This is a genomic window from Gordonibacter urolithinfaciens (assembly GCF_900199375.1).
In the GTDB taxonomy this organism is placed as follows: Bacteria; Actinomycetota; Coriobacteriia; order Coriobacteriales; family Eggerthellaceae; genus Gordonibacter; species Gordonibacter urolithinfaciens.
This window is the reverse complement of sequence record NZ_LT900217.1, coordinates 2,296,966-2,412,308: the sequence shown is the minus strand read 5'-3', so window position 1 is coordinate 2,412,308 and position 115,343 is coordinate 2,296,966. Positions and strand designations below refer to the sequence as shown.

The following is a 115,343-nucleotide window of genomic DNA, read 5'->3' as shown; positions in this document are numbered from 1 at the left end:
AGGCCGCGACCTGTCGAAGTGCGGCCGCAGCATCGACGAGGTGCGCACGCGCGCCGGACTCTAGGCGACCACCGAGCCGGCCAGCGTCCCGGCTCGGGCCCCACGGAGCCACTTCATACTCCAGAACCATACCAGAAGTGGTAGGGTCTCCCCCGGCCCCCTTCGTATAATGGCGGCGTTAGCCGACTCCGAAGGGGGCCATCATGTCTATCATGCCGATTCTCGTGCCGTTCGTCGTACTCGCCACCGGGTTCGCCACCATCATGTTCCTGCTCTACCGCAACCTGCAAAGGCTCGACCAGGAGGCCAGCGACGCCTGGCGCCGCGTACAGGAGCAGAGAGCCGTGCGCCTGGATGCCTCCCTGCGCCTGCTCGATGCCCTGGACGCAGCCGACGAGCTTGCCGACGCGCCCACCGCCGGCATCCGCCAAGCCCTGGCCGCCTGCCGGGAGGCGGACGGGCCCGAGGCCGCTACCGAGGCCGACAGCGCGCTCGCCCGGGCATGGCGCTCCTTCTCCGCCGCAGCTGACATGCGGCGCGTCGTCGCGCTCGACTGCGCCCACGAGGCGATCGAGCAGCTGCAGGGGGCCGATCGCCTCCTGCCCACGTGCGAGCGCCTGTACAACAACGCCGCCACCATGTACAACAACGCCGGCGTGACGTTCCCCGCCCTGCTCGTGGCGAAGCGCGCGCACTACGCCCCGCGGCCGCCCTACCGACCGCAGCACCTGCGCAGCGCAAGCGAGGCGGCCAGCGCCGCCGACTCGGAGACCCTGGCCGACAAGTCGCCGCGCATCATGAACGCGTACATGCTATGGGCCGTGGGCATGTCGGACACCATCACCGAAGAGGCCGGCCGATAAACGCGCGCTCGGCGCTCACCCCAGCGGGAGCACCATGATCACGGCATCGTCGGGAGGATCCTCGTAGTAGGCCGACCGCACCGCCGCCTCCTGGAAGCCCAAGCGCGTGTAGAAACCGCGCGCTTGGGCATTGCCCGCGCGCACTTCCAGCGTGAGGACGCCGTGGCCGCCGGCACGGGCGTCCCGCACCGCCTGCTCCACGAGGGCACGCCCGACGCCCGCCTTGCGCCGCGCGGGATCCACGGCCACGCGCACGATGGCGGCGCCGTCGGGGGCGCCCCACCATCCCAGGTATCCCGCCAGCCCGCCCTCGGTGAAAGCCGCCGTGTAGTGCGCGCACGGGTTGTGGCGCAGGTCGAGCGCGAACGCGAGCGGCGTCCACGGATCGCGGAACGAGACTACCTCGATGGCCATGACGGCGCCGAGGTCCCGCTCGGCGAGCGGGCGGATGGCAACGGCGGGGGCGTCCGCGGGGGCAAGCGGTGCGCCGCCGCGCGGACGCGCTTCCGTTTGGGCCTCTTGCGGCTTGCGGAACGCCTCGGGCGCCGACTCGAAAACGGGGCCGGCGTACTTCCATGGCGAGGCGCCTTCCTGCGGCTTCTGCCCTATGGCCACGAACGACTGGGTGACGAAGTAGTAGTCGTCCTGGTCGAACAGCGTGCCCCACGCCTCCACGAGGGCGTGGATCTCGGCAGCGGTTCCCTCGTCGACGCACGCGGGAACGTTGCGGCGGAAGTACACGCAGCGCTCGAACAGGGCATGGCGCTCCTCGAGCGTCTTGCCGCACGTGTCGGCCGCGAACTGGCGCACCGCCACGTTGCCCAGGCCCGCGCGCCTCATAAGCGTGTAGCACTTCTCCCCGTTGCAACGGTCCGTGCAGGCGGTGTGCGGGGTGTTCGGCAGCACGTGACGCTCGTAAAGGTCGAACAGCCGGCGCATAACCTGCTCCGGGTCGGGGTAGGACAGCTTCGCGGCGTCGTCCGTGGTCTTCACCACCACGAAGCCGCCGGGCACGAGCAGCCGGCACGCTTTGGAGAGCGCGGCCTGCGGGTCGGGCAGGTGCTGCAGCACGTGGGAAAAGTACACCAGGTCGAAGCGCTCGCCCGCCTCGGGCTCATAGTCCTCGAATGTCGAGCATGCGAACGAGAACCGCGCGTCGCCGGCCGTGCGCGCTGCCGCCTCGGCCACGGCCTCGGGCAGCGGGTCCACGCCCACGACACGCGCCACGCCTGCGTAGGGCGCGAACTTGAGGTAGGTGTTGAAGCCATCGAAGCACCCCACATCCAGCACGCGCACGCCGTCTCGCCCAGCCAGGTTCACGGCCTCGAACGCGGCGTAGTCCTCAGGCGCGGTGCGCAACGCCTGCTTCACGATCTGCCCTTTGCCCCACGCCATCGGCGCTCCTCCCCGTCGTCTGCCCTGCGGCATCCTGCAGCTCCCCTGCAATCCCCGTACCCGCCGTCTCCCCCGCACCCCCGTACCTCGCCTGCAGCCGCGCGTTCGCCGGCTTGCACAGCGCGCCGCACGCCAGCGACAGCAGCGCGAAGGCGGGCACGATGACGAAGAACGCCTCGTAGCCGCCGGTCCACTCGAACAGCGCCGCGGCAACCAGCGGGAACACCAGGTTGAACGGCGCCAGCACCACGGCGCTGATGCCGGTGTTCATGGCCAGGTCGCGCTGCCCGAACGTCGTGCGCATGTACGACGTGTTGATGGCCGCGTACATGCCGTACAGCAGCCCCTCGACGAGCAGGAACGGCGCGAACAGCCACGGCGCCTCGAACCAGTAGGCCGCCGCCATGCCCACCGACACGGCCAGCGCCAGCGCCGGCAGCACCACCAGCGTGCGGTTCTGCCCGATACGGTCGTACAGGATGTCGCCCAGCGGCCGCCCGAACCCGTTGCCCAGCCCGAGCGCCCCCACGGCCGCCGTGGCGAACGCGATGGACGACCCGATGCCCGTCATCATGACGGACGCCTCGGCGATCACGGCGCCGCCCGCCCCCATGACCACGCTGCGCCAGATGCAGAAAAGCCAGAACGACGGCTCGCGCACCGTCTTGGAGCCGGGCAGGCTCACGCCCACCGCGTCGCGCTTCGGCTTGAGCGCCGCGATGCGCGGCGGCGGCTCCTGGATGAAGTTGATGGCCACGAGCGCCTCCACCAGCGCCAGGGCAGCAATGACCACGAACGCCAGGCGCCAGCCCAGCGACGAGTAGATGAGCGCCGAGGCCAGCGAGCCCAGCACAAGCGCGCCCATGCCGAAGCCCATGACCAGCACGCCCGAGGCGAACCCCACCTTGTCGCCGAACCACGCGAGCGTGTTCGTGGTCCACACCGTGTAGCTCATGCCCGAGCCCAGCCCGCAGCACACGCCGTAGAACACGTAGAGCTGCCAGAGCTCGGTGATGAACTGGCACGAGAACAAGCCCAGCACGATCAGCGACGTGGAGGCGACGAAGCACGCGCGCAGCGAGAGCACCTTCGAGAGCGGCCCGATGGACAGCATGCCGAACGACAGCCCGATCATGGCGACGGAGAATACGAGCGACGTCTGGCTTCGCGTCCAGCCGAACTCGGCCTCGAGCGGCGGAATGAAGATGGACCAGGCGTAGATCGTGCCGAACATGAGCATGGTCAGGATGCCGCAAACGAGGATAGCGTAGCGGTTCGTGCGTATGTCGGCCACGCTCATCGCCTCCCTAACGTTTCCCGGCGGAGGTGCCGACGCCTCCGCGCGGAAGCTGCGCGCAAACGCGCGCAGACCGTTTCGCTCGCGATGCAACCTACCACCGGCATGAGGAACGCCCCTACCGTGAGGAGTATGAAAACGAGGGCATCTAGTACGGACGACTATACGCGAGCCCGCGCGCGCACGGCACAATGGATGATGTCGCACGGCATGCCCGCGCTGTCCGTGCGCGCGTGTAACCATTGAAAGAGAGGGGATCCATGCCTGACCTTACCGTCGGCCAGATCAAGAGCAAGCGCATGCTCTACCTGGCCTTGTCCACGCTCACCTTGCTGTTCCTGGGGCTGATCTACGCATTCTCCATGTTCGCCGCCCCCATCTGCACCACGTTCGGCCTCGAGAAGGCCGCCGTGGGGCTCACGTTCAACATCATGATGATCACGTTCTGCGTCGGCGCCGTCATCGGATCGCAGATCGAGGCCAAGATCGGCGTGCGCAACACGCTGTTCGTGGCCGCAGCGCTGTTCTTCTGCGGCTTCGCCGGCACGGGCCTGTTCGGCAACGGCAGCATCACCGTGGTGTACCTGTGCTACGGCGTGCTGGGCGGCCTGGGCGTGGGCGTGGGCTACAACTCCGTCATCGCCACCACCAACGTGTGGTTCCCCGACAAGGTGGGCTTCTCGTCGGGCGTGCTCATGATGGGCTTCGGCCTGGGCTCGCTCATCTTGGGCACCCTGTCGGTGAACCTGGCGCCGACGCTCGGCCTGGGCACCGTGTTCGCCGCCATCGGCGTGATCACCGCGCTCGTGGTGGTCGTGCTGGCCTGCACGCTGCGCCGCCCGCCGGCTAACATCGTGGCCCTCATGGCCCCCGAGAAGGCGACCGCGTCCGGCTACGACCCGGGCGAGCAGGACACGCCGCTCAAGTCCTCCACGTTCTACGTGTACTGGGTCTGGGCCATCATCGTCATCGCCATCGGCCTGGCCACCATCGGCAACTGCGCCTCCGATGCCCAGCTCGTGGGCCTCGACGCCGGCTTCGCCACGCTGCTCGTGGGCCTGGTGTCCACCTGCAACGGCCTGGCGCGCGTGGTCATCGGCCTCATCTACGACAAGACGAACGTGAAGATCACCATGCTGGTGGACGGCCTCATCGCCGTGGCCGCCTGCGCCTGCATCATCGGCGCGCTCACCACCGGCATCTCGGCGCTCTACGTGGTCGGCGCGTTCTGCTGCGGCTTCTGCTACGGCGGCGTGCCCGTGGTGGCCTCGGCGTTCGCCCGCCAGCGCTACGGCGCCAAGAAGTACCCGCTCAACCTGTCGCTGGCGAACTTCGCCATCGTGTTCGGCTCCATCCTGAACATCGTGGTGCAGGGCGCCGTGGGCGGCGACAACCGCCTGGCCGTGTTCATGGTCATGGGCGTGCTGTCCCTCGTGGCCGCAGCCGACGTGCTGCCGTTCTCCAAGAAGTGGAACAGCGACATGAAGATGCTGGAAGGCCGCAAGGCGAAGGCCTCCGGCAGCTCCGCCGACGTCGAGGCGCCCGAGACGGCTGCCGCCGCCTCGTAAGCGAGCGCCCATGCGGGAATCGGCGGCTTGCTGCCTCCGCAGGCTTGCCGATTCCCCGTCGGGGCGGCCTCTGGTGTTAGAGGCCGCCCCGACGGGGATCACGCGATCCTAATCAGGGGAAAGGACACGTTATGGGCAGAAACATGAGCCAGCGCAAGGCGAAGGCGTACCAGGACATCGAACGTCTCAAGGCGAACCGTCGCAAGGACCTCATCAAGTGCGCCGCCGCCCTCGCAGCCATCGTCGTGCTCGTCACGGTGAAACTGGGCTTGGAGACGAGCGGCATCCTGGAAGTAGGCAACATGGCCGTGGGAGCTGCAATGATGATGGCCGGCATCGGCCTGGCCATCCTGGGCGGCACCTCGAGCGTGGACTTCACCCGCTCCGGCAACGAGATCAGGGGCATCCAAGCGAGCGTGGGCATCACGAAGCAGGACATCAAGGACTACGAGCAGGCAAAGCGGGGATAAAGCCGGCGAAGCACGCGCATGGCGGCGATTCAAAAGCCTTGAGCTCGAGCCCCGCCTTGGAGCCGTCCCGTTGAGCAAGGGCCCTGCCCTAGCTCAACGGGGAACGTCCCCCGGGTTGAAGCAAAGGGCTGTATCAAAAGTTTCGCCTCGTCGTCTCTCCCGGGTCGAGCGTAGGGCAAGAGCTCTGCCCTTGCCGCCGGGCGAGATCGACCCGCAGGTTGCGGCAAGGGCGGAGCTCTTGCCCTACGAGGGCGGGCTTGCGTTCTGGGACTTTTGATACAGCCCCTTTAACCCGTGAGATATGGCTAAGAAGAGCTTTTGGATACGGCCCCGGCGCGGATCCCCCGAGCTCCCGCCTCTCACGCAAGACCTCGAGAGAGCAAGACGAGCGCATGACGCCTGGTTTTTAAGCGCGGAAGGTTGGCCAAGGCGCCTCTTCGATCAAACGCAACGCGGGGCGCCTGCTCGACCGCCGAGACGACCCATCCCCACCGCGCCCTCAGTGACCGGTAACGCCGTTGCCGGTGAGCTCGGTGGCCAGCACGAAGGCCGCCAGCAAAAGCCCCAGCACGATCCAGCAGAATATCTTGGCGGTCTTCGTGGACACGGGGCCTATCCGGTCGCTGCGCGGGTCGTTGTCCACCGTGAATGCGGCAGCGCGGATCTCCTTGGTGAAGCGCGTGCGGCACTTCGTGCAATGGTCCTCGGAAGCAGATTCCTTGCCGCAGAACGGACAGATGATAGCGCTCATCGCGAACCCCCTTGTATCGATTCAGCCCCTCGGCACCCGGTGCATCGGTCGGGTTTGCCAAGGCGGTTCGCCGCAATCGTCGGCATCCTGCGCGCGACCAGCAACGCTCTATGAGATGCGGCGACCCGCGAACCGCCCTGGCAAACCCGACCGACGAGGCCCCTTTCCAGGAACCCCGTCGGCCGGTCGAACGTCAATCCGCTCGCATCTTTTCAGGATGGGGCGGTAAAGCAGTGCTTACGCCTTTGCGTCGGCAGCCTCATCGGCGATGTCGTCGATGTTCATGCCCTTGGCGCCCTTGGGAAGCAGGAAGCCAGCCAAGAAGCCGAACGCCATGGGGGCGGCCAGCAGGGCGATCAGCGGAGAGAACGCCCAACCCGCAGCCTTCAGGCCGCCCAGGATGATGGGCGACAGGATGCCGGCGGACTTGCCGAGCGCGACGATGGTCGCAACACCGGAGTTGCGGAACTCGGTGGGATAGGACTCGGACATCATCGGCTGGGCAGCGGTGATGGCGTAGTTCAGGGCGAAGCCCATGAACACGAACGCGATCAGGTACGGCCAGAAGCTCGTCTCGGCGGGCAGCTTGACCACCTGGGAGACGATAAGGCAGGCAACCACCGACAGGCCGTAGCCGAAGATGAGGTTGCGCTTGCGGCCCATGGCCTCGGAAACGAAACCGGTCGTGCAGTTCGCCACAACGGACGCGGCGTTCTGCGCCATGGCCAGCATGTACGACGCGGTAACGGCGCCGCCCGTGGCCTCGAGCATCAGGGCCGGCAGCCAGGCGTTCACGCCGTAGATGCTGAAGTTGCCGGCGAAGTAGATGATAACCAGCGCGATGGTGGTCTTCAGGTACTTGCCCTTCCACACCTCGGCCGGGCTCGACTTGGCGGAAACCGGCGGCACGAGAAGGTTCTCGGCCTTGAGCTCGTAGGGTATCTCCTTGCCCGCGCGCTTCTCGATGCGCTCGAGCGTCTTCACCGCGCCGTCAAGCTTGCCGTGCACGGCGCACCAGTGGGCCGATTCCGGCGTGAACTTGCCGAACACGAACGCGTAGATCACCGGCAGCGCGCCGATGGCGTAGCACCAGTGCCACGTGGCAACCTGGACCATGACCGTGCCCACGAGGGCGGCCATAACCCAACCGACGATCATCCACGCCATGCCGAACGTGATGAAGAACGAACGCTGCTTCGTGGGGGTGAACTCCGTGAACAGCGTGGTGACGATAGGCGTGCACACACCCAGGAACAGGCCGGCGAGCACGCGGAAGACCGCGAAGACCTCGTAGTTCGGGGCGAAGATGCACGGGATGGTAAGCAGGCCGTACATGAACGTGCCGATGGTGAGGATCTTCTTGCGGCCGAACTTGTCGGACAGCGGGCCGGCTGCGAACGAGCCCACCACGATGCCGATCGTCGACCAGGACGACAGGGCGCCCTTGAGGGCGTCGTTGCCTGCAGGACCGAAGAACTCCTGCATGATCTGGGTGTTGGTATAGGAGATGATCATGTAGTCGTAACCATCGAACATCATCGCTATGCCAACGAGGAAGAAAATGGAAATGGTAAACTTGCTGACTCCGAGGGAGTCGATCGCCTGGGAAATGGTGAACTTCCCTGGCGACTTTGCAGCTGCACTCATAATCCGCTCCTTGGAACGTTCCCCGGCCCTTATGAGCTGTTTTAAGCCGGAGAATCTGATAGGCGGCCGTCGGACAGTGCGGATCCCGCGCAAAAGAAGGCGTTCCTGCTTTCATGCGCTAGCCTTGGATGATGACTCGGATCGAGGCTTCGTCTTCTTTTGCTCTTTCAGCATTTCCCCATGAAAACGTTTCGACCCTGCCTGGCGGCCATGGAAAGAACGAGGGGACCCCAATCTCAAGAAAGAGATCCCCTCGCCGTTGGAACTAACTACTCCTCGCCGAGAATCTTCTCGACGGCCTTCTTGTCCTGGTTCAGGCGCTCGGAGTCATCGATAGGCTTGAACGTAGCGCTCTCGATGGACTTGTCGGCAACCTTCTCCTTCTCGGCGCCGCACTTCTTGCACGCCGTGGCATCGGCCGCGTTAAAGGTACCGCACTCGGTGCACTTCCACAGAATTTTCCCCAGCGGAGGCGGACGGAATCCGCCTTTCTCCTGACGAGCCATAGCTCTACCTCCTTCGTTCCAACATTACTTTGCGAAAAGCACCTGATTGGGCTTCTCAGCCAACTTAGCGGACAGCTCCTCGAGCGTGCCGTAGTACATGATGCCAGCCTGGCAGTGATGCACGCAGCTCGGAAGCCTGCCCTCGGCCACGCGGTCGGCGCAGAGGTCGCACAGATCCGTGGGCAGGGGAAGATAGGTCCACTCCCACTTGCCGTTGATGTTCTTCACCGGGCCGTACTCCAGCGTCTTGATGCCGTACTGGCCGATCGGAAGATCATGCACTTTCTTGCAAGCAACTTCGCACGTATGGCAGTTGGTGCAGAATTCGTAGTCGATCAGCAGACCGTTAGTCGCCTTCGAACCGGGTGTAGTCATAGCCACCGAAGCCACCTCCCTTGGTCACAATCTCGCTAGGCGAGCAATCATTTTCAGGCGTCACCTTGTAGCACTTGCAGAGCGTGCTCTTGTACGGGGCGCCGTAGTGCGTCGGGCCGTACACGCCCATCGTGGTCAGGTTGTTGCCGTTGCAGTCGAACACGCCGTACAGGTTCGGCTCTGCCGCCTCCTGCTCGGGGAACCACCAGCCGTGACGGGCACGGACGAGGTTCGGCATGAGGCCCGGAGCGATGTGCGCCTGCTGCTTGCACTTGCCGCGACGGTTCTCGAACCACACCCAGTCGCCTTCCTTCACGCCGATCTCCTCGGCGATCTCGGGCGAGATGTCGGCGATAGCCGTGGGGTGCACTTCGCGCATGGTCGGCAGCTGGCGATGCTCGGAGTGGAACAGGCCGATGTGACGGTGGCCGGACGTGTAGATGTACGGGTACTCCTTGTACAGCTCAGGCGTACGGTACGGGCTCTCGAACGGCTCCATGTGGTGCGGCAGCGGATCGAATCCCCACACGTCGAACAGCGGCGAGGAGATCTCGTACATACCGGTAGCCGTGACGAAGCCGGGCTGGCCGTCCTCGCGGAGCAGGCCCTTCTCGTACTTGTGGTACGTCTCGTTCCAATCCCAGTAGTCGTACACCGTGTGGGTGAGGTCCTCGAACGTGTACGGAACGCCGTTGCCGTCGTCCTGGATCATCCACGTCAGGAAGTCGCGCACGGTCTCGAACTGGTTGAAGAAGTCCGGGTTGAAGCGCTTGCCCAGATAGAACACCAGCTCTTCGTCCATCATGCACTCGTAGTAACGGCCGGCTGCGGCGGTCATCGTGCGCAGCGGCTGCCACCAGGAGCGGAAGGAGTCGCGCTCGACGGACATGGCCACGGGGAGCACCAGGTCGGCGAAGGCGACGGCGGTCGGGGTCAGGTAGTAGTCGACGACGACCGTGTAGGGCACGTTCTGCCACGCGCGGTAGATGCGCGGGGCGTCGCCGCCCATGTTGGCGATCGGGTTCGTGCCATGGACCCACATCATCTGGGGCGGATACGGCACGCCCGTCTCCATGGCCTCGAGCAGGAGGTCAGGCGGGATGAACGGCGTGTAGCCGGCCTTGTGGATGGGCGACTGGTCGGTGCCGATACGGCGGTCGAGCATCTCCTGGGAGATGAACTCGAGGCCGCAGCCGTACTTCTTGGAGCTGTTGTAGGCGTAGCGCACGAGCACGTTGCCGCCGGGGACGTCGAGGTTGCCGCACAGCGCCGTGATGTCGGAGATGGCGAACGAAGCCTCCATGGCAGCGATCTGCATGTCGATGGCGAGGCCCCACTGGATGGCGCCGGGCTTGGCAGCAGCGAACATGCGGGCAGCGTCGTAGATCTGCTGCTCGGGGATCCAGCAGATCTCCGCGACCTTGTCGGTCGGGTAGTCCTGCAGGCGCTCGACGAGCTCGTCGAAGCCGTAGCACCAGTTGTCCACGAAGTCGTGATCGTACAGGTCCTCGTCGACGATGACGCGCAGCATGCCCATGGCGAGCGCGCAGTCGGTGCCGGGACGAACCTGGATCCAGATGTCAGCCTTGGAGGCCAGCCACGTGAGGGCCGGGTCCATGACGATGAACTTCGTGCCCATGCGCATGAGGTCGATCAGCCAGTGGCCGACGAAGCCGTCGGGGTTGGACGCGAGAGGCTCGTTGCCCCACACGATAACGACCTCGGGCTGCTTCCACTCCGGGTTGTCGTAGCGATCCGGGTGCAGCTGGGAGGCGTCCAGGATCCAGCAGTCGCCGTCCTTCATGAGGTTGGCGGTCATGCGGGGCTGGTAGCAGGAGTCGGCAGAGAGGAAGCCGAACGACATGTTCGGGCTGCCGAAGACGGCGCGGAGGCACATGGCGCCATGCCACATGGCGTTACGGCCGGTGCCGGACAGGGCGACGATGCCCTCGGGCCCGATGCCGTTGTACTCGTCATGAATGGTCTTGCAGATCGTCTTGTAGGTGTCCTCGAGCCAGTCGAAGGCCTCTTCCCACGTGATGCGCTTCCACTTGTTCTCGCCCTTTTCGCCGTCGCGGAGGAGAGGCCACTTGAGGCGGTCGTTGTTGTAGATGTTCTCGACCATGTTCAGGCAGCGCAGGCACAGACGTCCCTGGTTGTACCCGAAGTTGGGGTCGCCCTCGATCTTCTCGAGCTTGCCGTCTTTGACGTACGTGAGCACGCCGCAGCCGTTGTGACACCCAGGTCCGGTCCAGACCGAGGTGCGGGTCACTTCATAACCATCCTCGTACCAACGCCAGTCTGTTTTGTACAGATCATGGTTGTATTCGTTGATCATGAAAAGCCCCCCTTTCATAAAAGAGATACCGATAAGATGAACTCTTATTCTTCAGAAACCCCGAAGCACGCTTATCTCGGGTCGCGCGGCCTCCTCAAACCTCGCTTCCCGCCTTCCCCGTGTCCGCTCGGTCTCCTCTTCCGCGCGGAGGATCGGGGTTTCTTAAAGACTTGCAATGACCCTCGTGCCGACGTGCATGCGGCCTCTCTCAAGCCGCTGCCGGAAGGATCGACCCGCTCCTGCTTACGCAGTAGGCGGCTTCGGCGCGCCAGGGGCCTTGGGGGCGCTCGGCGCAGCGCCGGGAGCCTTGGGGGCGCCGGGAGCGCTCGGGGCAGGGGCGTTCGCGCCCGTGCCGGCAGCATCCGCAGCGGGAAGCTCGGTGCCGCACTTCTTGCACTTGTCGTTCTCGGGCGGGTTGAAAGAGCCGCAAGACGGGCACTTCTTCATCATTTCGTCGAACGACGGCGGTCTGAAGCACATATCGTGGTTCCTCCTCTTCCTCATTGAATCTCGGTGGACAAGGTCTGTTCGCAAATACATTGGGGTGCATTCACAGCGCATAAGCTACCACGCGGCAAATCGGCGAAACTACCTTCGCGGGTATGAAAAAGGGCGATCTAGTACTGGCAGTCATACTCACTACTACGCACGTATCGAGGCTTTTACCTGGGGAAACGTAAATCGGTCATGCAAAGGGGACGATACGGGGTATGAGCCCCCGAGCAAGCAAAAGGGCCCGCGACGCGGGCCCTTCCGAAGCAGCCGGTGCCGGGGGCACGAGCCGCAGCGCCGGATGGCGCATAGAAGCCGGGGCTAGGCGGCGGAGGCGTCGCCTTCCGTCTCGACGACGGCCGCGTCCACCACGCTGCGCATGACCTTGACGCGGGCGGCGGCACGCTGGGCGTCCGCCATGCGGCCGTTCGCCTCGATCTCCGCGAGGAACGCATCGGGATCGTCCGTGGACAGGTACTCGGTGAGCTCGGAGGGCGCGACTTCGGTTCCCGTGGCCTCGATCATCTTGTCGAGCGCCGCGTTGAGCTTCAGCTGGAACACCACGTCGTCGCGCAGCTTCTCCTCGAACTGCTCGGGCGTGAGGTGCTCCTCGCGCAGATAGCGCTCCTTCGTGGAGCCGAACGACTTGAGGCGCTGCTCGTACTGCGCGTGCGAAGCCTCGATGTTCGCGGCGACGACATCTGCGGGAAGCTCGCCCTCCAGGCGCGTCACGAGGGCGTCAGAGCACTTCTGGAACTTCGTGTTGTTCCAGGCCACCATGCCCTGGCGCTCGAGGTCCTGCTTTATGCCCGCGCGCAGCTCGGCCATGGTGCTGATGCCGTCGAACTGGCCCTTCACCCATTCGTCGGTCAAATCGCCGATGGAGCGGATGGGCGAATGGTTCGTGGCCGAGGCCACGTACACGAACAGCTGCGCGTCGATGTCGTCGTCGGTCGCGACAGGCTGCGGCGGCATGACGATATGCACGCTGTCGTGCGAAGAGAGCGCAAACGCGCTCAAGTCGAGCTGGGGTGCGGTTTCTTGCATAGGGTACTCCTTACGGTTGGCGGGGCGCATCGCCCCAGATGGACAGCAAAACGGCGCGCCGCGGCGCGCCGAGATGGGCTTGTCAGTCCTGCTCTTGCGATTTGATGTCTTCCTCTCGGAACGTCTCTATAAGGCTTAGCATCTCCTGCGACGAATGCACCCCGAGTTTGTGGTAGATGTTCGCTATGTGGGTCTTGGCCGTGTGCATGGAGATGACCAGCTTCTGCTGGACGTACTCGGCGTTGCGACCCTTGGCTATGAGGAAGAATATCTCCGTCTCGCGCGGGGAGAGCTTGTAGAGCTCGGCGATGCCGCGGCACGTGCGCCGCCAAGGCGTGTCGGCACGCTTGGGCTCGCCGGAGGGTTTCGACGACAGCGCGGGCTTGGACGGCGCGTCCTCGTCGCGCGAGGCGGAAGCCGGAGCGTCGGGCGCCGGCTCGGCTGCGGCTTTCTTGGAGGTGCCGGCCCCGGCGCCGGAGGGCGCGGGCGCGCCGACGGCCGAGGTGGATGCGACGTCGGCTTTCTTTGCGGCCGCAGCACCTTCGGGGGCAGCGGCGCCGGGGTCGGACGTCATGCGGGCAAGCTGCGCCTCGAAGGGCTCCTGCTCGCGGAACGGCGTGAGCACCGTTGCCACGAGCATGGTGATGGCGGCCCCGCACAGCGAGTAGAGCACGAGCGAGGGGTCGGCCACGCCGAGGCCCGTGACCACGGTCTTGCCCACCACGAGGCCCACGGCCAAGCTCATGTAGACGAGCACGCGGCCGCCGTCGACCAGCAGCAGCGATCCGGGCTTAAGCCGCCGCGCCAGCCCGACGCCGAGTATCAGGCCGCCGAAGTCGAACAGGTTGAATCCTGCCAGGATAACCGTTTCTGATGCGAGGAGCACCCCCCCCCCCGCCCAAGAAGGAAAGTCCCACGATGCCGAGGACGAAGAAGAGCAGCGAAAAGCGGTGTATCGTGTCGATATCGGCGTTCGTCTCGGGCGCCTCGGGTATGAAGAAGATGACGATGCCCGCCACCACGATGCCCACGAGCACCACGGCGTTGCCCGCCATGAGCAGCGCGACGCCGCTGTTGATGAACCCGCCCTGCAGCAGGCCGAACACGAACGCGTACACCGTGGTGGGCAGCAGCGTTTTCAGCGAATGGCGCAGGACGCTCTTGCGGGGCGGCACGACGGCCGGAGTCCGAGCGGCCACGTCGACCGGCTCGATGGTGCGCCAGTTCGCAATGAGCGACACGGTGGCCACCGCCGGCATGCACAGCGTCACAAGGTAGCTGAGCGGCGGCACGAAGCTGCACGTGAGGAACGCGAGGATGCCGCCGGCCATCATATCGACCGCGAACGAGCGGAACAGATGCCCTGCCGCCGCCTCCATATAATAGTGAAGCCACAGGAACATGAGGAACGCCTCGGAAAAGCCCAGCAGCACCACCGAGGCGATGCGCCACGGCATGTCGGCCGAGAGCGTAACCAGCGAAAGCGCCGAGGCGACCGTGGCAAGCACGCCCGCCGCGCCCAGCAGCAGCGTGGACGGAGCCGTCTTGTTGCGGTTCAGGAAGAAGCGGCCTACGCCGACAAGCGCCCCGAAGGACAAGGCAAGCGTCAGATACAGCGTGAACTGGCGCTCGAGAAAGAAGGAAAAAGACGGGTTGTTGGTCGCACCGATAAATATGGGAGAGAACAGTACCAGATAATGCCAGCTCAAGAGAACCTTGAATCCGATCATCGTCAACGTCTTCACATGGGAAGTCTTATCCTCTGATCGTTCCGGCATTGATTGCGTCATCCGGCACGCCCCTTTCCCCCTGATGAAAAGAAACGAGCAGCGCTTCACTCGTCCTTCTCAAACCTTACTCGTTTTACTCGGAAGGGCCTATAGCCCACGGTACCAGAGCCGCTCATTTTCATACTGCGATAGGTACAAAGCCCACCAGGCCCCGTGCTAGGTTGATAGTTGCATATGCGCGATTCCAGGTAATTTCCGTGCGCGCCACCTGCACGATCTCTCCCCCGCTTCGGCGCGCTCGTCTTCGCCCGAACCGGTCATAACCCTAGTATAGAGCATAACGTAATCGATTGGATTATATTATAGCCCAACGACAGAAAGGAAGGCCACTATGCCGGGAGGCTGCTGGATATGCAACCCGCTGTGCGGGAAATGCCAGCCCGCGCCCAAGAAGTCGGGGAAGTGTCCCTCTTGCGGCACGTGCACCATCTTCGACCGCACGGAAGTGACGGCCGGAGCGGCGCTCTTGTGCAAGAATTGCGGCGAGGACCTGACGGCGCTCGTGCGCCCCGAGCCCCTGCGCTGCAACTACAGCGGCCTCGTGTGCGCCTACCCCTGCGGCAAGGGCACGAGCGCGCATCCCGAGCATGGGTACCAGGTATGCCGCCGAAACACCCCTCCGAGCGAGGAATGGCTGGCAGCGCATCCGGGAGTGTAGGAGGAGGCGGAGGGAGGCAGAGGGTCGGGGGAAACGCCTCGCTCCCCCGATAGCTCTCGTTTGCCGCAAGCGTGCGAGAACGAGACGCCATCCGCCGCCCCCCGTCACACGTTAAAAAGGCGCCACCCACTCGGGGCGGCGCCTTTTGCATGCCAGATACCGGGCCGGAAAAGCTAGTTGCCGGCAGCTCGGGCGGCTTGGTAGGCCTCCACGAGCTTCTTCGTCACGTCGGCCGGAGCGGGGTCGTAGCCCTCGAGCTCCAGGGTGTACGAGCCGGAGCCGCGCGTGAGGGAGCGCAGGTCCTTCGTGTACGTGACCACCTCGGCGTAGGGCACGCGCATCATGATGACCGTCTCGCCCGCGTCGTTGGAGTCGGTGCCCACGATGCGGCCGCGGCGCGTGGAGATGTCGCCCATCACGGCGCCGGCGTACTCCTCGCCCACCGTCACGTTCAGGTTGGCCATGGGCTCCAGCAGGATGGGGTCGGCCTTCTCGCACGCGGCGCGGAAGCCGATGCGCGCGGCCGTCTTGAACGCCATCTCGTTGGAGTCGACCGAGTGGTACGAGCCGTCGTACACGGCGCACTTCACGTCCACCATGGGATAGCCCGCCAGGAAGCCCTCGGCCATGGCGTCCTGCACGCCCTTGTCCACTGCCGGGATGAAGCCGCGCGGGATCTTGCCGCCCACGATCTCGTCCAGGAACTCGTAGCCGCCGCCGGGGTTCGGCTCCAGGCGCAGCCAGCAGTCGCCGAACTGGCCCGAGCCGCCCGTCTGCTTCTTGTGGCGTCCCTGCGCCTCGGCCTTCTTGCGGATGGTCTCGCGGTACGGGATGCGCACGTCCACGAGCCTCGCCTCGACGCCGGTCTGTTCCTTCAGGCGTGCGAGCAGCGTGTCAACCTGGGCGTCGCCCATGGCGGTGACCACGGTCTGGTGCGTCTCCTCGCTGCGGCTGACGCGGATGGTGGGGTCGGTCTCCACCGCGCGGGCCAGGAACGTGCCCAGCTTGTCCTCGTCCTTCTTGTTCACGGCCTCGATGGCCACGGGGTACTGCGGCTCGGGCAAGGGCAGCGGGTCGATGGCCACGGTGCCCGACTTCGACAGCGTGTCGCCCGTGCGCGTCTCGGTGAGCTTGGGGACGACGATGATGTCGCCGGCCTTCGCGCTCTTCACGTCGTTGGTCTCCTTGCCCATCATGACGTACAAGTGGCCCAGGCGGTCCTTCTTGCCCGTACGGGCGTTCACCAGCTCCATGCCCGGCTCCAGCACGCCGGATATGACCTTCATGAAGCTCAAGCGCCCCACGAACGGGTCGGACACGGTCTTGAACACGAAGCCCGCCGGCTCGCCCGTCTCGTCCACGAGCGTCTCCTCGCCGTTGGCCAGGCGGAAGCGGCCGTGGTGGCGCGGGTGCGGGAAGTAGGTGGCGATGTCCTCCATGACGCCCTGGATGCCCTGCTCGATGATCGTGGAGCCCACGAACACGGGAATGAACAGCTCCTGCGCGATGGCCTTGTCCAGCAGCTGCTCCAACTCCTGCTGCGTGAGCTGCTCCTCGCCGTCCAGGTACTTCATCATGAGCTCGTCGTCGGCCTCGGCCACGAGGTCGCAGAGCTTGTCGCGCGCGGCCTGGGCCGTCTCCAGGTAGTCGGCCGGGATGTCCTCGATGCGCTCGGCGTCGCTGCCGGGATCGAAGTAGCGCGCCTTCATGCGGATGATGTCGATGACGCCCTTGAAGTCCGCGTCCACGCCGATGGGGATGGTTACGGGCCCCAGACGCGAGCCGAAGCGCGCGTGCAGGAGCGCCATGGCGGTGTCGAAGTCAGCGTTCTCGCGGTCGATGTGGTTGATGAACACGGCGCGCGACAGGCGCATGTCCTCGGCCTCGCGCCACAGCTTGGTGGTCATGACCTGCGGGCCCGCCACGGCGTCGACCACGAAAAGCGCCATCTCGGCCGCCTGCATGGTGGCCAGCGTGTCGCCGATGAAGTCGGGGTGGCCGGAGGTGTCCAGCAGGTTGATCTTGTAGTCCTTGTAGGGGATGGGGGCGATGGACGTGCCGATGGTGAACTTGCGCCGGATTTCCTCCTCGTCGTAGTCGAGGTAGGACTTCCCGTCGTGGGTCGTGCCCATGCGGGGCGTGCGGCCCGAGACGTGCAGCATCGCCTCGGCGAGCGATGTCTTGCCGGCGCCGTCTTGGCCCACCAGCACAATGTTCCGTACGTGTTCGGTAGCAGGAGCTGCCATGTTGACCACCAACTTTCCTGTTGAGTGGCCCACGCCGTTGCCGTCTTCGTCAAGGCGCGAACCACAGTCGAGCCTAACCTACGAACTTCAAACGCGAACATGAAACCTTGACCCATAGTGTATCGCAAATGGCCGCTTTCGGCGTCCACAACGCCGGAATTCGACCGCACCCCTGAAGTGCGCGGCCCGCCCGCTGCCGAGGCCGAGCCGCGCCCGGGGCGCGCCGGAGCGCAGCCGCGGGCAGGCCGCATCATCCCGTATAACAGTCACCGCCCGACCGAATGCTGCAAAATCGTCGATTTCGGCGCCCATAAAGCCGTCTTTCCGGAAGCAGCCCCGTATTGCCTTCAGAGCATTCCTCTGAACAGGCGTTTTCATCGCCAGTCGTCAATGGAGAAGCCGAGCCTCGACCCGCCATGCGCGACGGCCGCCGAAATCGGTGATTTTGCAGCAAGAAGCGTCGTGCCGCAGACGGCTTGCACGTGCTAGAATCATCCAACCAGAGTCGAGGCAGGCGCTCTTCCCACGTTGACGAGCCCGCTGCGGAAACGATGTGCTCGCTTCCCCACGTCTGCAAGATCCTTCGAGCCCGCGACGAGCTAGGAGGCTTGCATGGCCGCATGCGACCCCATCCCGAAAACCGGTCTCCGCCCCTATGACAGGCGGGAGCGCGCGAAACCGGCGCGCATCTGCTTCGGGCACCTCACCGCCCTGCAAATCCTGCGAGCCGCTCGACCGGGCATGCTGGCGCCCGAGAAGGGCGCGGCTCGCACGCTGCCCGATCACGCCCCGAGAGCTGGGGAGCTGCAGCGAAAGCTCGAACTGCTGGAAGCGATGCATGCCGATCTGCGGTTCGAGAAACCCGCCCATGTTCTCGTCGGCAACCCGAACTGCCGAGCATCGCCGACTTGCAAGCCGCATGTGCACGGCAATCCCCTGCCGAGCGGATCGCTCCTGCGCTTGGATCGCGAGACGACCCTCACCGCGCCCGCAACCAGTTTCGTTCACCTGGCGCGACAAGCGAGTGAAACGGCGCTGCTCGAGCTAGGATGGGAGATGTGCGGCTCTTACCAAACCAAACGGACCGGCGCTCGATCCGCCTACCAGGTCGAACCGCTGACAAGCACGCGGGCCCTACGCACCTACGTAACGAAGAACCCCTCGATGGGCGGAGCACGCAAAGTCCAGCGCATCCTACCCTACCTTGCCGACGGATCGGCCTCCGCGCGCGAATCGAAGCTCGCGCTCATCCTCGGGCTGCCCCTGTCACGCGGAGGATACGGACTCGGCATCCCCCTGATGAACTACGAGGTGAGCGCGAACAGCGCGGCGCGCGCGATCTCCGGAAGGAGAAGCTTCCGCTGTGACCTATGCTGGCCTGAAGCCAAACTCGACGTCGAGTACCAGAGCAGAGAGCACCACGAAGGAGAGGTTAGCCGCCTTCGGGATTCGAGAAGGGCTAACGCTCTGGTGGCGATGGGATGGATCGTCATAGGCGTCACCAACGACGAGCTCGACAGCATGCTGGCGACCGACACCATAGCCGCATCCATCCGCAAGCGCCTGGGCAAACGATTGCAGATGAGCTTCCCCGACCATCACGCGCGCAAGCTCAGGCTTAGGAGAGAGCTCGGGCTGCCCGTCGGATTCGACTGAGGGTGGCCGTATCCCCCGCAACGAGCCGCAAAACTTCGTTCGGCTGCTGCAAAATCGCCGATTTCGGCGGCCTCTTCGCCGTGCGGGCCCCCTTTGCAGCCAGAGCCTTGTGCAGGTAAAGCAAAACACCTGGTCGGACAACGGCCAGCGAGGGACGCTATGCCGTTCGTCGCGTCTTTCGCCCGTCAATCTGCCGAAATCGGCGACTTTGCAGCAGCGTCGCGAGCGTCGGCGCGAATTCGAAACGCGGCGCTTGTCTTTGGAGAACCCGCGAACAACACGTTACCGAACGGTGACGAACCTGTCGCCAGCACCCCGCCCCAGGCGCATGGCTCCGTGCTGCCCGTATAATCGCAAGCAACACGCGGCTTCGAGCCGCCACCCACCGTTAGCGAGGAGACCATGAGCGACCACAGCCCCATCATCGATGTCAGCCCCGTCGCCAGCGCAAGCGAAGCCGCGCGGAGCGGACGGCCTGCAGGCGGCGACGCGTTCCGCGCGCCGTCGTACGGGAAGAACGCCGCGCAGGCCGCCTCTGTCAACGCTACCATCATCGACGGAGGCCCTGCCTCCGGGAAGAAGAAGCCCAGCCGCATCGGGGGCGCCGTGCAGACGGCCGTCGGCGGCGCGATCATGCTCGTGGGCGTGCCGATGCTCATCCTGCCCGGCCCCGGCCTTCTGGCCATCGGCGGCGGCGCCGTCGTGGCCGCCAAGGGCATCAAGAAAGTGCTCGGCAAATAGCCGAAGCGAACGCGCGCAACCGCAGCGGACCCCTCGCCGAGGGGCCCGCTCTTCATGCGTTGCTGCTAGAAGGAAAGCGTCTGCGACGCGTCAGATTCCTCGCGATACCCGCCGAACGATGCTTGGTACTCGTACTCCGTCAATCCGCGCAGCTCCTCGTCGCTGGCCGCGTAGTAGGAGGTGATCAGCAGCAGCTCGCCAGTCTGGTAATCGTGTTTCTGGTACCCGACCGCCGTGTGGTAGCCCCAGTACCTCTCCCCGGTCTCCTCGTCGTACCATTCTTCGCACAGCGGCGTCGGCTGCTGCGTGGGCCGCATGCCTGCCGCGCCGCCGAGCGATGCCTGCCATCCATAAGGCTTGAGAGAGATACTCACCGTGCCGTCCGCCACATCCCAGCCCGTCAGCTCGTAACCGCCGTATTCGCTCGTCTCCAGCTTGGTCCCGATCTGCGAGACGTCCACCGTACGCTCGTTCTGCTCGTTGATCGCCGCACGCTGATCGTCCGTCATCGACCCCCAATCGGCCGCGTGCATCATCGGCGTGAACGTGACGCTGGTCGCATCGGGTGACAAGCCCGCCAGCTCCACCACATACGCGCCGGCCGGATCGATCCCCGTTCCGTCGCCCGCGCCCACCGGGGTCAGCACGTTGCCTAGGTCGTCGGCGATTTTCAGCATGGACGGCGTGATGGAGCCTTCAGCCACGTTATAGATGGGACGGCCGCTTTCCTCGATTGTTTCGATCTCATCGTTGCGCACCACCATCACGCATCCCAGCTCGGAGGCCGTGAAGCGCTCGATACCCATGGTCTTCTCGCCCTCGCTCGTGGCGAACGTGAGATCCTGTGAGCCCAGCTCGCGCGGCTGGGCCACCGTGCCGAGGTCGAGGCCGAAGTCGAAGGTGAAGGGCGCGTCGCCCTCCTCGTAGGGCTTCCAAGTCGCCCATCCTTCCAGCTCGACGTCCACCTGGTCGGGTAGCGTCGCCTCCGGCACGATGCGCTGCATGACCTTCACCTTGCCGTCCTCCTGGTAGGCATCCAACAGGTAGACGGAATCGCTGCCGATCGACTCGCCATTACTCGAAAGCGCGCAGGTGAAGCGCGGCGACAGCCTTTGCAGGCGATCCCACTCGCTCTCCTGCGAGCCCTTGTAACTCGCCTGCTCGGTCAGGTCGAAGCCGCCCTCCTTCTCCAGCGTGAAGAACAGGTTGACGATGTTTCGGTCGGACGACACGGAATCGAGCGTCACCTTCACGCCGTCGACCTCCACCGTCTGCCCCACGTCGGCGCTCAAGCTGGACACGCCCTCTTGCAGGCTCCCGTAGATCGGCAGGTTCTTGCCGCTGTCGAAGAACGGCGCGTCGCCCGGCTGCATCTGCAAGAACGTGGTCGCCGCGAAAGCGGCGCCGCCGAGCAGCGCCACGGTCACCGCCGCCGCGACCATCAGCACGCCGCGCCTCACGACGCGCCCGCCCGTCGGCTTGCCGTGCGCCGCAGCCTCCGCGTCGCTCCGGCGCGTCGGCCGGGGACGCTCCGAGGCGGCTGCGCTCTCCGCCGTCGGACGATCCTGGGGAATGGACCCGAGCGACGCATACACACCGTCGAGCTTGGCCTGCGCCTTCTGGGGAAGCGGGCCGGGATCCAGCTCGCATATCACCGCCTGGCGCAGCTCGCTTTCGTTGCCGAACTTCTCATGGCTCATCGTGCCACCTCCGCTTCCTTGAAAACGCCGCTCGGTCCTTCGCCGTAGACGACCTTGAATCGATCCCGCGCCCGCGACAGGCGGGTGCGCACGGCGCCTTCCGATACGTTCATGATCTGGGATATCTGTCGTATGGGGTAATCGTTCACATAGAACAGCACCAGCACGAGACGATCGTCGGGCGCAAGTCGACCGAGAGCGTCGTGCACGTCCATCGCCTCGTCGCGATCGGGGTTGCGCACCACGCCGCGCCCCGCCGACACGAGCCCCGCCGCCGGCTCCCACGACACGTCCGTGCCGTCGGCGTCGATGTCGAAGACCCCCATCGCGCACGGGGTCTCGCGCTTGCGCTTCCGCCGAACGTCATAGCACGTCCGCAGCAGGATGCACATGAACCACGTGCCCACGGCGCTGCGGCCGCCGAAGCGCGGCATTGCGCGCCACGCTTTCACCGCCGTCTCCTGGAGTGCGTCGGAAGCGTCGTCCACGTTGTCGAGCACCGCCATCGCCGTTCGCCACAGCGGCTGCTTCTCGTGCTCGAACAGGGCGGCGAACGCCTCGCCGTCTCCGTCTCGCGCTCTCTGTATCAGATCGTCCATGCAAACGCCCCTTTCAAGGTCGGTTGCTTATTAGACGTGCCAGGAGGGCGAAGAGGTTACACCCTGTTTGGAAAAACGCGCAGAAGCCGCACCGGAGCGGGACGGACGGAGGGAAGGGGGTCGGAGCGGAGCCTCGGAAGGGGCACCGTCCCGAGGGGCCGGAGCGGAGCCTCGGAAGGGGCGCCCATCCCGAGGGGCCGGAGCGAAGCCTCGGGACGGGCGCGAAAGCGGGAGCGTCGTCCCTATAGGCGGCGCATGCGAACGCTCATGTCCAGGGGCTTCGCGGCGAAGGGGGCCGTCGTGGCCAGGCCGTCCACGCCGGTGGCGGCGTAGGCGGCGGCGTTGCCGGGGTTGATGCCGCCGGCGGCGACAAGCGTTACGTGCGGGTCGACGGCGCGCAGCTCGGCCACGAGGGGACCCAGCTCGTCCACGGGCACCTTGTCGAACTGGATGCCGTCCACGCCTGCGGCCGCGAGCACCCGGGCGCGCGCGGCGTCGGCTTCCACGAACAGCTTCTTCTCGATGCAGCGCGCCTTGATGGCCGGCAGCTGCTCCACGAACGCGTCGAAGCCGCCGAAGAACGTGAGGTGATGGTCGAACACGAGCGCCGTCTCGGAGAGCCCCAGCCGGTGCGGAAAGGCCCCGCCTGCCATAACGGCACTGGTGAGCAGGTCTTTCGCGCCGGGTTGGCTCTTTCGCGTGGTAAGCACCTCGCAGCGCGGGTTCGCACCGTGCGCCGCATCGACCATGGCACGCGTTTTCGTGGCCACGGCCGAGCAGTGGTCGAACACGTTCAGGCACACCTTCCACGCCGCATGCAGGTCGGCCGACGCGCCGCGCACGGTCATGAACGTGCCGCCGGCCGCCACGCGCGTGCCGCTCGGCTCGGCCGCAACCACCTCGCAGCCCAGCTTCCCCATGATGCGGCGCACCACCTCGGTGCCGGCCAGCACGCAGTCCTCGCGCGTGAAGTAGTCCATCTCGCCGGGCTCGTCGCCTATCCCCAGCACCGCGCACGTCAGGTCGACGTAGGGCACGTCCTCGGCGATGAAGCCGTCGATGCGCGCATCGGAAATTCGCAGCATGCTTCCCCTTCCCTCTTCATAATGATAGCCATACCAGAATAAACCAACACGCGCCCCGCGCCTAGCGGTACTTTGCGTACAGGCTGGCGCGGGGCGCGGTTGCGTGCGGCACGCGGCGTCGGGGGGGGGTGCCGGGCGGGCTTTGGCGGCAGGGGCTACACCTCGGAGATGATGCGCTTCGTGCGGGCCTCCACCTCGGCCTTCGCGCGCTCCACATCGATTCCGGGGTAGGCGCCGTCGCGGTAGACCACCGCGCCGTCGCTCATGGTGAGCACGACGTCGGATCCGTGGCCGGCATACACCATGTTCACCAGAGGGTTCGTGCGCGGCGCCCACGAGGGGCCCGTCACATCGAGCACGGCGAGATCGGCCTTCATGTCCTCGCGCACCAGCCCGCAGTCCTCGCGGCCCTGCGAGAGCGCGCCCACGCGCGTGGCGGCGGAAAGCGCCTGCTTCGGCGTGACCACCGACGGGTCGCCCGTGGAGCCCTTGTACAGCAGCGCCAGCAGGTACAGGTCCTGCATCATGTCGTGGTTGTTGTTCGAGGCCATGCCGTCGGTGCCCAGGCAAACGCTCACGCCGCGCTCGAGCATGGCCGGAATGGGCGCGTAGCCGCTGCCCAGCTTCATGTTCGACGCGGGGTTCGCGGCCGCGAACACGCCCTTCTCCACCATGATATCGAAGTCGGCCGGCTCGCACCACGTGCAGTGCGCGGCCGTGGTGGGCACGTCCAGCACGCCGATGCTCGCGAAGTACTGGATGGGCGTCAGGCCGTCGTGGCGCTGCTTGCACTCCTCGTGCTCGCTTCTCGTCTCCGAGGCGTGCAGGTGCATGCGCAGGCCCTTCTCCTTCACCACGGCAGCGATATCCTTGCACGTCTGAGGGTTCGACGTGTACTCGGCGTGGATGTTGTAGTCGATGAGGATGCGCCCGTCCGCGGCGCCGTGGTACTTCCTCACGTATTCCTCGACCGCCGCGCAGCTGGCATAGTCCGCGAACGGCTTGGGCTCGAAGTACAGCTCGCTCTCGCAGATGTTCGCCTTCAGGCCGCTCTCCACCACGGCGCGCACGCGCTCGTCGGTGGCGTAGTACATGTCGGAGAAGCTCACCACGCCGTAGCGGGCCATCTCGGCGCAGGCCAGAAGCGTGGCCCAGTAGTTGTCCTCGGGCGTCATCTTCGCCTCGAACGGCCACACCATGTCGTTGAGCCACGCCTGCAGGGGCAGGTTCTCGGCGTAACCGCGCAGAAGCGTCATGGGCGCGTGCGCATGGGCGTTGTAGAAGGCCGGCACGAGCAGCTTGCCGCGGCCGTCGTACGCCTCGCCGTAGGCCTCGGCCTCGGCGTCGGCGGGTGCCTGCCCGTCCAGGTACGCGATGCGCCCGTTCTTCACGCCCACCCAGCAGTGGGGACGCAGGTCCAGGTTCTCGTCCAAGATGTCGATGTCTGCGAACAGCATGCGCTCTCCTCGCTCTCCGGACGCCCCGCGGGGGCGCCGCCTTCGTATTCGGGCGCCCGCAGGGCGCGCCTCGTCTCCGGGTGCCTCGGGCGCCCTGCCGTTTCCGCCCATTATAGGACTACCTCTAGTAATAGCTAACGGCAATCTTTCTTGACACAACCTTATATATGCTATCATGCCGAGGGAGACGAGACGACGGGCCGCCGAGACCGAGGCGGCGGCCTCTCGAAGAAAGAAGGAGCCATGGCAGAAGAAGAATGCACCCACGAATGCGGCAGCTGCGGCGTTGCCGGCTGCGGCGACCGCGAGGACGCGGGCTCGTCCACGTTCCCGACGAACGCCCGCACGAACATCAAGCACGTCATCGGCGTGGTTTCCGGCAAGGGCGGCGTGGGCAAGTCGCTCGTGACCAGCCTCTTGGCCAGCCAGATGCAGAAGAAGGGCTTCAGCGTGGGCATCCTGGACGCCGACGTGACCGGCCCGTCCATCCCCAAGACGTTCGGCATCACGAACCCGCTCACGGCCGATGCCGACGGCATCGTGCCGGCGCAGACGGCCAGCGGCATCAAAGTGGTGTCCGTGAACCTCATGCTGCCGAAGGACGACATCCCGGTGGCGTGGCGCGGCCCCGTGGTATCCGGCATTATCAAGCAGTTCTGGGGCGAGGTGAGCTGGGGCGATATCGACTACCTGTTCGTAGACATGCCTCCGGGAACCTCCGACGTGTTCCTGACCGTGTTCCAGTCGCTGCCGGTCGACGGCATCGTGACCGTGTCGGCGCCGCAGGAGCTCGTGGCCATGATCGTGGGCAAGGCCGTGAACCTGGCACACGACCTGAAGGTGCCCGTGGTGGGCCTCGTGGAGAACATGGCCTACTTCAAGTGCGACGAGTGCGGCAAGGACCACCACATCTTCGGCGAGCCCCAGGGAGAGGCCGTGGCCAAGCGCTACGACATCCCCTCGTTCGCCACGCTGCCCATCGACCCGTCGTTCGCGCGCCTCGTGGACGAGGGCAAGGTGGAGGAGTACGACGTGGCCGGCGCGCTCGACCCCGTCATCGAACAGGTGGAGATCTGCGCGAAGGCGAAGGACGCCGAGTAGGCGAGAAGCCGAGCCGATCGCAAAGCCAGAAGGCCCTCGGGGCATCGTCCCGGGGGCCTTTTCCATGGACAACGGCCTTGGCGAGCATGTCGGCAAGAGGTGTCCCGACGCACGAGAATCGGAGGATCGTGGGGGCGAAGCACGGCGGGTACGCGAGCTTCCGGTATCGTCCGGAGGTCGGGACGGGACCCTCCGCAACGTCGGCGCGTACCGGAAGCCGGCAGGGCGCCGGAGCACAAGAGGGATCAGGGATGCTCGTCGAAGTAGCCCGTCTGGCCGCGCACCTGCCACGTGCACACGGCCAGCGCGATGATGAACAGCCCGCTCACGATGCCGGTAACGTCGACGATGCCCGACGAGAGGTTGCCGGCCATGGCCCAGGCCGTGAGCACCGCGTCGGCCAGCGTTATCCAGAAGAACAGCGTTATCTTGTAGGGGTTCTTGGCTCCACGAATACCCAGCAGGCCGATGGCCAGGTTGAATACCGCGCTCACAAGCGCCGTGGCCCCCACGGCTGCCGCAATGTCGCGCAACTCCACGCCGGCGAGCCGCACGTCTCCCGCCACCGAGCCGGCCGCCCAGAACACGGCGCCGAACACCAGCTCCAGCACGGCCCACACGATCATGACGATGCACAGCCGCCTGAGCCACACCTGCCAGGTCGACAGGGGCTTTCCGTCCGCACCGAGCGGCGCCGGCCGGGCGCTCGCCCGCGCTCCGCCCATTCGGCGCGCACTCCCCGGCACCGCCGTTCCCTGATCTGCCTCCATACCGCCTCCGCCTGCGCCTGCGCACGTCCCATGCCAGCGGGCCGCCTCGGCTTCTCCTCGGCGGCCCGCCTCGCTTCCTTTTCTCCCAACTATTATAGGGCAAGTCGCCGCCTTGCCGGGAAACCGAAACTTTGAGGCGTTCGGGCGCATCGTATACTGGGGCAAGTTGAATAAACGCCGTCGCGTATGGGATGGGGATGTTCCAAGCGCAAAGCCGGCTGCACGCTCTCTCAAGGAGGCTATTATGGAGCGCGCTCGTTACCGGCAAAGCGACTTGAGAAGGATGGTCCTCGGTGTACGCGCCATCCCCTCCCTGTTCATCGCTTTGACCTCTTACAAACTGCTTGCCGTGTTGCTGTTCATGGAAACGTTCCTGCTGCCGGGCACGTTCGACGTGGGCGGCTTGGCATTTCCCGCCTGCACGCTGCTGTTCCTTGCCTGCGCCCTGGTGTGCCTGGCCTTCGCCATACTGTTCCGCCGGCTGACGTTCCACGACCGCGGCTGGTACCTGGGGCTGCTCACAGCCTGCCTCTTGCTCGGGCTGTTCCTGCTGCTTCTGCGCGAGCTGGGAGGAATCGGCAACACGGCGCTGGCCGCAGCGTGCCGCGGACTGGGAATCGCGCTGGTGGCGATGGGGCTTATAGGCGCGCACATCGAGGAAGCGCGCATCATGGGCGCCCTCGGCATGACCCAAACGCTCACGTTCGGCGTATCCGCTGCGTTCGCTGCCTCCCTGCTCTACCTGGCGCTGACCCTTTTGCCGATGCCGCAAGGGCGCTGGGCGGCGGCGTTCGTGCTGCCGCTCGTGTTCGCCGCCTCGTTCTGGCGCGCACAGCAAGAGGTGTACCGCTCCCCTAGGACGCGTTACGAGGAGCCCGAAGCCAAAGTGCTCGTTCCCTACCGGTTCATCGCCACCTCCGTGGCGCAGGGCATCGCCGCCGGCCTGCTCGTAGCCCTCGCGTGCGCCGGCGGGCAGTTCTCGCCCGCGTGGAACGTGGCAGGGTACCTGCTGGCCGCAGTGCTCACCCTGGCCACGATGCTGGTGTGCAAGCTCGACTTCAACCGCTCGGTGTACCAGATTGGATTCCCGCTCGTGGGATTGGGGCTGCTGTGCGCCGGCATCGCGGGCGCTCCGCTGGGCGCACCGGGCGCGGTGATGCAGGTAACGGGGTTCCTGTACCTCGACCTGGTGCTGTGGGGGCTGGGATCGTACCTCATAAAGAACTGCCGTCAACCGGCCACCTGGGTGGCGGCCTGCCCCACCACCTCGCTCATGGCCGGCCGGACGCTGGGGGCGGTGCTGGGAGCCGCCCTGCTGCAGCTGCTGCCGGCCGGCTTTGGCTGGAACACCCTGCTGTGCGCCGCCGCGTTCTGCTTCGTGATGGCCGCCCTTCTGCTGTCCAACGCCGCCAACCTGCGTACCGGCTGGGGCTTCGTGCGGCCGGGCGGCCCCGACGACGGCGCGAACGCCCACCGCGCCTGCCAGATCGTCGCCGAGGATTTCAGCCTCACGCAGCGCGAGTTCGAGGTGCTGCGGCGCATCGTGGAGGGCGAATCGCGCGCCGATGTGGCCGAGGCGCTGTTCATCGCGCCCAACACGGTGAAGACGCACCTGCACAGCATCTACGCGAAACTCGACGTGCACAACGTGCGCGATCTGCGCGCGTACGTGGACAACCGAAGGCGCTCGTTCTCGCCGTCTTCCGAAAACGAGGAAATTCTTGAAAATGATGCTTGACCCTGTGCGCGCTTCCGTTATACTAGGTTTCGCACTTTTTCGGGGCTTTAGCTCAGCTGGGAGAGCGCATGGCTGGCAGCCATGAGGTCAGGGGTTCGATCCCCCTAAGCTCCACCATCAACTTGATGGCCGGTTCGGAGACGAACCGGCCATTTTCTTTGCTCTCTGCGCAAAGGAGCGCAAGGGACTGCGATTCAGGCACGGACCATGCGCCGCCCTCTTCGCCTTGGCTCCACACCCGCGTAAATATGGTATCGTACGAGCGAGACGCAGGAGGGCGTCGAAGCGGATCGGAGCAAGCCATAGCACACGGAGGAGAAGACGCGCGGAACCGGCACCTGGTCGGGGTGTCCTTGCCGCTTTTGCTGCTTGCACTCGTTGCGGCGCTGCTTGCACTGCCCGGGGCCTACGCTCCTCCCGCCTTCGCCGACGAGGACGCGCCGGAAGGCAAGCGTATCGTGCGCGTGGGCTACTACGAAGACGGCGACTACATGTCCTACGACGAGGCCGGCCAGCTCGTGGGCTACAACATCGACTACCTGGAAGAGCTGCGGCGCTACGCCGACTGGACGTACGAGTACGTGGATTTCGCCGGATGGGCCGAAGCCTACGAGGCGCTGGAGAACGGAGAGATCGACCTGCTCCCCGCCGTATACTACACCCAGGAGCGCACGGACCGCATGCTGTTCTCGGCCGAGCCCATGTGCAGCATCTACACCACGCTCAACGTGCGCCTGGACGATAGGCGCTACGCCTACGAGGACTTCACCGCGTTCTCGGGCATGAGCGTGGGAGTGATCGAGAACAGCCAGGACGCCCGGGCGTTCGCACAGTATGCAAACGACAACGGCTTCGACGTGGACATGGTGGAGTACCTGGAGACCGACGACCTCCTGAATGCGCTGGACGAGGGCGCGCTGGACGCCATCGCCATCACCTACCTGGGCAGCAACTCGCGTTTCCGCACCATCGCGCAGTTCTCTCCCGAGCCCATCCACTTCGCGTTCCCGCTCGACCGCGCCGAGCTCCAACAGGACCTGACCGCCGCCATGAACCGGCTCCAGCTGCGCGACCCCGGCTTCTCCACGCTGCTGTACAACCGCTACTTCGGCATCAACACCGACCAGGACCCCGTGTTCACCGAGGACGAGTACGCCTACCTCGCGTCCGCCCCCACGCTGAGGGTGGCCTACGACGCGTTCCGCACGCCGCTGTCGTACACCGACCCGGAGACGGGCGCGTTCGCCGGCGCCGCCGCGCGGCTGTTCGAGGACATCTCCCGCGTGACGGGCCTCTCGTTCGAATTCGTGCCCGTCGACCGCCACAGCGACGCCTTCGAGATGGTGGAGAGCGGCGCGGTGGACCTGGTGGCCGGCGTGGACCGCGACGCCGACGAGGCCACGGCGGGCATCGTGTCCACCACTGGGCCGTACCTGCGCGACCCCATGGCCCTCATCGTGGGGCCGGGCTCCTCGGGCTCGCGCGTGGCGCTGCCGCGCGGCTTCGCGCTGGCGGCCGAGATGGAGCGCCAGCACGTGGGGGACGAGATCGCGTACTTCGACACGCCGAAGCAGTGCGTGGACGCCGTGCTGACAGGCGCCGCCGACTTCGCCTACGCTGACACGCACGTGGCGAACTACCTGCTGTCGGAGTCGCAGTACGAATCGCTCACCGTCACCACCATGACCGACTACACGAACGACATGAGCATAGGCGTGGCGGGGACCGCCGACACGCGCCTGCTGAGCGTGCTGGACCGCTGCGTGCAGTACACGGCGGAGAGCAAGATCACCACCTGGGTGTCGCAAAGCTCGCTGGCCGTGCATCCCACCACGCCCCTCGACTTCCTGCGCCAGTACCCGCTGCAGATCATCTCGGGGCTCGCGGCGCTGTTCGGGGTGCTTTTGGCCGGGGCGCTCTACCTGGGGCGCACGAAGCTGCGCACGGCACGCCACATCGAGGAGCTGTCCTTCACCGACCCGCTCACGGGCGGGTGGACGCTCGCCCGCTTCCGCACGGGGGCCGAGGACGTGCTCGAGCGCGCGGGAAGCGGGGAGCACGCCATCGTTTACCTGGACATCGCCCGCTTCAAGAGCTTCAACGCCGCGTTCGGCTACGCGGCGGGCGACCAGCTGCTCAAGGCGCTCGACCGCCTCATCGGCGAGCTGGAGCACGATGGCGAGCACCACGCGCACATCACCGCCGACGAGTTCGTGGTGCTGGTGCGGTGGGACGGCTGGGACGCGTTCCTCGAGCGGTTCGCTGAGCTGGACCGCCGCTTCAACAGCCTGGACGTGCTGCGATCGCACTCGCACCGCCTGTTCCTGCATGCCGGCGCCTGCATCGTGGAGCGCCCCGGCGGGTCGCGCCGCCTGGACGCGCAGGCCCTGGCCGAGCTCATGGACTGCGCCCGCTACGCGCGCGACAGCGTGGGCGAGACGTCGTCGAGCAAGGCGGCGCTCTACACGGCCGACATGAAAGACCGCGACGTGGCCGAGCGCGCGGTGGTGGCGCTGGCGCGCGCCGCGCTGGATCAGGGCGAGTTCGTGGCCTATTACCAGCCGAAGGTCGAGCTGGCCACGAACCGCATCGTCGGCCTTGAGGCGCTCGTGCGCTGGGAGTCGCCCGAGCGCGGCGTCGTGCAGCCGAACGACTTCATCCCGCTGTTCGAGAAGAACGGCTTCGTGACCGAGATCGACCTGCACGTGCTGCGCCAAGCCTGCACGCGCCTGGAGGAGCGGTTGGCCCAGGGGCTGCCCGTCGTGCCCATCGCATGCAACTTCTCGCGCCTGCACCTGCAGCGGGACGGGTTCCCGGAGAGGGTGAAAGCCATCGTCGACGAGTACGCGGTACCGGTCGACCTCATAGAGCTGGAGCTGACGGAGAACATCGTCATGGAGGACCTGGAGCGCGCGAAGGGCATCTGCCGCCAGCTTAAGGACCTGGGCTTCCGCATATCCATCGACGACTTCGGCAGCGGCTACTCGTCGCTGGGCACCTTGCAGGACCTGACGATAGACGTGCTGAAGCTGGACCGCACGTTCCTCATGAGCAGCGAGAGCGGCGAGCGCAGCCGGGCCATCCTCGAGGGCGTGGTGGGCATCGCCGAGAAGCTGCGCGTGACCATCGTCGTGGAGGGCGTGGAGACGTGCGAGCAGGCCCGGATGCTCCAGCAGCTGGACGACGCCATCATCGCGCAGGGCTACCTGTACTCGCGCCCCGTGCCGCGGGCCGAGTCCGACCGCCAGCTGGACGGCGCCGTTCTGGAGCCGAGCGAGGGGTAGCCGCAGGCAGCGCGGACGGGCGCCCGTAAACCGCGAAGCACCGCGCCTTACGCTGCCTCGCGGGCGGCGCGCAGAAGCGCTATCTCCTCGGCGAAGCCGGAGAGCTCGGGGTTGGGGGTTTCCAGGTAGAACGGCAGGTCCCGCAGCTTCGGATGGTTCGTGACGGCGGCGAGCGCCTCGAGGCCGATCTGCCCCTCGCCGATGCGCGCGTGACGGTCCTTGCGCGAGCCGCGCGCGTTCTGGGAGTCGTTGAGGTGGATGGCGCGCAACCGGTCGAGCCCGATGACGCGGTCGAACTCCTCCACCACGCCGTCGAGGTCGCCTGCGATGTCGTAGCCCGCATCCCACACATGGCACGTGTCGAGGCATACGCCCACGTGGTCGGCCAGGTCAACCTGCGCGATGATGGCCGCCAGCTCCTCGAACGTGCCGCCCACCTCGCTGCCCTTCCCCGCCATCGTCTCGAGCAGCAGCGTGGTGGTCTGGTGCGGCAGAAGCGACCGGTTGAGCGCGTCGGCGATCTTCGCGATGGCCGCTTCGTGCGTCTGGCCGGTGGCGCTGCCCGGATGCATGTTGTACAGCTGGTGCGGCGTCTCCTCCATGCGCCCCAGGTCCTCGGCCAGCGCCATGAGCGCGAAGTCGCGCGTCTGCTGCTTGTCGGAGGCGGGGTTCAGCGTGTAGGGCGCGTGCGCCAGGATGCGCTCGATGCCGTGCTCGGGCGCGTAGGCCGCATACGCCGCCACGTCCTTCGGGTCGATGGCCTTCGCCCGCCCGCCGCGCGGGTTGCGCGTGAAGAACTGGAATGTGTTGGCATCGATGGATACGGCGTCCTTCGCCATGTGGAGGTAGCCTTTGGCGCTCGAGAGGTGGCATCCGATGGTGAACATTGGCCGCATCCTTTCCGGTGGTTTAATCGTGACGCTTATAGTAGCATATGGAGCGGCGAGCTCAGGCCGAGGCGCGGGCCTTCTGGAACTTCTCTATGGCCTCGCCGTACTCCTTGAGCGTCGCGTCGGGCGCCTCCAGGTAGAACGGCACGTCGCGCAGTTTCGGATGGTTCGCGAGCGCCGCCAGGGCGTCGAAGCCGATCTCGCCCTCGCCGATAGGCGCATGGCGGTCCTTGTGAGAGCCGAGAGCGTCCTTCGAGTCGTTGAGGTGGATGGCGCGCAACCGGTCGAGGCCGATGACGCGGTCGAACTCCTCCACCACGCCGTCGAGGTCGCCGGCGAGGTCGTAGCCGGCGCCCCACGCGCGGCAGGCGTCGAAGAGCACGCCCGCGTGGTCGTCGAACTTAACCTGGTCGAGGATACGCGCCAGCTGCTCGAACGTGCTGCCCACCTGCGTGCCCTCGCCCGCCATGGTCTGCACGAGCACGGGCGTCTCCTGCGACGGCGTAATCACGTCGTTGAGCGCTGCGGCAACCCTTGCCAGTGCTTCGTCCACCGGCTTGCCGAGCGCGCTGCCAGGTTGCAGCGTGTACATCGCTTGCGGCGTCTCGGCCATGCGCGCGAGGTCTTCGGCCAGCACCATCATCGTGAAATCGTGCTCGCGCTGGTCGGCGCTGGCCGGGTTCGCCGTGTAGGGCGCATATCCCAGGATGACCTCGATGCCGTGTTCGGGCGCATAGTCCTCGAACGCGGCGATATCCTGCGGGTCGAGCGCCTTCTGCGCACCGCCGCGCGGGTTGCGCGTGAAGAACTGGAACGTGTTGGCCCCGATGGACACGGCGGCCTTGGCCATGCCAAGGTATCCGTCCTTGTCCGAGAGATGGCATCCGATGGTGAGCATGGCAGCGTCCTTTCCAATGGGGAGCATTGCCGTCCATGCTAGCCGTGCGCCCGCAGCCTGGACGACGCGGAAGGCGCGCCGCCGCGTATCTGTCAGCAGCCCGTTGCGCCCCCGTGCAACCAGCCGGGCGAGCGTGGCAGGCTATATGAGGAGAGGGGATTTCGGAGGCAGGCAGCGGCCAGGGCGGGCGGGCGCCTACGCCTCCGCGGCGTCGTAGGCGTCGAGCGCGGCTCCAAGCGCCTCGATGGCAGTCATGCCGACGGCGGGCAGACCCACGAGCACCGCGCTGCGCACCTCCTCGCGCGTGGCGCCCAGCTTCTTGAGCGAGGTCACGTGGAACCCGAGACCGCCCGTCATGCCGACTGCGGAGAGCACGGCCAGGTAGGCCAGCTCCTGCGTCTTCTGGTCGAGCGCGCTCGACTTCGCCACCTGCATGACCATGCCGCCGTACGCCTTCGCCAGCTCCGGCTCCTCGTCCATGAACAGCTCGAATCCTTTTGCCATTGCGCAGCCTCCTTCGTCGGAGCGCCCGAAGGCGCCGTTTGCCTCCGCCGTGACCAGTATAGGGCCCTGGACGCTGCGGCGACGCGGCGCGCGGTGAACCGTCATCCCCCCGAAGGCTCTGCATCAGCCTAGGGCACGGCAACGAGCCGGCACGACGCCCCGTGCCCGTCGGGCTCGCCGTCTTGTCGGCCGACCTGGGTCCGCCGATCTCCGCAGTTTGCCCCTTTTCATCCAACGGTTCGCCGTTGCGTCGGGCGGCTATAAGGACAGGCCGAAAAGTCCGTGTGCTTGGCAGGATGGCGGAGGCTCTTTCCGCCGCTTCCCTCTCTGGAGCCCCTTTCTCGCATGGCGCATCGTTCGCCGTCGCGCTTGCCCTACCGCTGCCCTAGGGCCCCCGGCGCGAGGGAGCACGCGGCCGACGCGATCGCAGCCGTTACAGCACGATCCCCAGCGTTACGGCGCAAGCCACCAGCGCGACCGCGACCGCCATCACAGCCACGTCGTAACCCACAAACGGGTACTCCTTGTAGCCGCTCGCCACGCCGCGCAGGTTGAAGCCGCGCACCTCCGCGGCGATGGCGGCGCTGTTGGTCTTGCGGACCGACGACACGAGCAGCGGCACGCACAGCGGCACCATCAGGCGCACCTTCCGCACGATGCCGCCCGCGTCGAACTCCACGCCGCGCGCGGTCTGCGCCTCCATGATGCCCTTCATGTCGTTCATGAACAGGGGGATGAAATGGATCGTGGACGTGAACGTGAACGCGTACTTGTAAGGCACGTGCAGCACCTTCACCACGGCGTTTGTGATGTCGTTCATCTTCGTGACGTAGAACACGAGGAACAGCGGGATGGCGGCGGCCATGAGGCGCACCACCGTGGTGAGAGCCGCCAACAGGCTTCCCGTGCCGATGTAGCCCCACGGAAGCTCTGCCAGCACCGCTCCGCTCGGCGTCGTGAGGATCTGGACGACGGCGAGGATCAGCGAGAACGCGAACACCGCCTTCGCGAGGCCGATGGCGGGCCTCATCATGCCGCACGTCGCGGCCAGCGCGAACCCGACCGCCAGCAGCACGGCCAAGAACACGAGGTTGCTCGAGCAGAAGCACGCGACGGCGAACAGCGCGGCCGCCGCCAGCTTGGCCACGGGGTTCATGCGATGCAGCAGGCTGGTGCCGGGCACGTATTCGAGAAACGAGCTCATGCGCACACGCTCCTTTCGACGTCTTGGGTTGTTCGAGCCTCTTCGACGACGGCGGCCAGCATCTCATCCACCGTGTTGGCGCGGGCGACGGCCGTCTCGGCGAGCCGCGGCATGTCGCGCGCCAGTTCAAGCGACAGGTCCACGATCTGCGGCGGAACAAGCGAGGCGCACTCGAGCGTGTCGCGGTTGCGCAGCACGTCGAACGTGGGGGCGTCGTCCACCACCGTGCCGCCGCTCATCACGATACAGCGCGTGGCGTAGTCGGCCACCACCTCCATGTCGTGGCACACCATGATCACCGTGGCGCCCTGCTCGTGGATGCGGCGGATGATGGCCATGACCTTCTCGCACTCGCGGAAGTCCAGTCCTGTCGTGGGCTCGTCGAGCACCACCACCGGCGGCGCGAGCACCACGATGGAAGCCAGCGCCAAAAGCTGGCGTGCGCCGCGGTTCAGCAGGAACGGGTCGTCGTCGGCATCGAAGCCGAACTCCTCGATGATGGCGTCCACGCGCGCGTCGGCCTCGGGACCCGCCTGCCCGAGCGCCTTGAACCCGAACAGCAGCTCCTCGCGCACCGTGTTGCAGCAGATCTGGCGGTCGGGATTCTGGAACAGGAAGCCCACGCGCCGGGCCAGCTCGCTCGTGCGCAGCTCGGTCGTGGGCACGCCGTCGACGAGCACCTGGCCGGCGTCGGGCTTCAGCAAGCCGTTCACCAGGCGCATCGTGGTGGACTTCCCCGCTCCGTTCGTGCCCACGAACGCGACGAACTCGCCGTCGCGGATGGTGAAGCTGACGCCCTTGAGGATGGGCAGCGTTGCCTCGTAGGACGCGTGCACGTCGTCGAACTCGATCATGCGAGCACCTCCCTCAACGCCTCGCGCGCTTCGCGCACGTTGCGGACGGACGCGCCGCCGTACAGGCCCTCGGCGCGCAGGCGGTTCATGAGCTTGGTCGAACGCGGGCAGTTGACGCCGATCCGCTTGAGCTCGTCCGAATGCTCCAGCACCTTCGCGGGCTCGTCGGCGAAGCGGACGCGCCCCTCGTTTACGATAACCAGCATATCGGCGTACTGCGACAACAGAGCTATCTTCTGCTCCACCACCACGACGGTGGTGCCGTGCTCGCGCGCATAGCGCGCCAGCAGGTCGAACACCGCTTGCGAGCTGGCCGGATCGAGCTCGGCGGTGGGCTCGTCCAGCACGAGCACCCGCGGGTTCAGCGCCAGGACGGACGCGATGGCCACCTTCTGCTTCTGCCCGCCCGAGAGCGTTGCGATCATGCGGTCGCGCAAATCGGCGATGCCCATGTCGTCCAAGGCCTGTGCGACGCGCCCTTCGATCTCGCCCTTCGGCACGCCGAAGTTCTCCAGCCCGTAGAGCACCTCGTCCTCCACGACCGACGTGACGAACTGGCTGTCGACGTCCTGGCAGACGCTGCCCACCAGCCGCGACACATCGGTGAGCGCGACGTCGCAGGTGTCGAGCCCGTCCACGGTCACCGAGCCGTAGAAGTCGCCCGGATAGCAGTGCGGGATGATGCCGTTGAGCGCATAGGTGAGCGTCGACTTGCCCGAACCGGCCGCGCCGGTGATCCCGACGAACGCACCGTCCGGAATGGCAAGGCTGATGCCGCTCACCGCGGGCCGCTCGCTTTCGCGGTACTGAAACGTGAAATCGCGTATCTCTATCATGTCGAGTCTTTCTTCCGAATCGCAGGTTGGCGTAGCAAGTCAGCGAGGGCGGCCGCAGGCCCGCGGAATCCCTAGCGCTTGAGCACCTTCTTCAGCGGCATGGCCAGAACCTGCACCAAGATGCAGTTGAAGGTGGCCGTGCCGAACACGATGGCCGCGTACGTGGCCAGCGCCACCATGACGTCGCCGCCCGTGGACACGACGTTGATGTAGACGGACAGCAGCGCGAAGGTTCCTCCGGACACCACCGTGGACACGAACGTGTTGACGAGCGGGTTGAGGTCGAGCCTGCCGCCGATGCTCATGGGCACCTTGACGAGCAAGCCGCAGGCCAGCGCGCCGAGTACCTCGGAGGGGATGTTAAGAAGCGGCGTGGCGTTGAGCAGGGGGATCTGGCAGATGAGCCCCGCCAGAAGGCCGATGACGAGCGACTGGCCCAGCTTCGGGCGCGTCAGGATGATGGCCAGGCAGTACATGGCGATGATGAAGTTCGGCTTCATGCCCATCGACGAGAGCAGCGAGCCCACCGTCAGCTTGAGCACCGCGCCGGCTGCCAGCAGCACGGCGATGAGGATGAGGTCCTGCGTGGAGAGCCCCGCCTTCTTGGGAGCCGCCGCCACGTCGCGCTTGCGCGGCGCTGCCGCTTTGCCCGCTGCGGCCGTCTGCGTAGCAACCTCGCGCTTGATCTGCTGCTCCATGTTCCTCAATCCTTTCTTGGCGGAGTTCCCGCCGGTTCGTTGCCCCTCCCGGGGCGTTTCGTTTGCCGGCACGAGCTTCGCGGTTGAGGAACGCATCGCCTCGCCTCCAAAGGTGCGCACGGCTGCCGCCGCGCTGCGCCGCATAAAAAAACACCTGTCCTTTGAGATAAAGGACAGGTGTTGTAACCTGCGGTGCCACCTTTATTGGCTCTGCGATGCAGAACCCTCTCACGAACATGCCAACACATGTTCTGCCCTTAACGCAGGCTCACGGTCCAGATACTCGGTCGGCTCGGCCCCGTGCGCGCCATGCCTTCCTTTCCCCTTTCCCTCGGCGAACCATTTACCATCCAGCTTACTGCGGGAATCCCAGCTGCGCCCGCTCTCTGTGAGTGCTCATGATGGCTTGACTTTCGCCTCATCGGTTTCAGCTATTAAGTTGTGGCGCATACTTTAGCACAACGCTTCGGGATGCTGTCAAGAGAAAATGCACGTTTTTTCAACGCAGGCCGCAGTATCGCGGACCGTTGAGCCGTTGGCTGCGAGCCGGGAGCGCGCCCTAGCCCGCCGTGTCGTCCCCCGCAGAAAGGTACGTCGCTATCAGCCGGCGCGTCTCGGAGGATGTGGGCGCCGCCTCGCCGCAGACATGCAGCATCGAGCGCGTGCGCGCCAGGCCGATGGCCGTGGAGGACGCCACGAGCGCCTCCTCCTCCACCGACCCGCCCGCCAACATGCGGCGCTCGGGACGCTCGCACAGATAGGAGCGCAAGGCGGCGGCGATGGAGCGCTGCACGGCCAAAAGATCGCGCTGGCCGTGGAAGAACAGCTGGGGCATGGAACGCAGCGCCTCGCGTCGCAGGCTCTCTATCTCGTCGTCCACGCCCGCGGACACGGTGGTGCTCACCACCCCCACGAGCACATCGAGGTAGCACGCCTCGTCATGCTCCGCCAGTATCTCGAGCAGGCGCTCGTCGTCGGGGAACGCGTCCATGCGTCCCATGATGACCGAGGCCTTCGAGGGGAAGTAGTTGAAGAACGTCTTCTTGGATATCTCGGCCCGCGCGCAGATGTCCTCCACCGTCACGCCGTCGTAGCCGCGCTCGATGACCAGCTCCAGCGCCGCGCGCTCCACCGCAAGCCGCGCCTTGAGCTTCTTACGGTACCGCAGCCCCTCCGGCGATGCGTTCTCCCGACCGTGCTCCACGATGCGCGCAACCTCCCGTTGACGATGATGTGCCGTTTTCATGCAGGGTACCACAAGTTTCGACCGCGCCGCTTTTCATCTACCGAATGAATATTTATACTGGGTGTAAATTACCTCAGCCGCACATGAAGGCGTTCTCGAGGACGGGCGAAAGCCCGCTCGAGGGCGCCTTTGTTCGCGGCAGCACGTCTCTTAGCGGAAGGAATCAGGCATATGGGTTTGTCGCGCAAGCAGATCATCATGTTGGCCGTGCTCGTGTTCGGCACGTTCGTCACCGTCTTGAACCAAACGGTGGTGGCGCCCGCGCTGCCGTCGGTCATGGCCGAGATGAGCGTCGACGCTTCCACGGCGCAGTGGCTGACCACGGGATTCACCCTGGTCAACGCCATCATGATTCCCATCACGGCGTTCTTGACGGACCGCTTCACCACCAAGCGGCTCTTCCTCGTGTCCATGGCCATCTTCACTGCGGGCAGCGCGCTGGCCGGCTGGGGGCCGAGCTTCGCCGTGCTGCTGCTCGGCCGCCTCGTGCAGGCCGCAGGCGCCGGCATCCTCATGCCGCTCGTGATGACCGTGCTCATGTGGACGTTCCCCGTGGACAAGCGCGGCACGGCCATGGGCCTGTTCGGCATCGTCATCGCGTTCGGCCCGGCCATCGGCCCCACGGTCGCCGGCGTGATCATCGACCGCTACACCTGGCATGACATGTTCTATATCATCACCGTGCTGTCGGCCGTCGTCGTGCTCATCGGCGCGTTCGTGCTGGAGAAGGGCGGCGAGACGAACAAAGACGTCAGCCTCGACGTGCCGTCCGTCGTCCTGTCGTCGTTCGGCTTCGGCGGCCTCCTGTACGGCCTGTCCACCATCGGCTCGTACGGCCTGCGCGCCGACGCCATCGCGGGCACGCTCGTGGGCGTGGTGGCGCTCGTGTTCTTCTTCCGCCGCCAGCTGAAGATGGAGCATCCCATGCTGCAGGTGCGCGTGCTGGCCAACCGCAAGTTCCTCATCGCCACCATCATCGGCATGCTCGTGCAGGGCGCCCTGCTTGCCGCCGGCATCCTCGTGCCCATCTACCTGCAGTCGCTCATGGGCTACTCGGCCACCGTGTCGGGCCTCGTGCTGCTGCCCGGCGCCATCATCATGGGCGCCATGGGCCCCATCGCCGGCCGCCTGTTCGACAAGCACGGCCCGCGCGTGCTGGCGCTCGTGGGCATGGGCGTGCTGACGCTCACCACGTTCTGCTTCGCGTTCCTGGGAACCGAAACGGGCCTGATCACGCTGACCGTGCTGTACACGGTGCGCCTGTTCTCGCTGTCGCTGGTGAACATGCCCATCACCACCTGGGGCATGAACGCGCTCGACAACGAGCTGGTGAACCACGGCACCTCGGTGAACAACACGTTCCGCCAGGTGGCGGGCTCGCTGGGCACGGCCATCATCGTTTCGGCGTCCACCATCGCCACGAACGCGAGCGCGCGGGTGATGACTCCCACGCAGGCCAGCATCTTCGGCATCGACGTGGCGTTCGCCCTGGCAGGCGTGCTGTGCCTCATCGGCTTCGTCATGGTGGTGGCGCTCGTGAAGAACAAGCCGGGCGAGACTGCCGAGCTCGACAAGGACAATGCACGGCGCACGGTGCTCGAGTCCATCATGAAGCGCGACGTGTTCACCCTGCCGTCGAACGCCACCGTGGCCGAGGCCATGAAGCTGCTGGTGGACAAGCACATCTCCGCGGCGCCGCTCGTGAACGCCGAGGGCAAGGCCGTGGGCTTCGTGTCCGACGGCGACATCATGCGCTACCTGTCGAAGCGCTCCACCATGATGATGGACCCCGTGGTCATGATCATGCAGACCGTGGACGCCGACGGCGGCAACAAGGACTTCGCCCGCAAGCTCGACGAGCTCATGGGCATGCAGGCGCTGAGCATCGGCGCGAAGGGCATCATAGGCGTGGACGTGCACACCGACCTTCCCGAGGTGTGCCGCGTGCTGGGCGAGAACCATCTGAAGAAGGTGCCGGTTCTCGACGACGGCCAGGTGGTGGGCGTGATCAACCGATCCGACATCACCCACTACTCCATGGAGCAGTACCTGGCCGAGCGCGGCGACGAGGCGCTGGTCGCCGGTAGCGGGGAGGGCCAGGGGCCGACCAAGCTCGAGCGCGCCGAAGAAGCCGCAGCCCTGCCGGACGACGAGGCTGTGGCGTCGTCCATCTAGCGGGCGGCGCACGGCGAACCCGGCCGATTTCGCAGCGAAAGCGGCCGGGTTCGATCCGGAAATCGATAGCCCCCTTCCCCATGCTAGCATTCGAGGGTCAATGCTCTCGAAGGGGGTCCCCATGAGGAAACGCCTGCTCGCCCTAGCCCTGCTGACGACGCTCGCCTGCGCGCTCGCTCCGAGCGTCACGTTCGCCGACGAAAGAGGCGCAACGCCCACTCCCGTCACGATCGAGGTCGGCGACGACGGCGCGCCGGTGAGCACGTCAGGCGATGGCTGGACGTACGACGACGGCGAGCTCGTGCTCGAAGCGGGATACGCATTCGCGTTCACGGGCCACGCGTTCGACGTTTCCGGCGAGAACCGCATCTGGAACAGCGGCATCATTGTAGACGGCATCTTCGTCAACGGATCCAAGGGAAACGGTTCCACCGTGCACAACGAAGCGGGCGGCGTCATCCAGGGCGGCACGTTCAATATGCCCGTCAACAACTACGGCACCATCGAAGGCGGCACGTTCCACGAATCCGCGCACAACCACGGGAAGATTGCCGGCGGCACGTTCGACGACTACGTGACCAACAGCGAAGGCGCGGTGGTTTCGGGCGGCGTGTTCGAAGACGGCGGCAACAACAACAGCGTGGACAACTCCGGGACGATCGGCGGCGGCGAGTTCAACATCGGCGTCAACAACTCCGGAGCCATCGAAGGCCGCGGCGTGTTCAACGCCTACGTGCAGAACGGCAACGCACGATTCGGCACCGACAAGAACAAGTCCTGCACCATCTCGGGCGGCACGTTCAACTCGGAGGAGATGGACAACTTCGGAACCATCGAGGGAGGAACGTTTAACGGCGAAATCCTCAGCAGGGGCATCATCGCGGGCGGCACGTTCTCCTCCACCAGCACCGTTGCGAGCAACGACGAGGACACCACCGACGGCGGCGGCACCATATCTGGCGGCACGTTCGCCGGCCCCGTGACCAACGGCGACCCCGATCCCGACTGGAATGCGGCCGCCATCACCGGCGGCACGTTCGCAGGAGCGGTGACGAACTACGACGCCATCGGAGGCGGAACGTTCTCATCCATCGTGAGCAACAAAGAAGGCGGCACTGTCTCGGGCGGCATGTTCCTTGGCGACGTGACCAATCGGGGCGTCATCGAGGGCGGCTTCTTCGCACGTCCCATCATCATCGGCGAAGGGGGGACGGTGAGCTCGTGCACCTTCCCGGTGAACGCGAGCCTGGCCGGGCTCTCCCTTGCGGGAACCGGTGCCGAGCAGCCGGTCGCAACGTACGAGAAGGACGGCGAGGAGAGCAACTGTCTCACGCTCACGGCCGACACCGGCTATACGCTGCCCGGCTCGGTGAGCGTGCGCCTGGGAAGCGCAGACGGCCGAGAGCTGGTCAACGGCACGGACTACACCTACAACGATGCCACCGGCGTCGTTGCCGTCAAGAAGGGCGCAGTCGCCGGTCCGCTGTTCCTCGCTGCGAGCGGCGTTCCCGCAATCGCACCTGCACCCGAACCGACGCCCCCGACGCCCGGCTCCCAGCCTTCTTCATCGAGCGCCAAGCTTCTCGCCGCAACAGGCGACAGCGTGCAGCCGACCGTCGTCGCCGGCATCGTGCTCTTGGCTGCCGGGACGCTCGCAGCAAGCGCAATAGCCTGTCGAAAGCGCCGCGCATCTCGACGGTGAACGCTGCGCGGCGGCTCTTCGGCCACCGCGCAGACTCCTTCTGCATGAAAGCGCTCGAGTACCACGCACAGTAGGGTGCATATCGCCGCTTACGACGCCAGCGACCACCCGGCGGTTTCGGTTTGCAGCTCCACCATACGGCGGTACAAACCGCCTTCGCGTGCCATGAGCTCTTCCGGCGAGCCTTCCTCCGCCACACGGCCCTCCTTCAGCACCACGACCTTGTCGGCGTTCGCCACGGTACGCATGCGGTGTGCGATCACGAGCACGGTCTTGCCCGCCAGAAGCCGCGAGAGCGCCGTCTGCACCTGCGTCTCGTTCTCAACGTCCAACGAGGCCGTGGCCTCATCCAGCAGCACGATGGGCGCGTCCTTCAGGATGGCGCGGGCGATGGAGATGCGCTGGCGCTCGCCGCCCGAAAGACGGCTTCCGTTCTCGCCGATGGGCGTGTCGTAGCCCTGCGGCATGCACAGCACGAACTCATCGCAGTTCGCGGCGCGGGCGGCGGCGAGAACCTCCTCGTCGGAAGCGCCGGCCCGGCCGAGCCGGATGTTGCCCATCACCGTATCGTCGAACAACACCACATCCTGGAACACCTCGGCGTAGTCTGCCAAGAGCGCCTCCGGCTCCACGCCCGCCACGTCCACTCCTCCCACGCGCACCTGTCCCGCATCGGCATCCCAGAAGCGAGCAGCCAGCTTGGCCACGGTGGACTTGCCTCCGCCGCTGGGGCCCACCAATGCCGTCACTTCGCCTTCGCGGGCAGTGAACGTCACGTCGCTCAGCACGCGCTCGCCCTCGCCGTAGGAGAACGACACGCCTTCGAAGGCCAGGTCGTGACCCGCCGGCTTGAACTCGATCGCACCTGCCTGCACAGGCTCGTCCTCAATAGCCTGCAGCCGAGCGATGTTCAGGCGCAAGTCCAGCAACTCGATGATGGTCTGCAGGATGACGTTCACCGGATCGTACACGCGCGTAACCGCCAGCAGGAAGCAGAAGAACACCATGAAGTCCACCTGCCCGTCCGCAATGAGCAGCGCACCTGCCAGCACCGTGGTGCCAATGCCGAGCCGCAAAAGCGCCTGGGCCGACGACGCGCTCACGCCAGCAGTCAGCTCCGCCCTGATCTTCGCATGCTCGAAGGCGTCTACCCTCTCTCCCACGCGCCCGAGAAACGCCGGGACCTGGTTCGTGGCGCGGATCTCGCGAGCGCATTCCAGGTACTCCTGGATGCCATCGGCAAGCTCGAGGTTCGCCTCGTTGCGGGCGCGTCCTGCCGCTTGCTGAAGACGCGTGGTGGACAGCAGCACCGCCACTGCCACCGGGATAGGCCACAGCGCCGCCAGCGCCAGACGCCAGTCGAATGCGAGCAGGCAAACGGCCACCACCGCCGTCGAAATGGCTGCACCGAACAGCTGCGGCATGACATGGGAGAACATGCGCTCGTGGTCGGCGCAGTCCTTCATGACCGCGCTCGTGAGATCCGACAGATCGCGCTGCCCGAAGAACGACAGCGGTAGCTGCCGCAGTTTCTCGGCCAGCCCGATGCGCTTGCGAGCGCTTTCGTTGTACACCACGTTGTAGGTGCTGTCGTACTCGAGATTCTGCGTGAGCAGCATGATGGCGAGCACCGCAACGATGGCCAGGAGATACGCTCCGAGCTCCGGCAACGGTTGCGACGGGTCGATCAAGTGGGACACGAACGCGCCCGTAACCGTGAACAGCACGCCGATGGGCGCCATGAGCACGACGTTGGCCAACGCTGCGGCCCCCACGCCGCGCTTGAAATCGCGCGCGCCCTGTTCGGTCAGTGCGAACTTATCACGCAGCATGGGTGCCGCTCCCTTCAATCCTCCACGTTACCGACGTGCGGTAATCGTTCCACATCTTCGCATACAGGCCGCCGGCCGCAACCAGCTCGTCGTGCCGGCCGCGCTCGACCACCCGGCCCCCGTCCAACACGCATATGACGTCGGCGCCCGTGACGGTGGATAGCCGGTGCGCGATCATGAGCACCGTCTTGCCCTCGCAGAGCCTCGCCAAGGCGCGCTGGATGAGCGCCTCGTTCTCCGGGTCGGCGAACGCCGTGGCCTCGTCGAGCACCACGATGGGCGCGTCCTTCAGGATGGCGCGGGCGAGCGCGATACGCTGGCACTCGCCGCCCGAGAGGTACACGCCCTTCGCGCCTACCTGCGTGTCCAAACCGTCGGGGAACTTCGCCATGATGTCGTCGCACTGCGCGGCGTGGGCCGCGGCCTCCACCTGTGCGCGCGTGGCGCCCGGACGCGCGGCGCGGATGTTCTCCAAAAGCGACGTCTTGAACAGGCGGTCGTTTTGGAACACGAAGGCCACCTGCGCCATGAGCTCGGAGGCGGGGATGTCGCGCACGTCCACCCCGCCCACGCTCACGCTGCCCGAATCCACATCCCAGAAGCGGGGCACGAGGCTGGCGGCCGTCGTCTTGCCTCCACCCGAGGGTCCCACGAGCGCTACCGTGGAGCCGGCGGGCACTTCCAAGCTCATGTCCACCAGCGCGTCTTCCAAAGCGCCAGGGTACGCGAAACCCACATGCTCGAAGGAGATCGAGCCATCGCGCGGATGCCCGGCCTGCGCCGCCGATGGCTCCGCTAGCGGCTTTGTCGCGAGTATCTCGTCGATGCGGCGCACGGAGTCCTGCGCCATCATGACGGCCTCGCTCGCGTACATCACCTTCGTCATCATGGTGGTAGTGATGGCCGAGAACACCGCATAGAACAGGAAGTCCGTCAGAAACGCTGCGAAATCGCCCGCGGTATGCGCCAGGAGGATGCCAGCGGGCACGAGCACGGCGAACGTGCCGTTGATGGCAACGAGCTGAACGACCTGAGGGCGCTGGCACGACTTCGAGTACTGGCAGGCCATGTCGCGGTAGCTCATGATAGCCTCGGAGAACGCACGGAACGAATGCACCGTCTGCTGGAACACCTTCACCACGGGGATGCCGCGCACGTATTCCACGGCCGCCTTGTTCATGCGGTTGAGCGCGTCTTGGTAGAGCATCATGAACGGCATGCCACCTTTTTTCGTCCGACGCCCCATCATCCACCACATCATGAGCGCCGAGATGGCAATGGGAACGAGGCACACAAGCCCCATGATCCAGTCGAACGCGAACATGACCGCCACGAATGCCACCGGGGTGACGAGCGACCCCACGAAGTCGGGCAGCTTGTGCGCAAGCATGTCCTCGGTCTGACCGGCGCAGCCGTCCACCACGCGCCGCAGATGTCCCGAGGCGTGGGAGTCGAAGTAGCCGAGCGGCACGCGGCCCAAGTGGCCGAGCGCCTGCTTGCGCATGTTCGCCGCCGTGCGGAACGCCGCCAGGTGGGTGCACATGAGCGCCGCGAAGTACACCAACAGGCCCGTTGCCGAGAACGTGAACGCAAGCCAGCCCCAGAAGGCAAGCCCCTCCGCAGCGCTCCAGTTGGGAGCCACGGCCACGAGGTCGCGCAGCACGAACCACACGCACACCAGGGGCATGACCGCGAAGACGCCATTTACGCCCGCAAGGACACACCCCAGGACCGCGAGCTTCTTGCGCGAGCCCGCGAACCCGAGCAGTCGTCCGACGGCCTCTTTGGGGCCAGGCGGCGCCACGGGCATCGCCCTGTCAGCCGCCGGCGCGCGCCCGCTCCCCGCCCCCGCGGCGGGGGCGCCCGCCGGCGGAGTCGTCCCACCGGAGCTGGCGGTTCCATGCAGCACGCCAGCTGCCGTTGCTGCTTCTGCCATGATGCTTCCTTCCTTTCCTCGAACGCAGCCTGCCGAGGCCGCGTCGGCTCACCTCGATGCGACTAGGCGCCCATCCGCGCGAAATGCTTCTTGAACACGCGCTCCCCCAAAAGACCGCCGACGATGGGACCCGCCACGGCTGCTGCAAGCGCCACCAGGGCGAGCGGGCCGTACATGAAGTCCACGAGCTGCTGGCCGTACTCGGCCGTCATTCCCGATGCCACAACCATGTCCACGTACGCCTGGCCCGTGAGGTAGATAAGCGAGACATGCCCGGCCCAGAAGCACACGACGAAGGAGACGAACGCCGCCACACGGCGAAAGGCGGTGCGCTTGCCCGGCGCGCCCAACACGAGCTCGGCCACCACACCGCCGAGGGCGATGCCCAGAGGGCCTGTCCAGAACATGCCCATAACCAAGCCGAGAAGCGCCACCAGCAGGCACATGAGCGCCACCGCGCCGCGTTTTGGAACACGGGCCAACACATACGTCCACACGATGCCGGCCGGAACAGCGCCCACCCCATGGGTGAACCACGACGTGGTGGCACTGAGGGAGCACACTATCGAGAAGGCCATGAACACCGCGAACAGAAGCACGCCGAATACGGCGAGCACCACATAGTCGCGACCGGTAAGCCGGGTGCCGCGGGCGAGCGTGCGCTTTTTCGTTGCTGTCGATTCCATACAAGAACTCCTTTCATCGGAAGTAATGCCGAAGCACGCGAGCTCATCACCCGTCGAAACCGAGCATGCGGCGCACGGCGGGCAGGTTCGCTCGCTCAAGCGGCTCTTGGACGCTCACACGGCCATCCGCCACCACGGCCACCTCGTCACATGCGGCGACGATGAACTCGTAGTCGTGCGTGATCACCGTCACGCACGTGCCGCCGTCGCGCACGCGCTCAAGCTCTCTGGCGACGGCCTGCATGTTGGCGAAATCGAGCCCGCTCGTGGGCTCGTCTAGCACCAGAACGCGAGCCCCTTGCAGCACGCCGGCCGCAATGGCCAGTCGCTGGCGCTCGCCGCCCGAGAGCGACAGCGGATGCCGCTCGGCCAGATGCGCCAGGCCGAAACGGTCGAGCGCCTCGCTGGCCGCCATCCGCGCCGCCTTGCCGCGGCCGAGGCGGCGGGCCGCGGCCGCTTCCAGCTCGCATGCGGTCGTATGGGCGAACAACTGGTAGCCCGGTTCCTGCATCACCAGGAACGCCCGGCCGGCTCGTCTGCGATACGGAACCGATCGGCCCCCGAACGCCACCTGTCCCGCGCGCTCGCGATGCAACCCGGCCAAGCAGCGCGCAAGCGTCGACTTCCCCGCGCCGTTGCCTCCCACCAAAGCCGCGATACGCCGGGGCGCGAACACGCCGGCGGCCCCGCGTAGCACATCACCGCCGCGACGATAGCCCGCACGAAGGTCGCTGAACGAGAGCGCTGCAGCGGAGGCGGCGCCCGGGGCGAGCATGGGAGCGGAGGGATCCTGCCTGGCCGTCGGCATGTCTTCGGCGCGGGCATCCTCGATGCGCCAGGCCCGCAGGCCCATCTGGTGAAGCTCGCACACGGACAGGCGCTCGAATTCCGCAGCCACCCAGTCGTGGGCGATGCGCCCGTTCTCCATATGCACCACCCGGTCGGCTATCCCCCGCAGCCACCACAGCCGGTGCTCCGAGACGATCACCGTACGCCCTAGCTCTTTCAGACGCCGAACGAGGTGCGCAAGGGTGCGCATGGACGCCACATCGAGTGCGGCCGTGGGCTCGTCAAGGGCGAACACCTCCGGACCCAGCGCATGCACCGACGCAAGGGCCACCATCTGGCGCTGTCCTCCCGAAAGCTTCCGGATGTCACGGTCGAGCAGATGAGAGATGCCCAGGTCGGCTGCGGCGTCGTGAACGCGGAGGTGAATCTCATCGTGCGGCAGGCCCGCGTTCTCGCACCCGAAGGCGATCTCGGAGGTGGTGTCCAGGTTGAAGAACTGGCTGCGCGGATTCTGGAACACGGAGCCCACGCACAGCGAGAGCCCCTCGATGCCCAAGTCGGCCGCATCCTGCCCCAGCACGCGCACCGCACCGGAAAGCTCCCCGTCGTAGGCTTGGGGCGCCAGCCCGTTCACGAGGCGCATGAGCGTGGTCTTCCCGCAGCCGGAACAACCCGTCACCGCCACGCACTGCCCTCGCGCAACAGACAGGTTCACACCCTTCAACACCGGCTCGAACAGGTTTCCTTCCGCATCGGCATAGGAGAACGCCACTCCATGGAATTCCACGGCCATGCCATCGCGCAGCCTCTGCGACGCCGTCATGCCAGCACCCCCGCGCCCAGCGCCGCAGACACGCCCGCAATCGCGGCGAAGTACGCAAGCAGCAGCGCATCAGCCGCACCGATATGCAGCTCGTAGTAGCTCGTGCGCCGATTCGGCGCGTCGATGCCGCGCACGGCCGCCGCATTCGCCAGCTCATCGGCCACGATACCCACTCGTCCCACCACTGGCACCAGCAGGTTCTCGACCACCTGCACGGGATGCCGCAAAACACGTGCCGGCGAGAGCGCGATACCGCGCACCTTCATGGCGTCAAGTACCGCACCGAACTCCTGACCGAGCGTGGGAGCGAAGCGCAACATCACGCACAGCGCCGCCGACACCCGCTTCGGCAGGCCAAGGCGCTGCAGGCTGTAGGCGAGCTCCCCGGTACGCGTGGTGCCCACCATGTTCGCAGCCATCATGAAGGCGCACAGCATGCGGCGCAGCATCGCCAACGAGGCGCCCACGGCCATGAGCACCACGCCCGAGTGCGCGCACAGCCAGCAGAGGACGAACAGCGCCGCCCAGGCCGCAGCCCAACGCAGGGCCGAGGAGGGCCGCCCGCACCAGATGCCGACGAGCACGCACCCGCCCATCGCCGCCAACTCAACTGCCACCGATGCGGAGGCGAACGTGGACAGGCCGATCAACAGGATGCAGACCAACGAGACACGGGGATCGACGCGGTGCGCGGGCGGCACTGCCGCAGCCCTGCCGCAGGCCCTCTCCGACGCTTTCGCGGCGCAGGCATCCCCGCCACCCGCATGCAACGACCTCGTCGCGCCCGCAGCTTTCAAAGTAGCGGCGCAGGCGAATGACGGTGCTGCGTTTGCGCCATGGGCAGACTGTTCCCCCAAGGCCCTGTTTGTAGTAGTATTGTTATCCATGGTTAACTATACTAGCGTCCTTCGGGGGAACGGAGAGGAGGAATGCGCCAATGCGCAATCCCGCCGAAAACTTCAAGAATCGCGCCGAAACGGACCGCGGGGCCGGCAGGGCCATCGACACGCTGTTCGAGCCGCAGGTACGGCAGCTTGGCGGCGTGCCGGCCGACGCGGCCGAACACGGGCGTCAAGGGCTCCTGTGGCTGATCGATCCCGCGATCGGCATGGGCTCCTTCTGGTACTTCCCCATCGGCGATCGCCTAGCGGTGGGCGCGTTCGACTTTACGCTTCGCGAGGAGGGCGGATTCTTCTGCGACGCGGCCGATTGCTTCTACTTCGGCTCCTACAACCAGGGGATGCTCCCCTACTTGGGTATCGACGCGACACTGCCCGACCGCACCGTGGTGGGGCACGCCTGGAAGCATGCCCCCTATCATCAGCGGGTGCAGGGCGGGGCGAGGTTGGGAGAGACGTTCGTCATGCTCTTGCCCGAGGCGCTGCGCGACGTCAGCCTGCGGCTGCACTGCGACCCCGTGGTGCTGAGCTCGGCTATCACCGCGCTCGACGGCACGTCCTGCCCCGCCAGGCTGCCCTCCCTGCTCGACGACATGCGACAAGCCCGACCGAGCGCCGTCGTGGCGGAGGCGTTCTACGAGAGCAAAGTAGTGGAAGCGTGCGCGCTCATCGTGGATTGGCGGCTTGCATGCGGCCGTGCGCCCATCGCGCTCTCGGCAGACGACGTCGCCGCAGTGGCGGTTGCCCAGCACCTCATCCAGCAAGATCTCGCGCGCCCCGCTACCACCGAGGAGCTCTGCCGCGCGACTTGCATGGGAACGAGCAAGCTCATCGAGTTGTTCAGGCTATCCTGCGGCATGACGCCGCAGGAGTACGCGCGCGATGTGCGCATGCATCACGCTTGCGAGCTGCTCGAGACCACCGACCTGTCTCTGGCCGAAATAGCCGCACGCGTGGGTTATTCCCGTCAGGGCAGCTTCTCCGAAGCGTTTCGTGCCCGGTGCGGCCTCCCGCCCCGAGAGTGGCGTGCGAGCGCTCGCGCCCTCCATCGGTGAGATTTCTGCAGTCTCCCCTTGCGCTTTATACTATCAGTGATAGTATATTCCTTGCCAACGAAAACCGAAGGGAACCAGAAAAATGGCCAGCCATTCGATCGAGATCATGATCCTGGGAGCGCTCATCGAGCGGCCGATGAGCGCGTACGAGATGGACAAGACGCTGGAAGAGCGCAACGTCCGCCGCTGGATACGCATCAGCTCGCCGTCGGTGTACCGCAACGTCATCCGCCTGTGCGACGAAGGCTACGCCGACGGCACCGTCGTCAAGGAGGGCGAGATGCCCGAGAAGACGGTGTACACCATCACGGACAAAGGACGCGAGCGCTTCGCCGAGCTCATGGACGAGGCCGCCGCGCTGCCCGCGCGCGTGGACTTCGGCTTCCTGCCCGTCTTGGCAAACATCAGCCTCGTGGACCAGAAGACCGGCCGTGCCCTCATCGACGAGCTCATCGAGACGCACCGAAGCACGGCCGAGCGCGTGGATGGGCTCATACCCGCATACGAGCGCCTCGAGGCGCGAGCGACGATGGAGCTGTGCGCCGACACGTACCGCCTGGTGGCGAAACACCTCGAGCAGTTCGAGAAGGGTCTGTACGGCGATGCTTGACGCGCAAAACACGAACGGATGTTTCACGTGAAACATCGCACCGCCGAATGCTCCCTCCCTTGCGTTGAAATCTGAGCAGTGATCTTGCTTTTGTACCTGCGAAGAGACTTATGGACCGGCAAGGCTTTCCACAGGCGCAACAGGGAGGGCTTAGAGGGCAATGGATTCGACTGGCCGTTGGCGACAGGCCAATGCGCCAAAAAAACGGCATTCTGATGCACTAACTAATTGAGGAACCGGGTTGACCGGTTTCTTTTTCGGCACTAACTATCATTGATAGTAATATTGTAGATAGGAGATATCATGGACGTGCAAAACTTGAGAGAACAGGCGCTCGACGCGGGAACGCGCACTTCGGCCGCAGCCGCGCGCAACAGGGCGCTCGAGGGCGCGGCGGCCGGTGCAGCGCGGCGCAACGGGCAGGCGCAGGCGGAGAGCAAGCCTTTCCCTACCTCCGCCGTGCTGGGAGGACTGGCATTGAGCCTGTTCATGGCCGCGCTCGACGCTACCATCGTGAGCACCGCCATGCCGAAGATCGCCGCGGGCCTGGGCAGCTTCGACCACTACACCTGGCCGTTCACCTCGTACCTGCTCACCTGCACGCTGGCGACGCTCTTGTGCGGCGCATGCGCGACGCGCTTCGGCCACAAGCGGGTGTTCGCCTGCGGCATCAGCGTGTTCGCCGTCGCATCGGCCGGTTGCGCGCTGTCGAACAGCCTCGACGCGCTCACGGCATGGCGCGCCGTGCAGGGCGTGGGAGGCGGGCTCGTGGAGGCCGGCGTGTTCATCGCCATGGCCGAGCTGTTCGAGCCGCGCGTGCGCGGAAAGTACATGGGCATCCTCTCGTCCATGTACGGCTTGGCCTCCATCACGGGGCCGCTGGCCGGCGGGCTGATCGCCGACACGGTTGGCTGGCACTGGATATTCCTCGCCAACCTGCCATTGAGCATCGTGGCGCTCGTGCTGGCAGTGCGGTTCCTTCCCGGGAAGCAAGCCCATGCAGAGCGGTCGTTCGACCTGCCCGGCGCCGTGTGCTCAGCCACTGCCATCGTGCCGCTCACGCTTGCGTTCAGCCTGACCGGCAGCGCCTTCTCGTGGTTCTCCGGGCCGTTCTTCGGGCTTCTCGCGACGGCCGTCGTCATGATCGCGGTGCTCGTGCTGGTCGAACGACGCCGCGATCACGCCATCGTGCCGGTTCGGCTCTTCCGCCGCGCGCAAGTGAACGGGGCGGTGGCGATGGGGTTCTGCTCGCAGTTCGCCCTGCTAATCGGCGTGATGTTCGTGCCGCGGTTCGTGCAGGAAGGGTTGGGGCTCTCGTCGTCCGCCTCGGCGCTGGCTACCATCCCCATGACGCTGGCGCTCGTGGTGGGCAGCACGTTGGCGGGGCGGGTGTTCGGCAGGAACGGGAGAATGCGCGCTATCAGCCGTATCGGGTTCCTCGTGCTGGGCATCGGAGCGCTGCTGCTGTGCCTCGTGGGCCCTGCAACCGGCATGGTGCAGCTCGCGTGCTCGTCGGCGATGCTGGGATTCGGCATCGGCGTGAACATGCCCATGACCAACATCGCCGCTCAGACCGCCGTGGAGCCGCGCGACATGGGCAAGGTCACCTCCCTCGCGCTGTTCTTCCGCGGGCTGGGCGGCACCGTGGGATCGGCGGCATGCGGCGCGGTTGCCGGCGCGTCGTTCGCAAGCGCGGCACTGCCCGTGTTCGCGCTTTGCATCGGCGCGGGCATCGCCGGGCTCGTGCTGTCGGGCACGCTTCCGCGGCTCATCGAGCGTCGCTGGTAGAGGGCGAGGCGACGAGCACGCGTCAGTCGGCGGCCCGCTCGAGCAGCTCGCGCGCGTGGGCGAGCGACGTCTCGGTGGCGTCGCCCGACAGCATGCGCGCGATCTCGGCGGGTCGCTCGGCGCTGTCCAGCTGGCGCAGATCGGTCTCGGGCATGGCGCCCTCATCCCCCGCCGCCTTCTGCACCACGTAGTGAGCCTGGCCGCGGACGGCCACCTGCGCGAGGTGCGTGACGACGATCACCTGGTGCGTGCGCGCAAGGTCGGCGAGCACGTCGGCCAAGGCCACGGCGGTCGAGCCGCCCACGCCCGCGTCCACCTCGTCGAACACGAGCGTGTCCACCTCGTCCGCCTCGCCGAGCACCACCTTCACCGCCAGCATGACGCGGCTGACCTCGCCGCCCGACGCGATGCGCGCGAGCGGGCGCGCCTGCATCCCGGCACCCGGGCGGAACAGGAACTCCACCGCCTGCGGCCCCACCTTCGTCCACTGGCCGCGCTCGAGCGGCGCAAGGTCGCACACGAGCCCGGCACCGCCCATTTCCAGGCGGTCCATCTGCGCGCACACGGCCGCAGCGAACCGCGGCGCGGCCTCGGCGCGCGCTTCGGTCAGCACGGCCGCCGCCTGCGCGAGCGCCTCTTCGGCCCGATCGAGCTCCTGCTGCGCCGCGCGTTCGCGCTCGGCGGCGTCGTCCACGAGCGACACAAGGTCGGCCGCCTCGGCGCGACGCTCGAGCACGTCCTCCATGCGCGGACCGTACATGCGCAGAAGCCCTTGCAGCGAAGCCATGCGCTCCTGCTGCTGGGCGAGCGCCTCCGGATCGAACTCCACGCCCTCGCGGTAGTCGCGCGTCTCGCGCGCCATGTCCTCCAGCACGTAGCCCGCCTCGCGCAGCGCGTCGGCGAACTCGCCGAGCTTCGCGTCGTAGCGAGCCGCACCGTCGAGCGCCGAGATGGCGCTGCCCAGCGCGTCGATGGCCCCTTGCTCGCCCGCAAGCGCCTCGTGCGCCGTATTCGCGGACACGACCAGCGTCTCGGCGTGCTCGACGCGCGCGAGCTCCTCGAGCAGCTCGTCGTACTCGCCTTCGCGCGGATCCACCGCGTCGATGCGCTGCAGCACGAAGCGCGCCTCGTCGAGCTTGGCCGAGGAGGCCTCGCCCGCCTCGCGCACGCGCGCCAGCTCGGCCGCAGCCTCGTTCGCCGTCGCGAACGCTTCCTCATACGCAGCGTGCGCCTGCGCCACCGCTTCGCCTGCCCACGCGTCGAGCATGCGCACATGCTGGGAGGTCTTCATGAGCTGCTGGTGCTCGTGCTGGCCGCACAGGTCGATGGTGGACGCCACGGCGCGCGCGAGCTCGCCGACGCTGGCCATGCGGCCGTCGATGGACACGCGCGAGCGGCCGTCCGACGTCACGCGACGGGTGGCCACGAGCTCCCGGAGTTCGTCGAAGTCGCCCGCAGCCAGGGCAGCGTCGGATTCGGAGCCGTCGGCGGAGGCGATGCCGTAGAATCTTCCCGAAACGGTGAGGGAATCTTCGCCGTCGCGGACGGCGTCCTTGTCGGCGCGCGCGCCCATGAGCAGCTTCAACGCCGAGAGCAGCGCCGTCTTGCCGGCGCCCGTCTCGCCCGTGAGCACGGTCAGCCCGCGCGCCGGCACGAGCGTCGCCTCGCGGATCAACGCGAGGTTCTCAACCTGGATCTCATCGATCATCGCGCACCCCTCACACCTCGATCGTTCCTAGAACTATCAAGTATAGCAGCGGTTGCACGCCATCTCGAAACAACCACGCTTCCCTGCACCGCGCATCCGCCGCAAGGAAGCGTGCCGGGAGACTTACTGCACGGAGGCTTCCGCGAACGCGCCGTCCTTCACCTCGGTTTTGACAACCACCGTCTTGTCGGCGTCGGAGGCTTCCCAGGAGCGCGCGTACTTCAACGTGATGGTCGCTTCGCCCGAGCCCTCGGCCTGGTAGGTGAACGTGTGCACGCCGCCGGCGCCCGCCTTGCCGTCCGAGCTCGTTTCGGCCTTGTACTCGTCGCCGACGGCCTTGACGGCTTCGCCCTCGATCGAGCTGGCCCACTCGTAGCCGGTGGTGGCATTCGCATCGAGCGCCACGGTCATCGTGTCGCCCGTACATGAGAGCATGCCGCCCTCGAACGAGACGTCGATCTCCTTGCCGCCCGCCTGCGAATCCGCGGCAGGCGCCGTACAACCCGCGACGGCCGCAGCCAAGGCAACCATGCACACTCCGACCAGGACAACCTTGAAGAACCTCTTCATCTTCATCGCATCTCCCCGCTTTCCGCCGACCGAATGTGGCACGTGCCGCACTTCCAACGCCCTGCTACCGCATCCGGGCCGCTTTGCCAATCGAGCTGTCAACACATAGTAGACCATCGTGGATAAAGTTGCTAAGCCGGCGCTTACGCCATCGCGGCGCTTTTGCCGAATCCAAAGGCATGCCTTCCATACCGCACCAATTTCACAACGCGAACCGCTCCCTCACGCTCGTCGGCTTGGACTGGGCGCGGTGCTGCTCCATGAGGTAGAGCACGCAGTCGGTTCGGTTGCAGGCGCGCAGCAGCTCGATCTGCCGGTCGAACGTGCGCTCGTCGACGAAGCCGTCCCGCACGAGCGCCTCTACCATCGCCCGGTCGCCCTCCTGCGCCACACGCTTCTGAGCCTCACGCTCGTGATCGCGCAGATACGCCACGAGCGCCGTGCGCGTCGCGTCCTCCAAGCGGTACGGCACGGTCAGCCGATGCAGCACCGCGCCCAGCTTGTCCGGCAGGTTCTTCCCCGAGCGCAGCAGCTCGTCGTAGCGCCCGTAGTCGAACGGCACGCCGTCCTCCGCGTCCGTCAGAAAGCACGTGAGCAGCTGATCGGCCGATACGTGCACGATCGTTCCCGTGCGCTCGAGACGGCACACCGCGTACTCGAAGCTGCCTTCTCCGATGGAGCGCACGCTGGCCGGGATAGACACGGGCCCTTCGAGGATGCGCGAGCAGAAGCAGTGGGGCCCGATAGCCTCGAGCCCCTCGGGAAGCACGAGCCGCTTCGCGTTGCGGCATGCGTTGTCGCGCTCGACGACGCGCACGGTATCGGCCACCACGAGCGATGCGGGAGCGTAGGGCAGCGCGCGCACGCCCACGCGGACGAGCGGGCGGCCTTCCACCGAGCGCGGCAGCACGAGCGCGTCCTCCGGTGCGGCGGAATGCGCGGCCACGTGCGCCACCTGCCCCGGCGACGGCGCCTGTTCCACCGCGCTCTGCCCGCGCAGCGTCGCCGCGCGAACGGCGGCGGCCGCCGCGAACCGCTTGGACACCGAGGTGGGCGCGGGCGGCCCGGCCACCAGCACCGCGCCAGCGTCGTCGAAGTCGTACCAGCATCCGTCAAGCTCCACCGCTCGCGGACCCGCCAGCCGCACGCCGCGAGCGGCGAGCGGGCGATGCGCCAGCGCTTCGGGCGGGCACAGCCACACGGCATCGTCCCAGCCCTTCGCATCCACGCGCGCAAGCGTCGGCGGGCACGACACCACCGAAGGAGGTTCGCACCCGGCGGCGAACGCGGCCGCGCCGATGCGTTCGACGCCAGCGGGAAGCTCGATGCGCTCGTCGTACGGCGAGGCTAAAAACAACAGCGTCGACCCGCCATCGGCGAACAGGTTGCCATCCCGCGCGCAGAACCGCCCGTTGCGCGCATCGACGGAATACTCGCGACGTTTGAGGCGCGGCGAGACGCCGGCGAGGTCGCACGGCTGCTCACCCAGAATGCGCACGCCCGCCCCCACGTGGATATGCTGCACCGACAGCGCCAGAAACGCGTTCGCGCCGACGATCTGCACCGTGTCGGGCATCGCGAGCAAACGCACGCCCACGCCCTGCACGAGTCGGCGCGTGAACGCCTCGGCCGTTACGCGCACCACCGGCACGCCGTCCACGAACGCGGGCAAGCTGACCACCAGGCCGTCGTCGCTTCCCGCCGCCGCGGCGAGCCGGCGCAGGTCGAATCCCACGAGCGCGTACCCGTCGGCATCCTGGCGCACGCGCAGCGCCCCGCGCAGGTCGTCGCCCATGCGCTCGCGCGCAGGGGCCGTCGGGCCCGCGCTCGGAAAGGGCGCTGCGCCGTCCTTTCCGATGCGCTCCTCTGCGCCTCCCCGCTCCGCCGCATGTGCGAGCAGCTTTTCGCGCTCCTCGTCCGACAACCCCATGCCCAGCGCGCCCACCACCAGCAGGTCGCCGTCCGCGCCCTGCCGGCCCTGGCCCCCGGCACCCGCCTCGTCCCGCGACGCCCACGCCCGGTACGGCGGCAGCTGCGGGGACCACACCTCGCCCTCTGCAGCCTGCGCGGCGCGGACCACGTCGACATCCTGTGCGCAAAGGTTGGGCGGATTTTTGCGCACATGCTCAATGAGCTCGTTCAATTCGGTTGACGTATCGTGAAATACCAGCATATTCCCTGTCATAGAATTGTGCGACCTCCCAAATGTACCTTTTTAGTAGCAGTTTACCACCCGCTTCCCCCATGCTACACTGCCCGTGGTGGCGATGGCAAGCGTCAAGCCGACGCGCGCCGCGCGCACAGGCAACGAGCATGCCGCCCGCCGCCGCACGAAACGCCCGTCGAAGGAGGCCCCATGGCGTCCGATGCTGCCGAGCCGCTTGCCCGCCAAGCCCTCGACCTCGCGAAAAACGCACTGCTCGTGAACCTGCGCTTCATGAACGCCGCGTTCGCGCGCCTGCATCCCTTCCCCGTCGCGGGCTCCACGCTCGCCACCGACGGCGCGCGCCTCCGCTACGATCCCGCCGCGCTCGCGCGCCTCTACGCCGCCGAGCCGGCCGAGCTCACCCGCGCCTACCTTCACATCGTGCTGCACAACGTGTTCCTCCACCTCTATCCCGGGCCGCATGTCGACGCAGCGCGCTGGGACGCGGCCTGCGACATCGTCGCGGAGCGCACCATCGCCGAGCTCGACCTGCCCGCCACCCGCACCGCGCGCGCCGCGCGGCAGCAGGCCGCGCGCGCCCGCATCGACGCGGCATTGCCGCTGGCCACCGCCGAGACGGTGTACCGCTACTTGCAGGACGAGGGCCTGGACGCCTCCGAGCTGGCCGAGCTGCGCGCTCCCTTCTACGTGGACGACCACGATCCCTGGTACCGCCTGATGGCCGCCGAGGGCGAGGGCGACGTCACCGAGGAGGGTCGGCGCGCCGAGGAGCAGGAGGACGGCTCGTCCACGGCGCCCGCATCCGGGCCCGCCGAGAGCGGCACCGACGCCGAGCTGCCGCCGGACGCCGCCAGCGCCAAGCGCAGCCACGCCTCGCACCGCGGCATGGACCCGGACGACATAACGCAGAAGGAAGCGCCCGAGAACGCCAAGCCCTCCGTGGGCGAGCGGTTCGCCGACACCGTGAACCTCGACCGCTCGCGCGAGCAATGGAAGAACGCCGCGCTCGAGATGGGCGTGCAGCTGGACGCCTACGCCAAGCTCTGGGGCGTCAAAGGCGCGAACCTCGCCATGAACCTGCGCGCGGTCACGCGCGAGAAGCAGGACTACCGCGAATTCCTGCGCAAGTTCGCCCGCTGCGCTGAGCAGATCCGCGTGAACGACGACGAGTTCGACTACGTCTACTACTGCTACGGCTTGGAGCGCTACGGAAACCTGCCGCTCATCGAGCCGCTCGAGTACGTGGAGGAGAAGCGCATCCGCGACTTCGTCATCGCCATCGACACCTCGGCATCGACGAAGGACGGGCTCGTGCGCCGCTTCATCGAGAAGACGTACGCCATCCTCGAGCAGGAAACGAGCTTCTTCGCCGACATGAACGTGCTCATCGTGCAGTGCGACGCCGCCGTCACGGACGTCGCCCGCATCGCGAACCTGCGCGATCTGGACGACTACCTGGACGATCTCGAGATCAAGGGGCTGGGTGGCACCGACTTCCGCCCCGTGTTCGCCTACGTCGACGACGCCGTGGAGCGCGGCGACCTCACGAACCTGGGCGGCCTCATCTACTTCACCGACGGCCAGGGCACTTACCCGGCCCGCAAACCCGACTACGATACCGCGTTCGTCTTCGTCGACGACGCATCCGCCGCCGCCAGCCCGCACGTTCCCGCGTGGGCCATGAAGGTGGAGCTCGACGAAACCGTCATGATGGAAGAAGCGTCCCCGGGAGCCCCGTAGGGCAAGGGCTCTGCCCTTGCCGCCCAGCCGGAACGATCAATGCAGGTCCAGCGGCAAGGGCAGAGCCCTTGCCCTACGAAAGCCCCCGAACCGCGAACGAGAAGAGGAACCATGGACATCCAGCAAGCCAAGCAGCAGATCAAAAACGCGATGGTCGCCTACTTCTCGAAGGACGAGTTCGGCAACTACCGCCTCCCCACCGAGCGACAGCGCCCCGTGTTCCTGCTGGGCGCGCCCGGCATCGGCAAGACGGCCATCATGGAGCAGATCGCGCAGGATCTCGACGTGGGGTTCGTGTCGTACTCGATGACGCACCACACGCGCCAAAGCGCGCTCGGCCTGCCCTTCATCGCGAAGAAGACCTACGACGGCGTGGAGTACGACGTGTCCGAGTACACGATGAGCGAGATCATCGCCGCCGTGTACGATTCCATGGAGGCCACCGGCAAGCGCGAAGGCATCCTGTTCCTCGACGAGATCAACTGCGTGTCGGAAACGCTGACGCCCGCGATGCTGCAGTTTTTGCAGTACAAGATCTTCGGACGCCATCGCGTGCCGGACGGCTGGATCGTGGTGACGGCCGGCAACCCGCCCGAGTACAACCGCACGGCGCACGATTTCGACATCGCCACATGGGACCGCCTCAAGCGCATCGACGTGGAGCCCGACTTCGCCGCCTGGCGCGACTTCGCCGTGGAGACAGGCGTGCATCCCGCCGTGCTCACCTACCTCGACATCGAACGCGACCACTTCTACCGCGTGGAGACCACCGTGGACGGCAAGTCGTTCGTCACCGCGCGCGGCTGGGACGACCTGTCGGCCATGATGAAGCTGTACGAGGAACGGGGCATCCCCGTTGACGAGCTGCTGATCGGCCAATACGTGCAGAACGCCGAAATCGCGAAACGCTTCAGCGTGTACTACGACCTGTTCACGAAGTACCGCGCCGACTACCAGATCGACCGCATCCTGGCCGGCGAGGCCGAGCCGGGCGTGCTCGACCGCGCCCGCGAGGCCGCCTTCGACGAGCGCGTCTCGCTCATGGGCCTCATCACCGACGCCCTCGGCAGCCGCCTGCGCGACGCCGTGCTGGAGGAGCGCGCCGTGGAGTTCATGCACGGCAGGCTTGCCGCGCTGCGCGATGACCTCGAAGGCGACGACGCGAACGCGCTGCCCCTGCTGCGCGAGGAAGCCGCCTCGCTGCAAGCGCGGCTGACCACCGAGCGCAAGGCGGGGCTGCTGTCGGACGAGAAGTACGTGGCGTACGAGCGCACGCTCGCGCTGGTCGACCGCGCGCTGCGCTGCGACGCGGCGGGCGGCGGCGTGCCGTTCTCGCGCGTCAAGGAGCTGTTCGCCGAGCAGGTCAACGCGCTCGACGCGCGCATCGCAGACACCTCGAGCGCGCTCGACAGCGCTTTCCGGTTCGTCGAGGACGCGTTCGGCGGCGGCCAGGAGATGCTGTTGCTCGTCACCGACCTGTCCGTCAACCGCTACGGCATGTCCTTCATCAACGACCACGGCTGCGAGCGCTACTTCGCCCACAACGAGGACCTGCTGTTCTACGAGCGCGGCTCCGATCTGATCGACCGCATCAACCGTTTGGATTTGACGGAAGACGAGTAGCACCCGGCGGCCGGCCGCCATCGCGCGACGAGGCGCCTTCCTCACCCATCGAAAAGGGACGTCCTTGCGGGCGTCCCTTCGTTTTCGAGCGTTTCGACGGCCGGGAGGCCGCATGAAAAGGCGCTAGTGCCGGAAGTGGCGATGCCCGGTGAACACGAGGGCGATGCCGTGCTCGTCGGCGGCGGCGATCACTTCCTCGTCGCGGATGGAGCCGCCCGGCTCGATGACGGCCGTGACGCCGGCTTCAGCCAGCGCGTCGAGGCCGTCGCGGAACGGGAAGAACGCGTCGGACGCCGCCACGGCGCCCTGCGCGGCGTCGCCCGCCTGCTCCACGGCGATGCGCGCGGAGTTCACGCGGTTCGGCTGGCCGCCGCCCACGCCGATGGTGGCGTGATCCTTCGTGATGGCGATGGCGTTGGACTTGACGGACTTGCACACCTTCCACGCGAACAAGAGCTCGGCGAGCTCGTCCTCGGTGGGCTGGCGCTTCGTGGGCACCGTGAACGTCGCGGGATCCTCCGCCACGGCATCGGAGTCCTGGCAGAGTAGGCCGCCCTCCACGGCACGGTACTCCACTTCCCCGCCGGCCGGGTTCACGCCGCCCGTGGACAGCAGGCGCGCGTTCTTCTTGGCGCTGTACATGTCCAGCGCGTCGCCCGCGAACTCGGGCGCGATGATGGCCTCCACGAACTGCTTGTTGTCGAAGATGGCCACCACGATGTCGCTCGTCACGGGGCGGTTGAACGCCATGACGCCGCCGTAGGCGCTCACCGGGTCGCACGCGTGCGCGCGCTGGTAGGCGGCCACGAGGTCGTCGTCCTGGCACACGCCGCAGGGCGTGAGGTGCTTCACGATGACGCAGGCCGGCCCGTCGAACTCACGCACGGCCGTCCAGGCGGCGTCGAGGTCGAGGTAGTTGTTGTACGACAGCTCCTTGCCCTGGTGCTGCTTGGCATGCGCGAGCGAGTGCTCGGCGTTCGCGTAGCCGTCGCGGCGGTAGAACGCGGCGCCCTGATGCGGGTTCTCGCCGTAGCGCAGGTCCTGCACCTTCTGCAGGCGCAGGCAGCGTTCGGCCGGGAACTTCGCGTCGCCCTCGCCCTCCAGCTGGGCGCCCATCCACGCGGCGATGGCGCCGTCGTAGGCCGCCGTGGTCTGGAACACGTCGAGCGCGAGCTTGGCGCGCGTGTCGCGCGTCGTGGCGCCGCCGTTGGCACGCATCTCGGCCAGGATGGCGTCGTAGCTCTCGGGGCGCGTGACCACGGCCACGCTCTCGAAGTTCTTCGCGGCGGAGCGCAGCATGGACGGGCCGCCGATGTCGATGTTCTCGATGCAGGTGCCGAAGTCGGCCCCGCCGGCCACCGTCTTCTCGAAGGCGTAGAGGTTCACCACCACCATGTCGATCATCTCGATGCCGTGCTCGGCCGCCTGGGCCATGTGGGCCTCGTTGTCGCGCTTGGCCAGCAGGCCGCCGTGCACGCGCGGGTGCAGCGTCTTCACGCGGCCGTCCATCATCTCGGGGAACTGCGTCACGTCGTCGATGGGCGTGACCGGCACGCCGGCGTCCTTGAGGGCGCGGGCCGTGCCGCCGGTGGAGATGATCTCCGCCCCGAACTCGTCCACGAGCGCGCGGGCGAAGTCCGCGACGCCCGTCTTGTCCGTCACGGACACGAGCACGCGCTTGATCTTAGGATCGCTCATATGGTCTTACATCCTTTCTGTTGGGTGGTGCCGCCTCTCCGCAGGTCCGGCGGCAACGATACGGCAACAATGATAGCAGCCGAACGGCGCCCTACGCGCACAGCATCGCCAGAAGCAGCCAAAACGCACGGAGGCGGCGCGGCGAACGCGGAGCCTTGGAGCGGCGCGCGCCTCCGTCCGTCGCGAGCGTCTCTCCGCGCGCGAGAACCGCCCTCTCGTGGCAGAAATCGACGATAGTTGATCATCGAAACAGGGCCATCGGACGGGTGCGAAAAGACACTCGATGATGACCAGGCGAAACAGACGGGCGCCTTCGTCACCAGCTAACGAAGGCGCCCGCAGATGATCAACTAACGTCGATTTCTGCCACGAAACAGGATTGTTCGCGCGCTCGGGGCGAGCGGCAGCCTCCCGAGCGCACCGCATCTGGAGAAGGCGAGCCTCAGCGGCCCAGACTCTTCTCGTGGCGCTCGCGCGCCTCGTCGCTGTACCGCTGTCGGTAGCGCACGTCCACGAGCTCGGCGACGATGGCGATGGCCAGCTCGGCAGGCGTCTTCGCGCCGAACTTCAAGCCGATGGGGCGCTTGACGCGCGCCCAATCCTCCTCGGTGGCGCCGGCCGCCAGCACCAGCTCGTGCACGCGGTCGTTCTTGCCGGCGCAGCCCATCATGCCCACGTAGTGCGCATGATGCCCGGTGGCCCACACGCAACCTTCAGGGTCGAACATGTGGCCGCGCGTGAGCACGCACACGTAATCCTCGGGCGCGCAGTCCAGCTCGCCGAGCGCGTCGAAGTTGCCGCCGGGCAGCACGATTCGCCGGGCGCGGGGGAAGCGCGCCTCGTTCAGATACGCCTCGTCGTAGTCCACCGCGGTCACGGCGAAGCCCACGTGGTCGGCGAGCGCCGCCACCTCGCTCGCGGCGTCCGACGCACCCAGCAGCCACACCTGCACCTGGTCGAACAACGGCACGGAGAGCCAGGTGAGGCCTTCGAACTGCTCGTTGTGCATCGAGGGGCCGCGCGTGGCGTCCTTCATCTGGAACGTGTCGCGCGGGCTGAACGGCCGCGAGGCTGCGATCCCCTTGGCGTCGTTGCAGAAGAACACGAGCGGCTCGCCGTCGGCGGAGCCCGCGTCGCCGTACTTCTTCGTCACCTCGTTGTCGGTGTTGCGCTGCGCCTCGGCGGCGTCGTAGACCACCTTGAAGCCGAGCCAGGCGAGGTCGCCCTCGTCCATCGCCCGTAGGGCACGCTCGAACGTGGGGACGTCGGCCGCAGTCAAGCTCGCGGCGACCACGTCAAGGTACGATGGATCCACATGCTGGTTGCCCTCGAGGGCCTCGGGCGAGAAGCAGGGGAAATCCTCGGGCGAGAGCCGGGGCGTACGCCCCGCCATCAGGTCGTCGACGATGCTTTGCAGCGTTTCCTTGTTCATGGGCAGGGCTCCTTACGGTCGACAAGCAGTTGCGAGCTGCGCGCTGGACACGGCCGAATACGCACGCCCCTCCCCGCGCGCCGAAAGAGGGGCCCTGCACGTCAGGCGCGCCTTTCGCACGACCGGACCGGGAAAGCGAACGTCAGGCAGGGGCGATATGCACTTTGCGATCCTCGCCCACGCTCACGCGGCCCTCGGCCACGAGGCGCAGCACCTCGGGGTACAGCGCGTGCTCGGCCTCATGGATGCGCGCCTCGAGCGCCTCCAGCGTGTCGTCCTCGCGCACCTCCACGGCACGCTGCGCCACGATAGGGCCCTTGTCGTAGTCCTCGTTGGCGAAGTGCACGGTGATACCCGTCACCTTCACGCCCGCGCCGAACGCGTCGGCGATGGCATGTGCGCCCTTGAAGGACGGCAGCAGCGCCGGATGCAGGTTGAGCACGCGGTCGGGGAACGCGTCGAGCATGACCGGCGTCACCTTGCGCATGTAGCCCGCCATGACCACGTATTCCGCCCCCGCCTCGCGCAGTTCAGCCACGATGCACGCATCGGCCGCCTCCGGGTCGGCGTACGCATCGCGGTTGAGGACAGTCACGGGGATGCCTGCCGCCTTCGCGCGCTCAATGCCGTATGCGTCCGGTCGCGACGACACCACCCGCACGATCTCCACCGGCAGCCCCTCGCCCGCCGCGTCGATGATGGCCTGCAGGTTCGTGCCGCTCCCGGAGAGCAGCACCCCGATTTTAAGCGGTTCGGCCATGACCCTACGCCTCCGCGCCGGCGTCGTACCCGTAGAGCTCGCCGTCGTTCGCGTAGCGGACCTCGCCTTCGCCGGCCACGATGCGGCCCACGCGGTACGTGGCCTCGCCAGCCTCGGCCAGGGCGGCCTCCACCTCGCCGGCGCGCTCGGGATCGACGATCAAGACCATGCCCAGGCCCATGTTGAACGTCTTCAGCGCCTCCGCCTCGTCGAGGTGCGCGGCGCCGCATACGAACCTCGCGATGGGCGGCACGGGCCAGGTACCCAGGTCCACCTCGGCGTCCACGCTCTTCGACAGCGCGCGGTCCAGGTTCTCGGAGATGCCGCCGCCCGTGATGTGCGCGAGCGCACGCACGGCGCCGGGGCATGCGTCCAACACGGCACGCACGGGCTTCACGTAGATGCGCGTGGGCGTGAGCAGGGCATCCTGCAGGCTCGCGCCGTCCAGCTCCTCGCGCTCGATGCGCAGCTCGTAGTGGGTCTTGCCCTCTACGCATACCTTGCGGGCCAGCGAGTAGCCGTTGGAGTGCAGGCCGCTCGACGCGAGGCCTATCAGCACGTCGCCCTCGCGAACAGCCGCCGGATCGAGCATCTTCGCGCGGTCGACCACGCCCACGCAGAAACCGGACAGGTCGTAGTCGTCCGGATCCATGACGCCGGGGTGCTCGGCCATCTCGCCGCCGATGAGCGCGCAGCCGGCCTGCTTGCAGCCCTCGCCGATGCCCGCCACGATCTCGGCCACATTCTCGGCCTTGAGCTTGCCGATGGCCACATAATCGAGGAAGAACAGCGGCTCGGCGCCCGTGGCCAGTATGTCGTTCGCGCACATGGCCACGAGGTCGATGCCCACCGTGTCATGCTTGCCGGCCAGCTGGGCCACCTTGAGCTTCGTGCCCACGCCGTCGGTTCCGCTCACCAGCAGCGGGTCGTCCATGTCCTTGGCCGCCGCGATGGAGAACAGCCCGCCGAAACCGCCGATGTCGCCCACCACCTCGGGCCGGTACGTGTCGTGCACAACGCCCTTGATGGCGTCCACGGCACGCGCGCCCTCGGCCGTGTCCACGCCCGCCTGCGCGTAGGTCGTGGCCTCCTCGTCCATCCAGCTGGGCATCGCGGGGGCGTCGTCGGATCCGGCGGCGCTCACGGTTATTCTCTCGGTCATGGTAACGCTCCTTGCTTGATCGTGGTCCCCTACTGGTCGCCTTCGGCGTAAATGTCCTCGAAATCCTTCTTCGTCATGAAGCTCTTCTTCGCCACGGAGGAGGGAATCTCCACCGGGTAATCGCCCGTGAAGCAGGCATCGCAGAAGCCCTGGCACCGCGCATCGGGCACGGCGGCGCGCAGGCCCGCGAGCGAGATGAACGCCAGCGAGTCCGAGCCGATCCACGCGTTCATCTCGTCAAGCGTCATGTTCGCCGCGATAAGCTGGTCGCGCGTGTCGGTGTCGATGCCGTAGAAGCACGGCCACCTGACCTCCGGGCTCACGATGCGCAGGTGCACCTCGGCCGCGCCCGCGTCGCGCAGCATCTGCACGAGCTTCTTGGAAGTGTTGCCGCGCACGATGCTGTCGTCGATGACCACGAGGCGCTGCCCCTCGATCACCGAGCGCAGCGGGTTCAGCTTCAGGCGAATGCCCAGCTGCCGCATGGCCTGGGTGGGCTCGATGAACGTGCGGCCCACGTAGCGGTTCTTCACGATGCCGTCGGCATACGGGATGCCGCTCTCGGCCGCGAACCCGAGCGCCGGCGGCACGCCCGAGTCGGGCACGCCCAGCACGAGGTCGGCCTCCACGGGCGCCTCCTGCGCCAGGATGCGCCCCATGCTGCGGCGGGCCTGGTACACGCTCTGCCCGTCGATCACGCTGTCGGGGCGGGCGAAGTACACGTACTCGAAGATGCACGCGGCCTGCCTGCCTGCGGGAACGCCCTGCTCGGCGTGCATGCCGTCATCGTTGAAACGCACGATCTCGCCCGGGGCGACGTCGCGCACGTAGCGCGCGCCCACGATGTCCAGCCCGCACGTCTCGCTGGACACCACCCAGCCGCGTCCGCCCGGCAGCTCGCCGATGCACAGCGGGCGGATGCCGTTCGGGTCGCGGAACGCGTAGAGCGAGTCGGGGCTGGCCAGCACCATGGCGTAGGCGCCCGACAGGTCCTCCATGGCGCGGCGGATGCCGCTGCGAAGATGGTGCGTGGCCTGCGTCACCTGGCCGATGGCCTTCGCGGCCACCTCGCTGTCGGTGTTCGAGCGGAACTGCACGCCCTCGTCCACGAGGCGGGCGCGCAGGCGGCTCGTGTTCACGAGCGTGCCGTTGTGCGCCAGCGCGATGAGCACGTCGTCGATGGCCGAGATGTGCGGCTGGGCAGCCTCCCACGACGCGGCACCGCCGCTCGTGGAGTAACGGGCATGCCCCACGGCCACGAAGCCCTCGAGCGCCGCGAGGGTAGCCTCGTCGAACACCTGCGTCACCAGGCCCAGATCCTTCGCCGCCACCACGGTCTCGCCGTCGCCCACGGCAATGCCGGCGCTCTCCTGGCCGCGGTGCTGCAACGCCTGCAGCCCGAAGCAGACCATGCGGGCCACATCCTCGCCGGGGGCGAACACGCCGAACACGGCGCACTCCTCCTCCAGACGGTCAGGACGTTCCCCGGGAAGCACGGACGTGCTCACGCGGCGACCTCCTTCGACGCGCCGCCCACGGCGGCAGCGGCCTCCGGGTCGACGGCGGCATCGGCGCCGCCTACGGCCGCGACGTTTGCCACCGTGCTCTCCTCGAGGTACGAGAACAGCACGTAGCGCCCGTCGCTCGGGAGATTATCGCAGGTGGCGAACGCGAACAGGTGCGCGATGTCCGCCGCTGCCGGCGCGTCGGAAACCGCCACGACCGAGCGGTCGACCTTGTCCTGGATGTAGGAGGCCAGCTCCTCGCCGGTCGCGAACGCCGTCTGGGCCAGCGGATCGTCGGCCGCCACATGGACGAGCGAGAGCGACCGCAGTTTGAAGTTGCCCTGCGGGGTGAGGATATAGGCCGTGCGGTGGGCGTTGAACTGGTCCGGATTCTCGAAATCCGCGATGGCGGCGAACATGGAGCCGTTGTTCAGATGGTGCCCATACACGATGTTGTTCGCGTCGGAGAAGTCGGCCGCGTTCGCCGCCGACAGGAAGATGGAGCCGTACGTGGCGCCCCATGTTTGCTGGCCGTTGAAGTCGGTGGCGAGGTACTTCTCGTCGTCGGTCGTGTGAACGATGGGGTAGTTCACCGCGGTGCCGGGGATGTAGACCCATCCCACGGTATCGGGGTTGATGGCCAGGAGACGGTCCCAGTCCACCGTGAGGTCGGAAAGCGCCGTGCCCTCGATGTCCTCCGGCGCCATGAACACTTCTTCCGCCACGGAGTCGTAGGCGTTCTGCCCCTGCCAGTAGCTGTAACCGATGGCGCCGAGAGCCGCAAGCGCGACCACGAACACCACGAGCGCGACCCAGAACACGATGCGCCAGGGGCCGCCCTTCCTCGCGCCGCCGCGGCCCTTGCCCTTGCCGCCACGACCGCCGTCGGCGGCATCCGCGCAGTACGCGGCCGGAGCCGCATGCCCCGCCTGGACAGGACGGAAGCCCTGCGAGCGGGTTCCCTGCTGGGGCGGGTTATGGCCCTGCCGACCTTGCTGTTGCAGGCGTCCTTGGGGGGCCGCCTGCCGTTGCTGCGCGGCGTGCTGCCGCGCCGCCGGACGCTGGGCCGCCTGCGGGCGAGTTGCCTGCGGGGAGCCCGCCTGGCGCTGCTGGGGAACGCGTTGCTGCGCCTGCCCCGCCTGGCGTGCTTCGGTCCGGGCCTGGCGCCGCGGCTGCTGCAGTTGCGGTTGAGGTTGCGAAGGCTGCTGCGGTTGCTGCTGGCGGGCGGCGTGCCGGGGGGCCCGCTCATCAGGCTGCGCGGAGCCGCGCTGCGCGTGGCGACCGCGCGGCGTCGGGTCGGGGTATTGTCGATACTCGGCCATAGCTCCCTTTCGGATGGACGAATGCCGGGCTACGCGCGGATCCTCACCCGCCGTTTCCAGACCGTTACCATAATAAGCAAACGCCCCCGGAATGGGGGCGCGATGCCTCGAAAACGCTCATATTTCACGAAGCGGCAGTTCCAGCAGATCTACTTCTTCTTCATCTCGTCGATGAAGCCCTTGGCGATGAAGACGACGATGATAAGAACGATGATGGCCACGATTACCCAAATCGCCCACATGGGAATCTGCATTCCGAAAAGTTCCACCATGGTGGCTACCCCTTTGTCCAAGCGCGCCGAAGCACGCGGTTCGATTCCGATTATCTGCTCATGGTAGCGCTATCTCACTTTTCGCGCAAGCGCGCTTCGAGCGCATCGTTGATTATTTTGAGGGCCTTGACGCGAGCATGGCGCTTGTCGTCGCTCTCCAGCACCATCCAGGGCGCGAAAGGCGTGGACGTCAGGCGGAACATGTCCTCGATAGCCGCTTTGTACTGGGGGTACTTGTCGCGGTTGCGCCAGTCCTCGTCGGTGATCTTCCACTGCTTCGCCGGATCCTGCTCGCGGTCGCGGAAGCGGCGCAGCTGCTCCTCCGGGCTCACATCGACCCAGAACTTCAGCAGGATGGCGCCCCAGCGCACCAGCTCGCGCTCGAACTCGTTGATCTCGTCGTAGGCACGGCCCCACTCGGAAGGCGTGGCGAACCCCTCGACGCGCTCCACGAGCACGCGGCCGTACCAGCTGCGGTCGTAGATGCCCACGTGGCCGGCCTTGGGCAGGCGCGTCCAGTAGCGCCACAGGTGCGGATGCAAAAGCTCCGGCTTCGTGGGTGCCGGGCTCGGGAACACGGTGTAGGCGCGGGCGTCGAGCGCCTGGGCCACGCGCTTGATGTTGCCGCCCTTGCCCGCCGCGTCCCAGCCCTCGTACATGACCATGAGGGGGATGCGCTTCTGGTACATCTCCATCTCCAGCTTGTTCAAACGCTCCTGCTCGGTTTTGATCTGGCGTTTGTAGTCGTCGGGCGCCAGCACCAGTGAGTGGTCCACCGCATCGAGGGCGGGATAGTCGTCCACGATGACGAAGCGCGAGACGCGGGGGGCGCGTGCCGAGGCCTCGGCAGCCTCCTGCTCGGCGGCGGCGCGCACGGCCTGCTCCTGCTCTAACGTGCGCTCGCCAGCCGGCGCCTCGCCCAAAAGGCCGGCCGAGTTCGCCTGCGCCTTCGCGGCCGCCTCGGCCACGGCAGGATCGGGCTGGGCGGCGAGCGCGCCCTTCACGGCCTCCACGAGCGTCTCGGCTATGGCGAGGTTCGCCGCGCGCTTGTCCTCGCCGTTCACCAGGTGCCACGGCGCGTACGAGAAGTTGCTCCCCTCCAGCAGATGGTCGTAGAGTCGATACGCCTGCGCGTAGTTGCGCACGCTGGCCAGCTTCTCCTTGCTCACGCGCCAGCGCGTGGCCGGGTCGTCGTGCAGGCGCTCGAGACGCTTCTTCTGCGCGTCCTGGCCCACGTGCACGAAGAACTTCACCACCACGTAGCCGTCGTCCACGAGCTGCTGCTCGAAGTCGGCAGCGGAGGTGAGGTAGCGGTGCAAGAGGTCGATGTGCCGCTCGTCGCGCGCCCGCTCCACGGCGGCGACAGCCTTCTTGCCGGCCTTCTTCCCGTCCTTGCCGGCGCCGCCGTCCGACCCGCCCAGCGAGAGCGCGCCGAACTCCGTGTACAGCAGGTGCTGCGTGGCGGCCGTGTACCAGCCGCGGTCGTAGAACGTCATGGCGCCGCGCGGGCCGAGCGCGCGCCAGAACTCCTGCATGACCGGGAAGAAGCCCGTCACCCCCTGGTCGGCCCCCGCGAAGGCGCGGGCGGCCTCCACGTCCAGGTCCTCGGTGACGTAGACGCTCGTGGCGCGCGCGTCCAGGTTGTACATGAGGTCGGAGATGCGGCTGCCCTTGCCGGCGCCGTTCCAGCCCTCGAACAGCACCACCAGCCCCACGCCCTTCTTCACCGCTTCCTGCTGCAGCACCACGAGCTCCTCCATGAGCGCGTCGCGACGCGGCTTGTACTCCTCTTTGGGCAGCGGGGGACGTGAGAGGTCGACTGACTCGAGCATAGGGCATCCTTTCCCGAAACGGTGCGCCCATCATAGCACAGGCCGCGGACGGGTCCGGCAGCTTGAACAGGAAGGGGAAACGGGGTTCCGGGCGCCCGAGGCGCGCGAGCCTGCGCATGGGCGGTCGGGCACCGCGGGAGGACGGTCAGGCAGCCTCGACGACCCGCGCAGCGGCGCCCTCGCCGCGGCGCTCCAGGCGGCGGTTTCGTGCGAACAGGGCGATGTCCGTCGACACGAGCACCAGGTCGAACACGTAGAGGTACACCACGCCGTCGAAGTTGTACACGAGCTTGTTGGCGATGCCCGCCACGTAGCCGGTGGCAACCACCAGCATGAACAGCAGGCTCTTGCCTTTCGTAGAGCGCGCCTTCGCCGACCGGTAGATGGAAAAGGGCCAGGCGGCCCCGAAGCAGATAAGCATGATGATCTCGAAAATGCTCACGTGAGGTAACTCCTTCGCTCGTTTTATCGACGAAGAGCATCGTACGGCGCAACAACGGCACCGTATGTGTCAAATGCAACGATCGAGAGAACCACCGCGAGTTTTCGAAGGCAAGCTGCCTGACGGGACCTTTACGGCTTCAGCAGACGGAACGTCGAGCGGTCGAAGTCGATCACGCCCTCGTCGCGCATGCGCGCGAGCACCTTCGACAGCGCCGCGCGGTCCACCTCCAGGTAGTCGGCCAGCTGCTGGCGGTTGAACGGGATGGCGAAGAGGTCGCTTCCGGCGAGGGCGGCCTGCTCGGAGAGGTACGACAGGACCTTGCCGCGCGTCGTGCGCTTCGCCGTATGGGTGATCTTGCGGTTGAGCACGGCGTACTTGCCGGCGAGCATGCGCGCGAAGTTGGCGAGCGCGCGCACGTGGCAGGCGGGCGCGCCGGGCGGCGGGTTCAGTATCCGGCCCGTATCCAGGTACAGCGCGCGCGTGGGAACCAGCGCCAGGCCGTGCGTGTCGAGCGCGGGCACCGGATCGCAGGCACTCGACGCGCCGAACAGGTCGCCCTCCCCCACCTCGGACACGATGCTGGCGTTGCCCCAGAAGTCGTCCTGCATCACATGGAGCGCACCCGACAGCACGAGCCCTACCTCATGCGGCACGTCGCCCTCGCGGAACAGCAGCTCCCCCTTCTCGAACGATTCCTCGTGCGCATCGAAACGCGCGAGGAGCCTTGGCACCTCGCCGGGTTCCACACCCGCGAACAAGGAGAACTCCGCCGGTTCCATCACGCTGCCGCCCCCTCCTTTCTTGCCACCTTCGATCCCATCTTAGCATGGGCCGCGAGGCAGCGCGGCAAGGTGCTCGGGTTCGCACAGGGGCAAGTGACGCCGAAAACGCCCTCAACTGTCAAAAACGAGCCGGTTTGGCAACCGGCAAGGCGCCGCAAAGGCGAACATGCCAGCAGCGAGCCAAGTCGAAAGAATGTTTTACCAGGTCACTTGCATTCCTCATAACCATATAGACACAGTAGGAATTGCCAAACCGGCTCTTTTTTGTCATAGGGAGCCGGTTTTCGCGTCAAGCCCCCATAACGAAGGAAGCGCGCACGGTTTGGAGAGAGCGCCAGGGGAAGGAAGGGTCCCCCTTATCAGTCGGCCGGGAACGCGCGAGTCAAGAGTGTCGATCCGGCGCGCAAAGCCTCCGAGGCCGACCGCGTGCGTTGGCGACCCCCCCCCCCGGTGCGCGCTCGGCCGGCCGATAAAAAAGGAGTCCTTACCCTCATCGGCAAAAGCCCGCCTCCCCGCCCACATCAACGGCACGTAAAACTTTGGCCCCGGTTCGCGCCGCGCGCTTGCGGAGGCGCGCCGATTCCCTAGAATGGATTCGTTGACCGGAGAGCGCGGCGCATCCCGGCGTGGATAGGCGCCGCCCGACAGACAAGAGAACCCGCCATGCCCAACTATGCCGTAATCGACCTGGGGTCGAACACCATCCGCCTCGTGGTGTACGAGGTGAAGGACGACCGCCGGAAAACCTATTCCAGCAAGGACTTCAAGAGCCTCATCAACGACAAGGTCATGGCAGGGCTGTCCGCCTTCGTAGCCGACGACGGCACGTTCACGGATGATGGGGTGCGCCGCGCGGCAAGCGTCCTCAAGGGGCATGCGAAGCGCGCGCGGTACTTCGACTGCAAGCGCATCGACGTGTTCGCCACCGCCGTGCTGCGCAATGCCGCGAACAGCGCCGAGGCCGTGGCCGCCATCGAGCGCGAGGGCGGGCTGGCCATCGACCTGCTGTCGGCGGCCGACGAGGCGCACCTTGGCTTCGTAGGCGCTACCTGCGACCGCACGATCGAGCGCGGCACGCTGGTGGACATCGGCGGCGGCTCCACGGAGCTCACCCGCATAGAGGACGGGCGCGACTTCGACAACGTGAGCCTGGGCCAGGGCTCGCTCTCCTCCTATGCCGCGTTCGTGCGCGCCATCCTGCCCACGCCCGAGGAGATGGACGCCGTGGCGGGCGCCCTCTTCGAGCGGTTGGCCGCGCTGCCCGACCGCGACGCGTACCGCGCGGACGTCGTGTACGGCATTGGCGGCAGCGTGCGCGCGGCGGCGAAGATGAGCGCGCAGATATCGCGTGAAATCGTCCGCCCCAAAACGATGACGGCCGCCCAGATTCGTGCGATACTGAACCTGTGCCGCACCGACCCCGACGCGTTCGCGCATCTGGCGCTCAAGGCGTCGGCGGAGCGCATCCACACGCTCGTGCCGGGATGCCTGATCCTGGACACCCTCATGAGCGCCTTTTGCGCGAGGCGGCTTGATATCTGCAAGTACGGCGTGCGCGAGGGTTATCTCGTGGAACGCGTGCTGGGATAGCGGGTTCAAGACGAAGGGAGCTTGCATGGACACCCCGAAGGATATGCCGAACCCCGAGGAAACCGCGGACCCGGCGGCCGCCGCAACGCAAGCCGCCCCCGCCGCCCAGGTCGAGGCCGAAACGAAGAGGGCTTCCGCCTCATCGCGGGACGAAATCGCAGCGCAGGCCGACGTTGCCGCCCTGGCCGATGCCGCCGCAATGCAGGTCTCCGCCCCGGTGCGGGGCGAGGAAGCAGCGCAGGCCGCCGACCCCGGGCCGGGCGCGGCCCCTTATATGCAGAACCGCGAGCTGTCGTGGCTCACGTTCAACGAGCGCGTGCTGGACCAGGGCGCCGACGAGACGGTGCCGCTGCTCGAGCGCCTGAACTTCGTCTCCATCTTCTGGAGCAACCTGCAGGAGTTCTTCATGGTGCGCGTGGGCAGCCTGACCGACCTGTCGCTCGTGAAGAAGCACATCGTGGACTCGAAGTCGGGTATGACGCCCGCCGAGCAGCTCGACGCCATCTACGCACGCTGCCACGAGCTGTACCCCATCCAGGAGCGCACGTTCGAGGAGGTACGTCGCCTGCTGGGCGAACACGGCGTGCAGCACCTGCGCCCCGACGAGCTGGACGACGGGCAGCGCGCATGGCTTTCCGCCTACGTGCACGACAACGTCATGCCGTTCCTGTCGCCGCAGATCATCAACGCGCGCCACCCCTTCCCCCACCTGGAGAACGGCGCCCTGTACGTGGTGGTGCGCCTGAACGACGAGGCGGAGCGGCAGCGCAAGAAGGAGGCCGCGAAGGCAAAGGCAGACAAGGACGGGAAGACGGACAAGGCCGCCGTCAAGGAGGCCAAGAAGGCGAAGAACCTGGGCGCCGAGGGCGTGACGCTGGGGCTCGTGCCGATGCCGCGCCAGTGCGAGCGCGTCATCGCGCTGCCGGGCAAGGGCAAGGAGCTGGCCTTCGTCCTGCTGGAGCACGCCATAGAGATGGTGGCGGCCGAGATATTCTCCATGTACACCGTGAAGCACACGAACGTCATCTGCGTCACCCGCAACGCCGACCTCGACGCCACCGAGGGCTCCGACGAGGCCGACGAGGACTACCGCGAGCACATGAAGCGCATCCTGAAGAAGCGCTCCCGCCTGGCCCCCGTGCGGCTGGAAAGCGAGCGCCCGCTGTCGGCCACGCTGGAGAAGCTGCTGCTGGCGCGCCTTAACCTGAAGCCCCACCAGGTGTTCTCTACCTCGGTGCCGCTCGATTTGGGCTACACGTTCGCTCTGGCGTCGCGGCTGCCGGCGAAGGAGCGCGCGGCGCTCACGAACCCGCCGTTCTCGCCGCAGTGGCCGGCGAGCCTCGACCGCAACCGCTCCCTCATCGAGCAGGTGACGGAACGCGAGACGCTGCTCTCCTACCCCTACGAGAGCATGGACCCGTTCGTGCAGCTTCTGCGCGAGGCGGCGAACGACCCGGCGGTCATCTCCATCAAGATCACGCTGTACCGCCTGGCCAGCCAGTCGCACCTCGCCGAAGCGCTCATCGCCGCCGCCGAGATGGGCAAGGAGGTCACCGCGCTGTTCGAATTGCGCGCCCGCTTCGACGAGAGCAACAACATCGAGTGGTCGCAGCGCTTCGAGCAGGCGGGCTGCAAGGTGATCTACGGTTTCCGCGACTTCAAGGTGCACTCGAAGATCTGCTGCATCACGCGCCAGACCGAGCACGGCCTGCAGCACATCACGCAGCTGGGCACCGGCAACTACAACGAGAAGACCGCCAAGCTCTACACCGACCTGTCGTTCATCACCTGCGATGCCACGTTCGGGCGCGACGCCGTGGAGTTCTTCCGCAACATGGGACTGGAGAACACCTCGGACAACTACGACATCATGTGGGTAGCGCCGCTGCAGATCAAGCCCATGATCCTCGCGGGCATCGACACGCAGATCGCGCACGCGCAGGCCGGGGAGCCGAGCGGGCTGTTCTTCAAGACGAACTCCATCACCGACAAGGACGTGATCGAGAAGCTGGTAGAGGCGTCGCAGGCGGGCGTGCCCGTGACGCTGTTCGTGCGCGGGATCTCCTGCATCGTGCCGGGGCTCGAGCGGCTCACCGAGAACGTGCGCGTGGTGTCCATCGTGGGCCGGCTTTTGGAGCACAGCCGCATCTACGGGTTCGGGCCGCGCGAGACGATGAAGCTGTACCTGTCGAGCGCCGACCTCATGACGCGCAACATGGACAAGCGCATCGAGATAGCCTGGCCCGTGCTGAACGACGAGCTGCGCGAGCAGATACTGGGCTACCTTGACGTGAGCCTGGAAGACACGGCGAAGCTGCGCGAGCTGCTGCCCGACAAGAGCTATACGCCGCTCGGCGCGTTCGCGCGCAAGGACGGCGAGGGCGGCACCGTGCTGTTCGACTCGCAGGAGTTCTTCATCAAGCAGGCGCAGGAGCACCGCCTGTCGGCGGCCGAGGAGGCGGCCGCGCGCACAGCCAACCGCGGGCGAGGGGAGAACGGGGCGCAGGAGGCCGTGCTGGCCGCTGCCCAGGCCGCCGTGGAAGCCGCGGTCGGGCGCGTGGCCGAGGAGCGCGCGGCGCAGGGCGAAGCCGACGGCGCCGCCGCGACCGCCCAGTCGGTGGCGCGCGCCCTGGCCGCGGCCGAGGCGGCGGCAGAGAGCGCTGCGGAGGAGGTGCTCGCCGAGGAAACGGCCGTCCCGGAGGCTCTGCCGAAGTCGCAGCCGACCCGGGCGCCGAAGGCGGCTCCGGCAGCTCCCACGTCCAAGGCCATGGCGCGTCCGGCACGCCCGGCGCACCCGCACAAGCCCAGCCTGCTCGTGCGCATCCTGAGCAAGTTCGTGCGATAGGGGCGAGAACGGGGCCGGTCCTGCGGATCGGCCCCGTTCTTTTGCAGGCGCGCCGCCCGCTCAGTCGAAGCGGCGCAGGGCGCGGCCGAGGCCGGCCAGGCCCGCCCGCAGCACCGGCTCGGGGGCGCAGTAGCCGAGGCGCGCGTGGCCCGGCAGGTCGAAGCGGCTCCCCGGCACGAGCAGCACGCCCTCGTCCTTGAGCAGCTGCAGGCAGAACGTCTCGTCGTCCTCGGGGATGTCCAGCTTGATGCACGACGTGGACACGCCTTGCGGCGCCGCCCATGACACGCGCGGCTCGTCGTCGATCCAGGCCTGCGCGATGGACAGGTTGCCCATCACCAGGGGGCGGTTGCGGGCCAGCACGGCATCGCGGTTCTCCAGCACGTGCACGGCAAGCGCGTCGTCCACCACGCCGCAGCAGATCATGGTGTAGTCGCGGTACGGCCGCAGCATCTCGGCGACCTCCGGGCTCGACGCCGTCCAGCCGATGCGGGCACCGGGCACCGAGTACGTCTTCGACAGGCTGTTCGTGGCCACGCCGCGCTCGTAGATATCCGCGATGGAGGCGAAGTCCTCCGTGCCCACGAGGGGCAGGTACACCTCGTCCACGAGCACGTAGGCGCCCACGCTGCGCGCGATGTCGGCCACCTGCTCCATGAACGCGCGGTCGAGGAACGTGCCCGTGGGGTTGTTCGCGTTGTTCAGGCAGATGAGTTTCGTGTCGGGGCGCACGAGGCGCTCGAGCTCGTCCAGGTCGGGGTACCAGCCGCGGTCCTCGTGGATGCGCCATAGGTCAACCTCGGCGCCGAGCGCCCGCGGTATGTCGTAGAGCTGCTGATAGCTGGGGTACTCGGCGACCACGTGGTCGCCGCGCGAAACGAGCGCGAGCGCGGCCAGCAGGTTCGCGCCCGTCGCGCCGTTCGTCTGCAGCACGGCCTCGGGCTCCACGCGCTCGTAGAGCGCGGCCGCCGCCCGCTTGAACGCGGGCGAGCCCTCGATCCAGCCGTAGTTCATCTTCTCGGCGCCCAGGCGTGCGAAGAAGTCCATCTGGGCGGCGCCCTCCCGGGCGTCCTGCGGGAAGGCCGCCTCGGCCCCGTCGGCTACGATGCCGGGCGCCGCTCCCAGCGCCACGAGCTCGTCGAGCGTCATCGACGCGATGGTCGATTGCGCGATGTCGTGCGTCGCGCTCTTCTCGTGCACGTTGAGCCAGTCCTCCACCCCGAACGGTGCGATGTCCATGTTCGTTTCCTTCCCTAGAAGCTGATGACGCCCATTGCCAACAGCACAAGCGACAGCACGCCGAGCGCGGAGATGGCGCCCATGCCAACCTTCTCGCCCATGGTGAGGGCCTTCGCGCCGGCCTCCTTGCGCGCCCGCCAGTAGAAGAAGAAGCCAGGGATGTAGCCCACGCACGTGAGCAGCAGGAACGACCAGCCGTTGAACAGCACGCCCACCACCTGGAACGCAACGGCCACGATACCGATGGCGCACTGGCCCCACTCATGGTGCTGCGCCGAGAACTTCACCTGGTAGGCCGCCGCGAACGCCCACGTGATGACGATGGCCACCGTGCACATGGAGAACGCGAAGTTGTACGCGTCCTCGGTGAACAGGAGCGTGATCATGAACGCCTGCGTGCACGCGCCCACCACGATGAGCGAGATCTGCGGCGAGCCCTTCTTGTTCAGCCGGTTGAACACGGGCGGCAGCAGCTCGTGCTTAGCCATGAGCGACGTGGTCTCGGACGGCAGGATGGTGAACGACAGCCACGACCCCAGCACGGCGATGATGAGCGCCACGCTGATGAACGCTCCGCCCCAGCCCGGCGCCATGCTCTCGAACACATACAGCATGGCCGGCTTGTCCAGCGCCCCGATCTCGGCGTAGGGCATATACCCGAACGGCAGCACCGACGCGCCCACGTACACCAAAAGCAGCACCACCAAGCCGATGACCGTGGCCTTGCCGGCCTCGCTCTTCTTGCGCGCACGGGCCGACACCACCATGGCGCCCTCGATGCCGATGAACGACCACATCATGATGATCAGGCAGTTCACTATCTGGTCGCCCACGCCGCCCAGGTCCACGCCCTCGCCCGCCATGGCGGCGGCGTTGCCGGCCATCTGCCCCCAGAAGTCGGCCGTGAACACGCCGGCGTTGAACAGCACGATGCTGAACAGGATGAACACCACGATGGGCACGACCTTCGCGATCATGACGATGGCGTTGAGGAACGCCGCGCTCTCAACACCGCGGATGACGAGGAACGTGATGCCCCACATGATGACGCTGGCCACCACGATGCTGCCGATGTTGTTGCCCGGAAGGAAGTACGGCAGGAAGAACCCGAGCGTGGACATGAGGATGGTGGCGAACGCCACGTTGCCGAGCCACGCCGACAGCCAGTAACCCCAGCCGCTGATGAAGCCCGAGAACTTGCCGAAACCCTCCTCGGCATACGAGAAGATGCCGTGCAGGTCAGCCCGCTTCGCGCCCAGGTTCGCGAACGAGAGCGCCAGCGCGAGGAAGCCCACGCCCACGACGCCCCACGCCACGAGAGCGCTGCCCGGGGCGGCCACCTGGCCGATCTGCCCGGTGAGGGCGAACACGCCCGAGCCGATGCAGGAGCTGACCACGAGGCCGATGAGGCCGAACAGCCCGATGCCCTTCTTTTCCTCTTCCATAGGGGGATGCCTTTCCGCTCAGATGAGTTCCTGATGCGGCAGGAACGCGGTCCGACCGCGCCGCGGTCGACCGGCGCACGCGTCGCGGCCGCGTCCCGTGCCGCGCCGAGAACGATCCCACGACTCCCTGACGCGCGCAATCAAGACAGCCGATCCGTTGACGGTCCTCCGCCGGTTGGTTACGTTCGCACCGGTTCGGGCAATTCCGATGCTTCGAAAGGGTATAATGGACGTAATCTATCATTGGCGGCCAACAAGGCAACCCGGCGCTGTGCCGGGCCGGCGTGGCGCCGTTACGGACGCAAGGGGGAAGCACTTCCATGGACACCGAGATCATCCGCATCATCAACAAGGCGCTCGATGGCGGCCTGCTCGGCAAGAAGGAGATCATGGCCCTGCTGTCGGTGGAGAACCTCTCGCCCGAGGCGTTCGCCATCCAGCAGGCGGGCCGTGCGTTCACCTCGCAGCTGTGCGGGGGCGAGGCGGAGATCCACGCGCACATCGGCCTTGACGCGGCGCCGTGCCCGAACGACTGCAAGTTCTGCTCGTTCGCGGCATCGAACAAGATCTTCCGCACGCACGAGATCTTCCCGCTCGAGCAGGTGATCGCCGAGGCGCAGGCCATGGAGGCCGCCGGGGCGAACGCGCTCTACCTCGTGACCACGGTGCACTACGGCGAGGAGAAGTTCCTGGAGACGGCGCAGGCGGTCCGCGCCGGGCTCTCCACCGACGTCCCGCTCATCGCGAACGTGCCCGACTTCGACGAGGACTATGCGCGCGAGCTCGTGCGCATCGGCATAGCCGGCGTATACCACGTGGTGCGCCTGGGCGAGGGCGTGTTCACGCGCTGCAAGGTGGAGACGCGCCTGAAGACCATGGAGGCCGCGAAGAGCGCCGGGCTCGTGCTGGGCAACTGCATCGACCCCATCGGCCCCGAGCACACGCCCGAGGAGATTGCCGACCTCATCCTGCTCGCACGCGACTTCGAGGTGGGCTTCAGCGGCGCCATGCGGCGCAACACCGTGCCCGGAACCGAGTTCGAGCGCTATGGCAACATCAGCTACGGCCGCCTGGCCACCTACGCCGGCGCCACCGCGCTGGCCACCGGCCCGGGCATCCGCGGCAACTGCACGCACGAGCCCAGCCAGCTCTGCGGCCAGGCCGGCGCCAACATCATGTGGGCCGAGCGCGGCACGTCGCCCCGCGACACCGCCACCGAGACGACGCGCGGCCTGTCCGTCGACCAGGTGCGCGAGATCTACTTCGACACCGACTGGCCCGTCCACGAGGGCCCGTCGCAGTTCTACCCGCCCTACTCCGGCTAGACCCGGCTCCGGGGGCTGCAACAAGGCGGCCCCCGATCGGCCGAGTGGGCTCAGCCCTGCGCAACCTGCAGGACGCTCTCAACGGGCGGCACGCGCAGGGCCCTTGTCCTACGCTCAACTAAGAAGATGCCGCAGGCAGGGCCCGCCACGGCCCGCTGCCTATCGCCAGGTGGTGAACCGGCGCTGCACCCAGGCCGTCGCGAAGCTCAGCACCGTCACCACCACGCCGCACACGATGATGCCCGCCACGACGTTGGTGTAGTTGGCGTAGTTGTTCGCGTTGCTGATGAAGTAGCCGATGCCCGACGACGCGCCCAGCATCTCGGCGAACGTGAGCATGAGGAACGCGGTGGTCAGCGACACGCGCAGGCCCTTGAGCACCTCGGGGAGCACGTAGGGCAGGATAATGCGCGTGATCATGGTGAAAGTGCGCACCCCCAGCGTGCGCGCGTTGTCCAGCAGCTGGGCATCGAGCGAGGACGTGCGCACCACCATGTTGAGGAACTGCGGCCAGAACACGCCCAGCAGGATGATGAAGCACGACGCCGTGCGGAACGTGGGCAGCAGCACGATGAGGTACGGCGCGAACACTGTGGGCGGGATGGGCGCCAACACGTTCGCTATCGGGAAGAACATGGCCCGCAACCGCGGTATCCACCCGCAGACGATGCCCAGCACCACGCCGAGCGCGAGACCTCCCACATACCCCATGACCAGCAACGTGACCGACGAGACGATGTCGGCGCCGATGACGTCGGCCTGGGCGAAGAACACGTTGAACACGGCCTCGGGCGCGGGCACGATCACGGTGGGCGCGATGTCGAGCTTCGTGGCGCACACGTCCCACGCGATGAACAGCGCCCATACGAGCACCACGATGTCGGTGGGACCCGTGGAGAACGCGCCGCGACGGCGCAGCGCGGCCAGGCGCAGCAGGTAGAGCACCTCGATGACGGCGAGGCCGGCGAGCAGCGGGTAGTACGACACCGTGACCATGCGCTGGTTCGGCATGCACGTCACCACGAGCACGAGGGACGCCAGCAGCACATGGGCGAACGCGAACTCCTTCCCGAACAGGCGCCTCATGGCAGCACCGCCTTTCCCGGCAGCGCGCCGGGCACGCCGGCGCCCGCCTCCCCGAACGCGCCGCCTTCCTCGTCCTCCTCGCCGTCCAGGTAGAACAGGTCGGTCAGCTCGTCCTTGAGGGCCCGGGCGCAGGCGTCGTGCGCGAAGATGGCCGACGAGCGCGGCCGCGGCACGTCCACGGCGCGGTCCGCGACGATCTCGCCCCGTCGCATGAACACCACGCGGTCGGCCAGCAGGATGGCCTCGTTGATGTCGTGCGTCACGAACACGACGGTCTTGCGCCGCTCGCCCGAGCGCCACAGGGCGTCGACGAGCTTCTGCAGCGAGCAGCGCGTCTTGACGTCGAGCGCACCGAACGGCTCGTCGAACAGCAGGATATCGGCATCCATGGCCAGCGCCCGCGCGATGGCAACGCGCTGGCGCATGCCGCCGGAGAGCTGGTAGGGGTACTTGCCGGCCGCCGCGCCCATGCCCACGCGGTCCAGGTAGTCGCGCGCCACGGCGGATACCTGGGCTTTCGTCAGCCCGCGGTGCAGCTCCTTGTTGGCCTGTTCCACGCCGAACTCCACGTTGCGCAGGGCGCTCATCCAGGGGAACAGCGCGTAGTTCTGGAACACGACGGCGCGGTCGAGGCCCGGCCCCTCCACCGGCGCGCCGTCGATGCGGACGGTTCCCGCGCTCGGGCGGCTAAGGCCGGCGACAAGCCGCAGGAGCGTGGTCTTGCCGCTGCCCGAGTGGCCGATGACGCAGAGGAACTGCCCGTCGGGCACCTCGAGCGCCACGTCGCGCAGCGCGCGGTCGTCCGCGGCGGCGGCCGTCGGCCTGCCGCCTGCCGCCACGTCCTCGTAGGCGAACGAGACATCCTCGATGTCGATCTTCCCCACGCGCCCTCCCCTTCTCCGTTTCCGAACGCCGGATGCGGGCGCCGGAGCGCCCGCATCCATGGTACCCGATAGCCCGCAGGCCCGCTATTCGTTGTTCTTCGCGTACGCCTGGTCGAGGTTCTTCCACAGCTGCTCGTCGGGCTCCCGCTCGAGCAGCGTATCGAGCGCCGTGCGGTAGATCGACGTCACCACGTAGTCGTCCATGGAGTACGCCGTGGCCTTGTCGATCTCGCCGATGTTCTTCAGCGTGTCGTAGAACTTGAGGACGGCGTTCCTGTTGGGATCGGGCGACGGGTCCATGACGTTGTCGTAGTCGTCCGTGCCGTACATGGCGGCGCGCACGTAGGCCTCCTCCTGGCCGGAGTAGTCCACGAGCAGCGGGATGACCGTGTCGGGCTCCTGCTTGTAGGTCTTGTAGCCGCGCAGCAGGGCCGTCTCGAAGTCCACGAGCGACAGGTACTTCTCGTGAAGCGCCTGCTCGGAGCAGTTCTGGCGGCAGCACGGGTAATCGCCCGCGTACTGCTTGACGGTGGCGACCACCTTTATGCCGTTGCCGCGCTGCACGAAGCCCTGGGCGTTGTTCGTGATGTACAGGTCGAACTCGCCCTTCTTCACCGCCTCGAAGCCGCCTTGGTCGTTGTCGAAGTACGTGAACGTCACGTCGCCGCCGTTGATATCCAGGCCCTCGTCCTGCAGCCACTCCTTGAACACCATCTGGCCGGTCTCGGGGCGGTTCACGCCGATGCGCAGCCCCTTGTAGTCCGCGGCCGTCTTGAGCTCGCGGTCGAACGAGTCGAGCGCGCAGATCTCCGAGCCGTTGAGGATGGTGCCGCCGAAGATGTAGGCCTTCGCGCCCTGCGACACATAGGTGCAGGCGGGCACGACGCCGAACAGGTCCATGTCAAGCTGGTTGCTCGTGAGCGCGGTCATGGCGTCGTTGAGCGCGATCTGCTGGAACTCCACGTCGCAGCCCTCTTCTTCGAAGTAGCCCAGCTTGTCGGCCACGATGGCGGGGGCGATCTTGATGAGCTTGCCCGTAACGCCGCACACGAGGTGCTCGCCCTTGCCCTGGGTCAGGTAGTCCTGGGACGCCTCGTCGGCCGGCCCCTCGGCCTTCGTCTCGGCCTGGGGTGCCTGGCCGCCGCAGCCGGCGAGGCCGAGACCCAGCACAGAAGCCGCCGCCACGCCCGAGAGCGCGCAGAAACTACGTCGCGTAAAGTTCATAGTGCATCCTCCTCATCGATTGGCACCGTGGAGGCGACCGCGCCTCGCAAGTTGCACCCTGCATCCCTCATAGGATACCGTATACTACTAGACCTAATCCTATAATAGCTTATCACAAGTATCTGGGGAAGGGAACGACGTTTGGCGAGCGTTCCGAACCGGGGTTCCCGCAAAGAAGGACCCGCTCCAAAGCCCCCTCCATTTTTTGCAGCGAGGGCCCCGTTTCCGGGGCCCTCGGGCAGTGCGATGACAGCGAGGCTCGTCGTGCGTCCAGCGCTACACCTCGCGCTCCACCACAGCAGCGATGGCGTGGGCATGGCGGTCGGCTTCCTCGGCGCTGGCAGCCTCCACCATGACGCGGACGACGGGCTCGGTACCGCTCGGGCGCAGCAGCACGCGGCCGGAATCGCCCAGCTCGGCCTCGGCGGCCTGCACGGCGGCGGCCACGGCGGCGTTGTTGTCCACGGCGTGCTTGTCGTTCACGTGCACGTTCACGAGCGTTTGCGGGAAGCGCGTCATCACGGCGGCTGCGTCGGCGATGGATTTGCCGGCGCGTTTGCAGGCCGCGAGGAACTGCAGCGCCGTGACCAGGCCGTCGCCCGTGGAATTGTGCTCGAGAAAGATCATATGGCCGCTCTGCTCGCCGCCCAGGACGAAGCCGCCCTCGCGCATGGCCTCCAGCACGTAGCGGTCGCCCACCTTCGTCTGGACGAGCTCGATGCCCGCGTCGCGCATCGCATGCGCGAGGCCCAGGTTGCACATGACGGTGGACACGGCGGTGTTGCCGGCCAGGAGCCCGCGCTCCTTGAGGTCGATGGCGCACACGGCCTCAACCACGTCGCCGTCTATCTCGTTGCCGTTGGCGTCCACCAGCATGACGCGGTCCGCGTCGCCGTCGTGGGCGATACCCACGTCCGCGCCGATCTCGGCCACGAGGTCGCGCACGGGGCCCAGATGGGTGGAGCCGCACTGCACGTTGATGTCGGTGCCGTCGAAGTCCTCGTTAACGACCGTGACGTGCGCGCCCAGGCGGCGCAGCGCCTCGGCGCTCGTCATGCACGAGGCGCCGTGGCCCACGTCGAGCGCCACCTTGAGGCCCGCAAGGTCGATGCCCTCGTCGGCCACGGTCGCCACGGCGTGCGCGATGTAGAGCTCGCAGGCGTCGTCCACCGGCAGGGCCACGCCCACGGCGTCGCCGGCCGGCAGCTCCTCGGCCGCGGCACCGCCCTTCGCCACGAACGACTCGATCTCGTCCTCCACCGCATCCGGCAGCTTGAAGCCCTGGGCGTCGAACAGCTTGATGCCGTTGTACTCGGGCGGGTTGTGCGAGGCCGAGATGACGATGCCGCCGTCGCAGTGCAGCTCGCGCACGAGCAGCGCGATGGCGGGCGTCGGGATGATGCCGGCCAGCAGCGCCGTGCCGCCCATCGACATGATGCCGGCCGCCACGGCCGATTCCAGCATGTCGCCCGAAAGGCGCGTGTCCTTGCCGATGAGGATGGTCTTGCCCTGGAACGCCACGGCCGCCTGGCCGAGCTTGAAGGCGAGGTCGCACGTGAGCTGCGTGTTCGCCACCCCGCGAACCCCGTCGGTCCCGAAAAGTCGTGCCATGTTACTTCCCCCTTTTCACGTGTTCTTCGTGGAGGCAGACGGCGCCTTGCGGGCGCTCCGCGTCGGTCATGCGGGTGTTGAGCTCGGCGGCGAACTCGTCGAGGCCGATGCCGTAGCGCTCCAGCGCCACCAGCAGGTGGTACACCACGTCGGCCGCCTCGTAGCGCAGATGGTCCACCGCCGCATCGTACTCGGGCGGCAGCTCCACGGAAAGCGCGTCGTCCGCGTCCGCGCCGGCGACCGCCAGCGTGGCGGCGAGCGACGAGCAGGCCCAGGACTCCACGTCCTTGGCGGCGAGCGCCGTCTCTCCCGCCTCCTCCATGACCTTCTTCAGCACCTCGTCGGCCGGACCGGAGAGCAGGCGGTGCGTGTAGCTCTCCTCCCCCGCTTCGCGTCGCGCTGCGATGGTGGCCGCGAGCGCCTCGAGCGTGGCCCCGATCTGCGAGGCGGGCGGCACCTCGCCGGCCGGAAGGTAGGTTTTATCGGACATGTCGTGCCTTTCGATCTCTTGAACCTGACAGGGCGCCGCATGAAGAGGGGGCGCGCCTTGGCGCGCCCCCGATTGCTACTCTTCGATGTCGTCGTCCTCGGCATCCTCGGAGGAGGATTCCTCGTCCTCCTTGGTGGCCAGGCCGAAGCCGAGCGACCCCACGGAGCCCAGCAGGGCGTCCAGCTCCTCCAGGTTGCGCTGGTAGGAGCGGGGCGGCAGGGCCTCGCCCAGCATGTCCTCGCCCTCGGTGTTGAAGGTCGGGGGCTCGTCGCCGCCGATGAGGATGGTGTCGTCAGGCGAGAACACCATATCCAAGAGCTGCGACATGTCGTCGCTCGTGGCGGCGAGGTCGTCCTCGATCACGTGCGAGAGGCCACGTTCCGCCAACCCCTCCTTCAGCTCCTCGATGGCCTTCACGCCGATGCCCTCGATACGCAGCAGGTCCTCCTCGGTGTGGCCCACGAGGTCGGCCACCGTCTCGATGCCCGCCTCGCTGAACTTGTTGGCCCAGCGCTGCGATACGCCCAGGTCGTCGTAGATGTACAGGCGCGCGTCCTCGTCGGACAGCTGAGGGCCACGGTGCCCGAGAGACAGGCCGCTGTAGTAGCTGCCGTAGTTCGTGCCCATGTTGAGGTAGCCGTCGCCGTCGAGCGACCAGTCCTGCGGCTGGGGCAGCAGCTCCTCGATCTCGCGGAGCGCCTCGGGGGCGAAGTCGGGCAGGTTCTCGCCCTGCACGCCGGAAACCGGGCGGCCCTTGTAGGTGAGCCCCACCTCGCGGTAGCGCGGAAGGCCCGTGCCCGCCGGGATAGGCTTGCCGATGATGACGTTCTCCTTGAGGCCGGCCAGGTGGTCGGTCTTGCCCTCGATGGCGGCGTCGGTGAGCACCTTGGTGGTCTCCTGGAAGGAGGCCGCCGACAGGAACGAGTCCGTGGCGAGCGACGCCTTGGTGATGCCCAGCAAGAGCGGCTGGCCCACGGGCGGCTCCTTGCCCTCGGCGATGAGGCGGTTGGCCTCGTCCTCGAACTCGAAGCGGTTGACCTGGCGGCCCGGCAGGTAGTCGGAGTCGCCGGCGTCCGTCACGGCCACCTTGCGCAGCATCTGGCGCGAGATGACCTCGATGTGCTTGTCGTTGATGTCCACGCCCTGGCTCACGTACACGCCCTGGACCTGGCTCACGATGTAGCGCAGCGTGGTGTTCGGGTCGGTGAGGCGCAGCAGGTCGTGCGGGTTCACCGAGCCCTTGGTGAGCTGCTGGCCCACGCGTACCTCGCACCCGTCCGTCACGCCCGGCAGCATCTGGGCGCGGGCGCTCACCACGTACTCGCGGAAGTTGCCCTGCTGGTCGTGGATCGTGAGGGTCTTGGACTGCTTGTCGCCCGCGATCTGCAGCGTGCCGGAGATCTCCGCGAGCACCGCAAGGCCCTTGGGCTTGCGCGCCTCGAACAGCTCCTGGACACGGGGCAGGCCGTGCGTGATATCCTCGCCGGCCACGCCGCCGGTGTGGAACGTGCGCATGGTGAGCTGGGTGCCCGGCTCGCCGATGGACTGGGCGGCGATGATGCCCACCGCCGTGCCGATGTTCACCGGGCGGCTCGTGGCGAGGTCCCAGCCATAGCACTTCTGGCACACGCCGTGCTCGGCATGGCAGGTCATGACCGTGCGGATGACCACCGTGTCGATGCCGGCCTCGTCCATGGCGCGCAGCTGGTCCATACGCTCCACGTACTCGCCCGCGGCCAGCACTACCGTGCCGTCGGCGCCCTTGGCGTCCTCCAGCAGGCAGCGGCCGATGAGGTTGTCGTCCACCTCGCCCTTGTCGTTGTGCAGCGGGTAGGGCACGCCGTCGGTCGTCCCGCAGTCGATCTCGCGGATGATGACGTCCTGGGCCACGTCCACCAGGCGGCGGGTCAGGTAGCCCGAGTCGGCGGTACGCAGCGCCGTGTCGGCGAGGCCCTTGCGGGCGCCGTGCGTGGAGATGAAGTACTCCAGAACCGACAGGCCCTCGCGGAAGTTCGCCTTGATGGGTCGGTCGATGATCTCGCCCTTCGGGTCGGACATCAGGCCGCGCATGCCGGCCAGCTGGCGGATCTGCTTGATGTTGCCTCGGGCGCCGGAGAACGCCATCATGTAGATGGGGTTGAACTTGTCGAAGTTCTCGGCCATGGCCTCGCCGACCTCTTCGTTGGCGGCGTTCCAGATGTCCACGACCTGCTTGTGGCGCTCCTCCTGGCTCATGAGGCCCATCTCGTAGTCCTCGTCGATGGCCGCGACCTTCTCGTCGGCGGCCGCCAGGATCTCTCCCTTGTTCGGCGGCACCGTGGCGTCGTACACCGACACGGTGACGCCGGCGCGCGTGGCGTAGTGGAAGCCCGCGTCCTTTAGGCCGTCCAGGATAGGCGGCACGCTGGACAGCTCGTAGCGGTTGCACACGTCCTCCACGAGACGACTGATCTCCTTCTTGTTCATCTCGTAGTTGAGGTACGGGTAGTCCTCGGGCAGCACGTTGTTGAACGTGATGCGGCCGATGGTGGTCTCGATGCGCTCGCCGGCCTCGTGGTCCTCGAACGTGTTGTACGCCGTGGCCACCTGCGTGTCCTTGGAAAGGCGCACCCAGATCTTGGCCTGCAGGTCCAGCTCGGCTCGCGCGTCGTAGGCGTTCATGGCGTCGTCGAAGTCGATGAACGCGCGGCCCTCGCCCTCGAAGCCGTCGCGGGCGGCCGTGAGGTAGTACAGGCCGATGATCATGTCCTGCGTGGGCACGGTCAGCGGACGGCCGTGGGCCGGCGACTTGATGTTGTTGGCGGAGAGCATAAGCACGCGGGCCTCGGCCTGCGCCTCAGCGCCCAACGGCACGTGCACGGCCATCTGGTCGCCGTCGAAGTCGGCGTTGAAGGCGGTGCAGACCAGCGGGTGCAGCTTGATGGCCTTGCCCTCGACCAGCACCGGCTCGAAGGCCTGGATGCCCAGGCGGTGCAGCGTGGGGGCGCGGTTCAGCAGCACGGGGTGTTCCGTGATGACCTCTTCGAGCACGTCCCACACGTAGCTGGCACCGCGGTCCACGGAGCGCTTGGCCGCCTTGATGTTGGCGGCGTACTCGAGCTCCACCAGGCGCTTCATGACGAAGGGCTTGAACAGCTCCAACGCCATCTGGCTCGGCAGGCCGCACTGGTGCAGCTTCAGCTGCGGGCCTACGACGATGACCGAACGGCCGGAGTAGTCCACGCGCTTGCCCAGCAGGTTCTGGCGGAAGCGGCCCTGCTTGCCCTTGAGCATGTCGGAGAGCGACTTCAGCGGGCGGTTGCCCGGGCCCGTGACGGGGCGGCCGCGGCGGCCGTTGTCGAACAGGCTGTCGACGGCCTCCTGCAGCATGCGCTTCTCGTTGTTGACGATGATCTCGGGAGCGCCCAGGTCCAGCAGGCGCTTGAGACGGTTGTTGCGGTTGATGACGCGGCGGTACAGGTCGTTCAAGTCGCTCGTGGCGAAGCGGCCGCCGTCCAGCTGCACCATGGGGCGCAGGTCGGGCGGGATGACCGGGATGACGTCCAGGATCATGTCCGTGGGCTTGTTCGTGGACTTCAGGAACGCGTCGACCACCTTGAGGCGCTTGATGGCCTTGGCGCGCTTCTGTCCCTTGCCGTTGGCGATGGTCTCGCGCAGCTCCTCGGCCACGGCGGCCAGGTCCATGGCGTCCAGCAGATCGCGCACGGACTCGGCGCCCATGCCGCCCGTGAAGTAGTCGCGGTAGTTCAGGCGCATCTCGCGGTACAGGGCCTCATCGGGCACGAGCTGCTTCGGCTCGATCTTCATGAAGGCGTCGAACGCGTCCTGGCGCAGCGCCTTGCGCTCGTTGAACTCCTCGTAGATGTCGGCGATCTCCTCGTCGACCTCCTCGGGCGTCAGGCGCTCGTCCTCGTCGACCTCGTCCACGAAGTCGTCGTCCTCGGGCACGTAGCTCGTGGACAGCTTGCGCGTGGCCTCGATGAGGCGGTCGCGCTCGGCGTCCAGCTCCTCGAGGTCGGCGGCCAGCTCGTCGCGCAGCTCGTCGGCGTCCTCCTCGCGGGCCTCCTTGTCAACCGAGGTCACGATGGAGGAGGCGAAGTACAGCACCTTCTCCAGCTCTTTCGGCGGGATGTCCAGCAGGTAGCCCAGGCGCGAGGGCGAGCCCTTGAAGTACCAGATATGGCTCACCGGCGCGGCCAGCTCGATGTGGCCCATGCGCTCGCGGCGCACCTTGCTGCGCGTGACCTCCACGCCGCAGCGCTCGCACACGATGCCCTTGAAGCGCACGCGCTTGTACTTGCCGCAGGCGCACTCCCAGTCCTTCGTGGGGCCGAAGATCTTCTCGCAGAACAGGCCGTCCTTCTCGGGCTTGAGCGTGCGGTAGTTGATGGTCTCGGGCTTCTTCACCTCGCCGCGCGACCAGCCGCGCACATCCTCGGCGTTGGCAAGCGAAATACGCAGGGCGTCGAAATTGGTAACGTCGAATTCCGTCGTCATCTATCGCTCCTCCCCATCCCCGATGAGGTCGTTCGTTCCATTATCGTCAGAGATGTCTCCCATGAGCTCTCCCAGTTCGGCGGCGATGTCGTCGAGAGCGTTCGCCGCATCTTCCTCGGTCTTGCGCGCGTCGGCCGCGATGGCCTCGAACAGCGCGCGGTCTCCGTCTTCCTGCCCCTCGGACTCCACCGTCACGTCGATGGTCTGGTGGTCGTGGCCCTCGAGCTCCACGTTCAGGCACAGGGACTTCATTTCCTTCACCAGCACCTTGAAGGACTCGGGCACCTCGGCGGCCGGGATGTTCTCGCCCTTGACGATGGACTCGTAGGACTTGACGCGGCCGGCGGTGTCGTCGGACTTCACGGTGAGGATCTCCTGCAGCACGTTGGACGCGCCGTAGGCGTAGAGCGCCCACACTTCCATCTCGCCGAAGCGCTGGCCGCCGAACTGCGCCTTGCCGCCCAGCGGCTGCTGGGTGATCAGGCTGTAGGGGCCGGTGGAGCGGGCGTGGATCTTGTCGTCGACCATGTGGCCAAGCTTCAGGATGTAGCTCTGGCCGACCGTGATGGGCTCGCGGAACTTCTCGCCCGTGCGGCCGTCGTAGAGCCACGTCTTGCCCGTGCGGGACAGCTGCGGCACGAACTCGTCGCGCGCCTTGTCGCCGTACTTGGCGTGGTTGATGTTGATGAGGTTGCGGTTCGCCTTCTCGATGGCATCGGAGATCTCGCGCTCCGTGGCGCCGTCGAACACGGGCGTGGCCACGTGCATCGGGCCCTCGACCACGGCGTCCGTCTCCTCCGCGTCGTCCCAGCCCCACTTCGCGGCCCAGCCCAGGTGGTTCTCCAGCAGCTGGCCCACGTTCATACGGGAGGGAACGCCGAGCGGGTTCAGGATGACGTCGATGGGGGTGCCGTCAGCGAGGTAGGGCATGTCCTCCAGCGGCAGCACGCGCGAGATGACGCCCTTGTTGCCGTGACGGCCGGACAGCTTGTCGCCCTGCTGCACCTTGCGCTTCTGCGCCACGTAGATGCGCACGAGCTCGTTCACGCCGGGGGCCAGCTCGTCGCCGGCCGCGCGGCTGAAGCGCGCCATGCCGATGACGCGGCCGCCGGAGCCGTGGGGCACCTTGAGGGACGTGTCGCGCACCTCGCGGGCCTTCTCGCCGAAGATGGCGCGCAGCAGGCGCTCCTCGGCCGTGAGCTCCGTCTCGCCCTTCGGCGTGACCTTGCCCACCAGCACGTCGCCCGGGAACACCTCGGCGCCCACGCGGATGATGCCGTCGGCATCGAGGTCGGAGATCATGTCGTCGGAGATGTTCGGGATCTCGCGGGTGATCTCCTCGGGGCCGAGCTTCGTGTCGCGCGCGTCGATCTCGTACTCTGAGATGTGGATGGACGTGAGCAGGTCCTCGGACACCACGCGCTCGGACACGATGATGGCGTCCTCGTAGTTGTAGCCTTCCCACGGCATGTAGGCCACCATGAGGTTCTGGCCGAGCGCGAGCTCGCCGCCGTCGCAGCTGGGGCCGTCGGCCAGCACGTCGCCCTTCTGCACCTCGTCGCCCTTGCGCACGATCGGGCGGTGGTTGATGCAGCCGGACTGGTTGGAGCGCTGGAACTTCGGCACGAGGTACTCGTCGTACTCGCCGTCGTCGTTCAGGATGATGATGGTCTGGCCGTCCACGTAGTCCACGACGCCCGGGTTCTGGGCGACGAGGATCTCGCCGGAGTCCACCGCGATGCGGTGCTCGATGCCGGTGCCCACGAGCGGCGCGTTCGGGCGCAGCAGCGGCACGGCCTGGCGCTGCATGTTCGAGCCCATGAGGGCGCGGTTCGCGTCGTCGTGCTCGAGGAACGGGATGAGCGAGGTAGCCACCGACACCATCTGGCGCGGGGATACGTCCATGTAGTTCACCTGGCTGGGCGGCAGCTCGTCGGGCTCGCCGAACACGCCGTTGGCGTCCTTCGTGCGGCAGAGCACGCGGGCAGCCACATGGAACTCGCCGTTCTCGTCGAACGTGCCGAACTGGCGCGTCTCGGGGTCGAACAGGTCGTTCGCCTGGGCGATGACGTAGTTCTCCTCCTCGTCGGCCGTGAGGTAGTCCACGTCGTCGGTGACCTTGCCGTCCACGACGCGGCGGTACGGCGTCTCGATGAAGCCGTAGGGGTTGATGCGGGCGTAGGTTGCCAGCGAGCCGATGAGGCCGATGTTCGGGCCTTCAGGCGTCTCGATGGGGCACATGCGGCCGTAGTGGGACGTGTGGACGTCGCGCACCTCGAAGCCGGCGCGCTCGCGGGACAGGCCGCCCGGGCCGAGGGCCGACAGACGGCGCTTGTGCGTGATGCCGGCGGCGGGGTTCGTCTGGTCCATGAACTGGGACAGCTGCGAGGAGCCGAAGAACTCCTTGATGGCCGCCACGATGGGGCGGATGTTCACCAGAGACTGCGGCGTGATCTCGTCGGGCTCCTGCATGCTCATGCGCTCGCGCACGACGCGCTCCATGCGCGACAGGCCGATGCGGAACTGGTTCTGGATGAGCTCGCCCACCGTGCGGATGCGGCGGTTGCCGAAGTGGTCGATGTCGTCGGTCTGGAAGTCCTCGGCGCCGGCGTGCAGGCCCACGATGTACTGCATCGTGCGCACGATGTCGTCGTCGGTGAGCGTGGAGGCCTCGTAGTCCGGGTCGAAGCCCAGCTTCTTGTTGATCTTGTAGCGGCCGACCTTCGCCAGGTCGTAGCGCTGCGGGTTGAAGAACAGGCCCTCGAGGAGCGTGCGGGCGGAGTCGATGGTGGGCGGCTCGCCGGGACGGAAGCGCTTGTACAGCTCGATGAGCGACTCTTCCTTCGTGGTGGCCGGGTCGCGGTCGAGCGTGCGCAGCACCATCTCGTCGGAGCCGAGGAGCTCGATGATCTCCTCGCGCGTCTCGGCCAGGCCGAGGGCGCGCACGAGCAGCGTGGCCGGCTGCTTGCGCTTGCGGTCGATGCGCACGGACAGGATGTCGCGCTTGTCGGTCTCGAACTCGAGCCACGCACCGCGGCTCGGGATGACCTTCGCGTTGTAGATGGTCTTGTCGGACGTCTTGTCGCGCTCGGCGGCGAAGTAGACGCCCGGGGAGCGCACGAGCTGGGACACCACGACGCGCTCGGTGCCGTTGATGATGAAGGTGCCGCGCGGCGTCATGAGCGGGAAGTCGCCCATGAACACGTCCTGCTCCTTGATCTCGCCCGTCTCGCGGTTGATGAAGCGGATCTCCACGAACAGCGGCGCCTGGTAGGAGACGTCCTTCTCCTTGCACTCGTCCACCGTGTACTTGGGCTCGCCGAATTCGTGCTTGCCGAACTCGACGCACATGTCCTTCGTCGAGTTCTCGATGGGGCTGATGTCGTGGAAGGCCTGCGCGAGGCCCTCGCCCTTGAAAAACTCGAAGCTGTCGGTCTGGATGGCTATGAGGTTGGGGACGTCCATGACGTCCGGAATCTTGGCGAAGCTGCGGCGGTTCCTGTAAAGGCTGGTGGGAGCGCTGTTTTTTGCTTGGGCCACGAGGCTTTTCCTCCTTCAAGAAAATCCGTGAAACTGCGAAAAGTCGCAATTTCTAAAAATACTTCGGTTGTCAAGAGGTGTCAAGGAAAATTTTTACGAACTGTGGTGATTTGCTGTAGTTTCACGGGTTTAGCTGGGGAAATGGCGAGGAAACTTTTTGGTGGCGCGAAGGGTTTCGGCACACTGCGAACGCCCGCCGAGCGGAAGGTCGAGAGCTCGGGTGCATGCGGGGAGGGGCGAGCGGCGCATCGGGAGGACTCGGGGGGGGGTGACCGCATGCGTCGGGGCGGTCCCCCTGCACGTGAGCAATCGGCCGGCGATTCAATGATGAGGGTCTCTGCGCGTATGTGGCCGGCCGGCAAGGCGTCTCTGCCGTTGTGCGGGGCTTCTGCACGAGGTGTCTGTGCACATGCGGCCGGCTGACGGGGGGCGTTTCCGCTCGCATGCAGCCGGCCGGCGGGGGTGTCTCCGCGCTGTGCGGGAGCTTCTGCACGAGGTGTCCTCTTTTTCGGCGGGTTCTGTCAAAATATGGACGGTTTGGCAATCTCGACCCTGTCATTTCGCTTGCAAGCCGCAGACGTTTTTCAAACCTTTTGCAGTTTCACCAGTTCAGGTAGCAGACGCGCGCTGCAAGCCAGAGGAGCACGCTGCGGTCGATTGCCAAACCGGTCCGTTTTTGACGCTTGACGGCCTCTGGGCCGACATGCGCTCGCGACTGCACGTTCCGCCTTTTCCGATGGGCGCCCCGTGCGATGGCGAGATCAAGCAGGATGCGGCTTGAAGCGGAATACGACCCGCGCGGCGCACCGCGAAATCGGCAGGACGCAGCCTACCCGGAGCACTGCGCCGCCTCGCCCGCCAGAGTTGCCTGGTAGCGCTCCAGCAATTCGCAGGGCTGGTAGCTCAGCTTGTTCTCGCGCAGGCCGGGAAGGCCCAGGTCCTCCTCAAGGTTGAGGTACTCGGCGCGGGGGGCCACGGTGCGGGCCAGCTCGCGTAGGAGGGCGCGCCAGATATAGCGGAAGTCCAGGTTGCCCTTGAGCACCATGACGTCGAAGGCGCCGCCAGACAGGAGGGACCCGTAGGCGTAGCCCTGCACGTCGCCGGCGATGCGCAGCAGGATGCCCTCCAGGCCCAAGGCCTCGAAATGGTCCAGGTCGAGCGCGATCTTGCGGTGTTCCAGCTCCAGGGGGTGCTCCTCGGTGCCGCGGCGGCGGCTCCCGTCGTGCCAGGCCTGCTGGAACGCGCGCAGCTCGTCGAGGCAGGCGGGGACGATGGGCTCGAAGGACACCTCATCGCCGTAGAGCTGGAAGAACTTGTTCGTCTCGCGGCGCTTCTTCGCGAGCGCCGGACCCGCGTAGGCGGCGATGTCCCGAGTGCGGTAGAGGTAGTCGGCGAAAGCGCGGTCGGTGGAAAATGCGAACATACCGGGCAGCGCCTCCTCGAGGCGCTGGCGCTGCGAGGGGGTCACGCCCACGAGCACGGGCCGCTCCCCCGTCCGGGCCGCCTCCTCCAGAAGGCGGCCGGCATCGGCGACGACGTCCTCCCCGCCGAGCGGCGGGTAGTATGCCACGGCCCCCGGAAGCCGGCGGGTCTGGCGCACGTGCAGCGCGCGCCCCTCGAGGCGGACCTCCGTGCCGTACTTCTCCGTAAGCGAGTACAGGTTGGCGAACCCGAGCGCGGAGTCGTTGCGCCCGAGCGGGGCAAGCACCTGATCGACGGCCTCTTTGTCGGCAAGCTGCAGCGTTCTGTATTCCATGGATCACTTTCCTCGGGGCTTCTCCTCAACGGTGCCGGCGGGCACCGGCACCCTAGTGTAGACGAATGCACCCCGGGCGAACAGCCTCAAGTTCGCAACGGCCACCGGCGCCCTTCCCGCCCCCACGAGGCGGCGAAAGGGGGTACACTGTCAACCAACCGTAGAAAGGTCCTGCCATGTACCGCAAGACGCTGCGCATCAACCTGTTCGGCATCGAGCCGCCCGTGGAGGAGGCCCTGCGCCGCGCGGCGCCCCTCGATCGGTTCGAGCATGCAGTCGAGGCCTTCCCCACTGTGGACGGCGAGGCATTCTGCAGCTGCGACATCGCGGTCGTCGACCTGCGGCTCTTCGCCGGCTCACCGGGCGGGGCCCGGCCGTCGCGCTGCCTTGCGGACCTCGCGGCGAGACGGCGCGAGCGGCTCGACACGTTCTACAGCGCCGTAGCGGTCGTAGCCGACGCCGCCGAGGCGGCGCGCTGGACGCCGGAGGACTACCGGGTGATCGACGCGCTGTGGACGGGCCCGCTCGACGGGACGCGGGCCGCATTCGAGCTCGCCCGGCTGCAGCGGTCGGCGAAGCGCGACGCCGACTTGGCCCTCGCGCAGCAGTACCTCGACACCGCCATCGACTCCATCCCCGAGCTCGTGTGGTTCAAGGACGCCCACGGCGCCCACCTCAAGGTGAACGACGCGTTCTGCGAGACGGTGGGCAAGACGAAGGACCAGGTGGAAGGCCGAGGACACTACTATATATGGGACATCACGCCCGACGAGTACGCGCAGGGCGAGTTCGTGTGCCTGGAATCCGAGGAGGAGACCATGCGCTCGAACACGACGCTCCTGTTCGACGAGCAGGTGAAGACGAGAGGCGGCATGCGCCAGTTCAAGACGTACAAGACGCCGCTCATAGACTACGACGGCTCCGTCATGGGCACCGTCGGCGTGGCCCACGATGTGACGGACCTGGGAAACATCAGGACCGAGCTGGAGATATTCATCGACTCGATGCCCTACGCCGTCGTGGTGCTCGACAACGAGGGCGCCATCGTCAACATCAACGAGCGCGCCGAGGACTATTTCGACGTAAGACGCGAGCGCGTGGTAGGCGGCAACTTCGACCGCTGGCGGCGCATCGTGCTGGGCGATGCCGTGGTGGACGCGAACGATTTCGAGGATTCGTCCTTCTTCACGGCATCCATCCGCGGGGAGTCGAAGACGTTCGAGGTCAACGAGCGCGCCATCCTCGACGTGTTCGGCAACGCGACAGGGGTGCTGCGCATCTACCGCGACGTGACGAACGAGCGGAAACTCGAGCAGCGCGTGATAGCCGCCGCACGCACCGACTACCTGACCGGGCTGTACAACCGGCGCTACTTCTACGAGCACGTGGAGGAGCATCGCGGTAACCAGCCGGTCACGCTCATCACGTTCGACCTGGACGATTTCAAGAACATCAACGACCGCTACGGCCATGCGGCCGGCGACGCGGCACTCGGCATGACGGCGAAGATGCTGCGGGAGGCGTTTCCCGACGGGTTCGTGGTGCGCTGGGGCGGCGACGAGTTCGTGGTAGCGCTCATGGGAGAGCGGTCGACCGAGCGGACGGAGGCGACCGTGCGCGCGCTGCTCGCGGAGCTCGCGCACGAGTCCGCGGCAGACGGGAACGCCTGGGCGGTCACGGCGAGCGCCGGCATAGCCGCCACCGACGACCCAGCGCTGCCCATCGACGCCCTCATCAGGAAGAGCGACGAGGCGCTCTACCGCGCCAAGCGCGAGGGCGCCTCGCCGTGCGTGGCCGGCCCAGACCCGGCCTGAGGGACGGGCTGGTGGGATGCCGGACGCAGCGCAAGGCCCCGGAGGGCCAGGCGATGCGTCCGGCACCCGCCTTGCTATGCCTTCTCCACCTTGAAGTCGCCGCTGGCCAGATGCACCTTTATGGCGGTGGAGCCGTCGCCGTGCACGTACGAGCCGCCTTGCTGCATGGTCTCGAAGGCGCTGGAGAAGCTGCCCGACGCCTTGCTGACCTTGGCCGTGAAGCCCGTGTCGGCAGGCAGGGCCACGCTCACCTGGCCGCTGGCCAGATCCGAGTCCACCTGCCTCGGGGCCACGCCCTGGCAGACGACGTCCAGCTGGCCCGACGCCGTCTTCGTGCTCACGCGCTCGGAGAACGAGCCCTCGGCGCGCACCTGGCCGCTGGCCACGTCCACGTCGAGCGAGGCGGCGGCGAGGCCGTCTGCGTCGATCTCGCCCGACGCCAGCTTGAACCGGAGCGTGTCGCAGCCGATGCCGGCCACTCGGTAGTAGCCCGACGCGCCGTCGACGGTCACGGTGCCGAGGCTTTTCGCGTAACGCTCGGGGATGCGCACCTCGAGGCGCTTCTGCCCCAGCGCGAAACACGACCACCAGCTGCCGTAATCCACCTTGAGCGTGCCGCCGGACACGCTCCAGCGCATCTGCTGCGCCTTCGTAAGACCGGTGGGGGCCGTTTCCACGAGCTCGATAACGTCGCCTGCCCCGTCGTCGACCACCGAGATGTCCACCGAGCCGGCCGCCCAGCTGACGGACAGGTTTTTCACGCCGTTCGCGTCCACGCTTGCATTGCCCATTTCCGTACCCCCTCCGAAGTAGATTCCCTGCGAGCATCCGCGCATCGACCCCACGCCCGCCACGGCAAACAGCAGCAGGGCCAACAAGACGATGAGCGCTATCTTGACATACGACGACCGGGTGAGCCTTGTCATGTTCACCACCCGCCCTTACCGGCGCCCGGCCCGATAGTTCGGGTCGTTCTCGATGATGCGGGCTATCCAGTAGTACAGAGGGATGGTGAGGAAGATCACCCAGGCAGGATGCCAGGCCCCGAAGAGGAACCCGACGAGCAGGAACAGGATGACGCACAGCACGGGATAAGGGAACGTCATCCACGGGCTGTGGCGACGGCGTCCGTCCGGCGCGTCGTAGGAGCCCGCCGGCTGCTGCGGCGGGACGGAGGCGCCGTAGCCGGGTTGCTGCACCGGCGCGTAGCCGTGCGGCGGAGGCGGCACGGGCGCGCCGGTGCAGGGATGCGGGGCGGGGCCGGTCGACCCCGCTGCCGCCGACGCGGCGTCCGGCTGGGATGGGGCTGCCGGGCGGGCACCCGCCTCGTGGAAGGGAGAGCCGGGCTGGCAGGCCGCCGTCGATGCCGCCGACTGCCGCGGAGCAGATGCAGGAGCCGGCTGCTGGGCCGGCACGGACGCCGTTTGCGACGTGGCCGGTTGCGTCGATTGCCGGGTTTCCGGACGGGCTGCCGCCTGGGCCGCAGCAGCCGCGGCGGCGGCAGTCGCGGCGGCTGCTGCGGCAGCCGTGGCAGCCTCGCGCGCCTCGACCTCGGCGGAGGCGGCACGGTCGGACGACTCGAACGTCACGTCGTCGGCGATGTCCGCCTCCACGCGCACGAGCTCGTCGAGCGTGACGCCGTACAGGTCGGCGAGCGCGATGAGGTTGCCCGTGTCGGGCGACGACTCGGCGCGCTCCCACTTCGACACGGCCTGGCGCGACAACCCCAGCCGCGCAGCCAGCTCTTCCTGGCTGAAGCCCTTCTCGCGCCTCATCTCGGCTAGGCGTTGGGCGATTTCGACGTTCATGAACGATCCCTTTCTCGGCGTTGGCGTCATGCGAACCTCTTTCTCGCCCTCCAGTGTGCGGTAGCGTGGCTGGTTGCACCAGCATCTCTGGTAACCATTTTACGCAACCGCCGGTTGCCTCCCTGTGTGAAAGGGGATTTTGTGACAAAGCGCGCCGAAACCCATGACATTTGTCATGGGGCGCTCATGCGGGAGAGGCAGGACGCCTCAGCGGGTGCTGTCGCGCAGGGCCTTGAGCTTCGCCAGGGTGGACGGGTCGATGCGGGAGGCCACGGTGTTCTTCTCGGCCACCTTCGGGGTCTCGTCGAGGCGGGCGTCGTCGTAGTAGCGGTCGACCTCCAGGCTGAAGCCGTTCGCGCTCATGCGGTCCACGCCGAAGCCGAACACGGTGTCCTGGATGGTGGCGTCGCTCGTGACCACGAGCGTCTCCACCTGGCGCTCGCGCGCGTCGTGCGCGAGCTTCTCGATGACCTTGTCGGCCGACTGGCCGGACGGGCTGAACATGATGCGCACGCCGCCCACGCTCTCGGCCTCGCCCGTGGAGAACTCGTTGCGGCCGCCGTCGAACACGATGATGGCGCGCCAGTCGCGGCCGGCGTAGTTCACCACGTCGTTGATGAGGCGCTCGCGCGCCGTGTTGAACGCGTCATCGGTGTAGTCGGGCCCCGTGATCTCGCGGTAGCGGCTCCCCGACCGCAGCACGTTGTATCCGTCCACGATCAGCAGTTTTTTGCGTTGCTTGGGCAATGCTCTCGACTCCCGTTAGCTTCCATCCGATTCGCGCGGAGCGCGAACTTTACCGCGCTGGTCCTGTTGCCGAACCGCCCAGGTTGGCGTAGTAAGCCAGCGAGGGCGGCCGTGGTGCCCGGAATTCGCGGGATCGCGGGGGCGAAGCGTACTTCGGTACGCGAGCCCCCGGGATCGTGCGAAGGCCGGGTGCCACGGCCGGCCGCCCCCTTCGGGGACTTGCTTCGCGGCGCAGCATGTCGGCTGCGTTCCGGCGGCCGGCAGGCCGCCGGAACTCTAGTAGTTCTGCCTGAGCCACTCGTACATGCAGGCGGTGGAGGCCTGCGCCACGTTCAGGGAGGCCACCTCGCCCATCTGGGGCAGCTTCACCAGGAAGTCGCAGCTCTCCTTCACCACGCGGGACAGGCCCTCGGATTCGTTCCCCATGACGAGGGCGATCTTGCCTTTCAGGTTCGAGCACCAGATCACGTCGTCTGCCTGCTCGCTGGCTCCCGCCACCCAGAAGCCGCGCTCTTTGAGGCGCGCCATGACCTGCACGAGGTTCGGCACCTGTGCCACGGGCATGTGCGCGATGGCGCCCGCCGAGCTCTTGTAGGTGGAGGCATCCACCTTCGCGCTGCGCTTGTTGGGAATGACCAGGCCGCACGCGCCCACGGCCTCGGCGCTGCGGGCGATGGCGCCCAGGTTGCCGGCGTCGGTGAGGTGGTCGAGGATGACCACGAGCGCGCGGCCCCCGTTCTCCTCGGCATAAACCTCGGCAGCCCGCTCGATCTCGGTGATGTCCACGTAGGCGTGCGGCTTGGTCTCCGCCATGACGCCCTGGTGGCTGCCGCGCTCGGACTTGTCGTCCAGCGTCTTACGCGGCACCGTGGTCACGGTCACGTCGAAATGCTTCGCCTTGCGCAGGATGTCCTCCACCAGGCCGTCGCGCTTCGCATTGTCGGCCAGCAGGATGCGCTTGATGGGCACCTGCGTGCGCAGCGCCTCGATGATGGGGCGTTTGCCCTCGATGTAATCTGCCATGGGAATCGCTTTCCGCAGGCGGCACGGGGCCGGCGCTGCGCGTTTCGGGTTCGATGTCAAGCGGAAAGTGTACCACGCGGCACGCAGCACGCGCGGGGCTTCGATAAAAACTGCGTCAATCGCCCGGCGAGGGCATCGGGGGGTTCGGAGGCACCGGCTTCGCCAAGGTCCCGCCCTCCGGATACGCCATGCCCTCCAGGTAGGAAACGGCGCGGTTCTTCCCCTCGGCCTTCGCCCGGTAGAGCGCGATGTCGGCCCGGCGGTACAGCTCGGAGAACGGATGCGGATCCCGCTCCACCACCACGCCCACGCTGAGGCTGACGTCATGCGGGAAACCGCGGTCGGCCGCCATGGCGCGGAACGCGCCGATGAGGGCCTCCGAGCGCTCCATGGCAACGCGCGGGTCGTACACGTCGCGCATGAGCACCATGAACTCGTCGCCCCCCAGGCGCGCCACGATGTCGCTCGATCGGAAAAGCGTGCGGGCGGTGTCGACGAACGCCGTGAGCAGGTTGTCGCCCACCAGGTGGCCGAACTGGTCGTTGACCGACTTGAAGTAGTCCACGTCGGCCAGAAGGCACGCGTAGGACACGTCGGGCTGCTTGGAGGAGCAGTACTCGCGCAGACGGCCCTGCAGGTAAGAACGGTTGTATGCCTTGGTAAGCGCGTCGATTGAGGATTGCTCCAGCAGCTCGTACTCCTCGGACACGTCCACGATCTTGCCCACGTACCTCACGAGCCGCCCCTCGGCGTCGTAGATGCGGCGGCCCATAACGCGCTGGTGCACGTACCCCTCCCGCTCGCCCTTGTAGCCGCCGAAGAAGAACACGGGGCGAAGGCGGTACACGTAGGCGTAGGCGTCGTGCTCCGTGCCGGGCTCGGGCTGGGCCTGCGACAGCATATGCGCGTCGGCGGCATAGCGCTCCCGGTCGTCGGGATGCACGAAGCCCTCGGGGTTGAGCGTGTCCAGGCAGTGCTCCACCACGATCTTGTTGCGCCTGATGTCCGGGGTCGCCCCGAAGCGGGTCGAGAACAGGTACAGCGTGTCGAGCGCCACATCGTATTCGTAGATGACGTCGTCCGACAGCTCGGAGACGATCTCGTAGCGCTCCCGCTCGACCTTGGCCTGCGACAGCACGGCATCGAGGTCGAGCGCGCCCACGTCGCGCGCGGTCATCCTGCGCGAAGCAAGCGGGTTGTGCGGTGCATCGGGAGCCGAGCTGTGCATGTGGACGATGCGCCAGTCGTCACCGTCGGGGGCATACACGAACGTCAGGCGGCGCACATACTCGTCGCGGGAAGGCCCGTCGCCCGCGTCGCCCTTCGTCGCCCGCGTACGCAGGTTCGACAGCACGATGGCGCATGACTCGTTGCGATAGGAGAGGTGGCATTCATGGGATACGATGCGCGACCCGATACGGCGCGCGAACGCGCAAGAGGCATCAAGGAGCCGAGCGACGGCATCGGTGTCGAAGGCATGGAGCTCGCTGGCGTAACCGTAGCAGGTCGTACGGACAGGGTCGAGGCAAGCCAGCGCCGCGTCGAGGTCTCCTCGCTCGTAGCAGGCCTCCACGAACTCTCGAGTCTTGTCAACTAGCAAGAACGCCAGGTTCCCCATATCGCCAGCTTTCGCCTCCATCGCAACCTGCGGCGTACCGCCGCCTTAATTGAGAGCACCATACTAGCATAGTGTCAAGGCAAAAAATGCCCCCCCCCCCCCGAATTTTTCATCATTAACCCATAGGGTGATGTTTTCGACATCGTTTCCGCACATTCAGCGCGACGCGGAACCGCCTAACGCTTCGCGACAGCCTGCTCGGCCGCACCTCTCGCCCTCACGTCCACCTTCCCGGCGTCCGGCACATCAGCTCGCGCCGTCTCCCCCATCCGCATCCTTGCGCGCGCCGCTGCGGCGATCCGCATCCTCGGGACCTTCGTCCTCGCAAGTCGCCTCCCTAGCCGCGCCCTGGCCATCCCCCTTCCGCACGCGCGAGCGCCTGCGCTGCCGCCGCACCGAGATGCGGTCGCCGCCCTGCAGGAACACGCCCGACACCACGCGCTTCGCCTTGCCCACGCCGCGCGCCACATGCGGGGTGAGGTCGGCCTCGTTGCGGGTCTTCCAGTCGAAGTACACGCTCCAATAGCGCAGGAAGCCCACCGTGAACACGCAGGCGATGCCGGCCACCACGAGCGGCACGCCCGCATAGGCCAGCACGGTGAACAGCAGCGCGCCTCCCAGGCCCGCCACCGCATAGAAGTTCGACTGCTGGAAGATGCCGGGCGTCTCGCCCACGCAGATGTCGCGCACAGCGCCGCCGCCCACGGCCGTGATGGCGCCCAGGATGACGGTGAGCACGAAGCCCTCGCCACAGGCGTAGGCCTTCGACGCGCCCGCGAGCGCGAACAGGCCCACCGACAGCGCGTCGGCGAAGAACACCATGGCGTCGAGGTGCTTGAACAGCCCGCGGAAGTAGAACACGAACACGCACAGCACGATGCACAGCAGGATAAGGTCGGGGTGCGACGTGAAGTACACGCCCTTGTCCTGCAGCAGCACATCGCGGATAATGCCGCCGCCGTAGCCCGTGACCAGGCCCAGCACCACCGTGCCGATGATATCCAGCTTGCGGTCGCACGCGAACAGCGCGCCGGTGAGCACGCCCACCACCACGGAGAAGTAGTCGATGCCCCACGGCACCGTGAGCACCTGCCCGTCCGCGAACGCCGAGCCTATGAGTTCCGCAATGTCCATGCGCGCCTTCCCGTGGAGTCCTTCCTGCGCTGCACAGTCTCGCCATTTTGCCGTCGGAGGTCAAGCGGGAGGAAGGCGCGCCCATGCGGGGCCGGGAATCGGGAGGCCGGGGACCGGGCAGGGTGCGCACAGGGCGCGGCCCCGCAGCCGCCGGAGCCGAACGCCCGAGCGGAATGCAGGAAAGGCGGGGCGGAGCGGAAGAACGGCGCGCTTGCGGATCACCGGACCTCAAGACGCACGGGCGCGATGCTCTTGCGGCCGCTGGAAGCCGAAAGGCCATGCAGAGGGCATGGGGGCGCTTGCATCGGCCGGGCAGGACGCTCGGGCGGGTCCCTTGCCAGCTTCTCTGCCGTTCGGCTATACCATGACCAATTGGCACAGGGACGAGATCGCAGCCCATAGCTTGTTTTCAGCGCCCGCGCGCGAGCTGTTTCGGAGAAGCGCCTGTTCACGAGACCCCGACTGCTTGATTCCGCGCGAAAACCATGCCATGGGTTCCGATCTCGCCCACGAGAACCCGCCGAAGCAGCCGCTTCGTCCCTTCGAGCCGGTTTCATGCATGCGAGGCCGTTCATCCGGGTTGCTATACCGGCACCTTGCAAGCCCGCAGCCCAAAACGCCCCGTGAGCCTGCCAAGACGTCTTCGAAGACGGGCTCCATGCACTTTCGATGAGAGGCGCACGAAACTTTTACGAACTGGTATGATACGGCTCAACCGAAAACGGCTGGCACGACGCCCCGCAAACGCATGCGTCGGCCTACAGGGCGTCCGCGTCCGCCCGCCTGCTCGCTCTTGACGAAGGGGTACGTTGTGAACAAAAAGATGGCTCTCGCTACCGCGGCCTGCGTCGTAGCCGCAACGCTCATGCTGTCGGGATGCAACTCGGAAGTCGAGGAGCCCAATGTGCCGGCAGACGGCAGCTCCGCAGCCGCCTCCAGCAGCTACAGCTACACGCTCACCGATGCCGAGAAGCTGAAGGCCCTGGCCATAGGCGAGACGGCCGTCTGGCGCGACTACGAGGTAACGGTGGCGTCCGTCGAGCGCGCCGACGGCAAGCTCACCGCACATGTGACCGTGAGGAGCCACACGCTGCCGCAGACGCTCAGGGCCGACTGCCTGCTGTCGTTCGGCATGCCGCCGGTGGACTCGTCGTTCGAAGACGGCATCATCGCCGTGCCGGCTGGCGAGGAGGCGTCGGGCACGCTCACGTTCGACGACCGGTACGGCTCCGAGCGCCTGTTCTGGAACGACGGCGCCACCGAGGGCACGTGGGACCTCACGCTGCCCGCCGTGCAGCCCGACCAGGAGGGAGGGAACGAAGGCACCCAGCCAGCCGAGACGGACGAGCCGAAGGCCGACGAGCCGAAGAAGCAGGAGCCGAAGAATGACGCGGCCGCCGAGGCGCAGAAGCAGGCCGTGGCCGCCCTCGAGGCCGAGATGCCCTCGCTGTTCACCAACAACACGTTCTACACGTTCCAAAGCGTCGACACCTCCACCGCCACCGTGACGCCCCAGGAAGGCGGCGGCTACGAGTATGTGAACGACGTGTCCATCCTGGGGGCCGACGGCGTCACGCCGACCACTGCGAACGTGCGCCTGATATGCGAGCCCAACGGCAACTGCATCTCCATGACCGTGGACGGGGCGTTCCTGTTCTAAGCGGCCCGCAACCCACAAGAATGCAGAGAAGCCCGGCAGGCATTGCCCGCCGGGCTTCTCTGCGTTTAGCGCGCGAAAACCAAGCGACGCGCATGATGTAAAACGGCAGCTTCAAAGGTTGAGTCGGCTACACCAGTCCGAGCGCTAGCGCGCGAGAAGCCTCGCATGGTGCTCGAGAACCCGTTGCGCCACCAGGAGCAAGCCCGCGAAGTAGCCGTTGGGAGCCGCTTCGGACACGCGATCGAGGAACGGCTCGATCCACGCCAGCGGATGCTGCTCGATGAATGCGGCGATGTCCGCCGACTCGGTAGCGCCCTCCCCCGTGGCCTCGCGACGGCATAGCTCCGAAAGGTACAGAAGCTCGATGCCCATGTGATCCTCGTACTGGTTGTTAGCGTTCCTCACCTCAAGGCCGGCCTCGCGCAGCAACTCGCGCATCTCGAACGTGGCCTGACCGAACCCCACCGTGACATCCTTGCCGCGGTACATCGTCTCCCACGGCGCCGCCGCGGGCGAGGGCGGGCCGACGAACAGCCGCGTGTATTCCACCGATGCGCGCTGCGGCCCGTCCTCGCCTCCCTCGGCGCGACGCCCGGCCTCTTCGGCATAGCATGCGCAAACTTCCACGGCCTGGGCCACGGCGCCGTCGAACGCGGGAAACGCCTCCCAGAATGCCGGATCCAAACCTACCGTCAACGTCATCGTCATAGGCTTCAACAGCGAGTTCCCCACAAACGCATAGGCCTCGGACAGGGTTTTCCAGGGAATGTCCTTGCACATGCTAAAACTCCTTTCAGCACGAGGCGCCTACGCGGCCTCTCCCGCTGCAACGTTGACGGCTTCGCACGCCTCCGCGCGCCCGGGCAGCAGCTTCTGCGCCAGCATGACGAACGCGAGGACGCCGAGGGACACCACGCCGATGGCGACGACGATCTCCACCCAGGTGGGGGTATACGAGCCGGCAAGGGCCCACATGCCGGTGCCGCCCTGCTGCGCCGCCGTCGTGCCGAGCGACACACCGGGGGCGCCCATCACATTGAACTCGACGAACGAGGTGAGCAGCAGCCACACGCGCTTGAAGAACACGCCCGCCACCACGCACGCGCTGGCGGCAGCCACCAGCCCCATGCGCGCGCGGTTCTTCACAAACACGAGGATGCAGAACGGGATGAGAATGCCCACGACGATCTCGAACCAGAAGAACGGGGCGGTGGCGCCCGTCGCCATGACGGCGAGCGTCTCGGCGCCGGCGGCGCCCGGATAGGCCATGGTCAGGACCTCGCAGCCCACGAGAAAGCCATCGACGGCGATGCAGACCGCCAAGAGCCCGGCGAGGTTCGACAGCAGCTTCTTGTCGGTTTTGAAGCGGCCGGACTTGTTGAGCCCCATGAGCGACAGTATGAGCAGCGCCAGGCCGGAGTCCATAGCCGACACCACGAACAAGGGCGCCATGATGGCCGAGTACCAGCCCTCGCGCGCCATCTCGAGGCCGAAGATCCACGCCGTCACGGAGTGCACGAGGATAGCGACGGGAAGCGCGAAGCGCGACACGATGGCCACCTTGTCCTGCGCGCCCGGCTTCTTCGACGTCATGAAGCGCAGATACACGATGTTGATGACGAGGTACAGCGTGATGACGCAGATGTCCCAGAACAGCGGCGACGTCGGATTCGGCCCCGTGACGATGCGCCACACGCGCTGGATGCCGCCGAGGTCGATGAGCACGAACATGCCGGCGCAGCAGATGCACACCGTGGACAGGATGACGGCGGGAAGCGCCACCTTCTTGTAGTCTGCCACGTGGAACACGCTGGCGGACGATGCCACGATCAGGCCGCCGGCGGAGAGGCCCACGAAGAACATGAACATGGTGATGTAGAGGCCCCACGACGTGCCGTTGTTCATGCCGGTCACGCCGAGGCCGCCCATGAGCTGGTAGATCCAGGCGGCGACTCCCACCGCCGTCAGCGCGCCGAGCACGCCGATTGCGGCTTTGGTTTTCGTAGAGGTTTGCATGGTTCGCACCTCCTCCTTAGTTGAAGTAACGGACTTGCGGGCGGGTTCCCTGCTCGGGAAGCAGGACGGTCGCATTGCGCTCGCGAATGACACGCGAGATCTCGCTCTCGGGATCGTCGAGGTCGCCGAAGACGCGCGCTTTGGCAAGGCAGCATTTCACGCACATGGGCTCGTCGCCGCGGTCGGTGCGCTCCTTGCAGAGCGTGCACTTCTCCACAACACCCTTTCCCCGCACCGGCACATCCCTGTCACCGTAGTTGAAGTCGGGGTCGCGCACCGGCTCGCTCCAGTTGAAGACACGCGCGTTGTACGGGCATGCCGCCATGCACATGCGGCAGCCGATGCACTTGTCGTAGTCGATCTCCACGCGGCCCTTGTCGTCCTTGTACGTGGCACCCGTGGGACACACGCGCAGGCATGCCGGGTTCTCGCAATGCTGGCAGGCAACGGGCAGATGCGCGCGCGAGACATGGGGATACGTACCCTGCACGCCCACCTCGAACTCACATTCTTCGTTGAGCACGCGGTTCCAAGCCATGCCCATGGGAACGTTGTTCTGCATCTTGCACGCCATGGCGCAGGTGTTGCACCCCGTGCAACGATCCAGGTTGATGGCAATAGCCAATCGCGTCATGAGGATCACCTATGCTTTCTTCACTTCGATAAGCGTGTCGTTGAAGGGAGTAACCCTCCCCTTGGCGAGCGCTTTTCCACGGGGGTTCGCAGCGTCGTTGGTAACGTTCTGCAAATCGCCGGCAGTCATATACTTGCTCCAAATGCCCTCGACGATGACCGTCGTCCCCGGACGCACCGCCTCGGTGGCAACACACGCGCATTGGAACGACCCACGATCGTTGAACGCCTCGATCACGTCACCGGACTCCAGGCCGCGCGCCTCCATGTCGACGGGGTTCATCTCGAGCGTCGGCTCGTAATGCTGGCGCAGCCACGAGGCGTCCATGAGGTTCTGGTGGATGAAGTATTTGGAGCGACGCTGCGTCATGACAAGCGGATATGTGTCCCGCAGGGGGTTGCCCTCGAACGCTTCATGAGGCGCTTCGTATTGGGGAAGAGCTTGGCCGTATTCCACCAGGTTCTCGTAGTACAGGTCGATCTTGCCCGATGTCGTCTTGTAGGTCTGGTTGCCGTAGCTGCGCGCGATATCCGGTTGGTTCTTCAGCGCGACCACGCCGTTGTGCGATACGACCTCGTCGAGGGTGATGCCGGCGAGCGCCTTGTCGGTCGCCTTTTCCAACTGGAAGCGCGTCAGCTCCTCCTGGCTCTTGGGAAGCGCATCCCCGTATCCCAGACGCTTGGCCATCTCGCGATCGATCCAGAAATCCGTCTTGCTCTCGAACAGGGGGTCGAGTACCTTCTGCTGCAGAAGGACATGGCCGCGCAGGGCGCGCACGAAGCCGATCTCCTCGTCCACTTCGAAGTGGGAGCACACCGGCAAAACGATATCGGCCCAATCCACCGAAGGCGTATGCCAGATGTCCTGCACGACAACGAAATCGAGGGTCTTCGCCCACTCGTTCGTGCGATTCTGGTTGCCGGCGATCTGTTGGAACGCGCCGTTCTGCACCCACATGAAGCGGATGCCGCTTTTCTCGTCGCGGTAGTCGACGCTCGCCTTCGGTGCCGAGGCGGTCTTGCACTCCGTCGGCAACGGCCACGAGGCCAGCTTGCCCGTACCAAATATCTTCTGGTACGCGTTCACGTACGCGCCCGCTCCCCATCCGGGAATGCCGGTTCCGAACGAGCCGACGAGCGTAGCCAGCAGCACTGCCGCATGACCTGCGACGTCAGCATTGTAGAACTTCTCCCCACCGCCGAAGCCAAAGGAGAGGATCGAAGGGCCATGGTTCGCATACTTATCGGTGATCTCAACGAGCACGTCTTCGCCTATGCCCGTCGTTTCGGCAGCCCAAGAGGATGTGTACTGCTTTTGGCCCTCTTTCAGCAGCTTGAAAACCGTGGCATACGCCTCTCCGTCGACAGTCGCCTCATATTCAAGCGCAGGGTTCACGCCTTCGGTATTATAGGCGGCCAAGGATCCTGCAGCCTCATCCCACACCATGAAAGGATTGTCGGAGCCGGGCTGCTTGATATCGCCGGCAGGGTTTTTACGCAGCAGCGACCCATCGGAACGCTTCACGAGGAACGGCATGCTCGTGTTGGCTTTCAGGTACGGGGCGTTGTACCACTCGTTGTCCAAGATGATCGAGATCATGCCCAAGTAGAGTGCCGGATCGGTTCCGGCGACCATGGGAATCCATCGCGTGCTCTTCTCGGCAGTCGTGCAGAAGTTGGGATCGAGCGTAATGATCTCGGCTCCCGCCTCCTTTGCCTCGAAGAAGTAGCGCGCGGTTACCATGCATGTCTCCAGCATGTTGCATCCCACGTTCAGGATGGTCTTGGCGTTCTTCCAATCGGTCACCTCGTTCGACGAGGCCCCCTGCTGACCTGATTCGGCAAGCGCCGGGGAGAAGCCATTGCCCAGCCCGATATCGATCCCGCGGTGGGGTTTCTCCTGGCCCTTGAGCAGTTTAGGAAGGAACGTGGTGAGCGAGTCAACGGCCGTTTGGATGGCAATGGCCTCCGGCCCATATTTCTCCTGGGTCTCCTTCACCTTTTCGGCAATGGTGTCGAGCGCCTCATCCCAGGTAATCTCGACAAACTCGCCCGCACCACGCTCGCCCACGCGCTTGAGCGGAACCTGCAGGCGCTCTTTGCTGTACGTATGCTGAATCTCGGAAATGCCCTTCAGGCAGATGGTTTCGTTGCGCTTGTCGGGCCATTCGTTCGGCTCGACCAAAACCATGCGTCCGTCGCGAACCGTGCACTTCAAATGGCAGTTGCATTGGCAGTGGCGATAGTGGAACGTATACCCCACCCGCTCCTCGGGTTCGGCATGCGCCTGCGCCGGTGCGAGCCAGCTGTCGGCCGTGGTCATGCCGGCGGCGCCTGCAAGGCCCAACGCGCCTGCCGCAGCACCCGTCGCCTTGAGAAAACCCCTTCTCGTGAGCCCGCTTCGCGGGCTTCTGGTTCCTGACATGGATCCTCCTCGAAGATGTCGTCAAGATATCCCCGCTTTGCCTGCCAAGCGAGCTTAGCGCCCCAGCCGACAAGCCCCATGCGAGAATATCCCCCTGCTTCTCGTGAGAATTGGCCAAATTCCCTCGGCTTCACTATACGAAATTATCCTATGACAATCAATGATTGTCATAGGATAATTTGTCATATGATTATTCTATTTTTAACATAGTTTTTCCTGATTGCGCAGGTCATTGAATTGTCAGGCTGCTACCTCCGCAGCGTAGCACATCATCCTCGACGCGCAACTGGGGCATCTAGGATGCTATCCCTCCAACTGCGTTTGCAGGTACTCCCTGAACGACGGCATGTCGAAGCGCACGTATCCTTTTTGATACTCGCCGATCACGCCCTGCTCCAACAAACGCCGTTTGTACTGGGAGGCGTAATTGCTCTTCACACCCATACGCTCGGCTATGTCGGCAAGGGAGCTGTCCTTGGCATCGGGAAGCATGGCGGCCAAAAAGCGCTTGTCCCCCTTCGACAGCTCGCGATAGGTGTATTCGAGAATCCCCTCCATCATCTCGCGACGGGCAAGCTCCACACCTCGGGCGACATCGTCTGGCGATATCTCCTTGGATGCAGGCCTCTCCGCCCAAATACGATAGCCAACAAGCTGCATCATATAGGGAAACCCATCGACAGCGCGTACGGCGGTATCGAGCGCCGTTGGCGATATGGCCCTACCGCCCTGCACGATGGTGATGCTCATGGCATCACGCACGTCGTTATCGGGAATACGGCCAAGAGCATGCTTGCGCGCCCTGCGAAGAAACGACACGCTTTCGTCGCCTAAAAGAGCTGACACTGCATGGGGAAGCCCCGCCATCAGAAGGGCGACTTTGCGGCCTTCGCGCACGAAATGCTGGTACACTCGGGCAAGTTGCCGCATTTCCTCGAGATCGACCCGTACTTCGTCGACCGTGATGAGCAGGCCCACCTCGTGCTCCGCAAGTTGATCGAGAAGCGCGTTCATCTGCGTGCGCCAATTGCCCGAACGCGGGGTCTCGTTATCCCACTCGAATCCGACAAACTGGCCGATGGTTATACCTTTGAGCTTCTTACCGTCCAACGAGTCAAGGAAATCACGCGCCGCAACGGTCGCCTGGTCGAGAACGTCCTCGAGCATTCCTGTCGCCGCAGTGGTGTTGGCGGATATCCATCCTTGCGATGCCGCCTCCTCGGCCACAAAAGAAAGGAGGGCGGTCTTGCCCGAACCGCGCGGGCCCGACACGATGGTCGAAAGATTGGGATCCCCGAGGCCGTTGGAAAAGGCGTTCGAAAGCTCCTCGATAAGATCCTCCCTTCCTGCCATGTAGGGCGGGATGATGCCGAACGAGGGTGTGAAAGGGTTGTGCAATACCATGGCTATACCTTTCCAGAAGGGCCTTGCGAGCATCATTTTTGCAAACTTTTTCGTTTTTTGCAAACTTTTGCAACTTTTGCATGAGCTGTCTACCTGGATCAATGTAAAAAGCGGAAATCCTTTGCGCAGGGTTCTCTCATGCTTTCCCGCTGCCCGCCTTTCCGCCTAGCGCATCCTTCGCCGCGTCGCCCAGCACGTCGCCGAAGCCCTCGCTGAACGAGCTCGGCACCACGACGGTGCCGCCCGTCTCGCGCACGCTCTCGTACAGGAGGTGCATCGAGCGCAGGCGCAGGGCGGCGTCGTTCTTCGCGTAGGTGTCGCCCATGTCGTCCATCATCTCGCAGATGTCTTGTTCGGCCTCCATGAGAATGATCCGGGCCTTCTTGCGCTGCTCGGCCTGGGCCTCCAGGCTCATGACGTCTTGCAGCTCTTTCGGCAGCAGGATGTCGCGCACCTCCACGGACAGGATGGTCACGCCCCAGGCGGCCACCTTCTCCTCCAGCACGCGCTTGAGCTCGCGGTCGAGCTGCTCGCGGCGGATGGCCACCTCGGCGGCGCCCGCGCGGCCTATGGCGTCGCGCAGCGCGGTCTGGGCAGCCAGCTCCACGGCGCGCGTGAAGTCGCCCACCTCGGTGCAAGCGGCCTTCGCGTCCCAAACATGCCAGAACAAGACGGCGTTCACGTCGAGGGGCACCAGGTCGGCCGTGAGCGTTTCCTCGGCGCCGAACGTGGTCACGCGCACGCGGCCGTCCACGCGCATGGTGTTCTGCTCGATAACGGGCCAGGTCCAGAACAGGCCCGGGCCCGACACGCGGTTGAACTTGCCCAGGCGCAGCACCACGACCTTCTCCCACTGCTGCGCGATGTGCACCGACATGGTGGCGAGCACGGCCACCACCAAGGCGGCAACCACCGCGCCGAGGCCGATGCCGCCGGCGAGAACCCATGCTGCGCCCAGCACAGCGCAGAAGGACACGGCGAACACCACCGCCGAGAACAGCAGCACGCCGGCGTTGGAGGCGCGCTCGCCCACGACCTCGGTGCTCGCATCGGGCACCACCTGGAAAGACCGCCGATGGGCGGGCGGCGGTGCCCCCTTGCCGGCGAACGCCGCCGTATCGGGCGCGAAGCCCTGCGCACCGCTTCTCCTTGCCAATGCCATCACGCTCCCGTCTGCGACGCGCGGCCAACGCAGCCCACGTCGATCTCCACGATACGGCCGCCTCCGGCCTCGCCGGCCGGCTCCTCCCCGGCTGCGCGCTTCATCTGCTTGATCTTGCGCGCCATGCACTTCTGCACGTCGTCGAGCGTCAGCCCCAGATCGCGGCACGACGCCACGCAATCGCCCAGGATGGCGTCGATCTCCTGGGCGTGCTCGTCGCCCACATCGGCATCGAGGCCCCGCACGAACACGCCGCGCCCGCGCGTGGACTCCAGGTACCCGTCGGAGACCAGGCTCAGGTACGCCTTGTTCACGGTGTTGTAGTTGATGGATATCTCGGACGCCAGACCGCGCACCGTGGGCAGCTGGTCGCCCGGCTTGAAGTAGCCGGTGTTGATAAGATGGATCAGCCGTTGCCGCAGCTGCACCCACAGGGGCACGTCGGTCGTGGTATCAACTTCGAACGGGAACATGTTCCTCCAGCCTTCTCTTCGTCAAGACGCCATCGCAAGCAGCGGATGCATGCCCGCCTCCACCACGCAGTACCGCATGATGAGCCCGCCAGCCAGCACACACGCCGCCGTCACGAGGGCGATCACCGGGCGCGGGCGCCGCAGCCGGGCCAAGGCCACGTCGAGCGCGAACGGCACGGCAAGCCCCGCCAGCACGAACCCGCCCCAGAACAGCCAGGCCGCCTCGCCCGCCACCAGGGCCTCGGCCGATGCCGCCAGGGCCTCGGCCGTGCGGTCGACCAGGAAGTCGCCGCCGATGCCCGCGAGCGCCGTGCCCGCGAACGCGGCCAGCACCACCGCCTCCAGCATGATGACGACGGCATCGACGGCAGCCAGCCGGCCGAGTACCGTGGCGAACGCAGACGCCGCGCCGGTGAGTTGGGCCGCGGCCAGCACGAGCGCCATGCCGCACGACAGCGACGACAGCACGAACAGCGCCGGCAGCCACGGTGTGGCCCACAGCGGCACCGCGTTCAGGCTCTGCAGCAGCAGCCCCGTGTACAGCATGACTGCGAGCGCCGCCAACGCCAGCGCCGCCTGCAGCACCCGCACCGCCGCGAAGCGCCAGCGCCGCGCCAGGCCAGCCCAAGCAAGCCCCGCCAGCACGGCCAGCGCCGCGCAAACCACCAGCGACCAGGCGCCCACCGCCACATGCGAGAGCGCAGGGCTGGTGAGCAGCAGAAGCAGGCGGTCGGCACGGCCCACGTCGGCCAGCAGGCACACCATGCCCAGCGCGAGCGCCACGAGCGCCGCCGCATAGCCGGGAGCCAGCAACCTGCGGTAGGGCGCCGGGGGCCGCAGCACCGCGTGCGCGCCCGCCGGGCCGCGGCCGACGCCGCGCCCGCCGACACCCTGCACCGCAACGAGCTCGCGCGGCGCCAGCATCCCCAGCACGGCGAGCACGAGGCACGCGCCCGCGCCCGTCCCGCCCAGGAACAGGTAGCACACGATCAGCGGACCGAGCATCGAGCCACCCCTTCCCTTTTCGGCCGTTGGGCACGCGCGTCAGACGCGCCGCGCAGCGAGCGCATGGCCCGCCGCCCAGGCATCCGACCGCGTACCGTGCACGCCGATGCGACGTGCGTCGAGCCCGTTCGTCGACGCTGCGCGATGCAAATTATCCTAAGACAATCATGGGGCTATTGTAGGGCATTTTGAGCGACCGTGCCATGTGCGCATCGTGCGAAGGCCGGGCGACGCACGCGTTGCAGAACGGCAGCGATGGTCGCGGCGGGGTGACGCTCGCGTTAGACTGGCCGGGAAAACTGTCAAGCTCGTGAGGGAAGGAGGACGTATGGAGTCCACCGTGTTCAAGAAAATGCATCTGGAAGAGGGCGCGAAAGGGGTCGCGCTGTACGCCCCGCCCGAGTTCCACGCCATGGCGGCCGGCCAGGAGCTGGTCGCCTTCCCCTCCAGAGGGCCGTACGACTTCGCGGTGCTGTTCGCCACGAACCTGGACGAGTACCGCGCGCGCATAGCCGAGGCACGCGAAGCGCTTTCCCGCCGCGGCGAGCTGTGGGTGGCCTTCCCGAAGCCGCGCGGACGGCAGGGGCGCACATTCGGGTGGCACGCGCTCTGGCTGACCGCCCGCCGCGAGGGATTGGAGGAGCGGATCGGCCTTGCGCTCGACGACGCCTGGGCGCTCGCTTGCTTCAAACCCGCGATGGAGAAGCGTTAGCGGAAGTTGCAGGCGGGGGTGGCCGCGGCAGCCGCAGGCGGGGGTGGCCGCGCTCGCGGAGCAGCGCCCCCCCCAATCGCCCAGAAGCGCCGCCGACCGTCGCCGGGCAGCCCCGCCGCTGCCACAGCCTCGATTCTCGTCCACACTCCTGATCAGGAGA

Annotated in this window: 91 protein-coding genes and 1 tRNA gene (1 of these 92 running past the window's edge); 26 read left to right on the top strand and 66 right to left on the bottom strand. The window is 66.7% G+C overall.

Annotated elements, in window-relative coordinates; translation table 11 throughout:
* Positions 1-64: the 3' end of a hypothetical protein gene (locus BN3560_RS10355; protein WP_096227981.1), read on the top strand. 233 nt of this gene lie to the left of the window's left edge; the window shows 64 of its 297 coding nt (coding positions 234-297); its start codon lies beyond the left edge, outside the window; it ends in the stop codon at positions 62-64.
* A 139-nt stretch (positions 65-203) separates the two neighbouring features.
* Positions 204-863 carry a LemA family protein gene (locus BN3560_RS10350; RefSeq protein WP_096227980.1) on the top strand — a complete coding sequence of 220 codons (660 nt, stop codon included), beginning with the start codon at positions 204-206 and terminating at the stop codon, positions 861-863.
* A gap of 15 nt (positions 864-878) precedes the next feature.
* Here the strand turns inward: BN3560_RS10350 and rimI are convergent, their stop codons facing one another.
* Together rimI and BN3560_RS10340 are read right to left on the bottom strand one after the other, a co-directional pair.
* A complete protein-coding gene (gene rimI / locus BN3560_RS10345; RefSeq protein WP_161959462.1) occupies positions 879-2,258 on the bottom strand; it encodes a ribosomal protein S18-alanine N-acetyltransferase in 1,380 nt (459 codons plus the stop codon).
* On the bottom strand, positions 2,206-3,552 hold the full coding sequence (locus tag BN3560_RS10340) for an MFS transporter (RefSeq protein WP_157780572.1): 1,347 nt from the start codon (positions 3,550-3,552) through the stop codon (positions 2,206-2,208). The genes rimI and BN3560_RS10340 overlap by 53 nt, the downstream gene beginning before the upstream one ends.
* A gap of 263 nt (positions 3,553-3,815) precedes the next feature.
* On the opposite strand from BN3560_RS10340, the gene BN3560_RS10335 reads away from it, so the two are divergent.
* Positions 3,816-5,123 carry an MFS transporter gene (locus tag BN3560_RS10335; RefSeq protein ID WP_087191892.1) on the top strand — a complete coding sequence of 436 codons (1,308 nt, stop codon included), beginning with the start codon at positions 3,816-3,818 and terminating at the stop codon, positions 5,121-5,123.
* A 131-nt stretch (positions 5,124-5,254) separates the two neighbouring features.
* Positions 5,255-5,593 carry a hypothetical protein gene (locus BN3560_RS10330; RefSeq protein ID WP_087191891.1) on the top strand — a complete coding sequence of 113 codons (339 nt, stop codon included), beginning with the start codon at positions 5,255-5,257 and terminating at the stop codon, positions 5,591-5,593.
* A 499-nt stretch (positions 5,594-6,092) separates the two neighbouring features.
* Here BN3560_RS10330 and BN3560_RS10325 read toward each other — a convergent pair whose 3' ends face one another.
* The 9 genes from BN3560_RS10325 to BN3560_RS10285 form a co-directional block, all read right to left on the bottom strand.
* Positions 6,093-6,344: a hypothetical protein gene (locus tag BN3560_RS10325; RefSeq protein WP_015539700.1), complete on the bottom strand. Its 252-nt coding sequence runs from the start codon at positions 6,342-6,344 to the stop codon at positions 6,093-6,095.
* A gap of 237 nt (positions 6,345-6,581) precedes the next feature.
* Positions 6,582-7,991: an MFS transporter gene (locus tag BN3560_RS10320; protein WP_096227977.1), complete on the bottom strand. Its 1,410-nt coding sequence runs from the start codon at positions 7,989-7,991 to the stop codon at positions 6,582-6,584.
* A 269-nt stretch (positions 7,992-8,260) separates the two neighbouring features.
* A complete protein-coding gene (locus BN3560_RS10315) occupies positions 8,261-8,497 on the bottom strand; it encodes a RanBP2-type Zn finger domain-containing protein (protein ID WP_015539702.1) in 237 nt (78 codons plus the stop codon).
* A 24-nt stretch (positions 8,498-8,521) separates the two neighbouring features.
* Positions 8,522-8,872, bottom strand: a complete 351-nt coding sequence (locus tag BN3560_RS10310) for a 4Fe-4S dicluster domain-containing protein (protein ID WP_041239387.1) — start codon at positions 8,870-8,872, stop codon at positions 8,522-8,524.
* On the bottom strand, positions 8,844-11,210 hold the full coding sequence (locus BN3560_RS10305) for a molybdopterin-dependent oxidoreductase (RefSeq protein ID WP_041239388.1): 2,367 nt from the start codon (positions 11,208-11,210) through the stop codon (positions 8,844-8,846). The genes BN3560_RS10310 and BN3560_RS10305 overlap by 29 nt, the downstream gene beginning before the upstream one ends.
* Positions 11,211-11,453: 243 nt before the next feature.
* Entirely contained in the window at positions 11,454-11,690 is a 237-nt protein-coding gene (locus BN3560_RS10300) for a hypothetical protein (protein WP_087191888.1), read from the bottom strand.
* 333 nt (positions 11,691-12,023) lie between these two features.
* Positions 12,024-12,749 carry a trigger factor gene (locus tag BN3560_RS10295; protein ID WP_157780571.1) on the bottom strand — a complete coding sequence of 242 codons (726 nt, stop codon included), beginning with the start codon at positions 12,747-12,749 and terminating at the stop codon, positions 12,024-12,026.
* A gap of 82 nt (positions 12,750-12,831) precedes the next feature.
* Positions 12,832-13,635, bottom strand: a complete 804-nt coding sequence (locus tag BN3560_RS14550; RefSeq protein WP_231897384.1) for a response regulator transcription factor — start codon at positions 13,633-13,635, stop codon at positions 12,832-12,834.
* Positions 13,541-14,479: a hypothetical protein gene (locus BN3560_RS10285; protein WP_096227975.1), complete on the bottom strand. Its 939-nt coding sequence runs from the start codon at positions 14,477-14,479 to the stop codon at positions 13,541-13,543. The genes BN3560_RS14550 and BN3560_RS10285 overlap by 95 nt, the downstream gene beginning before the upstream one ends.
* A gap of 391 nt (positions 14,480-14,870) precedes the next feature.
* On the opposite strand from BN3560_RS10285, the gene BN3560_RS10280 reads away from it, so the two are divergent.
* Positions 14,871-15,197 (top strand): hypothetical protein, encoded by a 327-nt coding sequence (locus BN3560_RS10280; protein WP_096227974.1) that lies wholly within the window; start codon positions 14,871-14,873, stop codon positions 15,195-15,197.
* Positions 15,198-15,370: 173 nt separating this feature from the next.
* Here the strand turns inward: BN3560_RS10280 and BN3560_RS10275 are convergent, their stop codons facing one another.
* The gene (locus BN3560_RS10275) at positions 15,371-17,443 is read right to left on the bottom strand and encodes an elongation factor G (RefSeq protein ID WP_154270179.1); all 2,073 of its coding nucleotides are present in this window, start codon (positions 17,441-17,443) and stop codon (positions 15,371-15,373) included.
* A 117-nt stretch (positions 17,444-17,560) separates the two neighbouring features.
* Between BN3560_RS10275 and BN3560_RS14400 the strand changes: the two genes are divergently transcribed.
* From BN3560_RS14400 to BN3560_RS10265, 3 genes are all read left to right on the top strand, one after another.
* A complete protein-coding gene (locus BN3560_RS14400; protein ID WP_123649902.1) occupies positions 17,561-17,932 on the top strand; it encodes a hypothetical protein in 372 nt (123 codons plus the stop codon).
* Positions 17,933-18,055: 123 nt separating this feature from the next.
* Complete coding sequence (locus tag BN3560_RS10270; RefSeq protein WP_096227973.1) at positions 18,056-19,099, top strand: PDDEXK family nuclease; 1,044 nt, start codon at positions 18,056-18,058, stop codon at positions 19,097-19,099.
* Between the two features lie 402 nt (positions 19,100-19,501).
* On the top strand, positions 19,502-19,840 hold the full coding sequence (locus BN3560_RS10265; protein WP_087191135.1) for a hypothetical protein: 339 nt from the start codon (positions 19,502-19,504) through the stop codon (positions 19,838-19,840).
* Positions 19,841-19,905: 65 nt separating this feature from the next.
* Here BN3560_RS10265 and BN3560_RS10260 read toward each other — a convergent pair whose 3' ends face one another.
* The 4 genes from BN3560_RS10260 to BN3560_RS10245 all read right to left on the bottom strand — a co-directional run bounded on the left by BN3560_RS10260 (position 19,906) and on the right by BN3560_RS10245 (position 24,681).
* A complete protein-coding gene (locus BN3560_RS10260; protein ID WP_096227972.1) occupies positions 19,906-21,540 on the bottom strand; it encodes a DUF4179 domain-containing protein in 1,635 nt (544 codons plus the stop codon).
* Positions 21,537-22,139 carry an RNA polymerase sigma factor gene (locus BN3560_RS10255; protein ID WP_096227971.1) on the bottom strand — a complete coding sequence of 201 codons (603 nt, stop codon included), beginning with the start codon at positions 22,137-22,139 and terminating at the stop codon, positions 21,537-21,539. The genes BN3560_RS10260 and BN3560_RS10255 overlap by 4 nt, the downstream gene beginning before the upstream one ends.
* Before the next feature lie 242 nt (positions 22,140-22,381).
* Positions 22,382-23,224, bottom strand: a complete 843-nt coding sequence (gene modD, locus BN3560_RS10250; protein WP_096227970.1) for a ModD protein — start codon at positions 23,222-23,224, stop codon at positions 22,382-22,384.
* A gap of 155 nt (positions 23,225-23,379) precedes the next feature.
* Complete coding sequence (locus BN3560_RS10245) at positions 23,380-24,681, bottom strand: amidohydrolase (RefSeq protein ID WP_096227969.1); 1,302 nt, start codon at positions 24,679-24,681, stop codon at positions 23,380-23,382.
* A 243-nt stretch (positions 24,682-24,924) separates the two neighbouring features.
* On the opposite strand from BN3560_RS10245, the gene BN3560_RS10240 reads away from it, so the two are divergent.
* Positions 24,925-25,782 carry an Mrp/NBP35 family ATP-binding protein gene (locus BN3560_RS10240; protein WP_096227968.1) on the top strand — a complete coding sequence of 286 codons (858 nt, stop codon included), beginning with the start codon at positions 24,925-24,927 and terminating at the stop codon, positions 25,780-25,782.
* 245 nt (positions 25,783-26,027) lie between these two features.
* On the opposite strand, the gene BN3560_RS10235 is transcribed toward BN3560_RS10240, so the two are convergent.
* Positions 26,028-26,507 (bottom strand): hypothetical protein, encoded by a 480-nt coding sequence (locus BN3560_RS10235; protein WP_087191117.1) that lies wholly within the window; start codon positions 26,505-26,507, stop codon positions 26,028-26,030.
* Between the two features lie 289 nt (positions 26,508-26,796).
* Between BN3560_RS10235 and BN3560_RS10230 the strand changes: the two genes are divergently transcribed.
* The 3 genes from BN3560_RS10230 (at position 26,797) to BN3560_RS10220 (ending at position 31,574) form a co-directional block, all read left to right on the top strand.
* Positions 26,797-28,290, top strand: coding sequence for a helix-turn-helix transcriptional regulator (locus tag BN3560_RS10230; protein ID WP_096227967.1), 1,494 nt, complete (start codon positions 26,797-26,799; stop codon positions 28,288-28,290).
* 41 nt (positions 28,291-28,331) lie between these two features.
* Positions 28,332-28,407, top strand: a tRNA-Ala gene (locus BN3560_RS10225).
* Between the two features lie 236 nt (positions 28,408-28,643).
* A complete protein-coding gene (locus BN3560_RS10220) occupies positions 28,644-31,574 on the top strand; it encodes an EAL domain-containing protein (protein WP_227115168.1) in 2,931 nt (976 codons plus the stop codon).
* Positions 31,575-31,621: 47 nt separating this feature from the next.
* Here the strand turns inward: BN3560_RS10220 and BN3560_RS10215 are convergent, their stop codons facing one another.
* The 8 genes from BN3560_RS10215 to BN3560_RS10180 all read right to left on the bottom strand — a co-directional run bounded on the left by BN3560_RS10215 (position 31,622) and on the right by BN3560_RS10180 (position 38,704).
* Positions 31,622-32,461 carry a deoxyribonuclease IV gene (locus tag BN3560_RS10215; RefSeq protein ID WP_096227965.1) on the bottom strand — a complete coding sequence of 280 codons (840 nt, stop codon included), beginning with the start codon at positions 32,459-32,461 and terminating at the stop codon, positions 31,622-31,624.
* 61 nt (positions 32,462-32,522) lie between these two features.
* The gene (locus tag BN3560_RS10210; RefSeq protein ID WP_096227964.1) at positions 32,523-33,362 is read right to left on the bottom strand and encodes a deoxyribonuclease IV; all 840 of its coding nucleotides are present in this window, start codon (positions 33,360-33,362) and stop codon (positions 32,523-32,525) included.
* Between the two features lie 195 nt (positions 33,363-33,557).
* Entirely contained in the window at positions 33,558-33,866 is a 309-nt protein-coding gene (locus tag BN3560_RS10205) for a carboxymuconolactone decarboxylase family protein (RefSeq protein WP_096227963.1), read from the bottom strand.
* Between the two features lie 433 nt (positions 33,867-34,299).
* Positions 34,300-35,070: an energy-coupling factor transporter transmembrane component T family protein gene (locus BN3560_RS10200; protein ID WP_096227962.1), complete on the bottom strand. Its 771-nt coding sequence runs from the start codon at positions 35,068-35,070 to the stop codon at positions 34,300-34,302.
* Positions 35,067-35,924 carry an energy-coupling factor ABC transporter ATP-binding protein gene (locus tag BN3560_RS10195; RefSeq protein ID WP_096227961.1) on the bottom strand — a complete coding sequence of 286 codons (858 nt, stop codon included), beginning with the start codon at positions 35,922-35,924 and terminating at the stop codon, positions 35,067-35,069. Before BN3560_RS10195 ends, BN3560_RS10200 begins: the two co-directional genes overlap by 4 nt.
* Positions 35,921-36,760 (bottom strand): energy-coupling factor ABC transporter ATP-binding protein, encoded by an 840-nt coding sequence (locus tag BN3560_RS10190; protein ID WP_096227960.1) that lies wholly within the window; start codon positions 36,758-36,760, stop codon positions 35,921-35,923. The genes BN3560_RS10195 and BN3560_RS10190 overlap by 4 nt, the downstream gene beginning before the upstream one ends.
* A 71-nt stretch (positions 36,761-36,831) precedes the next feature.
* Positions 36,832-37,458 (bottom strand): tryptophan transporter, encoded by a 627-nt coding sequence (locus BN3560_RS10185; protein ID WP_087191108.1) that lies wholly within the window; start codon positions 37,456-37,458, stop codon positions 36,832-36,834.
* Positions 37,459-38,017: 559 nt separating this feature from the next.
* Positions 38,018-38,704 carry a TetR family transcriptional regulator gene (locus tag BN3560_RS10180; RefSeq protein ID WP_173011755.1) on the bottom strand — a complete coding sequence of 229 codons (687 nt, stop codon included), beginning with the start codon at positions 38,702-38,704 and terminating at the stop codon, positions 38,018-38,020.
* 171 nt (positions 38,705-38,875) lie between these two features.
* On the opposite strand from BN3560_RS10180, the gene BN3560_RS10175 reads away from it, so the two are divergent.
* Positions 38,876-40,879 carry an MDR family MFS transporter gene (locus BN3560_RS10175; RefSeq protein ID WP_096227959.1) on the top strand — a complete coding sequence of 668 codons (2,004 nt, stop codon included), beginning with the start codon at positions 38,876-38,878 and terminating at the stop codon, positions 40,877-40,879.
* Between the two features lie 121 nt (positions 40,880-41,000).
* Positions 41,001-42,581 carry a hypothetical protein gene (locus tag BN3560_RS10170; protein WP_096227958.1) on the top strand — a complete coding sequence of 527 codons (1,581 nt, stop codon included), beginning with the start codon at positions 41,001-41,003 and terminating at the stop codon, positions 42,579-42,581.
* Positions 42,582-42,670: 89 nt separating this feature from the next.
* Here the strand turns inward: BN3560_RS10170 and BN3560_RS10165 are convergent, their stop codons facing one another.
* From BN3560_RS10165 to BN3560_RS10145, 5 genes are all read right to left on the bottom strand, one after another.
* The gene (locus BN3560_RS10165; RefSeq protein ID WP_096227957.1) at positions 42,671-44,413 is read right to left on the bottom strand and encodes an ABC transporter ATP-binding protein; all 1,743 of its coding nucleotides are present in this window, start codon (positions 44,411-44,413) and stop codon (positions 42,671-42,673) included.
* Positions 44,403-46,223, bottom strand: coding sequence for an ABC transporter ATP-binding protein (locus BN3560_RS10160; RefSeq protein WP_087191103.1), 1,821 nt, complete (start codon positions 46,221-46,223; stop codon positions 44,403-44,405). Before BN3560_RS10160 ends, BN3560_RS10165 begins: the two co-directional genes overlap by 11 nt.
* A 188-nt stretch (positions 46,224-46,411) precedes the next feature.
* Entirely contained in the window at positions 46,412-47,035 is a 624-nt protein-coding gene (locus tag BN3560_RS10155) for an MptD family putative ECF transporter S component (RefSeq protein ID WP_096227956.1), read from the bottom strand.
* A 46-nt stretch (positions 47,036-47,081) separates the two neighbouring features.
* The gene (locus BN3560_RS10150; RefSeq protein WP_227115167.1) at positions 47,082-48,617 is read right to left on the bottom strand and encodes an ABC transporter ATP-binding protein; all 1,536 of its coding nucleotides are present in this window, start codon (positions 48,615-48,617) and stop codon (positions 47,082-47,084) included.
* 26 nt (positions 48,618-48,643) lie between these two features.
* Entirely contained in the window at positions 48,644-49,348 is a 705-nt protein-coding gene (locus BN3560_RS10145; protein ID WP_227115166.1) for an energy-coupling factor transporter transmembrane component T family protein, read from the bottom strand.
* A gap of 236 nt (positions 49,349-49,584) precedes the next feature.
* Between BN3560_RS10145 and BN3560_RS10140 the strand changes: the two genes are divergently transcribed.
* The 3 genes from BN3560_RS10140 to BN3560_RS10130 all read left to right on the top strand — a co-directional run bounded on the left by BN3560_RS10140 (position 49,585) and on the right by BN3560_RS10130 (position 52,999).
* Positions 49,585-50,601, top strand: coding sequence for a helix-turn-helix domain-containing protein (locus BN3560_RS10140; protein WP_096227953.1), 1,017 nt, complete (start codon positions 49,585-49,587; stop codon positions 50,599-50,601).
* 82 nt (positions 50,602-50,683) lie between these two features.
* Positions 50,684-51,211, top strand: coding sequence for a PadR family transcriptional regulator (locus BN3560_RS10135; RefSeq protein ID WP_096227952.1), 528 nt, complete (start codon positions 50,684-50,686; stop codon positions 51,209-51,211).
* 303 nt (positions 51,212-51,514) lie between these two features.
* Positions 51,515-52,999, top strand: a complete 1,485-nt coding sequence (locus BN3560_RS10130) for an MFS transporter (protein ID WP_096227951.1) — start codon at positions 51,515-51,517, stop codon at positions 52,997-52,999.
* Between the two features lie 22 nt (positions 53,000-53,021).
* On the opposite strand, the gene recN is transcribed toward BN3560_RS10130, so the two are convergent.
* The 3 genes from recN to BN3560_RS10115 form a co-directional block, all read right to left on the bottom strand.
* Positions 53,022-54,707 (bottom strand): DNA repair protein RecN, encoded by a 1,686-nt coding sequence (gene recN, locus BN3560_RS10125; RefSeq protein ID WP_096227950.1) that lies wholly within the window; start codon positions 54,705-54,707, stop codon positions 53,022-53,024.
* Positions 54,708-54,830: 123 nt separating this feature from the next.
* Positions 54,831-55,283, bottom strand: coding sequence for a protease inhibitor I42 family protein (locus BN3560_RS10120; protein ID WP_227115165.1), 453 nt, complete (start codon positions 55,281-55,283; stop codon positions 54,831-54,833).
* Between the two features lie 196 nt (positions 55,284-55,479).
* Positions 55,480-57,357, bottom strand: coding sequence for a leucine-rich repeat domain-containing protein (locus tag BN3560_RS10115; RefSeq protein ID WP_227153958.1), 1,878 nt, complete (start codon positions 57,355-57,357; stop codon positions 55,480-55,482).
* Positions 57,358-57,633: 276 nt separating this feature from the next.
* Between BN3560_RS10115 and BN3560_RS10110 the strand changes: the two genes are divergently transcribed.
* Together BN3560_RS10110 and BN3560_RS10105 are read left to right on the top strand one after the other, a co-directional pair.
* Positions 57,634-59,184, top strand: coding sequence for a vWA domain-containing protein (locus tag BN3560_RS10110; protein WP_096227948.1), 1,551 nt, complete (start codon positions 57,634-57,636; stop codon positions 59,182-59,184).
* A 111-nt stretch (positions 59,185-59,295) separates the two neighbouring features.
* Entirely contained in the window at positions 59,296-60,807 is a 1,512-nt protein-coding gene (locus BN3560_RS10105; protein WP_096227947.1) for an ATP-binding protein, read from the top strand.
* A gap of 123 nt (positions 60,808-60,930) precedes the next feature.
* Here the strand turns inward: BN3560_RS10105 and purH are convergent, their stop codons facing one another.
* The 6 genes from purH to BN3560_RS14745 form a co-directional block, all read right to left on the bottom strand.
* Positions 60,931-62,505: a bifunctional phosphoribosylaminoimidazolecarboxamide formyltransferase/IMP cyclohydrolase gene (gene purH, locus BN3560_RS10100; RefSeq protein WP_096227946.1), complete on the bottom strand. Its 1,575-nt coding sequence runs from the start codon at positions 62,503-62,505 to the stop codon at positions 60,931-60,933.
* Between the two features lie 442 nt (positions 62,506-62,947).
* A complete protein-coding gene (locus BN3560_RS10095; RefSeq protein WP_096227945.1) occupies positions 62,948-63,937 on the bottom strand; it encodes an XdhC family protein in 990 nt (329 codons plus the stop codon).
* A 142-nt stretch (positions 63,938-64,079) separates the two neighbouring features.
* Positions 64,080-64,697, bottom strand: coding sequence for a phosphoribosylglycinamide formyltransferase (purN, locus tag BN3560_RS10090; RefSeq protein ID WP_096227944.1), 618 nt, complete (start codon positions 64,695-64,697; stop codon positions 64,080-64,082).
* Between the two features lie 4 nt (positions 64,698-64,701).
* Entirely contained in the window at positions 64,702-65,859 is a 1,158-nt protein-coding gene (gene purM / locus BN3560_RS10085; protein WP_096227943.1) for a phosphoribosylformylglycinamidine cyclo-ligase, read from the bottom strand.
* A 29-nt stretch (positions 65,860-65,888) separates the two neighbouring features.
* Positions 65,889-67,367 (bottom strand): amidophosphoribosyltransferase, encoded by a 1,479-nt coding sequence (gene purF / locus BN3560_RS10080; protein WP_096227942.1) that lies wholly within the window; start codon positions 67,365-67,367, stop codon positions 65,889-65,891.
* Positions 67,364-68,185, bottom strand: a complete 822-nt coding sequence (locus BN3560_RS14745) for a class B sortase (RefSeq protein ID WP_227115162.1) — start codon at positions 68,183-68,185, stop codon at positions 67,364-67,366. The genes purF and BN3560_RS14745 overlap by 4 nt, the downstream gene beginning before the upstream one ends.
* A gap of 156 nt (positions 68,186-68,341) precedes the next feature.
* Here BN3560_RS14745 and BN3560_RS14740 point away from each other — a divergent pair, with 156 nt between their 5' ends.
* A complete protein-coding gene (locus tag BN3560_RS14740; protein ID WP_231897383.1) occupies positions 68,342-69,025 on the top strand; it encodes a hypothetical protein in 684 nt (227 codons plus the stop codon).
* Between the two features lie 7 nt (positions 69,026-69,032).
* Here the strand turns inward: BN3560_RS14740 and BN3560_RS10070 are convergent, their stop codons facing one another.
* The 3 genes from BN3560_RS10070 to BN3560_RS10060 all read right to left on the bottom strand — a co-directional run bounded on the left by BN3560_RS10070 (position 69,033) and on the right by BN3560_RS10060 (position 72,014).
* Positions 69,033-70,790: a polyphosphate--AMP phosphotransferase gene (locus BN3560_RS10070; RefSeq protein WP_096227940.1), complete on the bottom strand. Its 1,758-nt coding sequence runs from the start codon at positions 70,788-70,790 to the stop codon at positions 69,033-69,035.
* Positions 70,791-70,935: 145 nt separating this feature from the next.
* Complete coding sequence (locus tag BN3560_RS10065; protein ID WP_096227939.1) at positions 70,936-71,232, bottom strand: hypothetical protein; 297 nt, start codon at positions 71,230-71,232, stop codon at positions 70,936-70,938.
* A 131-nt stretch (positions 71,233-71,363) separates the two neighbouring features.
* A complete protein-coding gene (locus BN3560_RS10060; RefSeq protein WP_096227938.1) occupies positions 71,364-72,014 on the bottom strand; it encodes a Crp/Fnr family transcriptional regulator in 651 nt (216 codons plus the stop codon).
* A gap of 666 nt (positions 72,015-72,680) precedes the next feature.
* Between BN3560_RS10060 and BN3560_RS10055 the strand changes: the two genes are divergently transcribed.
* Together BN3560_RS10055 and ppk1 are read left to right on the top strand one after the other, a co-directional pair.
* Positions 72,681-73,607 (top strand): Ppx/GppA phosphatase family protein, encoded by a 927-nt coding sequence (locus BN3560_RS10055; protein ID WP_096227937.1) that lies wholly within the window; start codon positions 72,681-72,683, stop codon positions 73,605-73,607.
* A 25-nt stretch (positions 73,608-73,632) separates the two neighbouring features.
* Positions 73,633-76,452: a polyphosphate kinase 1 gene (gene ppk1 / locus BN3560_RS10050; RefSeq protein ID WP_231897382.1), complete on the top strand. Its 2,820-nt coding sequence runs from the start codon at positions 73,633-73,635 to the stop codon at positions 76,450-76,452.
* 60 nt (positions 76,453-76,512) lie between these two features.
* Here the strand turns inward: ppk1 and BN3560_RS10045 are convergent, their stop codons facing one another.
* Both BN3560_RS10045 and BN3560_RS10040 read right to left on the bottom strand, forming a co-directional pair.
* The gene (locus tag BN3560_RS10045; protein ID WP_096227936.1) at positions 76,513-77,691 is read right to left on the bottom strand and encodes an aminotransferase; all 1,179 of its coding nucleotides are present in this window, start codon (positions 77,689-77,691) and stop codon (positions 76,513-76,515) included.
* Between the two features lie 14 nt (positions 77,692-77,705).
* Positions 77,706-79,136, bottom strand: a complete 1,431-nt coding sequence (locus BN3560_RS10040) for a basic amino acid/polyamine antiporter (RefSeq protein ID WP_096227935.1) — start codon at positions 79,134-79,136, stop codon at positions 77,706-77,708.
* 320 nt (positions 79,137-79,456) lie between these two features.
* Between BN3560_RS10040 and BN3560_RS10035 the strand changes: the two genes are divergently transcribed.
* Positions 79,457-80,461: a radical SAM protein gene (locus BN3560_RS10035; RefSeq protein WP_096227934.1), complete on the top strand. Its 1,005-nt coding sequence runs from the start codon at positions 79,457-79,459 to the stop codon at positions 80,459-80,461.
* A gap of 159 nt (positions 80,462-80,620) precedes the next feature.
* Here BN3560_RS10035 and BN3560_RS10030 read toward each other — a convergent pair whose 3' ends face one another.
* The 8 genes from BN3560_RS10030 to BN3560_RS09995 all read right to left on the bottom strand — a co-directional run bounded on the left by BN3560_RS10030 (position 80,621) and on the right by BN3560_RS09995 (position 95,549).
* Positions 80,621-81,547: an ABC transporter permease gene (locus BN3560_RS10030; RefSeq protein WP_087191077.1), complete on the bottom strand. Its 927-nt coding sequence runs from the start codon at positions 81,545-81,547 to the stop codon at positions 80,621-80,623.
* Positions 81,544-82,431 (bottom strand): ABC transporter ATP-binding protein, encoded by an 888-nt coding sequence (locus BN3560_RS10025; protein WP_161959463.1) that lies wholly within the window; start codon positions 82,429-82,431, stop codon positions 81,544-81,546. The genes BN3560_RS10030 and BN3560_RS10025 overlap by 4 nt, the downstream gene beginning before the upstream one ends.
* An 84-nt stretch (positions 82,432-82,515) precedes the next feature.
* Positions 82,516-83,655, bottom strand: a complete 1,140-nt coding sequence (locus BN3560_RS10020; RefSeq protein ID WP_096227932.1) for an ABC transporter substrate-binding protein — start codon at positions 83,653-83,655, stop codon at positions 82,516-82,518.
* A gap of 276 nt (positions 83,656-83,931) precedes the next feature.
* The gene (gene glmM, locus BN3560_RS10015) at positions 83,932-85,266 is read right to left on the bottom strand and encodes a phosphoglucosamine mutase (RefSeq protein WP_096227931.1); all 1,335 of its coding nucleotides are present in this window, start codon (positions 85,264-85,266) and stop codon (positions 83,932-83,934) included.
* Position 85,267: 1 nt separating this feature from the next.
* Positions 85,268-85,756, bottom strand: coding sequence for a phosphoribosyl-ATP pyrophosphatase (locus tag BN3560_RS10010; protein ID WP_096227930.1), 489 nt, complete (start codon positions 85,754-85,756; stop codon positions 85,268-85,270).
* A gap of 75 nt (positions 85,757-85,831) precedes the next feature.
* Positions 85,832-90,253, bottom strand: a complete 4,422-nt coding sequence (locus BN3560_RS10005) for a DNA-directed RNA polymerase subunit beta' (RefSeq protein ID WP_096227929.1) — start codon at positions 90,251-90,253, stop codon at positions 85,832-85,834.
* The gene (gene rpoB / locus BN3560_RS10000) at positions 90,254-93,793 is read right to left on the bottom strand and encodes a DNA-directed RNA polymerase subunit beta (RefSeq protein ID WP_087191070.1); all 3,540 of its coding nucleotides are present in this window, start codon (positions 93,791-93,793) and stop codon (positions 90,254-90,256) included.
* 829 nt (positions 93,794-94,622) lie between these two features.
* Positions 94,623-95,549, bottom strand: coding sequence for a DUF2156 domain-containing protein (locus tag BN3560_RS09995; RefSeq protein ID WP_096227928.1), 927 nt, complete (start codon positions 95,547-95,549; stop codon positions 94,623-94,625).
* A gap of 176 nt (positions 95,550-95,725) precedes the next feature.
* Here BN3560_RS09995 and BN3560_RS09990 point away from each other — a divergent pair, with 176 nt between their 5' ends.
* Positions 95,726-97,363, top strand: a complete 1,638-nt coding sequence (locus BN3560_RS09990; protein WP_096227927.1) for a diguanylate cyclase domain-containing protein — start codon at positions 95,726-95,728, stop codon at positions 97,361-97,363.
* A 74-nt stretch (positions 97,364-97,437) separates the two neighbouring features.
* Here the strand turns inward: BN3560_RS09990 and BN3560_RS09985 are convergent, their stop codons facing one another.
* The 6 genes from BN3560_RS09985 to BN3560_RS09960 all read right to left on the bottom strand — a co-directional run bounded on the left by BN3560_RS09985 (position 97,438) and on the right by BN3560_RS09960 (position 103,693).
* Entirely contained in the window at positions 97,438-98,289 is an 852-nt protein-coding gene (locus BN3560_RS09985) for a DUF4097 family beta strand repeat-containing protein (protein WP_096228663.1), read from the bottom strand.
* A 15-nt stretch (positions 98,290-98,304) separates the two neighbouring features.
* Positions 98,305-99,171, bottom strand: a complete 867-nt coding sequence (locus tag BN3560_RS14545) for a helix-turn-helix domain-containing protein (RefSeq protein ID WP_096227926.1) — start codon at positions 99,169-99,171, stop codon at positions 98,305-98,307.
* 207 nt (positions 99,172-99,378) lie between these two features.
* Entirely contained in the window at positions 99,379-99,918 is a 540-nt protein-coding gene (locus BN3560_RS09975; RefSeq protein WP_087191066.1) for an NYN domain-containing protein, read from the bottom strand.
* A gap of 276 nt (positions 99,919-100,194) precedes the next feature.
* A complete protein-coding gene (rlmB, locus tag BN3560_RS09970) occupies positions 100,195-100,941 on the bottom strand; it encodes a 23S rRNA (guanosine(2251)-2'-O)-methyltransferase RlmB (RefSeq protein WP_096227925.1) in 747 nt (248 codons plus the stop codon).
* A 115-nt stretch (positions 100,942-101,056) separates the two neighbouring features.
* Positions 101,057-102,559, bottom strand: a complete 1,503-nt coding sequence (locus BN3560_RS09965) for a GGDEF domain-containing protein (protein WP_161959442.1) — start codon at positions 102,557-102,559, stop codon at positions 101,057-101,059.
* Between the two features lie 246 nt (positions 102,560-102,805).
* Positions 102,806-103,693 (bottom strand): trimeric intracellular cation channel family protein, encoded by an 888-nt coding sequence (locus tag BN3560_RS09960; RefSeq protein WP_096227923.1) that lies wholly within the window; start codon positions 103,691-103,693, stop codon positions 102,806-102,808.
* Between the two features lie 811 nt (positions 103,694-104,504).
* Between BN3560_RS09960 and BN3560_RS09955 the strand changes: the two genes are divergently transcribed.
* Positions 104,505-105,353, top strand: coding sequence for a hypothetical protein (locus BN3560_RS09955; RefSeq protein WP_096227922.1), 849 nt, complete (start codon positions 104,505-104,507; stop codon positions 105,351-105,353).
* Positions 105,354-105,497: 144 nt separating this feature from the next.
* Here BN3560_RS09955 and BN3560_RS09950 read toward each other — a convergent pair whose 3' ends face one another.
* The 8 genes from BN3560_RS09950 to nrfD (BN3560_RS09915) form a co-directional block, all read right to left on the bottom strand.
* Positions 105,498-106,133, bottom strand: a complete 636-nt coding sequence (locus BN3560_RS09950; RefSeq protein ID WP_096227921.1) for a TorD/DmsD family molecular chaperone — start codon at positions 106,131-106,133, stop codon at positions 105,498-105,500.
* A 27-nt stretch (positions 106,134-106,160) separates the two neighbouring features.
* Positions 106,161-107,369: an NrfD/PsrC family molybdoenzyme membrane anchor subunit gene (gene nrfD, locus BN3560_RS09945; protein WP_096227920.1), complete on the bottom strand. Its 1,209-nt coding sequence runs from the start codon at positions 107,367-107,369 to the stop codon at positions 106,161-106,163.
* 16 nt (positions 107,370-107,385) lie between these two features.
* On the bottom strand, positions 107,386-108,003 hold the full coding sequence (locus BN3560_RS09940; RefSeq protein ID WP_096228662.1) for a 4Fe-4S dicluster domain-containing protein: 618 nt from the start codon (positions 108,001-108,003) through the stop codon (positions 107,386-107,388).
* Positions 108,004-108,012: 9 nt separating this feature from the next.
* On the bottom strand, positions 108,013-110,427 hold the full coding sequence (locus tag BN3560_RS09935) for a molybdopterin-dependent oxidoreductase (protein ID WP_096227919.1): 2,415 nt from the start codon (positions 110,425-110,427) through the stop codon (positions 108,013-108,015).
* A gap of 303 nt (positions 110,428-110,730) precedes the next feature.
* Positions 110,731-111,831, bottom strand: coding sequence for an AAA family ATPase (locus tag BN3560_RS09930; protein WP_227115151.1), 1,101 nt, complete (start codon positions 111,829-111,831; stop codon positions 110,731-110,733).
* Between the two features lie 136 nt (positions 111,832-111,967).
* Complete coding sequence (locus tag BN3560_RS09925) at positions 111,968-112,993, bottom strand: slipin family protein (RefSeq protein WP_096227917.1); 1,026 nt, start codon at positions 112,991-112,993, stop codon at positions 111,968-111,970.
* On the bottom strand, positions 112,993-113,466 hold the full coding sequence (locus BN3560_RS09920; protein ID WP_096227916.1) for a GntR family transcriptional regulator: 474 nt from the start codon (positions 113,464-113,466) through the stop codon (positions 112,993-112,995). The genes BN3560_RS09925 and BN3560_RS09920 overlap by 1 nt, the downstream gene beginning before the upstream one ends.
* Before the next feature lie 21 nt (positions 113,467-113,487).
* Positions 113,488-114,471 carry an NrfD/PsrC family molybdoenzyme membrane anchor subunit gene (nrfD, locus tag BN3560_RS09915; RefSeq protein WP_096227915.1) on the bottom strand — a complete coding sequence of 328 codons (984 nt, stop codon included), beginning with the start codon at positions 114,469-114,471 and terminating at the stop codon, positions 113,488-113,490.
* Between the two features lie 328 nt (positions 114,472-114,799).
* Here nrfD (BN3560_RS09915) and BN3560_RS09910 point away from each other — a divergent pair, with 328 nt between their 5' ends.
* A complete protein-coding gene (locus tag BN3560_RS09910; protein WP_096227914.1) occupies positions 114,800-115,183 on the top strand; it encodes a hypothetical protein in 384 nt (127 codons plus the stop codon).
* Positions 115,184-115,343 lie beyond the last annotated feature (160 nt).

Excerpts from the sequence above, each read along its gene's own strand:
- BN3560_RS10170 (WP_096227958.1), top strand. The coding sequence starts at position 41,001 with ATGAGGAAACGCCTGCTCGCCCTAGCCCTGCTGACGACGCTCGCCTGC.
- BN3560_RS10160 (WP_087191103.1), bottom strand. The coding sequence starts at position 46,223 with ATGCCCGTGGCGCCGCCTGGCCCCAAAGAGGCCGTCGGACGACTGCTC.
- rimI (WP_161959462.1), bottom strand. The coding sequence starts at position 2,258 with ATGGCGTGGGGCAAAGGGCAGATCGTGAAGCAGGCGTTGCGCACCGCG.
- BN3560_RS10235 (WP_087191117.1), bottom strand. The coding sequence starts at position 26,507 with ATGGGCGGAGCGCGGGCGAGCGCCCGGCCGGCGCCGCTCGGTGCGGAC.
- nrfD (WP_096227920.1), bottom strand. The coding sequence starts at position 107,369 with ATGCAAACCTCTACGAAAACCAAAGCCGCAATCGGCGTGCTCGGCGCG.
- BN3560_RS10045 (WP_096227936.1), bottom strand. The coding sequence starts at position 77,691 with ATGGACATCGCACCGTTCGGGGTGGAGGACTGGCTCAACGTGCACGAG.
- BN3560_RS10215 (WP_096227965.1), bottom strand. The coding sequence starts at position 32,461 with ATGTTCACCATCGGATGCCACCTCTCGAGCGCCAAAGGCTACCTCCAC.
- BN3560_RS10040 (WP_096227935.1), bottom strand. The coding sequence starts at position 79,136 with ATGGAAGAGGAAAAGAAGGGCATCGGGCTGTTCGGCCTCATCGGCCTC.
- BN3560_RS10275 (WP_154270179.1), bottom strand. The coding sequence starts at position 17,443 with ATGGCAGCTCCTGCTACCGAACACGTACGGAACATTGTGCTGGTGGGC.
- purH (WP_096227946.1), bottom strand. The coding sequence starts at position 62,505 with ATGAGCGATCCTAAGATCAAGCGCGTGCTCGTGTCCGTGACGGACAAG.
- BN3560_RS10030 (WP_087191077.1), bottom strand. The coding sequence starts at position 81,547 with ATGAGGCGCCTGTTCGGGAAGGAGTTCGCGTTCGCCCATGTGCTGCTG.
- BN3560_RS10300 (WP_087191888.1), bottom strand. The coding sequence starts at position 11,690 with ATGTGCTTCAGACCGCCGTCGTTCGACGAAATGATGAAGAAGTGCCCG.
- BN3560_RS09985 (WP_096228663.1), bottom strand. The coding sequence starts at position 98,289 with ATGACAAGGCTCACCCGGTCGTCGTATGTCAAGATAGCGCTCATCGTC.
- rlmB (WP_096227925.1), bottom strand. The coding sequence starts at position 100,941 with ATGGCAGATTACATCGAGGGCAAACGCCCCATCATCGAGGCGCTGCGC.
- BN3560_RS10020 (WP_096227932.1), bottom strand. The coding sequence starts at position 83,655 with ATGAACTTTACGCGACGTAGTTTCTGCGCGCTCTCGGGCGTGGCGGCG.
- purN (WP_096227944.1), bottom strand. The coding sequence starts at position 64,697 with ATGGCCGAACCGCTTAAAATCGGGGTGCTGCTCTCCGGGAGCGGCACG.
- BN3560_RS10035 (WP_096227934.1), top strand. The coding sequence starts at position 79,457 with ATGGACACCGAGATCATCCGCATCATCAACAAGGCGCTCGATGGCGGC.
- BN3560_RS09990 (WP_096227927.1), top strand. The coding sequence starts at position 95,726 with ATGTACCGCAAGACGCTGCGCATCAACCTGTTCGGCATCGAGCCGCCC.
- BN3560_RS10140 (WP_096227953.1), top strand. The coding sequence starts at position 49,585 with ATGCGCAATCCCGCCGAAAACTTCAAGAATCGCGCCGAAACGGACCGC.
- BN3560_RS10205 (WP_096227963.1), bottom strand. The coding sequence starts at position 33,866 with ATGGCAAAAGGATTCGAGCTGTTCATGGACGAGGAGCCGGAGCTGGCG.
- BN3560_RS10245 (WP_096227969.1), bottom strand. The coding sequence starts at position 24,681 with ATGCTGTTCGCAGACATCGACATCTTGGACGAGAACCTGGACCTGCGT.
- BN3560_RS10265 (WP_087191135.1), top strand. The coding sequence starts at position 19,502 with ATGAGCGACCACAGCCCCATCATCGATGTCAGCCCCGTCGCCAGCGCA.
- BN3560_RS10230 (WP_096227967.1), top strand. The coding sequence starts at position 26,797 with ATGGAGCGCGCTCGTTACCGGCAAAGCGACTTGAGAAGGATGGTCCTC.
- nrfD (WP_096227915.1), bottom strand. The coding sequence starts at position 114,471 with ATGCTCGGTCCGCTGATCGTGTGCTACCTGTTCCTGGGCGGGACGGGC.
- BN3560_RS10135 (WP_096227952.1), top strand. The coding sequence starts at position 50,684 with ATGGCCAGCCATTCGATCGAGATCATGATCCTGGGAGCGCTCATCGAG.
- BN3560_RS10295 (WP_157780571.1), bottom strand. The coding sequence starts at position 12,749 with ATGCAAGAAACCGCACCCCAGCTCGACTTGAGCGCGTTTGCGCTCTCT.
- BN3560_RS10060 (WP_096227938.1), bottom strand. The coding sequence starts at position 72,014 with ATGGAACCGGCGGAGTTCTCCTTGTTCGCGGGTGTGGAACCCGGCGAG.
- BN3560_RS10105 (WP_096227947.1), top strand. The coding sequence starts at position 59,296 with ATGGACATCCAGCAAGCCAAGCAGCAGATCAAAAACGCGATGGTCGCC.
- BN3560_RS09950 (WP_096227921.1), bottom strand. The coding sequence starts at position 106,133 with ATGTGCAAGGACATTCCCTGGAAAACCCTGTCCGAGGCCTATGCGTTT.
- ppk1 (WP_231897382.1), top strand. The coding sequence starts at position 73,633 with ATGGACACCCCGAAGGATATGCCGAACCCCGAGGAAACCGCGGACCCG.
- BN3560_RS10150 (WP_227115167.1), bottom strand. The coding sequence starts at position 48,617 with ATGGCCGTGGAATTCCATGGAGTGGCGTTCTCCTATGCCGATGCGGAA.
- BN3560_RS09910 (WP_096227914.1), top strand. The coding sequence starts at position 114,800 with ATGGAGTCCACCGTGTTCAAGAAAATGCATCTGGAAGAGGGCGCGAAA.
- BN3560_RS09935 (WP_096227919.1), bottom strand. The coding sequence starts at position 110,427 with ATGTCAGGAACCAGAAGCCCGCGAAGCGGGCTCACGAGAAGGGGTTTT.
- BN3560_RS10055 (WP_096227937.1), top strand. The coding sequence starts at position 72,681 with ATGCCCAACTATGCCGTAATCGACCTGGGGTCGAACACCATCCGCCTC.
- BN3560_RS09925 (WP_096227917.1), bottom strand. The coding sequence starts at position 112,993 with ATGGCATTGGCAAGGAGAAGCGGTGCGCAGGGCTTCGCGCCCGATACG.
- BN3560_RS10190 (WP_096227960.1), bottom strand. The coding sequence starts at position 36,760 with ATGATAGAGATACGCGATTTCACGTTTCAGTACCGCGAAAGCGAGCGG.
- BN3560_RS10260 (WP_096227972.1), bottom strand. The coding sequence starts at position 21,540 with ATGAGCCATGAGAAGTTCGGCAACGAAAGCGAGCTGCGCCAGGCGGTG.
- recN (WP_096227950.1), bottom strand. The coding sequence starts at position 54,707 with ATGATCGATGAGATCCAGGTTGAGAACCTCGCGTTGATCCGCGAGGCG.
- BN3560_RS09995 (WP_096227928.1), bottom strand. The coding sequence starts at position 95,549 with ATGGAATACAGAACGCTGCAGCTTGCCGACAAAGAGGCCGTCGATCAG.
- BN3560_RS09920 (WP_096227916.1), bottom strand. The coding sequence starts at position 113,466 with ATGTTCCCGTTCGAAGTTGATACCACGACCGACGTGCCCCTGTGGGTG.
- BN3560_RS09940 (WP_096228662.1), bottom strand. The coding sequence starts at position 108,003 with ATGACGCGATTGGCTATTGCCATCAACCTGGATCGTTGCACGGGGTGC.
- BN3560_RS10165 (WP_096227957.1), bottom strand. The coding sequence starts at position 44,413 with ATGCTGCGTGATAAGTTCGCACTGACCGAACAGGGCGCGCGCGATTTC.
- BN3560_RS10120 (WP_227115165.1), bottom strand. The coding sequence starts at position 55,283 with ATGAAGATGAAGAGGTTCTTCAAGGTTGTCCTGGTCGGAGTGTGCATG.
- BN3560_RS09965 (WP_161959442.1), bottom strand. The coding sequence starts at position 102,559 with ATGGGGAACCTGGCGTTCTTGCTAGTTGACAAGACTCGAGAGTTCGTG.
- BN3560_RS10325 (WP_015539700.1), bottom strand. The coding sequence starts at position 6,344 with ATGAGCGCTATCATCTGTCCGTTCTGCGGCAAGGAATCTGCTTCCGAG.
- BN3560_RS10350 (WP_096227980.1), top strand. The coding sequence starts at position 204 with ATGTCTATCATGCCGATTCTCGTGCCGTTCGTCGTACTCGCCACCGGG.
- BN3560_RS10010 (WP_096227930.1), bottom strand. The coding sequence starts at position 85,756 with ATGTCCGATAAAACCTACCTTCCGGCCGGCGAGGTGCCGCCCGCCTCG.
- BN3560_RS10305 (WP_041239388.1), bottom strand. The coding sequence starts at position 11,210 with ATGATCAACGAATACAACCATGATCTGTACAAAACAGACTGGCGTTGG.
- BN3560_RS10210 (WP_096227964.1), bottom strand. The coding sequence starts at position 33,362 with ATGCTCACCATCGGATGCCATCTCTCGGACAAGGACGGATACCTTGGC.
- BN3560_RS10320 (WP_096227977.1), bottom strand. The coding sequence starts at position 7,991 with ATGAGTGCAGCTGCAAAGTCGCCAGGGAAGTTCACCATTTCCCAGGCG.
- BN3560_RS10315 (WP_015539702.1), bottom strand. The coding sequence starts at position 8,497 with ATGGCTCGTCAGGAGAAAGGCGGATTCCGTCCGCCTCCGCTGGGGAAA.
- BN3560_RS10155 (WP_096227956.1), bottom strand. The coding sequence starts at position 47,035 with ATGGAATCGACAGCAACGAAAAAGCGCACGCTCGCCCGCGGCACCCGG.
- BN3560_RS10110 (WP_096227948.1), top strand. The coding sequence starts at position 57,634 with ATGGCGTCCGATGCTGCCGAGCCGCTTGCCCGCCAAGCCCTCGACCTC.
- BN3560_RS10270 (WP_096227973.1), top strand. The coding sequence starts at position 18,056 with ATGGCCGCATGCGACCCCATCCCGAAAACCGGTCTCCGCCCCTATGAC.
- BN3560_RS10005 (WP_096227929.1), bottom strand. The coding sequence starts at position 90,253 with ATGACGACGGAATTCGACGTTACCAATTTCGACGCCCTGCGTATTTCG.
- purM (WP_096227943.1), bottom strand. The coding sequence starts at position 65,859 with ATGACCGAGAGAATAACCGTGAGCGCCGCCGGATCCGACGACGCCCCC.
- BN3560_RS10255 (WP_096227971.1), bottom strand. The coding sequence starts at position 22,139 with ATGGACGATCTGATACAGAGAGCGCGAGACGGAGACGGCGAGGCGTTC.
- BN3560_RS10130 (WP_096227951.1), top strand. The coding sequence starts at position 51,515 with ATGGACGTGCAAAACTTGAGAGAACAGGCGCTCGACGCGGGAACGCGC.
- modD (WP_096227970.1), bottom strand. The coding sequence starts at position 23,224 with ATGCTGCGAATTTCCGATGCGCGCATCGACGGCTTCATCGCCGAGGAC.
- BN3560_RS10335 (WP_087191892.1), top strand. The coding sequence starts at position 3,816 with ATGCCTGACCTTACCGTCGGCCAGATCAAGAGCAAGCGCATGCTCTAC.
- BN3560_RS10285 (WP_096227975.1), bottom strand. The coding sequence starts at position 14,479 with ATGATCGGATTCAAGGTTCTCTTGAGCTGGCATTATCTGGTACTGTTC.
- BN3560_RS10195 (WP_096227961.1), bottom strand. The coding sequence starts at position 35,924 with ATGATCGAGTTCGACGACGTGCACGCGTCCTACGAGGCAACGCTGCCC.
- BN3560_RS10200 (WP_096227962.1), bottom strand. The coding sequence starts at position 35,070 with ATGAGCTCGTTTCTCGAATACGTGCCCGGCACCAGCCTGCTGCATCGC.
- BN3560_RS10330 (WP_087191891.1), top strand. The coding sequence starts at position 5,255 with ATGGGCAGAAACATGAGCCAGCGCAAGGCGAAGGCGTACCAGGACATC.
- BN3560_RS10280 (WP_096227974.1), top strand. The coding sequence starts at position 14,871 with ATGCCGGGAGGCTGCTGGATATGCAACCCGCTGTGCGGGAAATGCCAG.
- BN3560_RS09960 (WP_096227923.1), bottom strand. The coding sequence starts at position 103,693 with ATGGACATTGCGGAACTCATAGGCTCGGCGTTCGCGGACGGGCAGGTG.
- BN3560_RS10180 (WP_173011755.1), bottom strand. The coding sequence starts at position 38,704 with ATGAAAACGGCACATCATCGTCAACGGGAGGTTGCGCGCATCGTGGAG.
- glmM (WP_096227931.1), bottom strand. The coding sequence starts at position 85,266 with ATGGCACGACTTTTCGGGACCGACGGGGTTCGCGGGGTGGCGAACACG.
- BN3560_RS14740 (WP_231897383.1), top strand. The coding sequence starts at position 68,342 with ATGGCCCTGCCGACCTTGCTGTTGCAGGCGTCCTTGGGGGGCCGCCTG.
- BN3560_RS10095 (WP_096227945.1), bottom strand. The coding sequence starts at position 63,937 with ATGAACAAGGAAACGCTGCAAAGCATCGTCGACGACCTGATGGCGGGG.
- BN3560_RS10175 (WP_096227959.1), top strand. The coding sequence starts at position 38,876 with ATGGGTTTGTCGCGCAAGCAGATCATCATGTTGGCCGTGCTCGTGTTC.
- BN3560_RS10310 (WP_041239387.1), bottom strand. The coding sequence starts at position 8,872 with ATGACTACACCCGGTTCGAAGGCGACTAACGGTCTGCTGATCGACTAC.
- BN3560_RS10185 (WP_087191108.1), bottom strand. The coding sequence starts at position 37,458 with ATGGAGCAGCAGATCAAGCGCGAGGTTGCTACGCAGACGGCCGCAGCG.
- BN3560_RS10240 (WP_096227968.1), top strand. The coding sequence starts at position 24,925 with ATGGCAGAAGAAGAATGCACCCACGAATGCGGCAGCTGCGGCGTTGCC.
- BN3560_RS09930 (WP_227115151.1), bottom strand. The coding sequence starts at position 111,831 with ATGGTATTGCACAACCCTTTCACACCCTCGTTCGGCATCATCCCGCCC.
- BN3560_RS10070 (WP_096227940.1), bottom strand. The coding sequence starts at position 70,790 with ATGCTCGAGTCAGTCGACCTCTCACGTCCCCCGCTGCCCAAAGAGGAG.
- BN3560_RS14545 (WP_096227926.1), bottom strand. The coding sequence starts at position 99,171 with ATGAACGTCGAAATCGCCCAACGCCTAGCCGAGATGAGGCGCGAGAAG.